At 63.5% G+C, this 115,343-nt stretch carries 101 protein-coding genes, 1 tRNA gene and 2 pseudogenes (1 of these 104 cut by a window edge); 57 read left to right on the plus strand and 47 right to left on the minus strand.

The window, feature by feature from the left end; all coding sequences use genetic code 11:
- The first annotated feature begins 133 nt into the window (after positions 1-133).
- Entirely contained in the window at positions 134-421 is a 288-nt protein-coding gene (locus X741_RS150085; RefSeq protein WP_023778486.1) for a hypothetical protein, read from the plus strand.
- Positions 422-562: 141 nt separating this feature from the next.
- Here the strand turns inward: X741_RS150085 and X741_RS150080 are convergent, their stop codons facing one another.
- The 4 genes from X741_RS150080 to X741_RS150065 all read right to left on the minus strand — a co-directional run bounded on the left by X741_RS150080 (position 563) and on the right by X741_RS150065 (position 4,532).
- The gene (locus tag X741_RS150080; protein ID WP_023778487.1) at positions 563-1,054 is read right to left on the minus strand and encodes a DUF1772 domain-containing protein; all 492 of its coding nucleotides are present in this window, start codon (positions 1,052-1,054) and stop codon (positions 563-565) included.
- 327 nt (positions 1,055-1,381) lie between these two features.
- Positions 1,382-2,515: a substrate-binding protein gene (locus X741_RS150075; RefSeq protein ID WP_023778488.1), complete on the minus strand. Its 1,134-nt coding sequence runs from the start codon at positions 2,513-2,515 to the stop codon at positions 1,382-1,384.
- A gap of 76 nt (positions 2,516-2,591) precedes the next feature.
- On the minus strand, positions 2,592-2,864 hold the full coding sequence (locus X741_RS150070) for a hypothetical protein (protein ID WP_023765776.1): 273 nt from the start codon (positions 2,862-2,864) through the stop codon (positions 2,592-2,594).
- Between the two features lie 90 nt (positions 2,865-2,954).
- Positions 2,955-4,532 (minus strand): HD domain-containing phosphohydrolase, encoded by a 1,578-nt coding sequence (locus tag X741_RS150065; RefSeq protein ID WP_023778489.1) that lies wholly within the window; start codon positions 4,530-4,532, stop codon positions 2,955-2,957.
- A 135-nt stretch (positions 4,533-4,667) separates the two neighbouring features.
- Here X741_RS150065 and X741_RS150060 point away from each other — a divergent pair, with 135 nt between their 5' ends.
- The 4 genes from X741_RS150060 to X741_RS150045 all read left to right on the plus strand — a co-directional run bounded on the left by X741_RS150060 (position 4,668) and on the right by X741_RS150045 (position 6,753).
- Positions 4,668-5,279 (plus strand): rod-binding protein, encoded by a 612-nt coding sequence (locus tag X741_RS150060; RefSeq protein ID WP_031250185.1) that lies wholly within the window; start codon positions 4,668-4,670, stop codon positions 5,277-5,279.
- A gap of 13 nt (positions 5,280-5,292) precedes the next feature.
- Entirely contained in the window at positions 5,293-5,715 is a 423-nt protein-coding gene (locus X741_RS150055; RefSeq protein WP_023778491.1) for a hypothetical protein, read from the plus strand.
- A gap of 29 nt (positions 5,716-5,744) precedes the next feature.
- Positions 5,745-6,260 (plus strand): hypothetical protein, encoded by a 516-nt coding sequence (locus tag X741_RS150050; RefSeq protein WP_013893172.1) that lies wholly within the window; start codon positions 5,745-5,747, stop codon positions 6,258-6,260.
- 208 nt (positions 6,261-6,468) lie between these two features.
- The gene (locus X741_RS150045; protein WP_013529756.1) at positions 6,469-6,753 is read left to right on the plus strand and encodes an SCP2 sterol-binding domain-containing protein; all 285 of its coding nucleotides are present in this window, start codon (positions 6,469-6,471) and stop codon (positions 6,751-6,753) included.
- Between the two features lie 81 nt (positions 6,754-6,834).
- Here X741_RS150045 and X741_RS150040 read toward each other — a convergent pair whose 3' ends face one another.
- The gene (locus X741_RS150040) at positions 6,835-7,404 is read right to left on the minus strand and encodes an N-acetyltransferase (RefSeq protein ID WP_023778492.1); all 570 of its coding nucleotides are present in this window, start codon (positions 7,402-7,404) and stop codon (positions 6,835-6,837) included.
- 153 nt (positions 7,405-7,557) lie between these two features.
- Positions 7,558-8,691 (minus strand): ornithine/lysine decarboxylase, encoded by a 1,134-nt coding sequence (gene odc2 / locus X741_RS150035; RefSeq protein ID WP_023778493.1) that lies wholly within the window; start codon positions 8,689-8,691, stop codon positions 7,558-7,560.
- A 540-nt stretch (positions 8,692-9,231) separates the two neighbouring features.
- Here odc2 and X741_RS150030 point away from each other — a divergent pair.
- The 4 genes from X741_RS150030 to X741_RS150015 all read left to right on the plus strand — a co-directional run bounded on the left by X741_RS150030 (position 9,232) and on the right by X741_RS150015 (position 13,304).
- On the plus strand, positions 9,232-10,425 hold the full coding sequence (locus X741_RS150030) for an amidase (RefSeq protein ID WP_023778494.1): 1,194 nt from the start codon (positions 9,232-9,234) through the stop codon (positions 10,423-10,425).
- A 2-nt stretch (positions 10,426-10,427) separates the two neighbouring features.
- A complete protein-coding gene (locus X741_RS150025; RefSeq protein WP_013893168.1) occupies positions 10,428-11,327 on the plus strand; it encodes a LysR family transcriptional regulator in 900 nt (299 codons plus the stop codon).
- A gap of 88 nt (positions 11,328-11,415) precedes the next feature.
- Complete coding sequence (locus X741_RS150020; RefSeq protein WP_023778495.1) at positions 11,416-12,084, plus strand: DUF1007 family protein; 669 nt, start codon at positions 11,416-11,418, stop codon at positions 12,082-12,084.
- Entirely contained in the window at positions 12,081-13,304 is a 1,224-nt protein-coding gene (locus tag X741_RS150015) for a nickel/cobalt transporter (RefSeq protein WP_023778496.1), read from the plus strand. Before X741_RS150020 ends, X741_RS150015 begins: the two co-directional genes overlap by 4 nt.
- Positions 13,305-13,336: 32 nt before the next feature.
- Here the strand turns inward: X741_RS150015 and denD are convergent, their stop codons facing one another.
- From denD to X741_RS149995, 4 genes are all read right to left on the minus strand, one after another.
- Positions 13,337-14,314 carry a D-erythronate dehydrogenase gene (gene denD, locus X741_RS150010; RefSeq protein ID WP_023778497.1) on the minus strand — a complete coding sequence of 326 codons (978 nt, stop codon included), beginning with the start codon at positions 14,312-14,314 and terminating at the stop codon, positions 13,337-13,339.
- 11 nt (positions 14,315-14,325) lie between these two features.
- Positions 14,326-14,538 carry a hypothetical protein gene (locus tag X741_RS150005; RefSeq protein WP_023778498.1) on the minus strand — a complete coding sequence of 71 codons (213 nt, stop codon included), beginning with the start codon at positions 14,536-14,538 and terminating at the stop codon, positions 14,326-14,328.
- An 86-nt stretch (positions 14,539-14,624) separates the two neighbouring features.
- Complete coding sequence (locus X741_RS150000; RefSeq protein ID WP_023778499.1) at positions 14,625-15,596, minus strand: cation diffusion facilitator family transporter; 972 nt, start codon at positions 15,594-15,596, stop codon at positions 14,625-14,627.
- An 11-nt stretch (positions 15,597-15,607) separates the two neighbouring features.
- Entirely contained in the window at positions 15,608-16,294 is a 687-nt protein-coding gene (locus X741_RS149995; protein WP_023778500.1) for a GNAT family protein, read from the minus strand.
- Positions 16,295-16,377: 83 nt separating this feature from the next.
- Between X741_RS149995 and X741_RS149990 the strand changes: the two genes are divergently transcribed.
- Positions 16,378-17,562 carry a pyridoxal phosphate-dependent aminotransferase gene (locus X741_RS149990; RefSeq protein WP_023765789.1) on the plus strand — a complete coding sequence of 395 codons (1,185 nt, stop codon included), beginning with the start codon at positions 16,378-16,380 and terminating at the stop codon, positions 17,560-17,562.
- A gap of 128 nt (positions 17,563-17,690) precedes the next feature.
- On the plus strand, positions 17,691-18,065 hold the full coding sequence (locus tag X741_RS149985) for a YciI family protein (protein WP_023778501.1): 375 nt from the start codon (positions 17,691-17,693) through the stop codon (positions 18,063-18,065).
- 21 nt (positions 18,066-18,086) lie between these two features.
- Here the strand turns inward: X741_RS149985 and X741_RS149980 are convergent, their stop codons facing one another.
- The 3 genes from X741_RS149980 to X741_RS149970 form a co-directional block, all read right to left on the minus strand.
- Complete coding sequence (locus X741_RS149980; protein ID WP_023778502.1) at positions 18,087-18,839, minus strand: SDR family oxidoreductase; 753 nt, start codon at positions 18,837-18,839, stop codon at positions 18,087-18,089.
- A 302-nt stretch (positions 18,840-19,141) separates the two neighbouring features.
- Positions 19,142-19,882 carry a tellurite resistance TerB family protein gene (locus tag X741_RS149975; protein WP_023778503.1) on the minus strand — a complete coding sequence of 247 codons (741 nt, stop codon included), beginning with the start codon at positions 19,880-19,882 and terminating at the stop codon, positions 19,142-19,144.
- Between the two features lie 116 nt (positions 19,883-19,998).
- Complete coding sequence (locus X741_RS149970; protein ID WP_023778504.1) at positions 19,999-20,928, minus strand: rhodanese-related sulfurtransferase; 930 nt, start codon at positions 20,926-20,928, stop codon at positions 19,999-20,001.
- A gap of 202 nt (positions 20,929-21,130) precedes the next feature.
- Between X741_RS149970 and X741_RS149965 the strand changes: the two genes are divergently transcribed.
- Entirely contained in the window at positions 21,131-21,769 is a 639-nt protein-coding gene (locus X741_RS149965) for a 2-dehydro-3-deoxy-phosphogluconate aldolase (protein ID WP_023778505.1), read from the plus strand.
- 7 nt (positions 21,770-21,776) lie between these two features.
- On the opposite strand, the gene X741_RS149960 is transcribed toward X741_RS149965, so the two are convergent.
- On the minus strand, positions 21,777-22,523 hold the full coding sequence (locus X741_RS149960) for an SDR family oxidoreductase (protein WP_023778506.1): 747 nt from the start codon (positions 22,521-22,523) through the stop codon (positions 21,777-21,779).
- 130 nt (positions 22,524-22,653) lie between these two features.
- On the opposite strand from X741_RS149960, the pseudogene X741_RS01000000166850 reads away from it, so the two are divergent.
- Positions 22,654-23,545: pseudogene (locus tag X741_RS01000000166850) on the plus strand (AraC family transcriptional regulator).
- 533 nt (positions 23,546-24,078) lie between these two features.
- Here the strand turns inward: X741_RS01000000166850 and X741_RS149955 are convergent.
- Complete coding sequence (locus X741_RS149955; RefSeq protein WP_245272737.1) at positions 24,079-25,935, minus strand: DUF882 domain-containing protein; 1,857 nt, start codon at positions 25,933-25,935, stop codon at positions 24,079-24,081.
- Positions 25,936-26,338: 403 nt separating this feature from the next.
- A complete protein-coding gene (locus tag X741_RS149950; protein ID WP_023778508.1) occupies positions 26,339-27,883 on the minus strand; it encodes a sigma-54 dependent transcriptional regulator in 1,545 nt (514 codons plus the stop codon).
- Between the two features lie 172 nt (positions 27,884-28,055).
- Here X741_RS149950 and X741_RS149945 point away from each other — a divergent pair, with 172 nt between their 5' ends.
- The 5 genes from X741_RS149945 to X741_RS149925 all read left to right on the plus strand — a co-directional run bounded on the left by X741_RS149945 (position 28,056) and on the right by X741_RS149925 (position 33,913).
- Positions 28,056-29,894 carry a M3 family oligoendopeptidase gene (locus X741_RS149945; RefSeq protein WP_023778509.1) on the plus strand — a complete coding sequence of 613 codons (1,839 nt, stop codon included), beginning with the start codon at positions 28,056-28,058 and terminating at the stop codon, positions 29,892-29,894.
- Between the two features lie 359 nt (positions 29,895-30,253).
- Positions 30,254-31,015 (plus strand): NADH dehydrogenase, encoded by a 762-nt coding sequence (locus X741_RS149940; RefSeq protein WP_023778510.1) that lies wholly within the window; start codon positions 30,254-30,256, stop codon positions 31,013-31,015.
- Positions 31,016-31,232: 217 nt separating this feature from the next.
- The gene (locus tag X741_RS149935) at positions 31,233-32,375 is read left to right on the plus strand and encodes an aminodeoxychorismate synthase component I (protein ID WP_023778511.1); all 1,143 of its coding nucleotides are present in this window, start codon (positions 31,233-31,235) and stop codon (positions 32,373-32,375) included.
- On the plus strand, positions 32,324-32,986 hold the full coding sequence (locus tag X741_RS149930; RefSeq protein ID WP_031250186.1) for an aminotransferase class IV family protein: 663 nt from the start codon (positions 32,324-32,326) through the stop codon (positions 32,984-32,986). The genes X741_RS149935 and X741_RS149930 overlap by 52 nt, the downstream gene beginning before the upstream one ends.
- Before the next feature lie 3 nt (positions 32,987-32,989).
- On the plus strand, positions 32,990-33,913 hold the full coding sequence (locus X741_RS149925) for a DUF3445 domain-containing protein (protein ID WP_023778513.1): 924 nt from the start codon (positions 32,990-32,992) through the stop codon (positions 33,911-33,913).
- Positions 33,914-33,919: 6 nt separating this feature from the next.
- Here the strand turns inward: X741_RS149925 and X741_RS149920 are convergent, their stop codons facing one another.
- A complete protein-coding gene (locus X741_RS149920; RefSeq protein WP_023778514.1) occupies positions 33,920-34,798 on the minus strand; it encodes a LysR family transcriptional regulator in 879 nt (292 codons plus the stop codon).
- A 108-nt stretch (positions 34,799-34,906) separates the two neighbouring features.
- Here X741_RS149920 and X741_RS149915 point away from each other — a divergent pair, with 108 nt between their 5' ends.
- The 8 genes and pseudogenes from X741_RS149915 (at position 34,907) to X741_RS149885 (ending at position 44,160) form a co-directional block, all read left to right on the plus strand.
- Complete coding sequence (locus tag X741_RS149915; RefSeq protein ID WP_013893144.1) at positions 34,907-35,653, plus strand: glucose 1-dehydrogenase; 747 nt, start codon at positions 34,907-34,909, stop codon at positions 35,651-35,653.
- 184 nt (positions 35,654-35,837) lie between these two features.
- The gene (locus X741_RS149910) at positions 35,838-37,283 is read left to right on the plus strand and encodes a homospermidine synthase (protein ID WP_013893143.1); all 1,446 of its coding nucleotides are present in this window, start codon (positions 35,838-35,840) and stop codon (positions 37,281-37,283) included.
- A gap of 175 nt (positions 37,284-37,458) precedes the next feature.
- Positions 37,459-37,836 (plus strand): hypothetical protein, encoded by a 378-nt coding sequence (locus X741_RS149905; protein WP_023765806.1) that lies wholly within the window; start codon positions 37,459-37,461, stop codon positions 37,834-37,836.
- 226 nt (positions 37,837-38,062) lie between these two features.
- Positions 38,063-40,134, plus strand: a pseudogene (locus X741_RS01000000166855) (5'-nucleotidase C-terminal domain-containing protein).
- A 136-nt stretch (positions 40,135-40,270) separates the two neighbouring features.
- Complete coding sequence (gene hemH, locus X741_RS149900; RefSeq protein ID WP_023778515.1) at positions 40,271-41,335, plus strand: ferrochelatase; 1,065 nt, start codon at positions 40,271-40,273, stop codon at positions 41,333-41,335.
- Between the two features lie 53 nt (positions 41,336-41,388).
- Positions 41,389-42,600, plus strand: a complete 1,212-nt coding sequence (locus tag X741_RS149895) for an FAD-binding oxidoreductase (RefSeq protein WP_023778516.1) — start codon at positions 41,389-41,391, stop codon at positions 42,598-42,600.
- A 121-nt stretch (positions 42,601-42,721) separates the two neighbouring features.
- Entirely contained in the window at positions 42,722-43,672 is a 951-nt protein-coding gene (locus tag X741_RS149890) for an SPFH domain-containing protein (RefSeq protein ID WP_013893138.1), read from the plus strand.
- A 23-nt stretch (positions 43,673-43,695) separates the two neighbouring features.
- Positions 43,696-44,160: an NfeD family protein gene (locus X741_RS149885; RefSeq protein WP_023778517.1), complete on the plus strand. Its 465-nt coding sequence runs from the start codon at positions 43,696-43,698 to the stop codon at positions 44,158-44,160.
- 155 nt (positions 44,161-44,315) lie between these two features.
- Here X741_RS149885 and X741_RS149880 read toward each other — a convergent pair whose 3' ends face one another.
- Entirely contained in the window at positions 44,316-45,317 is a 1,002-nt protein-coding gene (locus X741_RS149880; protein ID WP_023778518.1) for a KpsF/GutQ family sugar-phosphate isomerase, read from the minus strand.
- Positions 45,318-45,565: 248 nt separating this feature from the next.
- On the opposite strand from X741_RS149880, the gene X741_RS149875 reads away from it, so the two are divergent.
- Entirely contained in the window at positions 45,566-47,380 is a 1,815-nt protein-coding gene (locus X741_RS149875; RefSeq protein ID WP_031250187.1) for an outer membrane beta-barrel protein, read from the plus strand.
- Between the two features lie 160 nt (positions 47,381-47,540).
- Here X741_RS149875 and galU read toward each other — a convergent pair whose 3' ends face one another.
- The gene (gene galU / locus X741_RS149870; protein ID WP_023765813.1) at positions 47,541-48,446 is read right to left on the minus strand and encodes a UTP--glucose-1-phosphate uridylyltransferase GalU; all 906 of its coding nucleotides are present in this window, start codon (positions 48,444-48,446) and stop codon (positions 47,541-47,543) included.
- A 210-nt stretch (positions 48,447-48,656) separates the two neighbouring features.
- Between galU and X741_RS149865 the strand changes: the two genes are divergently transcribed.
- Complete coding sequence (locus X741_RS149865) at positions 48,657-49,880, plus strand: lytic murein transglycosylase (protein ID WP_023778520.1); 1,224 nt, start codon at positions 48,657-48,659, stop codon at positions 49,878-49,880.
- A gap of 121 nt (positions 49,881-50,001) precedes the next feature.
- Positions 50,002-51,228, plus strand: a complete 1,227-nt coding sequence (locus tag X741_RS149860; protein ID WP_023765815.1) for a DUF459 domain-containing protein — start codon at positions 50,002-50,004, stop codon at positions 51,226-51,228.
- On the opposite strand, the gene X741_RS149855 is transcribed toward X741_RS149860, so the two are convergent.
- Together X741_RS149855 and gltB are read right to left on the minus strand one after the other, a co-directional pair.
- Complete coding sequence (locus X741_RS149855; protein WP_023778521.1) at positions 51,225-52,679, minus strand: glutamate synthase subunit beta; 1,455 nt, start codon at positions 52,677-52,679, stop codon at positions 51,225-51,227. The two genes, X741_RS149860 and X741_RS149855, sit on opposite strands and share 4 nt — an antisense overlap.
- 142 nt (positions 52,680-52,821) lie before the next feature.
- Entirely contained in the window at positions 52,822-57,558 is a 4,737-nt protein-coding gene (gltB, locus tag X741_RS149850; RefSeq protein ID WP_023778522.1) for a glutamate synthase large subunit, read from the minus strand.
- Positions 57,559-58,053: 495 nt separating this feature from the next.
- Here gltB and X741_RS149845 point away from each other — a divergent pair, with 495 nt between their 5' ends.
- Together X741_RS149845 and X741_RS149840 are read left to right on the plus strand one after the other, a co-directional pair.
- The gene (locus tag X741_RS149845) at positions 58,054-59,106 is read left to right on the plus strand and encodes a low specificity L-threonine aldolase (protein WP_023778523.1); all 1,053 of its coding nucleotides are present in this window, start codon (positions 58,054-58,056) and stop codon (positions 59,104-59,106) included.
- A gap of 153 nt (positions 59,107-59,259) precedes the next feature.
- On the plus strand, positions 59,260-60,186 hold the full coding sequence (locus X741_RS149840) for a spore coat protein U domain-containing protein (RefSeq protein ID WP_023778524.1): 927 nt from the start codon (positions 59,260-59,262) through the stop codon (positions 60,184-60,186).
- A gap of 25 nt (positions 60,187-60,211) precedes the next feature.
- Here X741_RS149840 and X741_RS149835 read toward each other — a convergent pair whose 3' ends face one another.
- From X741_RS149835 to X741_RS149820, 4 genes are all read right to left on the minus strand, one after another.
- Complete coding sequence (locus X741_RS149835) at positions 60,212-62,578, minus strand: fimbria/pilus outer membrane usher protein (RefSeq protein ID WP_156937909.1); 2,367 nt, start codon at positions 62,576-62,578, stop codon at positions 60,212-60,214.
- A gap of 20 nt (positions 62,579-62,598) precedes the next feature.
- Positions 62,599-63,330: a fimbria/pilus periplasmic chaperone gene (locus tag X741_RS149830; RefSeq protein WP_023778526.1), complete on the minus strand. Its 732-nt coding sequence runs from the start codon at positions 63,328-63,330 to the stop codon at positions 62,599-62,601.
- 38 nt (positions 63,331-63,368) lie between these two features.
- Entirely contained in the window at positions 63,369-63,854 is a 486-nt protein-coding gene (locus tag X741_RS149825) for a spore coat U domain-containing protein (protein ID WP_013893125.1), read from the minus strand.
- A 310-nt stretch (positions 63,855-64,164) separates the two neighbouring features.
- Positions 64,165-64,632, minus strand: coding sequence for an Hsp20 family protein (locus X741_RS149820; RefSeq protein ID WP_013893124.1), 468 nt, complete (start codon positions 64,630-64,632; stop codon positions 64,165-64,167).
- A 479-nt stretch (positions 64,633-65,111) separates the two neighbouring features.
- On the opposite strand from X741_RS149820, the gene X741_RS149815 reads away from it, so the two are divergent.
- The 4 genes from X741_RS149815 to X741_RS149805 all read left to right on the plus strand — a co-directional run bounded on the left by X741_RS149815 (position 65,112) and on the right by X741_RS149805 (position 67,606).
- Entirely contained in the window at positions 65,112-66,089 is a 978-nt protein-coding gene (locus tag X741_RS149815) for an alpha/beta hydrolase (RefSeq protein ID WP_023778527.1), read from the plus strand.
- Positions 66,090-66,258: 169 nt separating this feature from the next.
- Positions 66,259-66,414 (plus strand): hypothetical protein, encoded by a 156-nt coding sequence (locus tag X741_RS1000000170425; protein ID WP_013893122.1) that lies wholly within the window; start codon positions 66,259-66,261, stop codon positions 66,412-66,414.
- A gap of 3 nt (positions 66,415-66,417) precedes the next feature.
- On the plus strand, positions 66,418-66,669 hold the full coding sequence (locus tag X741_RS149810; RefSeq protein ID WP_023778528.1) for a DUF1127 domain-containing protein: 252 nt from the start codon (positions 66,418-66,420) through the stop codon (positions 66,667-66,669).
- Positions 66,670-66,775: 106 nt separating this feature from the next.
- A complete protein-coding gene (locus X741_RS149805) occupies positions 66,776-67,606 on the plus strand; it encodes an AraC family transcriptional regulator (protein ID WP_023778529.1) in 831 nt (276 codons plus the stop codon).
- A 30-nt stretch (positions 67,607-67,636) separates the two neighbouring features.
- Here X741_RS149805 and hisN read toward each other — a convergent pair whose 3' ends face one another.
- Positions 67,637-68,410 (minus strand): histidinol-phosphatase, encoded by a 774-nt coding sequence (gene hisN, locus X741_RS149800; protein ID WP_023765827.1) that lies wholly within the window; start codon positions 68,408-68,410, stop codon positions 67,637-67,639.
- Positions 68,411-68,737: 327 nt separating this feature from the next.
- Positions 68,738-69,679: an N-formylglutamate amidohydrolase gene (locus X741_RS149795; RefSeq protein ID WP_023778530.1), complete on the minus strand. Its 942-nt coding sequence runs from the start codon at positions 69,677-69,679 to the stop codon at positions 68,738-68,740.
- A gap of 162 nt (positions 69,680-69,841) precedes the next feature.
- Between X741_RS149795 and X741_RS149790 the strand changes: the two genes are divergently transcribed.
- The 3 genes from X741_RS149790 to X741_RS1000000171685 all read left to right on the plus strand — a co-directional run bounded on the left by X741_RS149790 (position 69,842) and on the right by X741_RS1000000171685 (position 71,430).
- Positions 69,842-70,279 carry a response regulator gene (locus X741_RS149790; protein WP_023778531.1) on the plus strand — a complete coding sequence of 146 codons (438 nt, stop codon included), beginning with the start codon at positions 69,842-69,844 and terminating at the stop codon, positions 70,277-70,279.
- Between the two features lie 105 nt (positions 70,280-70,384).
- Positions 70,385-70,459 (plus strand) — tRNA-Val (locus X741_RS149785).
- A gap of 362 nt (positions 70,460-70,821) precedes the next feature.
- Positions 70,822-71,430: a hypothetical protein gene (locus X741_RS1000000171685; protein ID WP_156937910.1), complete on the plus strand. Its 609-nt coding sequence runs from the start codon at positions 70,822-70,824 to the stop codon at positions 71,428-71,430.
- A gap of 61 nt (positions 71,431-71,491) precedes the next feature.
- On the opposite strand, the gene X741_RS149775 is transcribed toward X741_RS1000000171685, so the two are convergent.
- Positions 71,492-71,791: a DUF1236 domain-containing protein gene (locus tag X741_RS149775; RefSeq protein ID WP_023778533.1), complete on the minus strand. Its 300-nt coding sequence runs from the start codon at positions 71,789-71,791 to the stop codon at positions 71,492-71,494.
- A 407-nt stretch (positions 71,792-72,198) separates the two neighbouring features.
- Here X741_RS149775 and X741_RS149770 point away from each other — a divergent pair, with 407 nt between their 5' ends.
- Together X741_RS149770 and X741_RS149760 are read left to right on the plus strand one after the other, a co-directional pair.
- Entirely contained in the window at positions 72,199-72,420 is a 222-nt protein-coding gene (locus X741_RS149770; RefSeq protein ID WP_023778534.1) for a hypothetical protein, read from the plus strand.
- A 396-nt stretch (positions 72,421-72,816) separates the two neighbouring features.
- Positions 72,817-73,026, plus strand: a complete 210-nt coding sequence (locus tag X741_RS149760; RefSeq protein ID WP_023778536.1) for a hypothetical protein — start codon at positions 72,817-72,819, stop codon at positions 73,024-73,026.
- 379 nt (positions 73,027-73,405) lie between these two features.
- Here the strand turns inward: X741_RS149760 and X741_RS149755 are convergent, their stop codons facing one another.
- Together X741_RS149755 and X741_RS149750 are read right to left on the minus strand one after the other, a co-directional pair.
- Positions 73,406-73,627, minus strand: coding sequence for a hypothetical protein (locus tag X741_RS149755; protein ID WP_023778538.1), 222 nt, complete (start codon positions 73,625-73,627; stop codon positions 73,406-73,408).
- Positions 73,628-73,829: 202 nt separating this feature from the next.
- Positions 73,830-74,984, minus strand: a complete 1,155-nt coding sequence (locus tag X741_RS149750; RefSeq protein ID WP_023778539.1) for a dihydrodipicolinate synthase family protein — start codon at positions 74,982-74,984, stop codon at positions 73,830-73,832.
- A gap of 241 nt (positions 74,985-75,225) precedes the next feature.
- Between X741_RS149750 and X741_RS149745 the strand changes: the two genes are divergently transcribed.
- The 14 genes from X741_RS149745 (at position 75,226) to X741_RS149685 (ending at position 91,441) form a co-directional block, all read left to right on the plus strand.
- Complete coding sequence (locus tag X741_RS149745; protein ID WP_023765836.1) at positions 75,226-76,284, plus strand: LacI family DNA-binding transcriptional regulator; 1,059 nt, start codon at positions 75,226-75,228, stop codon at positions 76,282-76,284.
- Positions 76,281-77,297 carry a Gfo/Idh/MocA family oxidoreductase gene (locus X741_RS149740; protein ID WP_023778540.1) on the plus strand — a complete coding sequence of 339 codons (1,017 nt, stop codon included), beginning with the start codon at positions 76,281-76,283 and terminating at the stop codon, positions 77,295-77,297. Before X741_RS149745 ends, X741_RS149740 begins: the two co-directional genes overlap by 4 nt.
- Entirely contained in the window at positions 77,294-78,895 is a 1,602-nt protein-coding gene (locus X741_RS149735) for an acyl CoA:acetate/3-ketoacid CoA transferase (RefSeq protein ID WP_023778541.1), read from the plus strand. Before X741_RS149740 ends, X741_RS149735 begins: the two co-directional genes overlap by 4 nt.
- On the plus strand, positions 78,888-79,664 hold the full coding sequence (locus X741_RS149730; protein ID WP_023778542.1) for an enoyl-CoA hydratase/isomerase family protein: 777 nt from the start codon (positions 78,888-78,890) through the stop codon (positions 79,662-79,664). Before X741_RS149735 ends, X741_RS149730 begins: the two co-directional genes overlap by 8 nt.
- 15 nt (positions 79,665-79,679) lie before the next feature.
- On the plus strand, positions 79,680-81,191 hold the full coding sequence (locus X741_RS149725) for an aldehyde dehydrogenase family protein (RefSeq protein WP_023778543.1): 1,512 nt from the start codon (positions 79,680-79,682) through the stop codon (positions 81,189-81,191).
- 58 nt (positions 81,192-81,249) lie between these two features.
- Positions 81,250-82,503, plus strand: coding sequence for an ABC transporter substrate-binding protein (locus X741_RS149720; protein ID WP_031250192.1), 1,254 nt, complete (start codon positions 81,250-81,252; stop codon positions 82,501-82,503).
- 153 nt (positions 82,504-82,656) lie between these two features.
- Positions 82,657-83,613, plus strand: a complete 957-nt coding sequence (locus tag X741_RS149715) for a sugar ABC transporter permease (RefSeq protein ID WP_023778545.1) — start codon at positions 82,657-82,659, stop codon at positions 83,611-83,613.
- Positions 83,610-84,554, plus strand: coding sequence for a carbohydrate ABC transporter permease (locus X741_RS149710; protein ID WP_023778546.1), 945 nt, complete (start codon positions 83,610-83,612; stop codon positions 84,552-84,554). Before X741_RS149715 ends, X741_RS149710 begins: the two co-directional genes overlap by 4 nt.
- 4 nt (positions 84,555-84,558) lie before the next feature.
- Positions 84,559-85,674 carry an ABC transporter ATP-binding protein gene (locus tag X741_RS149705; RefSeq protein WP_023765844.1) on the plus strand — a complete coding sequence of 372 codons (1,116 nt, stop codon included), beginning with the start codon at positions 84,559-84,561 and terminating at the stop codon, positions 85,672-85,674.
- Between the two features lie 5 nt (positions 85,675-85,679).
- Positions 85,680-87,176 carry a GMC family oxidoreductase gene (locus tag X741_RS149700; protein WP_023778547.1) on the plus strand — a complete coding sequence of 499 codons (1,497 nt, stop codon included), beginning with the start codon at positions 85,680-85,682 and terminating at the stop codon, positions 87,174-87,176.
- Positions 87,177-87,384: 208 nt separating this feature from the next.
- The gene (locus X741_RS149695; RefSeq protein ID WP_023778548.1) at positions 87,385-88,146 is read left to right on the plus strand and encodes a 3-ketoacyl-ACP reductase; all 762 of its coding nucleotides are present in this window, start codon (positions 87,385-87,387) and stop codon (positions 88,144-88,146) included.
- A 12-nt stretch (positions 88,147-88,158) separates the two neighbouring features.
- Positions 88,159-89,787: a choline dehydrogenase gene (locus X741_RS149690; protein ID WP_023778549.1), complete on the plus strand. Its 1,629-nt coding sequence runs from the start codon at positions 88,159-88,161 to the stop codon at positions 89,785-89,787.
- A 9-nt stretch (positions 89,788-89,796) separates the two neighbouring features.
- Positions 89,797-90,114: a Dabb family protein gene (locus X741_RS0135200; protein ID WP_031250193.1), complete on the plus strand. Its 318-nt coding sequence runs from the start codon at positions 89,797-89,799 to the stop codon at positions 90,112-90,114.
- A gap of 91 nt (positions 90,115-90,205) precedes the next feature.
- Positions 90,206-91,441 (plus strand): MFS transporter, encoded by a 1,236-nt coding sequence (locus X741_RS149685; protein WP_023778551.1) that lies wholly within the window; start codon positions 90,206-90,208, stop codon positions 91,439-91,441.
- Here X741_RS149685 and X741_RS149680 read toward each other — a convergent pair.
- The 12 genes from X741_RS149680 to X741_RS149625 form a co-directional block, all read right to left on the minus strand.
- Positions 91,428-92,273, minus strand: a complete 846-nt coding sequence (locus X741_RS149680; RefSeq protein WP_023778552.1) for an EamA family transporter — start codon at positions 92,271-92,273, stop codon at positions 91,428-91,430. The genes X741_RS149685 and X741_RS149680 overlap by 14 nt on opposite strands.
- Positions 92,274-92,280: 7 nt before the next feature.
- On the minus strand, positions 92,281-93,183 hold the full coding sequence (locus X741_RS149675; protein WP_023778553.1) for an endonuclease/exonuclease/phosphatase family protein: 903 nt from the start codon (positions 93,181-93,183) through the stop codon (positions 92,281-92,283).
- A 122-nt stretch (positions 93,184-93,305) separates the two neighbouring features.
- Positions 93,306-94,862 (minus strand): sodium:proton antiporter, encoded by a 1,557-nt coding sequence (locus X741_RS149670; protein WP_023778554.1) that lies wholly within the window; start codon positions 94,860-94,862, stop codon positions 93,306-93,308.
- Positions 94,863-94,947: 85 nt separating this feature from the next.
- Entirely contained in the window at positions 94,948-96,012 is a 1,065-nt protein-coding gene (locus X741_RS149665) for an ABC transporter ATP-binding protein (protein WP_013893094.1), read from the minus strand.
- A gap of 30 nt (positions 96,013-96,042) precedes the next feature.
- The gene (locus X741_RS149660; protein WP_023778555.1) at positions 96,043-96,834 is read right to left on the minus strand and encodes an ABC transporter permease; all 792 of its coding nucleotides are present in this window, start codon (positions 96,832-96,834) and stop codon (positions 96,043-96,045) included.
- Positions 96,831-97,625, minus strand: a complete 795-nt coding sequence (locus tag X741_RS149655) for an ABC transporter permease subunit (RefSeq protein ID WP_224686349.1) — start codon at positions 97,623-97,625, stop codon at positions 96,831-96,833. Before X741_RS149655 ends, X741_RS149660 begins: the two co-directional genes overlap by 4 nt.
- A 186-nt stretch (positions 97,626-97,811) precedes the next feature.
- Positions 97,812-98,918, minus strand: coding sequence for an ABC transporter substrate-binding protein (locus tag X741_RS149650; protein ID WP_023778556.1), 1,107 nt, complete (start codon positions 98,916-98,918; stop codon positions 97,812-97,814).
- A 244-nt stretch (positions 98,919-99,162) separates the two neighbouring features.
- Positions 99,163-100,335: an iron-containing alcohol dehydrogenase gene (locus tag X741_RS149645; RefSeq protein ID WP_023778557.1), complete on the minus strand. Its 1,173-nt coding sequence runs from the start codon at positions 100,333-100,335 to the stop codon at positions 99,163-99,165.
- 18 nt (positions 100,336-100,353) lie between these two features.
- Positions 100,354-101,742 (minus strand): aldehyde dehydrogenase family protein, encoded by a 1,389-nt coding sequence (locus tag X741_RS149640; protein ID WP_023778558.1) that lies wholly within the window; start codon positions 101,740-101,742, stop codon positions 100,354-100,356.
- A gap of 177 nt (positions 101,743-101,919) precedes the next feature.
- Positions 101,920-103,290 (minus strand): glutamine synthetase family protein, encoded by a 1,371-nt coding sequence (locus X741_RS149635; RefSeq protein WP_023778559.1) that lies wholly within the window; start codon positions 103,288-103,290, stop codon positions 101,920-101,922.
- Between the two features lie 95 nt (positions 103,291-103,385).
- Positions 103,386-104,927: an amino acid permease gene (locus tag X741_RS149630; protein ID WP_023778560.1), complete on the minus strand. Its 1,542-nt coding sequence runs from the start codon at positions 104,925-104,927 to the stop codon at positions 103,386-103,388.
- A gap of 22 nt (positions 104,928-104,949) precedes the next feature.
- Positions 104,950-105,768 (minus strand): N-formylglutamate amidohydrolase, encoded by an 819-nt coding sequence (locus X741_RS149625; protein ID WP_023778561.1) that lies wholly within the window; start codon positions 105,766-105,768, stop codon positions 104,950-104,952.
- A 135-nt stretch (positions 105,769-105,903) separates the two neighbouring features.
- Between X741_RS149625 and X741_RS149620 the strand changes: the two genes are divergently transcribed.
- From X741_RS149620 to X741_RS149610, 3 genes are all read left to right on the plus strand, one after another.
- Positions 105,904-106,731, plus strand: coding sequence for a MurR/RpiR family transcriptional regulator (locus X741_RS149620; protein WP_023778562.1), 828 nt, complete (start codon positions 105,904-105,906; stop codon positions 106,729-106,731).
- A gap of 202 nt (positions 106,732-106,933) precedes the next feature.
- Positions 106,934-108,094 (plus strand): efflux RND transporter periplasmic adaptor subunit, encoded by a 1,161-nt coding sequence (locus tag X741_RS149615; protein ID WP_023778563.1) that lies wholly within the window; start codon positions 106,934-106,936, stop codon positions 108,092-108,094.
- Entirely contained in the window at positions 108,091-111,297 is a 3,207-nt protein-coding gene (locus tag X741_RS149610) for an efflux RND transporter permease subunit (RefSeq protein ID WP_023778564.1), read from the plus strand. Before X741_RS149615 ends, X741_RS149610 begins: the two co-directional genes overlap by 4 nt.
- 59 nt (positions 111,298-111,356) lie before the next feature.
- On the opposite strand, the gene X741_RS149605 is transcribed toward X741_RS149610, so the two are convergent.
- The 5 genes from X741_RS149605 to X741_RS149585 form a co-directional block, all read right to left on the minus strand.
- The gene (locus tag X741_RS149605) at positions 111,357-111,767 is read right to left on the minus strand and encodes a GtrA family protein (RefSeq protein WP_023778565.1); all 411 of its coding nucleotides are present in this window, start codon (positions 111,765-111,767) and stop codon (positions 111,357-111,359) included.
- The gene (locus tag X741_RS149600) at positions 111,764-112,582 is read right to left on the minus strand and encodes a ChbG/HpnK family deacetylase (protein WP_023778566.1); all 819 of its coding nucleotides are present in this window, start codon (positions 112,580-112,582) and stop codon (positions 111,764-111,766) included. The genes X741_RS149605 and X741_RS149600 overlap by 4 nt, the downstream gene beginning before the upstream one ends.
- Positions 112,579-113,610, minus strand: a complete 1,032-nt coding sequence (locus X741_RS149595; RefSeq protein ID WP_023778567.1) for a glycosyltransferase family 2 protein — start codon at positions 113,608-113,610, stop codon at positions 112,579-112,581. The genes X741_RS149600 and X741_RS149595 overlap by 4 nt, the downstream gene beginning before the upstream one ends.
- A complete protein-coding gene (locus X741_RS149590; RefSeq protein WP_023778568.1) occupies positions 113,603-114,784 on the minus strand; it encodes a glycosyltransferase family 87 protein in 1,182 nt (393 codons plus the stop codon). Before X741_RS149590 ends, X741_RS149595 begins: the two co-directional genes overlap by 8 nt.
- A 301-nt stretch (positions 114,785-115,085) precedes the next feature.
- Positions 115,086-115,343, minus strand: the 3' portion of a protein-coding gene (locus X741_RS149585) for a zinc-binding dehydrogenase (protein ID WP_023778570.1). 780 nt of this gene lie beyond the right edge of the window; 258 of the gene's 1,038 nt are visible here — the last part of the coding sequence; the start codon falls outside the window, past its right edge; it ends in the stop codon at positions 115,086-115,088.

A 115,343-nucleotide genomic window follows, 5' to 3' on the forward strand; every position in this document is an offset into this window, starting at 1 on the left:
ACGTTCAAATTTGAGCTTCCGTACTCACGCTTTGTCGAGAGTATCTCCTGTAATCACTTGAACCTCCTGCGCCGAAAGTTTTAGCCGTTCTGAATCGCCGGCGGCGACGATGACGATGAAATAGGAGAACGCAATGTCTCGCAATCACGTTGAACGTCTTGAAGAGTTTAGGGAAATCCTGATCGCGACTCGACGCGAAGGAGTCCGCAACGTGCACCATACTCGCGACGCGATGCGGGCAAGCGGCTTTCAGATCGGAGACAGCGACGGCTCCAGCTACGGAGCCGAGCTGAAGGCGCTCCAAGAGGAAATCGAGGCAGTCGATCGCGCCATCGAAGACGAGAAGCGGTTGGCCTTGGCCCTCGAGAGCTCGGCTCAATCCCGTCGACCGGCTAAACCGAGAATCGTGAAGGGTACATAGCATCAGGCGCGACCGTTGGCGCTCGTTGCGCCGATCGCCTGCGGGCTGGTGTCGGACTCGCCGCCGTGGTGTCACCTGTTGCGACGGAAAGTAACAGCCGAGATTGCCTTCTGCCGATGTGTCATCTCGCTCAGACCGCGACTAAACGACAAGTGAGATCACCAACGCCAGCAAGCCGATGCTGGTGAGCACGGCCCGCGCTACATGTGCATATTCCCAACGATCACGAAGTTCGGTCCAATCCGGCTGCGAACCGTCGCGCTTCCCGCCAGCCCCGAAGAAGGCTGCGCCAGGCGCGCCCACCGACGCGCCTTCCATCCAGTATTTGTTTACCGGGTGGATCGCGAGCCAATAGATCGCGACCGTTGCCAGCAAGGCAAAAAAAGCGAGCAGGACAGCCCAGAAGGCAGTGGTTCCAGCTGGGACCAGGAATAGCAGGAGACCGGTCACGACGACACTCAGCGGTTCGGCCGCGCCGCCGATCGTGAAGCCGGGATAATAGATGTGCTGCACGGTGCGATATGTGCGCTCGTCGAGGCGCATCTTGCCTGGAAGCTCCAGGGCGTGTGCGACCGATAGCGCCATGGGCAGCGCGGCGATCACGACAGCCACGACTTGCAGCAGGCTGTACATTCCTCGCCTCCGGGTTCGCCATCGACAATACTATGGGGCGAACGCCGATGGGCGCGCGATGTTCCATTGTAGCATCTGGATTTGAGGCCTTTTGGCGCCAGGCAACAGGCCGGCCTGATTGCCAGGCAAACGCGTGCACAAACATGGTCGAGCGCGCCTACAAGGACGTGCGCAACCGAGACGAATGCGAACGCTCAGACCGCGAACGGCTGGATTTGATCGCGCAGAAGCGAAGTCAGGAGTAGCCGCGGAATTCTGTGCCGTTGGGTGGCGAGGCAACCATCTACCCGTCCGCCACCCTCCAGGAACACTGATCGACGCCGTGGCTCAGCCAGCTTTGCTAAGGTGGAGTTCATCGGCAAGCACACGTTCGTTGGGATCGATCGGACCCAGGTTCTTGACGACCCGGAAGCGACCGCCCTGCGCCTGCGCGATGTACATGTTCATGCGAACATGGTGCTGGCCGGGGACCATTTCGGCCGGGCCACCCGGGCCCTCGCTGATGCGGGCGTGATCGAGTGCCCGGATGACCGCGCCCTGCTCGAGCGTGCCGGCTTCGTTCACTGCTGCTTCCCACATCTTGATTGCCCGGTAGTGGCCAGTGCAGCCGCTGCCTGCGGTCAACATGGCGCTGCCGGAGAATCGGTCCTGGTAGCGAAGCAGGAGCGCGCGGCCAAACGTATCCTCTAGCTCCTGATAGTAGTCGAGGCAGCTGTAGAGGCCTTCGATCTGTTCGGACGGCACGAGATTGAAGAAGTTCTCGTCGAAGTAGGTGCAGACGATCTTGCCGCCGCGTTTGCCGAAACCGGCCTTGTACAGCTCTTCGAAGAACGGTGTCAGGCCCGGCGGAACGATGGTATTGAAAATCACGTCGGTGCCGCTCGCCATGATCTGATGCACAGTCCGCCTGAAATCGATGGTGTCCAGCGGAAAATACTCCTCGCCGACGATCTCGCCTCCATTGGCACGCACCACCCGGCTCGCCGCCTTGTTCAGCAGATGGGGCCAGATGTAATCAGCCGACGGCAAATAAAACCGCTTCGCGCCGGTGCTGCTCATGAGCCACGGTATCAATGGCTCAACCTGCTGCGCGGGGACGGGTCCCGTGCAGAAGATCAGGGGATGGTTTTCCTGTCCCTCATACTGCTCGGTATAGATGTAGAGCGTCCTGCCCCGCGTAACCGCCTCGCTCTTGATGGCCTGTCGGGTTGAGCTGTAGATGCCGCCTACGACCAGGTCGACCTTGTCGACGTCGATCAGCTTCGCGGTCCTTGCCTTGGCGGCGCCGTCGATGGTTTCGCCATCCTCGACGACAAGCTCCAGCGGCCTGCCGAGCAAGCCGCCCCTTGCGTTGATATCGTCGACGAGCATGGTGGTGAGGTTCGCATTGGCGATGCCCATGAAAGACAACGGGCCGGTGAGTTCGGCGATAAGGCCGATCTTGATGGGTTTCGGATTCATTTGATCTCTCCAAATCTTGGGGGTTCGTCGGGCGCGCGCCGCCGCCGGGTGGCAGGCGGCGCTCAGCGAGGGGACCTCAGGCCTCGTAGTGGCCGAGCAGGAATGCTGCCTGCGGCTTGCCGACATGGCCGGCTTCCTGCAGGATCGCGGGCACCTCCGGATCCGACACGAAATTCTTCCAGCCCTCGGCGTCCCAGTCGAAGATCGCCCAGACGCGGTCTGGCTCGCTTGGGTCGCGGAAGACGGTCGCACCATTCGAGCCGTGCAGCCGGCGCTTGTCGGCGCCCTTGGTCGAAAAGATACGGATGAAGTGGTCGATATCAGCCACTTTGGTCGTTGCGAGAAGCATTGGATTTCCTCCTGTCGGTCGCGGCCACCATTGGTCCGTCGACAGGATCACGATGCGCGCCCCGGAGCGGGCGCACATGGGGTGGATTCCCTATGTCTGCGTCTCGCCTGGCCGGACAAGGCCATGCTCGACCGCATAGAGCGCTGCTGCCGCGCGGGTGGTCACGCCGATCTTGGCATAGACGCTCTGGATATGGTGGTCGGCGGTCTTGGGCGAGATATCCAGCTTGCGCGCCGCTTCCTTCGCCGTAAGGCCGGCGGCAATCAGGCGCAGCACCTCGATTTCGCGCGGCGTCATTCCAGCCAGCGGCCGGGGCGGCGTCCGGCGCGACGGTTGCCCGGCGAAGGACAGCACGGCCTCGGCAGCGTCAGGGCAGATGCAGCCCTCGCGAACGGCGGCGCGTAACTGGCTTGCCGCCGCATCACTGGACAGTGCCCGGCGGTGAGGGCGTTCCTCTCGCGACGTCTGGAATGCTTCGGCAGCGGCCAGGATCCTCGCCGCCGGGGACAGGTCGGAGGCGTGGACCTTGCGGTGATAGCCCGAGCCGTCCAGGCGTTCGTGATGGCGAAGCACGAGAGCAGCCATCGCTTCGCCCTCGCGACCGAACGAGGCCAGCGCCCGCTCGCCGTAATAGGCATGCAGCTGCGCCGCGTCGCGCTCACGGACAGACAGCGGGCCGTTACGCATCCAAGTCGCCACCGGCACCACGAGTTCGCCAATGTCGTGGATACAACCCGACCAGCGCAGCGCACGCAGGTCGGAGGCGGGAAGCTTCATTTGTCCCCCGGCTCCCTCGGCCAGTTGCGCCACCATCCGTGAATGGCCGTAGGTAAGCGGCATGCGCATGTCGATCATGTCGGCGATGGCAAGGAACGCCTCGTCGCAGCCTGCCTCGTCGAGCGTCACCGGCGGATCGGGCTCGAGCGCCAGTATCGTCTCACGGTCGACCGTTGCGCCGATCCCCTCCATCAGCGCCGGCGCGTTGGCTGACACGAGCCGGGCCAGATCCGCTTCGTATGGGCCATCCGCGCGACTGGCAATGGTTTCGGCCATTTCCTCGATGCCGACGGCTTCGCTGAGCGCGATGGCATCCTGCGCCAGCGTAATCAGGCGCACGGCTGGCAGGACATCCTCGCCGCTCAGTCCGCGCGGCAGGCCCTTGCCGTCCCAGCGTTCGTAAATCTGCCCGAGATTGTGCCGAATCTCCTCGGAAAGGCCGAGCCGTTGGCCGATCCGCTGCGCGACCTCGCAATGCGCGGTAAGCACCGGGCGCGCGACCGCGAGCGCCTGCGACATCGCGGCCTCGATCGCCCTGGCCTGCGCGTCAGGCTCGAGATCATAGTAGAACCGCTTGAAGGCCTGCACGAAGACCCTGCCCAGTTCCGCCCGATTGCCCATGTCAAGACCGACAAGATCCTGACGGAGCGCGATTTCGTCGCCGAAGGTGGCCGACAGAAGGTCGGTGTCGGCATTGCAGCCGACATAGCGCAGCATCGACTGGTGGTAGGCATTGCGCCGAACCTCATCGGGAACACCCCCAAGCGCGGCGATCCGCATTGCAAGCACACAAGATTTCAGCGCGAAGTCGCGAGAATGGCCAGTGGCGAGATCGGAAGCATAGGCCAGGACCATCATGAAGTCCGCGCGGCGTATCGAGACGTCTGTCATCGCACACCCCCCAGTAGGCTCTATGCTAGCCCCGTGGGCCGCCAATACCTAGGAGAAAATCCCAAGCTTGACGTATCGACCCCCTGTATTCCGCCTCCCCTCTCCCTCGCAAGCCTGCCACAAGCTTGTTGAGGCATGGTCTGGCCAAGGAAACCCGGCAAAAGGCGGACTTTCTTGGCAATTTCTCCACCCAGCGACATCGTTATGGATGTCGCCCGAGCCGCGGAGCCGGCAGACATCGAGGCTGCCCGCGCCGCGCTGACCAAGCGCGCCGGCGGTGCCGCCGGCGCGTTCTCGGTCGACGCCGCCGCGTCGGTCGATGCCGGCTCGATCCTGTCGCGCGCCACGGCTGACAAGGCCGCGGCGACAGCCGACCCGGCCAAGAAATTCAAGAAGTTCGAAGCGATGGTCTTGCAGACCTTCATCCAGAACATGCTGCCCAAGGACACCGAGGGCGTCTACGGCACGGGTCTTGCCGGCGACATGTGGAAATCGCAGCTTGCAGAGCGTGTCGCCGACGTCATGGCCGATCGCGGCGGCATCGGCATCGCCAAGTCGCTGCTCGCCGACCATTACATGGACGGCAAGCGCAAGGTGCCGATCGGCCCGGTTTCAAATGGACCGGAGAAGACCGAGATCGACCAGCAAAACCGTCTGTCCACTTCGCTCGTCCAGGAATTGCAGCGCAAGGCCGCAAGGTCGATGACCGGCGACGAGATAACCACAAAAACAGACATCAAGATCTAAACTGGGAAACGCCATGGCCGACAATACGGAATTCACCCCAAACCTGCCGGCGCGCACGACAGAATCGGAAACACCGATCCAGTTCGCACGGCCTGGAAACCTCGCCGCCATCATCGGCCGCATCGAGGAAGTGGTCGAGGAAGAGACCGCCGGCATCCGTAGCGACACCAGCTACGACCTCAAGGCGTCGAACGCCCGCAAGAGCCGCTATCTCTATGAACTGACCCGCGCCATGAAGGGCGGCAGCGAGGTCGAATTCCTCGAGCAGCACCGCGAAGGCCTGATCCGGCTGCGCCAGAAGCTGGCGAGGAACGAGGCGGCGATCCTGGCGCATCTCTCCGCCGTCAACGAGGTTGCCGGCCTGTTGCGGACCGCAATTCAGCGCGCCGAGACCGACGGCACCTACTCCGCCGTCGAATTCGGCAGGAAAGGTTAGGGCGCGATGACTTCGGGCTCGGGCTCTCGATGATCAAGGTCATTGCCATCGCGGTCTGGATCTGCGCCGCCACGCTCGGCGCGGTGTTCTATTCGTTCCAGGCAGCGGGTGAAAAAGGTGTCGGCGAAACCCCGAAGCCGATGCTGGGCGGGTTGGACTACGTCAAGACCGACATCATTTCGGTGCCGCTGATCCACAACGCCTCGATCGACGGCTACTTCCTGACCAAGCTCGTCTACACTGTCGAGCCGGAGCAGATAAAGAAGCTGTCGATCCCGGCCGACGCGCTGATCACCGATCAGGTCTACACCTACCTCTATTCCAATCCCCAGATCGACTTCACCAACAAGCAAACGATCGACCTCGATGCCTTTCGCGCCGCGATCCGCGACACCATCAACACCCGTGTCGGCGCGAACCTGGTGCATGAGGTCCTGATCGATCAGGTCAACTTCCTGTCGAAGGACGAAATCCGCGACAACTGGCTGCGCCGCAAGAAAAGCGAGACCGCAAGCGAGATGACCAAGGCGTTCAAGGACCATTGAGCTCCGCAAGGTGCTGCCCGTGCCGACGCCGGCATGTGCGGCGATAGGAACCAGCCCCTGCAAACCGCGTTGACGTAAACGTCAATCCGAAGCTATATGCGGCAGCGATCATGATCGCCAAAGATGCGGCACGGGCTTCCGCCGGACCGAAATGCCCTGCGCTACAGATACAACCAGACAAGCAGATGCAACCAGACAGGAGAACAGCGTGAGCGTTCAGGAGATTGCCGAGAAGATCAAGTCACGCGTGGCCAGCAGCGGGTTCGATCGTTCCGTGAAGTTCGACACCGGAAGCGACGGCGTCATCGTCATCGATGGTGCCACCGTCTCGAACACCGATGCCCCGACTGATTGCACCATCAAGCTCTCGCTCGACGACCTGGACTCGCTGATCGCGGGCGATCTGAACCCGACCATGGCGTTCATGACCGGCAAGATCAAAGTCGAAGGCGACATGACGGTCGCCATGGCGCTGAGCCAGTTGATCGGCTGAGTGCGCGGCCGCTTGAACGCGGCTCTTTGAGATCAGACAAACGCCGCCTTTCGGCGGCGTTTGTCTGAGGGGTTGGGTGCCTCAGGCCGCCAGCGTCGGCGCCTGCGCCTTCAGCTTGCGGCCGGCAGCCTTCAGCGTGCCCATGGCGCCGTCAAGCGCCCCGTCCACCAGTTCCAGTGCCAGCAGCCGATGCCGCTCATAAGGTCCGGGCATGGCGAGCGAACCGGTCCTGACGGCCGAGAACCCGAAGCGTCCGTAGTAGGGCGCATCGCCCACCAGAAGGATTGCCGCGTGGCCGAGGCGCGCCGCCTCGGCGATGGCGTGGCGCATCAGCGCCGAACCGATGCCGGCATTCTTGAGCGACGGGTCGACCGCAAGCGGGCCAAGCAGCAGGGCGGCAGCACCGCCCTCGCCCAGCCTGACATCCCACAGCCGCACCGTGCCGGCAACGCCGCCCGAGGCATCGCGGGCGACGAAGGCCAGGCCTTCCGAAGGCCGGCGGCCGCGCCGCAGCTTCTCCGACGATTTGGTCTTGCGCTTCGGCCCCATGGCACGATCGAGCAAGGCTTCGCGCGCCGCGACGTCGGCAACGGTTTCCGCGACCATCATGAAGGCCGGCGCATGAGCTACGAGTTCAACTGACATTTCCATTTCCGCAATCCCTGGCGAGCGGAGATCTGTTCCACAGGCGAGCCCGGGTGGGCGACATGCGCCCACCTGGGATGATCTGATCGGCTCTCTCAGCGCATTTTCGGGCGAAATCGTGTCCGGTTCGCCGTTCGAAAATGCGCCAAGGAAGCGCCGTCAGATCACGTAGGATCGGAGAGGCTCGAAGCCGTTGAACGCGACCGCCGAGTAGGTCGTCGTGTAGGCGCCGGTACCTTCAATCAGCACCTCGTCGCCGATGGTCAGCGACAAGGGCAGCGGATAGGGCGTCTTTTCGTACATCACGTCGGCCGAATCGCAAGTCGGGCCGGCGAGCACGCAAGGCGCAGTCTCCGTGCCGTCATGACGGGTGACGATCGGGTAGCGGATCGCCTCGTCCATCGTCTCGGCCAGGCCACCGAACTTGCCGATGTCGAGGAACACCCAGCGCACATTGTCGTTATCGGCCTTCTTCGAGATCAGCACGACTTCCGACTTGATGACGCCGGCATTGCCCACCATGCCGCGGCCCGGCTCGATGATGGTCTCCGGGATCGCGTTGCCGAAATGCTTGCGCAGCGCCGAGAAGATCGCCTGGCCATAGGCCTGGGCCGCTGGCACGTCGCGCAGGTAGCGCGTCGGGAAACCGCCACCCATGTTGACCATCTTCAAGACGATGCCTTCCTCGGCGAGCGTCGCGAAAACCGTCTTGGCGTCGCGCAACGCACGGTCCCAGGCGGTCAGGTCGGTCTGCTGCGAGCCGACATGGAACGACACGCCATAGGCGTCGAGGCCGAGGCCCTTGGCATGGCGCAGCACGTCGACGGCCATCGCCGGCACGCAGCCGAACTTGCGCGACAGCGGCCATTCGGCGCCCTCGCCGTCGGTCAGCACGCGGCAGAACACGCGCGCGCCTGGAGCGACGCGGGCGATCTTATCGACCTCCTCGACGCAATCGACCGCGAACAGGCGGATGCCGAGCTGATAGGCGCGTGCGATGTCACGCTCCTTCTTGATGGTGTTGCCGAAGGAGATGCGGTCCGCCGGCGCACCGGCGTCCATCGCCATCTCGACTTCGGCAACGGAAGCGGTGTCGAAGGACGAGCCCATCGCAGCAAGGAGACGCAGGATTTCCGGCGCCGGGTTTGCTTTCACCGCATAGTAGATCCTGGAATCGGGCAGCGCCTTCTCGAAAGCGCGGAAATTGTCGCGAACGACATCGAGGTCGACGACGAGGCAAGGGCCGGTCGGACGTCGGGTGGCGAGGAAGTCGAGGATGCGCTGAGTGGCCATCGGGATTCTCCATCACGCCTTTCGGCGCGCACAAGGGTGCGGACGCGGGCTTTCGGCCTCGCGAACACGCGGTGGACAAAGGCGGGACGGAAAATCATGGAACCAGCCGGTGGAGACCCCGGAACCATGAAACGCCGTCTCGCGGCGATGAACCTCAGCCTTGCCCGGCTTCGGTTCGCTTTGTCTGCCTTGGCTTGGATTGGGAGAACCCCGTTCCGCACTGCCGGCAATGATGGTGTGCCTCTTCAGTAACCCCGGTCTTTGGACAACCGGCAGAGAACCAGAAAGGCCCGCACCGTCGTTGCTTCAAGGTGTCCTCGGTCTGGCGGTTGGCCGCTAAACCGACTGGAGGGGTTAGCTCCAGTTACCTTACCGATTTCCCTCGCCATTCGAGGATCGGCGGACACCCACAGGCACGTGCGACTTTGGGCAAGGGCGATATAAGAGCGAAGAGTTTCACAATCAATAAAAATCGTATCCAAGGTTGTAAAATTTCTGGCGTCGAACAATGTTGGCTCAACCGTATCCGGATAGCGAACGATGACAGGCACGCGTGGCCCTCTCAATGCCTTTCTCGATCTTCGCCAGATGCCGGTGGCGCATGCCGCGCTTGGCCCGCTGGCCGGCCTGCGGCTGGCCGTAAAGGACATCTACGACGTTGCCGGCTATCGCAGCGGCTGTGGCAATCCCAGGAAATTCGCCGATAGCCCTGCCGCCTCGCGCACGGCGCCGGCGGTGCAGATGATTCTCGATGCCGGCGCGCGCTTCGTCGGCAAGACGCAGACCGACGAGCTTGCCTTCGCGCTGTTCGGCCAGAACGCGCATTTTTCGTTTCCGGTGAACCCGGCCGCGCCCGACCGCGTCACCGGCGGCTCGTCATCGGGATCGGCGGCGGCGGTGGCGGGGAAGCTCGCCGACATCGCCACGGGGTCCGACACCGGCGGGTCGATCCGCGCGCCGGCGAGCTTTTGCGGGCTGATCGGGCTGCGCACCACGCATGGCCGCATTTCGCTCGACGGCACCATGAAGCTGGCGCCGAGTTTCGACACTTTCGGCTGGTTCGCCGACGACATCGAGACTTACGAGACCGTCGGCAAGCTGCTGCTCGGCCGCGACCCGCACCATCACCATCTGGACCGCCGGCTGGCGCTCGGCTGGCTGGACGAGCTGGTCGCCCGCCCGGCATTTGCCGAATATGCCGGAATGAAGAGGTTGGCGAGCGCGGTTTTCGGCGCGCCGACGACGCCGACGATGCCCTTCAGTTCGTCTCCGGATGAACTCTACTGGTGCTTTCGCCGCCTCCAGGCCAAGGAAGCCTGGGGCGTGCATGGCGAATGGATCACCAGCGGCGAGCGTGACCTCGGCCCCGGCGTCGAGGAGCGTTTCGGCTTCGGCCGTGCCGTCGACGAGCGGACAGCGCAGGCTGAGGAGGTGCGAAGGCTGACCTTTCGCGGCGAACTCGGTGCCCTACTCGGCAAGGACGGCTTCCTTGTTCTGCCGACGGTGCCGGGCCCGGCGCCCTATGTCGACTCGACGCCGGAGCAATTCCAGGCCTATCGCGAGCGGGCGCTGCACCTTCTGTGCCTCGCCGGGCTCTCCGGCTTTCCACAGATCACCTTGCCGATCGGCTCGGTCGCCGGCGCTCCGTTCGGCCTGTCGCTGCTTGGCCCTTCCGGCAGCGACATTGCCCTGATACGGCTCGGCCGAAAACTTCTCGACGCAGCAAAGGCCTGACAATGGACACACTGACCCGCATGCGCGCCTTCATCGACGTCGTCGAGGCCGAAGGCTTTTCGGCGGCCGCGCGCAAGATCGGCCGCTCCAAGGCGCTGCTGTCGAAATATGTGCGCGAGCTGGAGGACGAGCTCGGCGCGCTGCTCCTCAACCGCACCACGCGCCAGTTCTCGATGACCGAGGCCGGCCACACCTATTACCGGCGCGCCTCCGAGATCGTGCGCGAGGTCGACAGCCTCGCCGACGCCGTGCGCGAATCATCCGGCGACGTGCGTGGCCGCATCAAGGTGTCGGCGCCGCGCACCTTCGCCGACGCGCCGATCGGTCAATCGCTGATCGACTTCGCCAAGCAGCACCCCGACATCGTGCTCGATATCCAGCTCGACGACCGCTTCGTTGATCTGGTTGAGGAAGGCTTCGACCTCGCGGTCCGCATCTCGCGCCTGGAGAATTCGTCGCTGATCGCCAGGCGGCTGGCCCCGTTTTCGGTAAAACTCTGCGCCTCTCCCGAACTGATCGCCAAGCATGGCATGCCGACGCGGCCGCAGGATCTCGGCCACATGCCTTGCATCGTCGACACCAATGGCCGCGGGTTGAACAACTGGCCGTTCAAGGGTGACAACAACGACCAGCTGAGCGTCGCGGTGTCGGGCCCGATCGAGGTCAACAGCCCGATGGCGGCGCGCGCCGCCGCCATATCGGGGCTCGGATTCTGCATCCTGCCGGATTTCATCGCCGCGCCCGATTTGAAGAGCGGCCTGCTGGTGACGGCGCTCGATGACCGCATCCTGTCCGGCGGCGGCATCTTCGCCGTCTACCCGCACCGCCGCTATCTGCCGGCCAAGGTCCGCGTCTTCGTCGACTTCCTGGTGCAATGGTTCAGGACGCGCGAGATCGCTTAGCCGGTTTTAACCGTCTCACGGTCCCAATTTCGCCCCCTTTCTGGTCACTTTCGACATCTCTCCGAGGCCAATGGAATCGCGACCGGTAATGCACCTGAAACGGCACGCAATCATGCTGGCTTCGGCCTTGACGGCGATCTTTGCCGCGACTGGTCCAGCTTACGTGCACCCGCACGTCTTCGCCGAGGCGCGCCTCGACGTGATCCTCGGCCCGGATCACCAAACCGTGAAGGCGCTGCGCCATCTGTGGCGCTTCGACGACCTGTTTTCGAGTACGGTGATGATGGAGTTCGACAAGAACTCCGATCTGAAACTTGACGACAAGGAGCTGAAGGAGGTCTCCGACACGGTTCACGCCTCGCTGGCCGAATTCAATTACTTCCAGCTCGTCACGCAGAACGGCAAGGACGTGACGATGGTGCCGCCGCCGCATCTGATGGCCAATTTCGACAACGACCAGTTGATCATCCTGTTCGAGTCCGAACCCAAGGTCCCGATCAAGCTGACCGGCACGATCGACATCGGCGTCTACGACCCGACCTTCTACACGGCGATCGACTTCACCGAGGATTCCAACATCACGGTCGAAGGCCTGCCGTCCAATTGCACCAGCAAGGTGATCCGTCCGGACCCGGATGAGGCGATCAAGGAAAACCAGAAGACGCTGACGGATGCCTTCTTCAACGACCCGACAGGCACCGACATGAGCAAGATCTTTGCCACCAAGCTCGAACTGACCTGTCAGCCAGAAGGATGAAGCCGGTGACGAAACCGTCCCTGCGTTTGGCATTCGGCCTGTTGGCCCTCACCTTTGCCGCGATGCATTTCGCCAACGCCGCGCATGCCCAGTCCTCGCTCGGCATCGGCGTCAATGACGGCATGGCGCCGAGCACCGGTCCGTTCGCCCACATCCTGATGTGGATCAATCTACGCCAGCAGGAATTCTACCGCGCGCTGGCAGCAGCCATGAAGGCGATGCGCCAGGACAACAGCAAGATCTGGATCCTTATCGGCCTGTCCTTCGCCTATGGCATCTTCCATGCCGCCGGCCCGGGCCACGGCAAGGCCGTCATCTCGTCCTACATGGTGGCCAATGAAGTGGCGCTACGGCGCGGTATCCTGTTGTCCTTCGTCTCGGCCCTGCTCCAGGGGCTGACGGCGATTGTGGTCATGCTGCTCGCCTATTTCGTCCTGCGCGGCACCACCATCTCAATGACGGACGCGGCCTGGTTCATGGAGGTCATGAGCTTTGCGCTGGTCACCCTGTTCGGCGCCTGGCTGCTGTGGCGCAAGCTCGGCCCTTCCGTCCTGCGCCTGTTTGGCAAAGGTCCCGCCTACAGCCTGTCGGCGGCTCATGCCGGGCATTCTCATGGTGGCCATTCTCATGCGGGTCACTCTCACGCGGGCCACTCTCACGCAGCCCATTCGCATGCCGCGCACAGCCATTCGGCGCATGCCCATGCGCACGCGGTCCATGTGCATGACGATCACGGCCATGAGCATGACCATTCGCACGATGATCACGACCATAGCGCGCATGACCACCATCATGACCATGGTGCGCATACCCATCACGATCACGCTGCGGGCGAGGTCTGCGAAACCTGCGGCCACTCGCACGCACCCGATCCGGCGCTTCTGTCGGGCGATCGCTTCGATTGGCGCACCGCGTGGTCGGCGGTGGCCGCCGTCGGCATCCGCCCCTGCTCCGGTGCGTTGATCGTGCTCAGCTTCGCCCTGCTCAACGGGCTGTGGCTCGGCGGCCTGCTGTCGGTGCTGGCGATGTCGATCGGCACCGCCATCACCGTCTCGGCACTGGCGACGCTTGCCGTGACCGCCAAGAACTGGGCGGTGTATTTCGCCGGTGACGGCCGCATGGGCAACCGCATCCATTCGATCGTCGAGATCGGCGGCGCCGCCTTCGTCTTCCTGTTCGGACTTTTGCTGCTGTCGGCGAGCCTGACCGGTAGCGTCTAGGTCTTGCTCGAACGGATGGGCTGCACGAACTCCTAGTCGGGAAGCTTGCCGCCTAGCTCATCCTCGATATGGGCGCGGATGATCTCATCAAAGCTCTTCTCGGCGCTGAAGCCGAGTTCCCGTGACCGCTTCGCCTCGAACCGTGTCGGCCAGCCCTTGACGATCGCCCAGATCGTCTCGTCCGGCACCTCACGGATCAGGCTTGTCACCTTCGGCCCGGCGATGCGTTCCAGCGCCTCGATCTGCTCGCCGACGGTGACGGCGACACCAGGCATCGTTAGGTTGCGGCGTGGCCCGACGGCGGCGCCGTCGATCCCGGCGGCATGGATCAGGAAGTTCACCGCCGAGCGCGGGCTGGCGTGGGTGTGCACGACCGAGCGCGGCACCGGCAGGATCGCTTCATGGCCGCTCAAGGGCTCGCGGATGATGCCGGAGAAGAAGCCGGAAGCCGCCTTGTTCGGCTTGCCGGGCCGCACGCAGATGGTCGGCAGCCGGATGCCGATGCCATCGAAGAAGCCGCGCCTGGAATAGTCGGCAAGCAGCGCTTCGCTCATCTGCTTCTGGGTACCGTAGGAGGTCAGCGGCGTCGGATGGAAGTCGTCGGGAATGACATCGGGAAACGGCGCGCCGAACACCGCGATCGACGAGGTGAAGACGACGCGCGGCGCAAAACCGGCCAGCCGGATGGCGTCGAACAGGGCGCGCGTGCCGTCGAGATTGACGCGGTAGCCGAGATCGAAATTCGCTTCCGCCTCGCCCGACACGATGCCGGCAAGATGGAACACGACATCGGGGCGCGAAGCCACCAGGCCTTCGGCGGCGCCCGCCGCGGCGAGGTCGCCGGTATGGGTATTGATGCTGACGCCGTCCATCGCCGGCGCCTGCGGCGGCACGATGTCGTGCAAATCGAGCGCGGTGATCTTGTTGGCCCGCAGCGTGCCGTCCTTTGCCAGCCGGGCGATGAGCTTGCGGCCGACCATGCCCGCGGCGCCCGTGATCAGAATGCGCATGTCAAAATCCCTTACTTGCCCTGATTTTTGCGCTGGCTGCGTGCGCGCAGCCAGAACACTAGGAAGAACGCCAGCACGAACACGGTGCCGAACACACCGGCCAGCACGGTCGAAAAACTACCGAGTGCCAGCATCATGGTCGGCAGGTAGAAGGCGGCAATGCCGAACAGAAGCATGATCCAGACCGCCGCGATGGCCGCATTGCGCGTGTCGCGGTCCATCATGCCGCACCGGGGCGGCGGTCGTCGGGCTCGGTTTTCAAAGCTGGAGAACTCCTGAGGCAGGTTCGATCGACAGTCATCGACAGGACCTAGTGATAGTGGCCGTGATGCGCAGCCGCATCGTGCTCGTGCTCCTGATGGTGGTCGTCGCCCTCGTCGGTGCACTTTCCGAATTCCGGCTCCACGGTGGCATGGCTGATGCCGTGCGCGCTGGCAAGCCGCTTCTTGACGGCGCTGACCGCCTGATACGCATCGACGCCGTCATTGAGGCAGGCATGCAGCGTCGCCATGTTGCTGGCGCCATCGAGAGACCAGATATGCATATGGTGCACCTCCCGCACGCCCCTGACCGTGGCCTCGATGTCCCGGGCGATCAGGTCCCGGTCGAGGCTGGGCGGCACGCCTTCGAGCAGCACATGGGCCGCGGCGCGCATCAGCGACCAGGCCGTCGACAGGATGAGCAGCGAGACCAGCACCGACAGGATCGGGTCGATCGGCGTCCAGCCTGTCGCCAGGATCACCAGTGCGGCCACGATCGCCGCGGCCGAGCCGAGCAGGTCGCCAAGCACATGCAGGATGGCGCCGCGCATGTTCAGGCTTTCGCGGTCGCCGCCATGCAGCACGAAGAAGGAGCCGAGATTGACCAGCAGGCCGAGGACCGCCACCACCAGCATCGGTCCGCCCAGCACCGGGGCCGGCGTCTGCAGGCGCTCCCACGCCTCGTAGATGATCCACAGCGCGATGACGAAGATGGCGATGCCGTTGGTGTAGGCGACCAGCGTCTTGACCCGGCCGAAGCCGTAGGTGAGCTGGCCGGTCGCGGGCCGTCCCGCAAGGTGGAAGGCATACCAGGCAAGGCCCAGCGCGATCGCGTCGGCGAGCATGTGCCCGGCATCGGCCAGCAGCGCCAGCGAGCCGGTGAAGAGGCCGCCGAGTGCTTCCGCCACCATGAACCCCGCCGTCAGGCCGGCCGCGATCAGCACGCGCTTCTTGTCGGTCGAGCCATGCACATGGCCGGCCCCGCCGTGATCATGGCTGCTATGGTCGTGGGAATGGGCCAAAATAAGAACTCCTAGGCGCCGAATTCAGCGCGACAATCCTCGAGCCGTCGCTTCTGCTGGCCGTCGCCATCGAAATTGGCCGGGTCGAGCCACGCTTCGTAAGCCTTGCGCAACGCCGGCCATTCCTTGTCGATGACCGAATACCATGCGGTGTCGCGGTTTTCACCCTTGACGATGAGATGCTGGCGGAAAATGCCCTCGAATTTGAAGCCGAACCGTTCCGCCGCCCGCTTCGACGGCTCGTTGCGGTTGTTGCACTTCCATTCGTAACGGCGATAGCCGAGCCCGTCGAAGATGTATTTCATGAACAGGAACTGCGCTTCCGTGGCTGCCGGCTTGCGCGAAATGAGCGGTCCCCAATAGATGTTGCCGATCTCGATGACGCCGTAGGCCGGATCGATGCGCATCAGCGTCTGGCGCCCGGCGACCTTGCCGCTGGCCTTGTCGATGATGGCGAAGAACAGCGGATCTTGGCTGGCCTCGACCTTGTCCAGCCATGGCTGGAAGGCGGCACGGGTTTCCGGCGGATAATCGGGCAACCAGGCGAAGCGGCCGTCGACATCGGACACCGAGGATGCCTCGTAGAGCCCATCACCGTGCTTTGCGGCGCTCAGCGGCTCAAGCCGGACGTATCGACCGTCGATGGGCTTGCGCTCGGGTCGCGGACGCGGTTGCCAGTCTTTGAGATTTTCCGACACCAAAAACTCCAATCCGTTTGACTTTTGCGGGCCAAGGCTCACAAAAACGCGACCCAACAGTAAGAACCACACGGACGGGAAAAATGCTCCACACGATTTCGGCCTTCGACCGTCTCGGCGAGGAAAATGCGTTCGCTGTGCTGGCCCGGGCAACGGCGCTGGCTCAACAGGGCCGCGACATCGTCAATCTCGGCATCGGCCAGCCCGACTTCAAGACGCCGCAGCACATCGTCGAGGCCGCCATCAAGGCGCTGCGCGACGGCCACCATGGCTACACGCCGGCAAACGGGCTTCTGGCGACGCGCGAGGCTGTGGTGCGCCGCACGCTGACCACCACCGGTGTCGAAGTGTCGCCAGAGACGGTGATGGTCCTGCCCGGCGGCAAGCCGACCATGTTCGCCGCGATCCTGATGTTCGGCGAGCCCGGCGCCGAAATCCTCTACCCCGATCCCGGCTTTCCCATCTACCGCTCGATGATCGAGTTCACCGGCGCGGCACCCATTCCCGTGCCGATGCGCGAAGAGAACGGCTTTGCCTTTTCCGCCGAGGAAACGCTGGCGCTGATCACCTCCAAGACCAGGCTCTTGATTCTGAACTCTCCGGCCAACCCGACCGGCGGCGTCACGCCGCGCGCCGAGATCGAGAAGCTGGTCAGGGGCCTGGAGAAGCACCCAGACGTCGCCATCCTTTCCGACGAGATCTACGACGTCATGACCTATGACGGCGAGACACATTGCTCGCTGCTTGGCTTCCCCGAGATCCGCGACCGGCTGATCGTGCTCAATGGCTGGTCCAAGACCTGGGCGATGACCGGCTGGCGCATGGGCTGGTCGATCTGGCCGAATGGCGACAAGGGCGCTCATCTCTACGACAAGGTGCGCAAGCTGGCGGTCAATTGCTGGTCGTGCGTCAACGCGCCGAGCCAGTTCGCCGGCATCGCCGCCATCGACGGTCCGCAGGACGACGTCGACAGGATGATGCGTGCCTTCGACCGCCGCAGGAAAATCGTGGTCGAGGGACTGAACGCGTTGCCCAACATTTCCTGCATCACCCCCAAGGGCGCCTTCTACGCCTTCCCCAACGTGTCGAAGACCGGCTGGAAAGCAAAGAAGCTGGCTTCCGCCCTGCTCGACGATGCCGGCGTGGCGCTGATCGGCGGCCCCGATTTCGGCATTCTCGGCGAAGGCTACATCAGGCTCTCCTACGCCAACTCCGAGGAGAATATCTTGCGGGCGCTGGAGCGGATCGGAGCCTTCCTGGCGAAGTGAGTTCCAACGCGGTCCGCTGCCCTCTCCGGACGGTGTCATGAGCCGTCCGGAGGCGCGCGGCCAAGACTGGGCGTGCATGTCGGGAACGGCTACGGTCCTCGGATCAGGATCGAAGTGGGTGACATCGGATGTTCTATGCAATCCTTGCCTATCATGTGGAAGACGCAATCAAGGCGCTGACGCCGCAGGAAGATGCGGCGCTGATGGCTGACTTGCTCAAGATCAACACCCGGCTTCATGAGGAAGGCACGCTTGGACCTTCAGCGCGTCTGGGGTCGACACAGGATGCCTGCACCTTGCGCGGCCCGGGCGACGGCGTGATCATCGACGGCCCTTTCGCCGAGACCAAGGAACAGCTGCTCGGTCTCTATGTCGTCGACTGCGCCACCAGAGATGCGGCAATCGCGATCGCCCGCGACCTTCGCTGCGTCAATCCGACCGCCGTTTACGAGATCAGGCCCATTCTGCTGTTCAAGCCAGGCGTGCCGCTGGCGGGCGAATGAGGCGGCGGCGATAGCCTGTGCTCATCCACGCCCCACGAATGGCATCTTGGTCGCCATCACCGTCATGAACAGCACATTGGCCTCGAGCGGCAGGCTGGCCATGTGGACGACCGCGTCGGCAACATGCTGGACATCCATCACGGCTTCGGCGGCGATGGAGCCGTTGGCCTGCGGCACGCCGACGGTCATCGGCTGCGCCATGTCGGTCAGCGCATTGCCGATGTCGATTTGGCCGCAGGCGATATCATAGGGGCGGCCGTCGAGCGCCAGCGTCTTGGTCAGCCCGGTGATGGCGTGCTTGGTCGCCGTATAGGGCACCGAGCCCGGGCGCGGCGCATAGGCCGACACCGAACCATTGTTGATGATGCGGCCACCCATCGGCCGCTGCTTGCGCATGGCGCCAAAGGCGGCACGCGCACACAGGAACGAACCGGTGAGGTTGACGCCGACGATATCGTTCCACACCTCGACCGGGATCTCGTCGATCGGCGTCGACTTGTAGCCCATGCCGGCATTGTTGAAGAGCAGGTCGACGCGACCAAAGGCCTCCGCCACGGTCTCGAAAAGATCATCGACCTCGCCGGCCTTGCTGATGTCGCAGGCAACCGCCAGCGCCTTGGCGTCGGAGGGCCCGGCCTCGGCGACCGCGGCGTCCAGCACCGCCTTGCGGCGACCGCAGAACACCGTGTTCCAGCCGGCCTTGAGCAATGCCGTGGCGACGCTCTTGCCGATGCCCGTGCCGGCGCCGGTGACGATGGCGGTTTTCTCGGTCATGGCAGTTGTCCTCCGGCAGCGCCGCGCGTGCCCGCTTGATTTTCAGGATCTGGCTTCAGAACAGAAGGCATCGCAAATGACGGCAGCGATGGCAAGCGGAGCGGCCAGCTCACGTTCCCGAAAAGTGGAATCCGATGTGCGGAAGCGGCCTCATCCGGGCCGACAAAAAGGGCGGTCATTGGCGACCGCCCTGATCTGAACCGGACTTGGGAGGAGGAAAGCCGATCCGACTGCGTAGAATCATGCGCTTCCTGAGTTAACCAAGGATAAACGCAGGCTAAGCGCGCCTGTGCCGATATGGGCTACCAACGCGGATTGGGCGAAGTGCCCGCTTTGGCGGCTGGCACCTTGGCAGCCGAAACCGTCGCCTCGACATGGTCGACCAATGCGTCCGGCAGGCCAAGCCGGCCGGCGAGCAGGTCGAGATAGCCGCGCTCGGTGCGCGTGTCCGGGTCTATGGTCAGGCGCGACGCGGTGTAGAGTTCGAGCTTCTGAGCGTCGGTCTTGGCACCCGCCACCAGCATGTCGAGATCGAGCGGGCTTTCCAGCTCCGCCATCAGGAATTTCTCGGCATCTGAGCCGATACCGGAAAGGCTGAGCTTGCCGGCGATCTTCTTGCGTTCCTCCTCGTCGACATGGCCGTCGGCCTTGGCCGCCGAGATCATGGCGCGAACCAGCGTCAGCGTGAACTCATCTTCGCCCTGCGGCGCCTGCGACGGGTGGAAGGCGGTGTCCTTGGGCGGCGGCAGCAATTCCGGTTCGCCGGCGGCGGGCGCCTGCTCCGGTGCATTGCCGGCCTTGTAGTTCTGGTAGGCCTTGTAGGCGAGACCGCCAATGGCAGCCAATCCACCGAGCTTCACCGCCGTGCCTGTCACCTGGCGACCGGCGCCGGTTCCAAGCAGCACCGCCGCAAGCGCGCCGGCCGCCAGCGGATTGTCCTTGGCCATTTGCACGGCCTGGCCCGCCTTGTCGCGGACAGTGCCGGTGGTACCGGGAATTTGCGAGCCGAGCAGATCGTCGAGAAGCTTCTTGGGATCGAACATCAATGCCTCCAGGATTTGCCCGGCTGAACGGGCAGGTTTCGAACGTCGAAGACGTAGGTTCCGAAGCCTGGCATTGCAATGACAGGCTGCCGCTTGGCAGCGGCAAGGTGCTGGGATCAGGAGCCGATATGCGGGCGCTTGCCCCGCGCTTGCGCGAGTTCGACCTGGCGCTGGCGCTCGGCGTAGCGCTTGCGGTCTTCATCCGAGCGGGCATCGAAGCAATGCGGGCAAGAGATACCAGCGGCAAACTTCGGCGACGACCGCTCGCTTTCCGTCAGCGGATGGCGGCAGGCGCGGCAGAGTTCGGCGTCCCCCTCGGCCAGGCCATGCGACACCGAAACGCGCTCGTCGAAGACGAAGCACTCGCCTTGCCACAGGCTTTCTTCGGCCGCAACCTCCTCGAGATATCTGAGGATGCCGCCCTTGAGGTGGAACACATCCTCGAAGCCAAGCGACCTGACATAGGCGGTCGCTTTCTCGCAACGGATGCCGCCGGTGCAGAACATCGCCACCTTGCGGCCTTCGAGCTCCGCCCGGTGCGCTTCCACCCAGGCCGGAAACTCGCGAAAGCTCGCGGTCGCCGGGTCGACCGCCCCCTTGAAGGTGCCGATCGACACCTCGTAGGTGTTGCGCGTGTCGATGACGATCGTGTCGGGTTGCGAAATCAGGGCGTTCCAGTCGGCCGGGGCGACATAGGTGCCCGCACTTGTCGCTGGGTCGATGTCGCCGACGCCCATGGTGACGATCTCGCGCTTCAGCCGCACCTTCATGCGGTGGAACGGCATTTCCACAGCTTCGCTGTACTTGACCTCCAGGCCCGCCAGCCCGTCGACGGCCTCGATATGGTCGATGAGTTCGGCGATCGCAGCTTCGCTGCCCGCGACGGTGCCATTGATGCCTTCATGCGCCAGGAGCAGCGTACCCTTGATGCCGCGTCCGCAACAAAAGGCGGCAAGCGGCGCGCGCAACGCTTCGAAGGCGTCGAGCCGGGCAAACCGGTAGAGCGCGGCGACGCGGACGGGTTGGGGTGGCGCGGACGGTGTCATTGCAAGAGCAACTAGACGCTCGTAAAAGCCGATTCAAGGCGAAACGGGTTCGATGGCTTGTTTCGCTTGCCTGTCATGGCCCTGTTGGGGAAGAGACGGTAAGCTGCCCGATGACGCGTGACATCGCGACGCGACCAGGTTCGTAGACAGGCAAACACCCGTCTGCTAATCGGTTGAAATAGCCTTTTGCATGGAGAGACAGATGCCCAGCAAGACCGAAAAACTCCTGTCCCTTCTGAACGGCCAGCCGGTCATTCCGGTGCTGAAGATCACCGATGTCGCCAGCGCGGTGCCGCTGGCCCGTGCACTGGCGCGCGGCGGCTTGCCGGCGATCGAGATCACGCTCAGAACCGCCGATGCGCTGGAAGCGATCCGGCGGGTCGCCGCCGAGGTCGAGGAAGCCATTGTCGGCGCCGGCACCATTCTGGACAGCAGGCAGTTCGACGAGGCAGCCAGCGCCGGTTCGCGCTTCATCGTCAGCCCCGGCATCACCCGCGAGCTGCTGGCGGCGGCCGCCGACAGCGAGGTTCCGCTGCTGCCCGGCGCCATCACGCCCGGCGAGATCATGGCCGCGCGCGAGGCCGGCCTGCGCTTCCTGAAGTTCTTCCCCGCCGAGCAGTCGGGCGGCATCGCCTCCTTGAAGGCCTTCGCCTCGCCGCTGGCCGACGTCAAATTCTGCCCGACCGGCGGCATCACCGGCAAGAACGCGGCCGACTACCTCAGCCTGCCGAACGTGATCTGCGTCGGCGGTTCCTGGGTCGCGCCCGACGACATGGTCAAGGCCGGCAAGTGGGACGAGATCGAAGCGCTGGCACGCGCCGCGAGCCAGCTTCGGAAATAGCCATCGCTCACCAGGGCAACGGACCATTCTCATCGAAATAGCCGCCAGTGGGGCTGCCGGCCTTCAGCGTCGCCAGCTGCACGATAATTCCGGCAGCCTGCTGCACCGTGCGGCCGCCCTTGTGCGCATTGAGGTCCGTTGCGGTGTAGCCGGGAGCGGCGGCGTTGACCATGATGCCGCGCGGCGAAAGCTCCCGGGCGAAGGCCACGGTGATGGCATTGAGCGCTGTTTTCGAGCTGCCATAGGCCATGACATTTGGCGACTGGCTGTTATCAGCGGCGCGCGCGATCGAGCCGAGATAGCTGCTGACCATGACGATGCGGGCGGCGGGCGATGCCAGGAGGAGCGGCAGGAATGCCTGGGTGACGCGAACCGGACCGAAGACGTTGACGTCATAGGTGGCCTTCATGTCGGCGACACTCTCGCGGCTCGGCGGCCGTTCGTAGCGGCCGTCCGGCCCCAGCGCGTCGACATAGCCGGGGGCAATGCCGGCATTGTTGACCAGCGCGTCAAGGCTGGATATCCGCGCCGTCAAGGTTTTGGCCGCAGCCGCTACGCTGTCGTCGCTGGCGACGTCGAGCTCGAGCCATTCGACGTCAAGCCCTTCGTTGCGCAACGTCTTTGCCGCGGCCTCGCCGCGCTCGGCATCGCGAGCGCCGAGCCAGACCTTGAACCCCATGGCCGCCAGCCGGCGAGCGGTTTCAAACCCGATGCCCTTGTTGGCGCCGGTGACCAGCGCATTCCCGTTCGTCATATCCGTGTCTCCTTCTCGGTGACCTAGAAATGACCTGCGTCAGCCGGTTTCTCGCGCCGGATACTCGCGTCTTCTTGCCTAATCCTCTCAACCGGTTGCGCAGGCCGCATGGATCGGCAATGCTGAAGCCATGGAAGAAGTCCTCCAGGAATTGATCGCGATCGCCGGCCGCCATGCGCATGGGCGGCGCACAAGGACAGCCATCCCGCGTGTTTCCATCGGCCGCAGCGAGATTGCGACCCCGCCGCTGCCCGAGCTTTGCCAACCAACGGCGCTGTTCGTGCTGCAGGGGACCAAAACGGTGCTGATCGGCGACCGCACGCTTCGCTATGGCGCCGGCAGCTATTTCGTCTATGCGGTGGAGACGCCCGCCACCAGTCAGCTCATCGAGGCGAGCAGCGCCCGTCCCTATGTGGCCGTCGCCTTCGCCCTCGACATCGAGTTGATCGCCACCTTGATCGTCGACCACAAGCCGGCGCTCGACGGCGACAGCTTCGTGACCGACCGGGCCGATGACGAACTGCTCGATGCATGGCGCCGCATGCTGCGGCTGCTCGACCGGCCAGTAGAGATTCCCGTGCTCGCGCCCATGCTCGAACGCGAGATCGCATTCCCGCCTGTTGCAGGGTCCGCAAGGCGCGAAGCTTCGCCATCTCGCGCGCGACGGCCGCTTGTCACAGATCCGCCGCGCCACCGCCTGGATACGATCGCACTACAACGAGCCTATCGACGTGACGGAATTGGCCGAACTCGCGCATATGAGCAACGCCTCGTTTCACCGCCACTTCAAGGCGGCAACCGCCATGAGCCCGATCCAGTATCAGAAGCAGGTCCGTCTGCTGGAGGCGCGTCATTTGCTGATCGCTGAATCGGGCAACGCCACGCGCGTCGCCTTTGCCGTCGGCTATGAAAGCGCATCCCAGTTCAGCCGGGAATATGCGCGCCATTTCGGACTGCCGCCGTCGCGTGACGCAGCGCGGCTTCTGGCCAAGGGTGAAGCTGCTACGCTGGAAATCGACTGATGCCAGCCGCCCGGAAGTGATCACGGGTTTGGGAGCGAGACTCGCGGTGACTTGCCGACAGGTCGGCTCCGACCAGTGTAAGAGCCGCGTCGGCCGGCATATGAACGCCCGGCCGACTCCCGCCGATCGGGCCAATTCACCGGATCTATCAATTCCGGATCAGTTGCAGACCCTGATCCTGTCGACCACCCTATGGTGGTGAACCCAATGCGTGACCACCTTGGTCCTGCAGTGATGCTTGCCGTTCTTGATGATCACGGTTTCGGCTTGCGAAGGAGCAATCGCAGCGGATGCTGCCGCCAGTGCCAGAACTGATGCCAGTAGAATCTTCTTGATGAATATCCCCAGGTTGGAACGCGCCGATAGTGACCTGGAAATGGGTCCATCGTTCCGATCTCACGAGAAGTTCCGTCTCGCGTGATCTGGCTCCCGACGGTGATGACCGGCGAGCCTTTCAAGCTTCGAATGGGTAATATTGAACAGCAAAAAGCCGCGCAGGCTGCCCGGCGCGGCTTTTGCGATTGGCTGGTCGGTTACTTCGTCTGGAAGCGGGCGACCGACATGAACTTGACGGCGTTGCCGGTGAAGCGATTGGGGTCGGCCGCCACGTCGCCCGACTGGAAGCCGGCCGTATAGACCTCGGTCGGCGGCGTATGCACGATATTGTAGGCGTAGCCCGGTGCCGTCGTTGCGCTCGAAACGGCGGCGACAGTCTCGCCACTGGTCAGCGCCCAGCGGGCGGCCTGAGGCGCGGCTGCGACCACCACGGCCCTGGGGCCGGGCTTCTGGTCGCGGGCGGTGGCCCTGGCTTCCTTGCGGGTCGTCTTCACGCCGGCGCCGATCGCGGCTGCCGGATCGGAACCGGCCGGACGGCCGGCAACAGCCTGGCGAGGCGATGCCGCATCGACGGCGGACGGATCGTTGAAGGCCGAGCGCGGTTCCTGGGACAGCGAGGCAAGCTGGTATTCGTCACCGCCGCCGACCTGTGCATTGGCAACCTGTGCATTGGCAACCTGGGCATTGGCGAGCTGGGCATTGGCTTCGTCGAGCACGGCCTTGACGGCATCCGGCTTGGCCGGTGCCGGACGCGCCGTCGGCAGCACCGAGAACGCATCCGTGGCGGACTTGTCCTGATCAACCGTCTCGGCCAGCGCCATCAAAACATCCTTGCTGGGCGGCGGTGCGAGGTCGGCCGGCAGCGAGTGTTCGGGACGCCAGGTCGGCAATGGGATGTTGTTGACGGCAACCTGCGCCGGATCGGCGGCGGCGACAGCCGCCATCGCCGCGGGGTCGGCCTTGCCGAAAGGCATGTTCGCCGGCGCCTGCGCGGTCGCCACGGCCTGTTCGGTGGTGGCCGTGGCATCCGCCGTGGCGAACGGAACATTCTCAGGCTGCTGCACGCCGACATCAGCCTTCGGCCGCGGCGCGAAGTCGGGCAGCGGGATCTCCTTGGCAGGCAGCGCCGCGATGATCGTCTCCGGCGTGTCCGTCTGCGGCTCCGGAGCCTGCTCGTCGGCGACCTGCGGAATTTCGGCGCGCTGCGCATTCTCGGGCGCGACGATGGCGATGCCCGGCAGGTTGCTGCTCTTGGCAGTGGCCAGCGGCTTCACGTTTCTCGGCTTGGGCGCGGGTGCGGCCGAAGCGGTTTCGACATCGGCGCTGTCGTCGGCTTCATCGTCGCCGCCGCCAAAGAATGCGGAGAGGAACCCGCCGGACTTCTTGCCGCTGCCGCCGGCGCTGGCCAGTTCGATGTTGGGTGTGCCGGAGCCGCTGCGCGCCTTGTAGGAGGCGAGCGCCTGCTCATAGCCCGGCAGCGGCCGGCCGTCGCTCGGCACATGCAGTGTCTTGCCATTGGGGAACAGGCTGACCAGTTCCTGGCGGCTGATGCCGGGCCAATGGCGTACATTGCCCACATCCATGTGGACGAACGGCGAACCGGAGGTAGGGTAATAGCCGACGCCACCGCCCTGCATCTTGAGGCCGATGTTGCGCAGCTTCTTCAGCGGCACGCCGGGAATGTAGAAGTCCATCGCTTTGCCAAGCATGTGCTGGCTCTTCTCGGCGACGCCCCGGCTGCGGCTGCGCAGCATCGAGTTGGTCGCCGGCGAGCGGTAGCCGCAGACGACCTGGATATAGTCGGTGGCGCCGCTTTCCCGATACGCCTCCCAGACCAGGTCCAGCAGGCGCGGATCCATCTTGGTCGGCTCGTTGCGCCGCCAGTCGCGCAGGATGATGTTGATCTTCCTCAGACCCTCGGGAATGTAGCGGCCATTGCGCTTGTAGACGATCTCGGCCTTCTCGTGGGTGTGGAGGTGATAGAGCTTCAGCGAACGAACTTCGGCCTGGGCGCCCGTGGCGGCCGCGGCAACAAAACCAAATGCGACAATCACCGCTGCCAGCCATCTCGGCCAGACGCGCAAATGATGATGCCGCCCGTTTGTGAGTCGTTCGATTCTGTTCAAATCAAAAGGCCTTGCAGGCTGCCGTTTGTCCCCGCCAAACGGATGTGTCGTTTTCACATCCGAATATCGATCCTAATGGTTAATCATCGCTTATTGAAGCCGAAATGCGGTAACACCATGGCGATATCCCGTCAAAAATTGTTCGCAGGGTTTCTTGGTAAACCGCTGGTTTAGATCACGTTTCCGCCCTTGGCCGAAACACGATCTGTTACCATTAGCCTTAATGCGTGATCGCCACCTGTCGGGCACCGCTCTCAGACCGCCATAATCCGGCCGGGACAGTGCAAGGACCGCACCATGACAGGGCAAGTTGGTCCCGGCCTTGCGCCGCTCAGGAGGCGAGGCGGTCGATACGCCCGGTTTCCGGGTCGATGCCGTATTCCTTGAGCTTGCGGTAAAGCGTCGAGCGGCCGATGCCGAGGCGGCGGGCGACTTCGCTCATCTGGCCGTTGTAGTGGTCGATGGCGAGCTTGATCATCTCGAGTTCGACATCGGCCAGTGCCCGCACATTGCCGCGTTCGTCGAGCGCCCTCAACGTGCCGAAGCGAGGCTGCGTCCTGACAGCCTGGTCGTGCACACTTGCCGCAACGGCATCGCCGGGCATCACATCCTCATCGCGCGGCTCCAGCGGTGGCGGCGCGAGACCGTCCGGCTCGTGATCGCCATCGGTTCCGAGGTTGACGGTGCCTTCCACCTGCGCCCGGATCTGCGGGAAATCATCGACCGTCAGCACGTCGCCTTCGCACAACACCGAGGCGCGGAAGACCGCGTTCTCCAATTGCCTGATGTTGCCTGGCCAATCGTAGGCCTGCAGCACGGCTAGCGCCGCCGCCGAAATGCCCGTGAGGCGATGGCGCGGGTCGGCGGGCGCCACCTTTTCCATGAAATGCGTGACCAGGTGTGGGATGTCGTCGCGGCGGTCGCGCAGCGGCGGCACGAAGATCGGATAGACGTTCAGCCGATAGAACAGATCCTCGCGGAACTTGCCGTCCTTGACCTGCTGCAGGAGGTTGCGGTGCGTGGCCGAGATCAGTCTGATGTCGACCCTGACGGTGGCGCGGCCGCCGACCGGATCGACCTCGCCGTCCTGCACGGCACGCAGCAGCTTGACCTGCACGTCGAGCGGCAGGTCGCCGATCTCGTCGAGGAACAGCGTACCCGAATGGGCTTCGACGAACTTGCCGGTGTGCTTGTCGGTGGCGCCGGTGAACGAGCCCTTCTCGTGGCCGAACAGGATCGATTCGACCAGATTGTCGGGAATGGCGCCGCAATTGACGGTGACGAAGGGTTTCGAACGGCGGTCGCCGCTGCCCTGGATGGCGCGTGCCACCAGTTCCTTGCCGACGCCGGATTCGCCTTCGATCAGGATCGGGATATTGGACGCCGCCGCTTTCTGGCCAAGGCGTATCACCCTGTCCATGGCTGGACTGTGCGTGATCATGTCCTTGAAGGTCAGCAGTCCGCCGCGCTTGCGCGACGTGCGCTTGACCTCGCCCTCGACTGCCTCGACCTTGAGCGCATTGGCAATCGCGGCCTGCAGCCTGTCGGGCGAAGCCGGCTTGACGACGAAATCGAACGCGCCATGGCGCATCGCCGAAACCACGGTTTCGATGCCGCCCTGGGCGGTCTGAACGATGACCGGCACGCTGATGTCACGCTCGCGCATCGCCTTCAGCACACCGATGCCGTCGAGGCCGGGCATGACCAGGTCGAGGATGACGACGGAGACGTCGCGGGCGCCGGGCCCGTCGAGCACTTCGAGACCCGCGGCACCGCCGTCGGTGACGATTGCGGTATGGCCGAACCGCGTCACCGCCGCCTCGAGCAGCCGGCGCTGCACGGGATCGTCATCGACTATGAGAATGGAACCTGTCATGACTGTCTTGAGTTGCCCGCGCCCGAAATCCCCATGGATCATCTTGGCACAGGGTTCTAAATAAGGTTTCAAAAAACCCGGTGAACGAATTCCTTAGGATTTGACCGGCTTGTCCATTCCCTTTGATTCTTACCCCAGATTCTGACCCGTTGATTCACAGAAGGTATTGTCGATGCGCATGATGTTTGGTCGGCGGCTTGCGGCGCCAGCGTCCGGTCAGGGCGCGGCCGGGCTTGGCGATCTGCCGGAATGGAACCTTGCCGACCTTTACACCGGCATGGAAGCGCCGGAGCTGAAGCGTGACATCGCCAGGGCCGCCGCCGATGCGATCGCCTTCGAGGCCCGCTGGAAGGGCACGCTCACCGCCGAAGCCGAGCGCGGCAGCGCCGGCCGGCTGGGTGAGGCGCTGGTGGCTTACGAGGCGCTGGAGGAACTGATCGGCCGCATCGTCTCCTATGCCGGCCTGGTCTATGCCGGCAACACGGCCGACCCGCAGCGCGCCAAGCTCTATGGCGACATCCAGGAGAAGATGACCGACGCCAGTGCGCATCTTCTATTCTTCGCGCTCGAATTGAACCTGATCGACGACGCGGCGATCGAACGCGCGCTGGCCGCCGACCCCGCTTTCGGCCACTACCGGCCCTGGGTGCTCGACCTCAGGATGGACAAGCCCTATCAGCTCGAGGACCGCGTCGAGCAGCTTTTCCATGAGAAGTCGATCACCGGGCGCGGCGCCTGGAACCGCTTGTTCGACGAAACGATGACCGACCTTCGCTTCGACGTCGAAGGCGAGGAACTGACGCTGGAGCCGGCGCTCAACCGCCTGCAGGATGCCGACGGTGAAGTCCGGCGTCGGGCTTCCGAGGCGCTGGCCGCGACTTTCCGCAAGAATTTGCGCACCTTCACGTTGATCACCAACACGCTGGCCAAGGACAAGGAAATCTCGGACCGCTGGCGCGGCTTCGAGGACATCGCCGATTCACGCCACCTCGCCAACCGGGTCGAGCGCAGCGTGGTCGACGCGCTCGCCACCGCCGTGCGCGAGGCCTATCCGCGCCTGTCGCACCGCTATTACCAGATGAAGGCGCGGTGGCTTGGCATGGAGGTGATGAACCACTGGGACCGCAACGCGCCGCTGCCGGAGACGCCGCAAGCGGTGATCGGCTGGGACGAGGCCAGGAACACCGTGCTGTCGGCCTATCAGCGCTTCTCGCCGCAGATGGCCGAGATCGCACGCACTTTCTTCGACCGCAACTGGATCGACGCCCCGGTGCGCCCGGGCAAGTCGCCCGGCGCCTTCGCCCACCCGACCGTGCCGTCGGCTCACCCCTATGTGCTGCTCAACTACATGGGCAAGCCGCGCGACGTGATGACGCTGGCGCATGAACTTGGTCACGGCGTGCACCAGGTGCTGGCCGCCGGCCAGGGCGCGCTGATGGCCTCGACACCGCTGACGCTGGCCGAGACGGCCTCCGTCTTCGGCGAGATGCTGACCTTCCGCTCGTTGCTCGAGCAGACCACCGACAGGCGCGAGCGCAAGGCCATGCTCGCCCAGAAGGTCGAGGACATGATCAACACGGTGGTGCGCCAGATCGCCTTCTACGAATTCGAGCGCAAGGTGCATGCCGAGCGCCGCAACGGCGAACTGACATCCGACAGGCTTGGCCAGTTCTGGCTCGAGGTGCAGGCGGAAAGCCTGGGACCCGCGATCAAATTGCGCGAGGGTTATGAAGTGTTCTGGACTTACATCCCGCACTTCATCCATTCGCCCTTCTATGTCTACGCCTATGCTTTCGGCGACTGCCTGGTGAATTCGCTCTATGCCGTCTACCAGAACGCAGAGCGCGGCTTCCAGGACAAGTATTTCGAGATGCTGCGCGCCGGCGGCACCAAGCATCACTCCGAGCTTCTTGCGCCGTTCGGTCTCGATGCCACCGATCCGGCCTTCTGGCAGATCGGGCTCGGCGTGATCGGCGGTCTCATCGACGAACTGGAAGCGCTCGACGGTTGAGCCGTCTCGCGCCCGCACGAAACAGTTTAGCCGAAGTGCATGTTGGGGCAGCACCATTCCTGCGCTAAATATTTGTTCTTCAACAACTCTCGGCGGCAAGTTTTCCGATAGCTTTCCGCAAGCCCTATGGTAGCCTTTGCTCCAAGCTCAGCCGGAGCGCACGCGGATCGGCGAGGAAAAATCTCGGCCGACCGTAGCGCTCCGGCGAACGCGACAACGGCCGTTGGCATGGCAGCAAGCCGATCGCCGACAGCTCGACCGAAGCCGGCTGTTCCGCGCCGCGGAATCACCATCAAGTAGTCCTTCGCCGAAGGTCATGAATCCATACCGCGGCAGACGGATCTGACTGGAGAGAGACAATGGGCACTTTTTTCTACATGCTCCTGGCGTTCCTTGTGGGTGTGTTGGTTGGCTGGTTCATCTGGGGACGTCTGCGTGGTGAGCTCGACAGCTTGCGCGGCGATCTCGACCGCACCCGCAGCGAGCGCGACAGGCTGCGTGCCGACAGCGACCGCCTGACGGGTGAATTGAATGCCTGCGGCAAGACCCGCTCGGATCTCGAGCGCCAGCTGCGTGACGCGCAGGCTTCCGCCGGAGCCGGCGCGGCAAAGGCCGCAAGTCAACCGTCGGCCGCCCTGATGTCGACGCCGGCCACGGCCAAATCAGCTCCGGCAGCGGCCAAGGCTGCAGCGGCCAAGGCCGCGCCAGCCAAACCGGCCGCGGCAAAGCCGGCGGCGGCCAAGGCACCAGCCAAACCCGCTGCGAGCAAATCCGCGGCCGCCGGCTCGGCAACCAAGAGCGCGGCCGCTCCCAAGGCCTCAGCAGCGAAGAAGGCCGCGCCGCCGGCGGCCAAGGCCGCCTCCGGCAAACCCGACAATCTGCGCCGGCTGATCGGTATCGGCCCGGTCAACGAGAAACTCCTCAAGGCGCAAGGCGTGACTTCCTTCGCCCAGATCGCCGCCTGGACCGTCGCCGACATCAAGCGTATCGAGGACGTGATGAACTTCGACGGCCGCATCGCGCGCGAACGCTGGATCGAGCAGGCCAAGCTGCTCGCCGCCGGCAACGAAAAGGAATTCGCCAAGCAGTTCCCGACAGCCGGAACCGCCAGCAACTCCTGACCGATAGACACAGCGATTAACCGGCGGCGCCAAGACGCCGCCGGTTTGTTTTGAGCGGACAAGGCCGGCAGAGGTCGGCCCAGCAGAGGTCGGCCCAACAGAGGTCGGCCCAACAGAGGTCGGCTTTCAGTGGCAGCGTGCCGTTCCCTCGATTGCGCGCGAACGGCCCCCCATATAGAGCGGTCAACGGCTTCATTGACCGCAGCACCTGAGTCCCATGTCCCTACCCGCCGCCATTTTCCGCAACGACGAAAGCGCGCGCCAGCTCGTTTTCGACCGGCCGGCCGATATCATCGTGGCGCATGCGGCAAAGGACTTCCGGCCGGCGCTGCAGGCCGCGCAGGCCGCGCACGATGCCGGTAAGTGGCTGGCCGGCTATTTCTCCTACGAGGCAGGCTACCTGCTCGAGCCGAAGCTGGTTCCCTTGCTGCCAAGCGGACGCCGCGCTCCGCTGGTCTGCCTCGGCGTTTTCGATGCCCCGGTCGAAGAAGCGGTGCCTCAGCGCGCCGCGCCGACCAACGGCCCGATCTTCGATGCAATGGCGGCATGGTCGTTCGAGGATTACGAGGAGCGCTTCGCACGGCTGCACCAGCACATCAGGCAAGGTGATTGCTACCAGGGCAATCTGACCTTTCCGGTGCGGGCGCAATGGTCGGGCGACCCGCTTGCCGCCTTCGATGCGCTGACCGAACGCCAACCGGTGAAGTATGGCGCGCTCGTCGCGCTCGGTGACCCCGTAGTGCTGTCGCGCTCGCCCGAACTGTTCTTCGAGATCGACGCCGGCGGTATGATCGAGACGCATCCGATGAAAGGCACCGCACCGCGCGGCGCGACCAAAGCCGAGGACGAACGGCAGAAAAACTTCCTGCGCAACGACGAGAAGAACCAAGCCGAGAACCGGATGATCGTCGACCTCCTGCGCAACGACATCTCGCTGATCAGCGAGGTCGGCACGCTGGACGTGCCGGCGCTCTTCCGCATCGAGAGCTATCCGACCGTTCACCAGATGGTGAGCGACGTCAGGGCGAAACTGCTGCCCGGGCTCTCGATCCGCGAGATCTTCGCGGCGCTGTTTCCCTGCGGGTCGATCACCGGCGCGCCGAAGATCCGCGCCATGGAAATCCTGCACGATCTGGAAAGCACGCCCCGCGACGTCTATTGCGGCGCCATCGGCTGGATCGCACCCGGCGGCACCATGCGCTTTTCGGTGGCGATCCGCACCATATCGCTCTTTTCCAGCGGCGAGGCCGTCTACAATGTCGGTGGCGGCATCGTCTTCGATTCGACGGCGCAAGAGGAGTATCAGGAGTGTCTGCTCAAGGCCCGCTTCGCGACGGGGACGCCACCGATTTCGAGCTGATCGAGACCATGCGGTGGCAGCCGGACAGCGGTTTCCTGCGCTTCGATCGCCACCTTGCGCGCCTCTATGGCTCGGCGGCGGAACTGAGCTTCAGCCATGATCCGGACAGAATCGGCGAGGCCCTGAGCAGCGCGGTCGGCGGCTCCCCCATCGCCATGCGCACCCGGCTCGCTCTGTCGCGCCGTGGCGAGGCGAGCGCCTCCGCGCAACCTTATCAACCGCTCGCCGCCGACAAGGTCTGGGTGCTGCGGTTGGCGCGGACAAAGCTCGATTCAGGCAATATGCTGCTGCGCCACAAGACCAGCCGGCGACAGCTCTACACGCATGCTCGCTCCGAATATCTCGTCACCCAGGCCGACGAAGTGCTCCTGGCCAATGAGCGTGGCGAAATCTGCGAAGGCACGATCACCAATGTCTTCGCCGATTTCGGTGACGGCGTGCTGGCAACGCCCCGACTCGACTGCGGCTTGCTGCCTGGCGTATTGCGCGCCGAGCTTCTGGACGAAGGCCGCGCCCGGGAAGCGATCTACAGCTTGGACGAGTTGAAATCCGCCAAGGCGTTGTTCGTCGGCAATTCGCTGCGCGGACTGATCCCGGCAAAATTGATCTGAACCATGACCTCCTTGCCCACCCATACGCCCTATGACGGCTCGTCGAAACTCTTCACCATCGGGCTGAAGCCGCTCGATCCGGCGGATTGGATCGAGGTCGACGGCCATCTTCTGCCCTACCTCGCCGAGAAGCGCCGGCTCTATGCCGAAATCCCGGAGCGGGTTTTCGTCGAGGAGGGCGGCACGCGGGACGCACAGCAGGAAGTGCTCGAATTGCTCGGCGCGCATCTGCCTGGGAGATTTCCGCGCACCCATCGCCGCACCGATATGGGCATCGAGGTGATGGACGCCGCGAACCACCCTGCCCTCCCTTCGGGTCTCGCCGACGCACCGCTGGTCGCGGCCTCGCTGCTGGTGCAGGAAGACCTGATCCTGATGCGCCGCGACGACAGCGGCTGGCGGCTCGCCGCGGGTTCGCTGTGCTTCCCCTCATCCTGGTCGCTCCAGGAGAAGTTCGGCAAGCCGCTGCAGCAGATTCACGCCCCGGTGCCGGGTTTTGGTCCCGGTACCCGGCCTGCCGAACTCATAAATCGCATGTTCGACGGTCTCCAGGGCCAGGCGGTCGAGCGTTACAACTGGTCGATCCAGTCGGGCGATGCGCTGTACCATCCGCTGTCCAATATCGAGCGCATGGACCGCGCCACAAACCGGCCGACACGCTTCCCCGACGGTGACGTCAAGGCGCACGCCTTCATCCGTGTCGAGCGGCAGACGCTGCGCAAGCTTCCCGCGTCGGGCGATATCCTGTTCACCATCCGCATCCATCTCGACCCGTTCGCCGTGCTGGCGCGGCATCCGAACCGGGCGACGCTGGCGCTGTCCTTCGCCGCCCAACTCGACGCGCTCGATCTCGACCAGCTCGACTACAAGGGCCTGACATCGGACCGCGACCGGCTGGTCGAACGACTGAAGACGATGGCCGGCTGAAGCCGCCTACAGGCTGCCCGCCACGAAATCAACGAATGTCCTTGCCCTGACGCTGGCCTTGCGTCCGGCCGGAAACAGCGCCCACAATTCAACAGGCGGCAGCACCCAGTCGACCAGGATCGGCCGCACCGCACCGCTGCGCAGTTCTGCGTCGAACATCCATTCGGAGCCGACCGTGAAGCCGATGCCGGCAAGTACTGCCTCACGTATCCCTTCGGCGGAAGTCACGCGCAGCCGCCCTTGGCCGGCAAGCGAAATCTCTTCGGCGCCTCGCCGGAACGCCCAGCGATTGGAAGTGCCTGCTCGGACGAAAAGGATCGCCTCGTGCCGCGACAGCTCATCCGGCGCGATGGGTTCGCCCTCGCGTGCTAGGTACGAGGGTGCTGCCACTACGAGACGACGACAGGTGGCGATCTTGCGCCCGATATGAGCAGGGGCGAAGCTTTCACCCAGACGCAGCATGACATCTACCCCTTCCTCGACGAGGTCGACGTTCCTGTCGTCCATCGCCACCTCGACGTCGAGCCTCGGATGAGCGTCCAGGAACGCTTTCAGCCTCGGCACGACATGCAGGCGGCCGAAGGTTACCGACGTACCGATGCGCAGCAACCCGGTAAGCGCCGCCGCAGTGCCACGGGCCGCGTTCTCTGCTTCGTCGGCCTCGTCGACCGCGCGCTTCGCGCCTTCATAGAAGCTTAGGCCCGCATCGGTCGGCGAGAGACCTCGGGTGGTGCGCGACAGCAGGCGAACGCCGAGCCGCTCCTCGAGCTGAGCGATGGCCTTCGAGACGGCTGGCTGCCCGACGCGCAAATGCCGCGCAGCCGCCGAGAACGAGCCGGTTTCGATGACCCTTATAAAGGTGTTCATCACCATGAGCCTGTCCATCTATTCCACCTTGGAATTAGTAATATGTTTTTGTTCACTCTACCTGACCCACTCAGGAATGGCCAATTGGGCGGTTGTCAAATCCATCCAGCCATTCGGAGAACCAAAATGGGCAAGCTCAACAACAAGGTCGCCATCGTCACCGGTGCCGCGCGAGGCATCGGTGCGGGCATCGCCAAACGACTGGCGGCGGAAGGCGCCGCCGTCATCGTCAACTACGCCTCCAGCCGTGAGGCTGCGGAACGCACGGTCAAGGAGATCGTCGCCGCCGGTGGCAAGGCTACTGCGGTCCGGGGCGACGTGGCCGATGCCGCCGAAGTGGAGAAGATGTTCGAGGCCGCCGAGATCGCATTTGGCAAGCCAAGCATTCTGATCAACAATGCCGCGACCGCCAGCTTCGGCACTTTCGAGGAAGCCAGTGAGGCGGATTATCGGCGGCTCTTCGACACCAACGTACTGGGCACGATCCTGACCACGAAGGCGGCCATGCGCCACTTCCCCGAGACCGGCGGCAGCATCGTCAACATCGGCACGATCTCGAGCTGGAACCCAGTGCCAAACACCAGCCTCTATTCCGCCAGCAAAGCGGCGATCGATACGCTGACGCTTAGCCTGTCGAGAGAACTCGGAGCCCGCAACATCCGTGTCAACATCGTGGCGCCCGGCTATACCCATACAGAAATGACCGAAGGCATGGTTGGCACCGATTTCGGCAATATGCTGATCGCTGGCGTCCCCCTTGGCCAGCGCTTCGGCAAGCCGGACGACATCGCCCCGACCGTGGCCTTCCTCGCCTCGGACGAGGCGGCGTGGCTGACCGGCGAACGCATCAACGCGTCCGGCGGCGCTCGCTGATACGACGCCGGCTCAACATCCGCCACCGGCAGGCCATGGCCTCCCGGTGGCATCGCCGAGCACCTCCACGGCGGCGCTCCCAAGCGTTTCGCCGCTTTTCCCTTTATTGTGACAATGATCTATGGTTTGTCGCGCCGCGGCCAAGCGGCTGTTCTGGAGTGTTTTTTGAGGAGTGCTCGATAAAATGGCGACTGAAAACTGGCCCGTTTACGGTGAGATCACCGGCCCTGTGGTGATGATCGGCTTTGGCTCGATCGGACGGGGAACGCTGCCGCTGATCGAGCGCCATTTCAAGTTCGACAAGTCGCGCATGACGGTCCTCGACCCGCGCGACACCGACCGCAAGCTGCTCGACGAGCGCGGCATCGCCTTCGTCCAGGAAGCGGTGACCGAGAAGAATTACAAGAAGCTCCTGACCCCGCTGCTGACCAATGGCGGCGGCCAGGGCTTTTGCGTCAACCTGTCGGTCGATACCGGCTCGGTCGACCTGATGCGGCTCTGCCGCAAGCTCGGCGTGCTCTACATCGACACTGTCGTCGAGCCCTGGCTCGGGTTCTATTTCGACGCCAAGGCCGACAATGCCAGCCGCACCAACTATGCGCTGCGCGAAGCCCTGATCAAGGAAAAGCACGACAAGCCCGGCGGCGCCACGGCGGTCTCCACCTGCGGTGCCAATCCCGGCATGGTCTCGTGGTTCGTCAAGCAGGCGCTGGTCAATCTCGCCACCGATCTTGGCCTGGAATTCTCGGAGCCCGCGCAGGAAGACCGCGAGGGCTGGGCCAAGCTGATGAAGAAGGCCGGCGTCAAGGGCATCCACATCGCCGAGCGCGACACGCAGCGCACCAAGAAGCCGAAGCCGATGGATGTGTTCTGGAACACCTGGTCGGTCGAGGGCTTCATCTCCGAAGGCTTGCAGCCGGCCGAACTTGGCTGGGGCACACACGAAAAATGGATGCCGAAGAACGGCAAGAAGCACAAGCATGGCTCCAAGGCCGCGATCTATCTGGAGCAGCCGGGCGCCAACACGCGCGTGCGCTCATGGTGCCCGACGCCGGGCGCCCAGTACGGCCTGCTGGTGACACACAACGAGGCGATCTCGATCGCCGATTTCTTCACCGTGCGTTCCAAGAAGGGCAAGGTCCAGTACCGCCCGACCTGCCACTATGCCTACCATCCCTGCAACGATGCGATGCTGTCGCTGGACGAGATGTTCGGCGCTGCCGGCAAGCCGCAGCCGGTGCACCACGTGCTCGACGAGAACGAACTGGTCGACGGCGTCGACGAGCTCGGCGTCCTGCTTTACGGTCATGACAAGAATGCCTACTGGTACGGCTCGCAGCTTTCGCTGGCCGAGGCGCGCAAGCTGGCGCCCTATCAGAACGCCACCGGCATGCAGGTCACCTCGGCGGTTCTCGCCGGCATGGTCTGGGCTCTCGAAAATCCGGACGCCGGCATCGTCGAGGCCGACGAAATGGACTACAGGCGCTGCCTCGACGTGCAGTCGCCCTATCTCGGGCCGGTCAAGGGTTACTACACCGACTGGACACCGCTCGACAGGCGCCCGGGCCTGTTCCCGGAGGATCTCGACCGCAGCGACCCGTGGCAATTCCGCAACATCCTCGTCCGATAGCATGCCCCATTACCTTGCAATCGCCCGGAAATCGGGCGATTGAAGGGATGCGGCCTAGACAGCCTTGTGCGTCCCGTTGGGCGCACAAGGCACACTCTAGCACTTTGGGCGTTCGCATCGTGCTTTCCAAAATCGAAGCCGATTTTTGGGCCGATGCGTTTGGAGAGGATTTCATATGACTATTGCGCGCAAATTTCTTTCGATGGGCATGGCGGGTGCCGTGGCCTCGATGCTTGCTGCCTGTGCCACCAGCGGTCCCGGCGAGCCGCCGATGGCAGCCTCGCCGAAAGGCGTCGAAGGCTCCTGGATCGACGCCAAGGGCACCGGCCTGTCGACCTTCACCGCCGGGAAATTCGCGACGGTGGCCACCGACACCGGCCAGAAGCTGGCGGATGGCAGCTACACGATGACCGGCGCCACGTCGGTGCAGATCAACGGCACATCGCTGATCCGCCAGACCGGTGTCAGCTTCAACTGCCTGCTGGTGTCGACCAGCCAGCTGAACTGCACCAGTTCGTCCGGCCAGAACTTCGTGCTGACGCGACGCACCTGAACGAGCAGGGGTTCGCCTCATAGCGCCTCACGAGGGACGGCGGTCAACAGACCGCGGTCCCTTTTTTTGCGCCAGAAAACACCCCGGGGTTTTCGCCGGAAAATACAGCCGGCATTTCCGCTTGCGTCTGCCGAAACGCGATGGGAACATGGTCAAAATGCTGGCTGTTATGTCCCAGTCAAGCAAGGGTGTTAAACGCCTCTGATCAGCCTGCCGGGAGACGAAGATGAAGAAGCTTGCCGCCATTGCCGCCCTTTCCGTATCGACGCTCGGCCTGTCGGCCGGCGCATCCTTTGCCGACTACACACTGAACATTTTGCATTTCAACGATTGGCACAGCCGCATCGAAGGCAACAACAAATACGAATCGACCTGTTCGGCCGATGAGGAGACCAAGGGCGAATGCATTGGCGGCGCCGGCCGGCTGGTCACCGCGATCGCCCAGGAACGCAAGAAGCTCGAAGGCCAGAACGTACTGCTGCTCAATGCAGGTGACAGCTTCCAAGGATCGCTGTTCTACACCACCTACAAGGGCGCCGTGGAAGAGGAATTCCTCAATCAGATAAAACCCGACGCTGTGACGCTCGGCAACCACGAATTCGACGACGGCGAGAGCGCGCTGGTGCCTTATCTCGACAAGGCGAAGTTTCCGGTCGTCAGTGCCAATGTCGTGCCCAACGACAAGTCCGGCGCGGCGGGCAAGATCAAGCCGTCGATCGTCGTGGAGGTCGGCGGCCAGAAGATCGGCATTGTCGGCGCCGTCACCAACGACACGCCCGAACTCGCCTCCCCCGGCCCCAACATCGCCATCGCGGACGACGTCAAGTCGATCACCGCTGAGGTCGAGAAGCTCAAGGCGCAAGGCGTCAACAAGATCATCGCCGTGACCCATATCGGCTACAACCGGGAGCGCGACGTCATCGCCAAGATCCCGGGCATCGACGTGGTCGTCGGCGGCCACAGCCATACGCTTTTGTCGAATACCGATCCGAAGGCGGCAGGCCCCTATCCGACGATGGCCGACAATCCCGACGGCTACAAGGTGCCGGTCGTGCAGGCGGCGTCCTATTCGAAATATCTCGGCGAGTTCAAAGTCGTGTTCGACGACAATGGTATCGTCAAATCGGCGAGCGGCGATCCGATCTCTCTCGACAAGTCGATCACGCCGGATCCAGCCGTGCTCGCCCGCATCAAGGAGCTTGGCGCGCCGATCGAAGCCTTGAAGAACAAGGAGGTCGCCGAGACCACCGACGTCATCGACGGCAGCCGCGAGAGCTGCCGCGTCCATGAATGCGCGATGGGCAACCTCGTTTCCGACGCCATCCTCGACCGCGTCAAGGGACAGGGCGTCGAGANGTCGAGATCGTCATCTCCAATGGCGGCGGCCTGCGCGCCTCGATCGACAAGGGCATCGTCACCATGGGTGAGGTGCTGACGGTGCTGCCGTTCCAGAACACGCTGGCGACCTTCCAGATCTCCGGCAAGGACCTGGTCGCCGGCCTCGAAAGCGGCCTCAGCCAGATCGAGGACGGCGCCGGCCGCTTCCCGCAGGTCGCCGGCCTGAAATATTCCTTCGACAAGTCGGTCGCGCCCAATGCCGGCCGCGTCAAGTCGGTCGAAGTGATGGAGAACGGCGCCTGGGCGCCGATCAATCCCGACAAGGACTATCTGGTCGCCACCAACAATTACGTCCGCCAGGGTGGCGACGGCTACAAGGTCTTCGCCGAAAAGGCCAAGAAGGCCTACGACTACGGCCCCGGCCTCGAACAGGTGGTTGCCGACTATCTCGGCGCGCATCGGCCCTACACGCCCAAGCTCGACGGCCGCATCACCGAGATTGCCGCGACGGTCGCGGCGGCACCGGCGGCAGAACCGGCAAAGCCCGCCGAACCGGCGAAGCCAGCGCCGGCCGAAGCCGCCAAGCCGGCTGAACCGGCGAAGCCCGCGGACGCGGCACCGGCAATGCCTGAACTGCCCGCCAACTCCGGCGATATCGCCAACAAGCCGCCGGCCATGTCGACAGAGGCTGCACCTGCCGAGCCGGCAAAGCCGGCCGAGACGGCTCCTGCACCGGCAGCACCCGCCCCGGCAGCCCCCGCGCCCGCCGAGCCGGCAAAACCCGCCGAGGCCGCGCCGGCTACGGACAATCATGTGATCGTTGCCGGCGACACCTACTGGGACCTGGCAAAGAAGGCTTATGGCGACGCGACCAAGTGGAAGCTCATCTATGATGCCAACAAGGCTCAGAGGCCGCACCGGCTTATGCCCGGCGCATCGCTGACCATTCCAGCGAAGTAGCCTCACTTTACCTCTTCCAGCACCAAGCCTGCCTGGGAAACCGGGCGGGTTTTGTGTTTTCAGGCTAAGGTGCGGCCAGACGCTGCATTGAAAGCGCGCGCAAGATGGTTAGGTTCGCGTCTCCTGGAGAACCCTTATGACGCTTTCCACCTCCGTCGATGCCAAGGCCGCGAAAGCCATCGGCCCGTTGCCTGCCGGCCACCTGCCGGTCAAGACGGGCAAGGTGGGCGTCGTACTGGTCAATCTCGGCACGCCGGACGGTACCGATTTCAAGCCAATGTGGCGCTATCTCAGGGAATTCCTGTCCGATCCGCGTGTCATCGAGCTCAACAAGGCGATCTGGTATCCGATCCTCTATGGCCTGGTGCTCACCATGCGGCCGAAGAAGTCGGGCGCCAACTACGCCAGGATCTGGAACCGGGAGAAGAACGAGTCGCCGCTACGCACCTATACGCGCGCTCAGAGCGAGAAACTGGCCGAGGCATTGCGCGACCTGCCCAATGTCGTGGTCGATTGGGCGATGCGTTACGGAAATCCGTCGACGGCTAGCGTCGTAGAGAGGCTGGTCGCGCAAGGCTGCGATCGCATTCTTTCATTCCCGCTCTATCCGCAATATTCGGCGACCACCACCGCGACCGCCAATGACCAGCTGTTTCGCGCCTTGATGAAGATGCGTCGCGCGCCTGCGGTGCGCAGCGTGCCGTCCTACCATGACGAGCCGGTCTACATCGAGGCGCTGGCGCGTTCGATCGAACAGCATCTGGCGACGCTCGATTTCACACCCGAGGTTGTCATCACCTCCTATCACGGCATCCCGAAGCCCTATTTCGAGAAGGGCGATCCCTATCATTGCCACTGCCAGAAGACGACACGCCTGCTGCGCGAACGGCTCGGCTGGGATGACAAGAAACTGATCATCACCTTCCAGTCGCGCTTCGGCGCGCAGGAATGGCTGCAGCCCTATACCGACAAGACGGTGGAGAAACTGGGCAAGGACGGTGTGAAGTCGATCGCCATCGTCAATCCCGGCTTTTCCGTCGACTGCATCGAGACGCTGGACGAGATTGGCCGCGAGGCCGCCGAAACTTTCCATCATGCCGGCGGCAAGAACTTCGCCCACATCCCTTGTCTCAACGACAGCGCCGAGGGCATGGCGGTGATCGAGGCGCTGGTGCGGCGCGAACTCTCCGGCTGGGCCTGACGCCGGAACAACGGCCACTCCGGGGCGTTGAGGCGCACCTTCCGGAGCGTTCGATGCCCCGCCAACTCGACCTCAGAACTGGCCGGCCCGTCTGGTCCGCCTATCGGGCGCCTGCGGTGCCGACGACCGCGCTGACCCGTGACGCCAAGGCCGATGTGCTGATCGTCGGCATGGGTATCAGCGGCGCCATGATGGCCGAAGTACTGACGGCGGACGGCTATTCCGTGATCTGCATCGACCGGCGCGGACCGGTGAAAGGCTCGACCGCCGCGACCACGGCACTGGTCGAATTCGAACTCGACCAGCCGCTTTCAGTGTTGATCAAGATGATCGGCGAGTCCAAAGCGCAGCAGGCCTGGAGACGCTCGCGGCTCGCCATTTCCAGTCTGGCCGGTCGTATCGAGGATCTGGCCATCGACTGCCGCCTGAGCCGTACCCAATCGCTCTATCTGGCCGGCACCATGCTCAGCACTTCGGAACTGCGGGACGAAACCGAAGCCCGCCGGCAAGCGGGTATCGCCGCAACGTATCTCGCTCCGCAGCAGCTGGCCGAGCGCTACGGCATCGCCCGTGACGGCGCCATCCTCAGCCACGGCAATATCGCGCTCGACCCGCGCAAGCTGACCGCCGGGCTGCTGTTGAAGGCGTTGGAGCGCAAGGCATGTTTCCACGCCCCCGTCGAGGCAACAAGGATCGAGGACAGTGCCGACGCGGTGGTCGTGGCGACCAAGGGTGGCCCGACGATCACGGCGCGGCATGTTGTTCTGGCCACCGGCTATGAACTGGTCGACATCGTGCCGGCGGCCGCTCACCGGATCATCTCGACCTGGGCTATAGCGACACGCCCGCAGCCGCGAAAGCTCTGGCCGCAGGCAGCTTTCATCTGGGAAGCATCCGAGCCCTATCTCTACGCCAGGGCGACAGCCGACGGCAGGGTCATCTGCGGCGGCGAGGACGAGGACTTCATCGACGAGGCACGCCGCGACGAACTGATCGCCGACAAGAGCGCGCGCATCGCCGCAAAACTTAGCCGGCTGTTTCCACGTCTCGACGTCAGGCCTGAATTTGCCTGGACCGGTTCCTTCGGCACCACGACCACCGGCCTGCCCTATATCGGCGCCATTCCGAGACACCCGCGCATTCATGCCGTGATGGGTTACGGCGGCAACGGCATCACCTTCTCGCGGATTGCCTCGGAGATCGTCTCAGCCTCCATCGGCGGCTTCGACGACACGGATGCAGGCCTGTTTGCCTTCAACCGCTAGCTGCAGACCCGCAAACAATCCCTCATCACCTGATTGTAACGTTGCTGAAACACACTTAAGTCTTTGCTGAAGCTGGCTGCGCGGGAATGGCTCGCGCGACTTGCTTCTGAGGGAGAGCCAAATGGATTTCAGTGGTTTCGATATTGCGGTCGTAGTGCTGGTCGCGCTTGTCGTGCTGGTGCTGTTCAAAGGCATCAAGACAATTCCGCAAGGCTACAACTATACCGTCGAACGTTTCGGCCGTTATACAAGGACACTGAGCCCAGGCCTCAACATCATCACGCCGTTCGTCGACCGCATCGGCGCCAAGATGAACATGATGGAGCAAGTGCTCGACGTTCCGAGCCAGGAGATCATCACCCGCGACAATGCCATCGTCGGTGTCGACGGCATCGCCTTCTTCCAGATCCTCAATGCGGCACAGGCGGCCTATCAGGTTGCCGGCCTGCAAAACGCCATCCTCAACCTGACGATGACCAACATCCGCACCGTCATGGGTTCGATGGACCTCGACGAACTGTTGTCCAACCGCGACGCCATCAACGAGCGCTTGCTGCGCGTCGTCGACGAGGCCGCGCATCCGTGGGGCATCAAGATCACCCGCGTCGAGATCAAGGACATCAACCCGCCGGCCAACCTGATCGAATCGATGGGCCGCCAGATGACCGCCGAGCGTAACAAGCGGGCGCAGATTCTCGCCGCCGAAGGCCTCAAGCAGTCGCAGATCCTCGAAGCCGAGGGCCGCAAGGAAGCCGCCTTCCGCGACGCCGAGGCCCGCGAGCGCTCGGCCGAAGCGGAAGCCCGCGCCACCCAGGTGGTGTCGGAAGCCATTTCCAAGGGCGACGTGCAGGCGCTGAACTACTTCGTCGCCCAGAAATACACCGAGGCACTGGGCAAGATCGGCTCGGCCACCAACAGCAAGATCGTGCTGATGCCTTTCGAGGCGTCGTCGCTGATCGGTTCGCTCGGCGGCATCGGCGAGATCGCCAGGGAAGTGTTCAAGGGCGACGGCCCGGCCGGCACGCAGCGGCAGGTTTCACGCCCGCCCGTCGTCAAGCCAAGCGACAATTGATGTCTGCGGTTTGGGAGTAGACCATGATCGACCGTGTCATTTCCGAACTCGGCCCGTGGAGCTGGATGGTCCTGGGCTTCGTCCTGCTGGTGATGGAAATCATCGCGCCGGGCATCTTCATGCTGTGGATCGGCATCGCGGCGCTCATCATCGGGGCGCTGTCGCTGCTGATCTGGGATGTGGCCATCTGGACTTGGCAGGTCCAGGTACTCGCTTTCCTCGCGCTTTCGCTGGTCTCTGCCTATGTCGGCAAGAAACTGGTCGGCGGGCGCCATGATCCGACGGACCAGCCGCTGCTCAACCGGCGCGGCGCCCAGATGGTCGGCAAGATGGCGACCCTTGCCGAGCCGATCAGGGACGGCCGTGGCCGCATCAAGCTCGGCGATACGCTGTGGCGCGTCTCTGGCCCGGATCTGCCGGCCGGCACGCAGGTCCGTGTCACGAGTGCGGCGGATACAGACCTGGAACTCACGGTGGAGCGGGTCTGAATCTTCAGACTGCGCTAAGGTATCGAGATTCAGGTCAGGCCGCGTCGAAAACGATGGCTTTCGAGAACTGGAGCGGAGCGGACATTTGGGTCCGTGAGCACCGGAAGCGCAGAAAGCCGTCGTTTGCAGGCCGGCCTCACCTGAATACCGATACCTTAGGCGGCGCCGATGCGAAGCAGGTCGTGGAAATGCACCACGCCCAGCGGCATGTTGTTCTTGGTCACCACCAGGGCGCCGATATTGTGCTCGTTGAGCAGCGCGATCGCCGTACCGGCAAGCGTCTGCGGGTCGACCGTCTTGGGCGTGCGGGTCATCACCTCGTCGACGATGACGTCGGCCAGGTTACGGTGCAGGTTGCGGGCAACATCGCCATCAGTGATGATCCCGGCCAATTCGCCGTTGGCGTCGACGATCAGGACGCAGCCGACCTTCTTCTGCGACAGCGTCATCACCGCTTCCGGCATCTTTGTGCCGAGCGAAGCCAGCGGAACCTGGTCGCCGACCCGCATGATCTCCGAGACCAGGGTCAGGTTGGCGCCAAGCTGGCCGCCGGGATGAAAGGTGCGGAAATGGTCCGGCGTGAAGCCGCGCGCCTCGAGCAGCGCGATCGCCAGCGCGTCGCCAATGACCAGTTGCAGCAGGGTCGACGTCGTCGGCGCCAGACCGTGCGGGCAGGCCTCCGGGGTGCGTGGCAAAAGCAGCACGACGTCGGCGGCCCGCGCCAGCGCCGATGTCTCTCCGGACGTGATGGCGATGAGCGGAATGGAGAAGCGCCTGGAATAGGCGACGATGCCCAGCATCTCCTTGCTCTCGCCAGACCACGAGATGGCGATGATGGCGTCGTCCTTGGCGATCATGCCGAGATCGCCATGGTTGGCCTCGACGGGATGGACGAAGAAAGCCGGCGTACCGGTCGAGGCAAGCGTCGCCGCGATCTTCGAACCGATATGGCCGCTTTTGCCGACACCAGTGACGATGAGCCGGCCTTCGATCTTCGAGATCATCTCGACGGCCTGGGCGAAAGGTGCGGCCAGGCCGTTCTCCAGCGCTTCGGCCAGGGCTGCGATCCCGGCCTGTTCGGTCGTCACCGTTCTCAGCGCCGAAGCGATCGACGCCTGCCTGTCCAAGGGCTTCTTATCGAGGGATTTCGCATGCATGGGTGATGCGATTAGCGCTTTGCCGCCCGCCTGTCCAACAGAATTGACCCATGGATATCGGCCGGGCTGTGAGACGGAATGGGCCAGCGACAGGCATGAAAACAGGAAGCTTAACGAAGGCGGTATGATTCCCTTTCGAAATCGGCGTCCGGGACCCGGTAAGGGACCCGTCTCAACCCTCCGTTAACCATCCCCATTTACGGTTCGGTAAGTATGGCGCTCAAGGCGCCGCGCAAGCAGTGGTGGCGATGTCCGGGGTCCAGCCAGAAAAATCGACAGGACGACAGGGCAAGGCGGTCTGCGTCTTGCTGCTGGCGACCAGCATGTTTGCCTTGCTGCGCCCGGCACCGCTGCATGCCCAGGAGACGGAACTGCGCGGCGAGGTGTCCGAATCGGCGATCCTGTCCGACCAGCAGCGCAAGGCGCGGCAGCTTGCCTTGGCAAGACAGGGCCAGCAGGCACCGGCCAACGCCGTGCAGGACGCACAGGCCGACACCTATCTGCCGGCCAGCGCCGGCGCCGTGCCTGACGATACGGACAGCAACGACGCAAGCGCGTCCGGCAGCATTTTCGACCCGCCGCAGGCGACCGACGATAGCTCCGCCGATACTTCGAAGCCGCCCAAGCCTCGCCGCCGTCCATCGACTGGCGGGAAGGCGGATCAGGACAAGACCAAGGCGGGCTCCAAGACTTCCGACAAGACTTCCGACAAGGCGGCAGACAAGTCGAAAAAGAAGAAAAAAACGACGTCCACCGATATCACCGCTTCAACGACGGTCTCCACGACGGATGCAGCCGATACGACGGACACGGGCGAGGAGACGGCCAACCGCCGTGTCCGCACCATCGACAGCGCCGACAAGCAAAAGCTCGACCCCGGTGCCGAGCGCACCGACGCCATCGAAGGCCAGAAGAGGAAGCCAGAGGAAGACCCGTTCGCCGCCCCCGGCGTCAAATGGGGTTCCTTCGTCATCCGGCCGACGATCGAACAGGGCCTGACCGCCACGTCGAACGGCGATTCGAGCAGCGCCGGCAAATCGGCGCTGCTGTCGGAGACGGCGCTGCGCTTTTCCGCCACTTCCGACTGGCGCGAGAACTCTGCTGTCATTGATGGCTACGGCCTGTTCCGCGAAACGGTGTCGGGTTATCCCGTTCACAATGCGCAGGGCCGCATCGAAGGCCAGTACAATGTCGACCTCGACAACGAGTTGCGCGCCATCGCCAAGCTCGGCTACGAGGCCGTGCCGGAATCGGCATCATCGCCGGACGCCATTGCCGGCGTCAGCACCCAGCCGCTGCGGCAGACCGTCGACGGCAGCCTTGCCGTCGAAAAGGCGGTCGGCAAGATGCAGTACACGCTGACCGGCGCGGTTGCGCACGACTTCTACGGCGACGCCAAGCTTTCGGACGGCACCTCGCTCTCGCAGAAGGACCAGGACAACACGCTCTATACGGCGACTTTGCGCACCGGTTACGAAATCTCCCCCGCCCTCACCCCGTTCAGCGAAATCGAGGTCGGCCGCCGCATCTACGATCAGCGCATCGACAACGAAGGCTTCGAGCGCTCCTCGACGCGGCTCGGCGCCCGTGCCGGCCTGCAGCTCGACATGGGCGAGAAGCTCTCGGGCGAATTCTCGGCGGGGTGGCTGCGCGAAGCGATCGATGACAAGAGCCTGGAGCCCATTTCAGGCGCCACCGTCAACGCCGCCCTCAAATGGTCGCCCGAGCGTGGCACCATGATCGGCCTGACCGGCAGCAGCACCGTCGAGACCACGACCACCGCAGGTGAAAGCGGCGATATCCTCTACTCCGGCCGCCTGACCGGCGAGCGGCAGATCCGTGCCAACCTCACCGGCAACGCGGCCCTGGGCCTCGACTGGCGCAACTATGTCGGCATCGACGGCCATGACAGGATTTTGAGCGCCGAGGCCAGACTGACCTGGTGGCTGAACCGCTATGCCGGGCTCACCACCAAGGTGAGGACCGAAAAGCTGACCAGCAATTTGCCAGGCCGCGACTACACCGCCAACAGCATCTATCTCGGCGTGAAGGTGCAGCAGTGAAGGCGCCTGCAACGCCAAGGATGTGTTGAGATTCAGGTCAGGCGGCGCCGAGAATGGTGGGTTCCGAGAACCGGAACGGAGCGTACGTTTGGGTACGTGAGTACCGGAAGCGCAGGAAGCCGCCATTCGCAGGCCGGCCTCACCTGAATATCAGCACATCCTAGAATGCTGCCCCGCGCCGCTCTGATGGCTTCATCTCGTCGAGAAGCGTGCGGATGACGCCGGCCATGCTGTGGTTCATGTCGCTTCGCCACAGCGCGAAGGCGACATTGGCCTCGACGAAGCCTTCCGGGGAGCCGCAGTCGAAGGTGCGGCCCTGATAGTGGTAGCCGTAGAAGGCCTGCTGCTTCTCCAGCTTCAGCATCGCATCGGTGAGCTGGATCTCGTTGCCGGCGCCCTTCTCCTGCCCTTCGAGGATCTTGAAGATCTCGGGCTGCAGGATGTAGCGGCCGTTGATGTACAGGTTCGACGGCGCGGTGCCGGTCTTTGGCTTCTCGACCATTTCGGTGATGCGGAAGCCGTGATGGGTCGGTTCGCCCCGGCCGACAATGCCATATTTATGGGCTTCGGCCGGATCGCACTCCTGCACGGCGATGATGTTGTTGCCGGTCTCGGCGTAGAGATCGACCATCTCCTTCATGCAGCTCTTTTCCGACTGCATGATCATGTCGGGCAACAGCAGCGCGAACGGCTCGTCGCCGACCAGTTCGCGCGCGCACCAGACGGCATGGCCAAGCCCCATCGGCACCTGCTGGCGGGTGAAGCTCGTCTGTCCCGGCGCCGGCTGCAGCCGCTGCAACCGGGCAAGCTGCTCGTCCTTGCCGCGCTGGGCGAGCGTGTCATAGAGCTCGAACTGGATATCGAAATGATCCTCGATGACCGCCTTGTTGCGACCGGTGACGAAGATGAAATGTTCGATGCCCGCCTCGCGCGCCTCATCCACCACATACTGGATGACCGGCCGGTCGACGACGGTCAGCATTTCCTTGGGAACAGCCTTGGTGGCGGGGAGAAACCGCGTGCCGAGACCAGCGACTGGAAAAACTGCCTTGCGAACTCTCTTCATACGCCAATTATCCATTTGATGGCTGGCTCCGCAATCCCTGTCCGGCGACATTTTCACGCCGGATTTGAGGATTACTGGCAGGACCGAGGGGAAACTCCCATCCGTAAAGCATCGAGACGTCTTTTCGTTCCAGGCATTGCCTATGGTAAACTAATTCATAACCCGGTTCGGCGATGAATGGTCTTTCCTGAGACAGAGAAGGAGGAAGAGATGTCCGTTCGCAATGCCGCAAAACGTTTCACCAGCGTCATGACGGCGGCCAGCCTCTCGCTCGCTATGCTGATGCCTGCCGGGCCGGCCTTCGCCGACGCCGGTTTCCGGCAATGGGTCGCCGGCTTCCGCGCCACGGCCGTGGCGGGCGGCGTTGCCGGCTCTGTCTACGATCAGGCTTTCAGGAGTATCAACGAACCCGATCCGGTGGTGCTGGAAAAGGCCCGCACCCAGCCCGAATTCACCGCGCCCGCCTGGGACTATTTCGACAACCGCGTGCATGACCAGTCCGTCGCCGTCGGGCAGCAGATGGCGAAAAAGTGGAAGCCGTGGCTGGACAGGATCGAGGCGAAGTTCGGCGTCGACCGCTACATTCTGCTGGCCATCTGGTCGATGGAATCGAACTATGGCGAAATCCTCAAGCGCGACGACATCATGCGCAATGTCGTGCGTTCGCTGGCGACGCTTGCCTATGGCGATCCGAAGCGGTCCAAATATGCCCGCACACAGCTGGTCGCGGCGCTGAAGATCCTGCAGACCGGCGACATCGACGAAGGCCACCTGATGGGCTCCTGGGCCGGCGCCATGGGCCAGACCCAGTTCATCCCCACCAGCTACCAGCACTATGCCGTCGACATGGACGGCAACGGCAAGCGCGATATCTGGAATTCCATCCCCGACGCGCTGGCGACATCGGCCAATCTGTTGAAGAAGAATGGCTGGCAGGCCGGCAAGACCTGGGGCTATGAAGTCGCCTTGCCGGCGGGAAAACTGCCGGCCGGCTCGAAAACCCTGGCGCAATGGCAGGCGCTCGGCGTCGTCAGGGCCAGCGGCAAGCCGTTCAAGAACCTCACCGACAAGGCGACGCTCAAAGTGCCGGATGGCCGCGGCGGGCCGGCGTTCCTGATGATCAGGAATTTCTCGGTGATCAAGGCCTACAACAACGCCGACAAATATGCCCTCGCCGTCGGCCTTCTTGCCGATGAGATCGCCGGCTCCAGCGGTCTTGTGCAGGATTGGAAGCGGCCTTTCACCAAGCTCAGTTTCGAGGAACGGCAGGAGCTGCAGAAGCGGCTTTCGCAACATGGGCTTTACGACGGCAAGTTCGATGGCAAGATCGGCGACGGATCGAAGACCGCCATCATGGCCTATCAGGCAAAGGTCGGCTTGACCCAGGACGGGTATCCGAGCATGGAAGTGCTCAAATGGCTCCGGCAAAAATAGAGCCGGCCACGGCGCCGAGTGCGTTTTTGGCGGACGCACCAGGCGCAACGTTACTTTGAACTTGCGCCCGGTCCCAAAACCGGCTCGTTTTGTGGGGTGGGCGCAAGGGGAGGAGGAGTGATTGGTTTCGGCCGCGCGTATCGCGATCCTTGTTCGCCGCATGCCGATCCTGATTCTGGCAATCGTTCTGCTGGTGATCGGCGCTGCCAGTGCCTTCCATGCGCCGGCCATGGCGCAGGAGCAGCAGCAAAATCGTGGCTGGTCGTTGCGCGACCTTCTGTTTCCGCGCCGCAGCGAGCGGTTTGAGCCGCCGCCGACCATCCAGAAGGCAAGACCCAAGGCGAAAAAGCCGCGCGCTCCCCGTCCGCCCGCGGAGCCGGAAACCCCGGTGGTCGACAAGGCGCCGGATGCCCGTACCGTCCTGGTGGTCGGCGACTTCATGGCGGCCGGCCTGTCCGAAGGCCTGGACACCGCCTTCGCGGAGAATCCCGGCGTCAGGATCGTCGTTCGCTCCAATGGTTCGTCCGGTTTCGTGCGCGACGATTTCTACAACTGGCCCGAACAGATCAAGTCGCTGATCGAGACCGAGAAACCGGCCGCCGTGGTCGTCATGCTAGGGTCCAACGACCGTCAGCAGATGATGGTGGGGGACGTTCGCGAGCAACCCCGGTCCGAGAACTGGACCAAGGAATACGAGCGCCGCACCGACGAACTCGGCAAAGCCATCGCCAGCACCAAGGTGCCGTTCCTTTGGGTCGGCATGCCGGCCTTCCGGGTGGCGAAGATGACCTCCGACATGCTGGCCTTCAACGACATCTACCATTCGGCGGCCCAGAAGAACGGCGGCGAGTTCGTCGATGTCTGGGATGGCTTCGTCGACGAGAACGGCGCCTTCATCACCAGCGGCCCCGACATGAACGGCCAGCCGGTGCGGCTGCGCGCCGATGACGGCATCAACGTCTCGAAAGCCGGCAAGCGCAAGCTCGCCTTCTACACAGAAAAGCCGCTGATGAAGATCCTCGGTCTGGCCGCGTCCGGAAACATGGCCCCGGCCGCCGCACCGGCAGGCGCCCCTGTCGAGGCCCCGGCGTCGGCCGCCGCACCCATCGTCATCGACCGCACCGTGCCCATGCTGCTCAGCGATCCGGCGCTCGACGGCGGCACCGAACTGCTCGGCGCCGCGCCGCCGGCAAAGGCCAATCCGGCTCTTCCCGGTGAAAGACTGGTGATCGAGGGCAAGGCGCCGGCGGCTTCACCCGGCCGTGCAGACGATTTTTCCTGGCCGCCCAAGACAAGCTCCGCCGCTGCGGCCGCCTCGGCTGACACGACGACGGCGATCGCGCCTTAACGCGGCAGGACGCTCGTCCCCATCAAGGCCTCGTCGATCGAGCGCGCCGCCTGGCGGCCTTCGCGGATCGCCCAGACCACCAGCGACTGGCCGCGGCGCACATCGCCCGCCGCGTAGAGCCTGTCGACGCTGGTCTTGTAGTCGCGGTCATTGGCCTCGACATTCCTGGAGCGGCGGCTGTCGGTGGTGACCTTCATCTCCCCCTCCAGTTCCGTCACCACACCGGCCGTCGTCGGCCCGGCAAAGCCGATGGCGATGAAGGCGAGGTCGGCGCGGATGACGAAGTCGGTGCCGGGAATCGGCTGGCGCTTCTCGTCGACTTCGCAGCATTTGACGCCGGTCAGCTGGCCCTCCTCGCCGATGAACTCGAGCGTCGCCACCTGGAACTCGCGCTCGGCGCCTTCGGCCTGCGAGGACGACGTGCGCATCTTGGTCGCCCAGTAGGGCCAGACCGCGAGCTTGTCTTCCTTCTCCGGCGGCTGCGGGCGGATGTCGAGTTGGGTGACGCGCACCGCGCCCTGCCGGAAAGCCGTGCCGACACAGTCGGAGGCCGTATCGCCGCCGCCGACGACGACCACATGCTGGCCGCCGGCGATGATCGGATGCGAGGGCCAGGCCACCGACTGGATCGGCTCGCCGCCGACGCGGCGGTTCTGCTGCACCAGATAGGGCATGGCGTCATGCACGCCGCCAAGATCGTCACCGGGAATGCCGGCCGCGCGCGGCGTTTCCGAACCGCCGCAATAGAGCACGGCATCGTGTTCGGCGAGCAGTTCGGCAACAGACTTGTCGACACCGACATTGACGCCGCAATGGAAAGTCACGCCCTCGCCCTGCATCTGCTCGATGCGGCGATCGATATAGTGCTTCTCGATCTTGAAGTCGGGGATGCCGTAGCGCATCAGCCCGCCTGGACGGCTTTCGCGCTCATAGACGTGAACGTCGTGGCCGGCGCGACCAAGCTGCTGGGCGGCTGCCATGCCGGCCGGACCCGAACCGATGATGGCGACCCGCTTGCCGGTCTTCTTCTCCGGCGGATAGGGCCTGATATGACCGGTCTCATAGGCCTTGTCGGCTATCGCCTGCTCCACCGTCTTGATGGCAACCGGAATGTCCTCGAGATTCAGCGTGCAGGCTTCCTCGCAAGGTGCCGGGCAAATGCGGCCGGTGAATTCCGGGAAATTGTTGGTCGAATGCAGGTTGCGGATCGCATTGTCCCAGTCCCGGTTGTAGACGAGGTCGTTCCAGTCGGGGATCTGGTTGTGGATCGGGCAGCCCGTCGGCCCGTGGCAGAACGGAATGCCGCAATCCATGCAGCGCGCAGCCTGTTTCTCGACCTCCTTGTCCGACATCGGCAACGTGAATTCGCGGAAATGCCGGATGCGGTCGGAGGCCGGCTGGTACTTATGGACCTGCCGGTCGATTTCGAGAAAGCCTGTTACCTTGCCCATAGTCCAGTTCCTGCTGTCCAGATGGTGCGGTTTTCGCCGCACCCGTTAACCTCTTGAGGCAGCCATGGCAACCTTTGGCAAGAGGTCAAATTGTCGGTGACATGAAGCCGGGAAGCCTGGGCCTCCCGGCCGTTGCAAAAATCTATTCGGCGGCAACGCCCATGCGCATGCGTTCCATCTCGATCAGCGCACGGCGGTACTCGACCGGCATGATCTTGCGGAATTTCGGCCGGAACGTCGTCCAATCGTCGAGGATCTCGCGGCCGCGCACCGAACCCGTATAGTGCACGTGGTTCGAGATCAGCTGGTAAAGCCGTTCCTCGTCGTGGCTGGTCATGTCGCCCGAGACGTCGACGCGACCCTTGTGGTCGAGGTCGCCGCCATGGTGCAGCAGCTTTTCCATCAGGTCGTCTTCTTCCGGAACCGGTTCCAGCTCGACCATGGCCATGTTGCAGCGCTCGGCGAAATCGCCGGCCTCGTCCAGCACATAGGCGACGCCGCCCGACATGCCGGCGGCGAAGTTGCGGCCGGTCTTGCCGATGACGACGACTATGCCGCCGGTCATGTACTCGCAGCCATGGTCACCGACGCCTTCGACTACGGCGGCAACACCGGAATTGCGCACGGCGAAGCGCTCGCCGGCAACGCCGGCGAAATAGGCTTCGCCCTCTGTTGCGCCATAGAGCACCGTGTTGCCGACGATGATGGACTCGGCCGCGACGATCTTGGCTTCTTCCGGTGGCCGGATGACGATGCGGCCGCCCGACAGCCCCTTGCCGACATAGTCGTTGCCGGCGCCGACAAGCTCGAACGAGATGCCGCGCGCCAGGAAGGCGCCGAACGACTGGCCGGCGGTGCCGGTCAGCTTCACCTGGATCGTGTCCTCGCGCAGCCCCTTGTGCTTGAAGCGCTTGGCGACTTCGCCCGACAGCATGGCACCCGTCGAACGGTCGACATTGCGGATGCCGACCTCGATCTGGACCGGCTGCTTGGCCTCCAGCGCGGGCTTGGCCAACTCGATCAGCTTGCGGTCGAGCACATCGTCGATGGGATGCTTCTGCCGCTCGGTCCAATGCACCGCCTCATGCGGGGCGTCGGGCTTGTAGAACATCTTCGAAAAATCGAGCCCGCGCGCCTTCCAGTGCACGATCAGGTCGCGCTTTTCCAGAAGGTCGGTGTCGCCGATGATCTGGTCGAGATGGGTGAAGCCCATTTCGGCGAGCAGCGCCCTCACCTCTTCCGCGACGTAGAAGAAGAAGTTGATGACGTGCTCGGGCGTGCCCTTGAAGCGCTTGCGCAGCACCGGATCCTGCGTCGCGACGCCGACAGGGCAGGTGTTCAGGTGGCACTTGCGCATCATGATGCAGCCGGCGGCGATCAAGGGCGCGGTCGAGAAGCCGAACTCGTCGGCACCGAGCAGCGCGCCGATGATGACGTCGCGCCCGGTGCGCAGGCCGCCATCGACCTGCAGCGCCACGCGCGAACGCAAGCCGTTCAGCACCAACGTCTGATGCGTCTCGGCCAGACCCATTTCCCACGGGGAACCGGCGTGCTTGAGCGAGGTCAGCGGCGAGGCGCCGGTGCCGCCATCATAGCCCGAGATGGTGATATGGTCGGCGCGTGCCTTGGCGACACCCGCCGCGACCGTGCCGACACCGACTTCCGACACCAGCTTGACCGACACGTCGGCCGCCGGATTGACGTTCTTCAGGTCGTAGATCAGCTGCGCCAGATCCTCGATCGAATAGATGTCGTGATGCGGCGGCGGCGAGATCAGGCCGACGCCGGGCGTCGAGTGCCGGACCTTGGCGATGGTCGCGTCGACCTTGTGGCCGGGCAACTGGCCGCCCTCCCCGGGCTTGGCACCCTGCGCGACCTTGATCTGCATGACATCGGAATTGACCAGATATTCCGCCGTCACGCCGAACCGGCCGGAAGCGACCTGCTTGATCGCCGAGCGCTCCGGGTTCTTGCCGCCACCGGGCAGCGGCAGATAGCGGTCAGCCTCTTCGCCGCCCTCGCCGGTGTTCGACTTGCCGCCGATCTGGTTCATGGCGCGCGCCAGCGTGGTGTGGGCTTCGCGCGAAATCGAGCCGAACGACATCGCCCCGGTCGAGAAGCGCTTGACGATATCGGCAGCCGGCATGACGTCGTCGAGCGCGACCTTCTTGCGCCCGGTCTCCTCAGCCAGCTTGATCTTGAACAGCCCGCGAATGGCCTGGGCGCGCGCCGTCTCGCTGTCGATCTGCGCGGAATAGTCCTTGAACGTCTCCCACGAGCCCTGGCGCACGGCATGCTGCAAGGTGGCGACCGCGTCGGGCGACCACATATGCGCCTCGCCGCGCATGCGGAACAGATATTCGCCACCGACATCCAGGCTGTTGCGCAGCACCGGGTCGCTGCCGAAACCGTCCGTGTGACGGCTGACCGTCTCGGCCGCGACCTCGTCCAGCCCGACGCCTTCGATCAGCGTCGCGGTGCCGGTGAAATATTGCTGCACGAAGTCGAACTTCAGCCCGATCGCGTCAAAGATCTGCGCGCCGCAATAGGACTGGTAGGTCGAGATGCCCATCTTGGACATCACCTTGAGGATGCCTTTGCCGATCGACTTGATGTAGCGCGACACCACTTCGTAGGCGTCGACCTCCTCCGGCAGCTCGCCGCGCTTGTGCATGTCGAGCAGCGTGTCGAAGGCGAGGTAGGGGTTGATCGCCTCGGCGCCGTAACCGGCAAGGCAGCAGAAATGGTGCACTTCGCGCGGCTCGCCGGATTCCACGACGAGGCCGACAGAGGTGCGCAGCCCCTTGCGGATCAGGTGGTGATGCACGGCTGCCGTCGCCAGCAGTGCCGGGATGGCGATCCGGTCCGGGCCAAGCTGGCGGTCGGACAGGATGATGATGTTGTAGCCGCCGGCGACCGCCGCCTCCGCTCGCTCACAGAGCCTGTCGATGGCGCCTTGCATGCCGGCAGCGCCCTCGCTCGACCCGTAGGTGATGTCGATCGTCTTGGTGTCGAAGCGGTCTTCGGTATGGCCGATCGAGCGGATCTTTTCCAGATCGCCATTGGTCAGGATCGGCTGGCGCACTTCGAGCCGTTTGCGGCGCGAATTGCCGACCAGGTCGAAGATGTTCGGCCTGGGACCGATGAAGGACACCAGGCTCATCACCAGCTCCTCGCGGATCGGGTCGATCGGCGGATTGGTGACCTGGGCAAAGTTCTGCTTGAAATAGGTGTAGAGCAGCTTCGACCTGTCCGACATCGCCGAGATCGGGGTGTCGGTGCCCATCGAACCCACGGCTTCCTGGCCGGTGGTCGCCATCGGCGACATCAACAGCTTGGTATCTTCCTGGGTGTAGCCGAACGCCTGCTGGCGATCGAGCAGGCTGACATCCTTGCGCAGCGCGCGCGGCTCGACCGGCTTCAGATCTTCCAGGATCAGCTGCGTGTTGGCAAGCCAGGTCTTGTAGGGATGCTTGGTCGCGATCTCCGATTTGATCTCCTCGTCGGGAACGATGCGGCCCTTGGCAAGGTCGATCAGAAGCATGCGGCCGGGCTGCAGCCGCCACTTCTTGACGATCTTCTCCTCCGGCACCGGCAGCACGCCGGCTTCCGAGGCCATGATGACGCGGTCGTCGTTGGTAACGATATAGCGTGCCGGGCGCAGTCCGTTGCGGTCGAGCGTGGCGCCGATCTGGCGGCCGTCGGTGAAGGCGACCGCAGCCGGTCCATCCCATGGCTCCATAAGGGCTGCATGGTACTCGTAGAAAGCCTTGCGGTCGGCCCCCATGAGCTTGTTGCCGGCCCAGGCTTCCGGGATCAGCATCATCATGGCATGGCTGAGGCTGTAGCCGCCCTGGAACAGGAATTCGAGCGCATTGTCGAAGCAGGCGGTGTCGGACTGGCCGTCATAGGAGATTGGCCACAGCTTCGAAATGTTGTTGCCGAACAGCTCGGAATCGACGGAAGCCTGTCTGGCCGCCATCCAGTTGTTGTTGCCGCGCACCGTGTTGATCTCGCCATTGTGGGCGACCATGCGATAGGGATGCGCCAGCTTCCACGACGGGAAGGTGTTGGTCGAGAAGCGCTGGTGGACCAGGATCAACGCGGTCTCGAAGCGCGGGTCCTTGAGGTCCTTGTAGTAGGCGCCGACCTGATAGGCCAGGAACATGCCCTTGTAGACGATGGTGCGCGCCGACAGCGACACGCAATAGGCGCCGATGTCCTTGTTGTCGTTCTCGGCGTAGATGCGGCCCGATATGACCTTGCGCAGCAGGTAAAGCCTGGCCTCGTACTCCTCGTCGTCGGGAATATCCGCCGTGCGGCCGATGAAGACCTGCCGATGGAACGGCTCGGACGCCACGATGTCAGCCGCCTTCGACAGGGATGAATTGTCGACGGGCACGTCGCGGAAACCGATGAGCGGCAGTCCCTCGGACTGCGCCGATTCGGCAATGATCTCTTCGACATGGGCACGAAGAGCGGCGTCTTGCGGCATGAACCAGTGCCCGACGCCATATTGGCCAGAAGGCGGCAGTTCGATGCCCTGGGCCGCCATCTCCTCACGGAAGAATTGGTCCGGAAGCTGCACCAGCACGCCGGCGCCGTCGCCGACCAGCGGATCGGCCCCGACGGCGCCGCGATGCGTCAGGTTTTCGAGCACGGCAAGGCCGTCCTTGACGATCTGGTGCGACTTCACGCCCTTCATGTTGACGATGAAGCCGACGCCGCAGGCGTCATGCTCGTTGCGCGGATCGTAGAGGCCCTGGGCGGCAAAACCGTTGGCGGTTCGGCCGATGTTGGATCGAGGCGTAGTTTTGACGGTAGCCGCTTTCGTCTGCGCGGCCTGGCCGTTCGTCGCAGCAAGCGTCATGTCCGTCATTGTCCTGTCCTCCGTTCCCAGCCCTTCGGGCGCTGGCCATTTCTTCGGTCGCTAATTTGCCTCGGCAAGCGTCTTGCTCACCCTGATCCTTGCGGCACGTCTTGCGAAATCCTTGCCGGATCATGCGGCTTTTCGCATGGTCCGCATCTGGTATCGTACAGGCCAGAGTCTGGCCGTCCACCTGTCGCTCGCGGCAACAGCCGGAGAGGCCCATATGTTACGCCAATCCAGCCTGTTTTGTGCGACAAAATAAGACAGCACTACTGTCCTAAATTTTTATGGCAGAATTCCCCGACGCACACAAGACCGATTCACAAAAAACTTGGGCCTTACACGACAGAAAATGTCGCGAGGGTGGCCGAAAACGTAAGCTTCAGTCGCCAGCCGCCACACTGACAAGTTGATCGGGCCGGTGGTTTTTTCGGCGTCTGGCCCTTGCGGTCGGCTTGCGAAACCGGTCAACTTCGCGCTGATTTCCCCAGCACAGGCAGATACATGTTCTTCGCTTCCGACAATTGGGCAGGCGCCCATCCCAATATCGTCGCCGGCCTGTCGGCCGCGGCCGGCGGCTTTTCCACCGCCTATGGTGACGGCGCCCTCGACCAGGCGGTCTACCGGCGCTTCAGCGAGATTTTCGAACGCGAGGTCGCGGTGTTCTTCGTCGCAACTGGTACCGCCGCCAACTCGCTGTCGCTGACCACCTACAACAAGCCCGGCGGCATTTCCTTCGCCCACCGCGAATCGCATGTCATCGAAGACGAGTGCGGCGCGCCGGAATATTTTTCCGGCGGCTCGCGGCTTCATGCCGTCGACGGCCCCCTGGGCAAGATCGACCCGCACAATCTGGAACGGACCATCGGCCGCTTCGCGCCCGAGATCGTCCATTGGGGTCGGCCGATGGCCGTTTCGATCACCCAGTCGACCGAGGTCGGCACCATTTACGGTCTGCAAGAGATCGAGACGATCGCGGCCATCGCCAAGCAACGTTCCGTGCCGTTGCATATGGATGGCGCCCGCTTTGCCAACGCGCTGGCCGCGCTCGACACGACGCCGGCCGAAATGACCTGGAAACGCGGCGTCGACATCCTGTCCTTCGGCGGTACCAAGAACGGCTGCTGGTGCGCGGAGGCGATCGTGCTGTTCGACCTCGACCGCGCCAGGGAAATGGCCTTTCTGCGCAAGCGCGCCGCGCAGCTGTTTTCGAAGTCGCGCTTCGTGGCGGCGCAATTCGAGGCCTATTTCAAGGACGGGCTGTGGCTCGACACGGCCCGGCACGCCAACGCCATGGCCGCGCGTCTCGCGGCGGCGATCGAGGACTCGCAGACAGCGAAGCTCGCCTGGCTGCCGCAGGCCAATGAGGTGTTCGCGGTGATCAAGAAGACAGAAGCCGACAGGCTGCAGGCGGCGGGCGCCGCCTTCTACGACTGGCACAAGCCGCATGGTTTCGACGGCCATATCGGCGAGGACGAGTTGCTCTACCGCTTCGTCACCAGCTTTGCCACGACGACCGAGGAAGTCGATCGCTTTGGCCAGCTCCTGGCCGGATAAGCAGGCAAAATGGCTGCGACACGCCCCGTTTTTGAATTGGCCTCGGACCTTGATAAGCGGACCAAGGTGGAAGGCAGCGGATCAGGGTTCATACATCATTGGCGATACCATTGGCTTCGCTGGACAATTCAGTTGCGAGCAGCGCTGGTCACAATGATCCTCGCTTGCAGCCTGCAAGGGGCTTGGTCCCAGAGCTGCTCCGTCACGGCCGCCAACGGATCGTACGGCGTGGTGGACATTCTGAGCGGAGCCGTTGATGACACGACGGCAACCTTCTCGATCAACTGCACCGGGACAGCCAACCAGACCGTGCGCCTTTGCGTCGAACTTTCACCTGGCCAGACCAACGCGGCCGGCAACCGCAGGCTGGCTTCCGGGTCCGAGCGATTGGTCCACGAGCTCTACAGCGACGCGTCGCGAACGACGATCTGGGGGTCCTGGGGTCTGGCCACGACCAGTTACGGGCTCTATCCCATTGGGGCGACCTACGATCTTGCTTTGGGTTCCTCGGGCAGCGCCGGCACCGCGTTGACCGTTTACGGCAGAGTATTCTCCAACCAGACCGCCGCTGGACCCGGATCGTATGTCTGGACCATGACCACCGCACCGGCTGCCAGCTATGATTACAAGACCGCCTCGACGTGTCCGACAGGCAGCCGGCAAGCCACGTCCAGCGGCTCCACCTGGACCGCGACAATCAACGCGAACTGCAACGTCTCGGCCACCAACGTGAACTTTGGCTCCGTCGGAGTGCTGGCATCCAATGTCGATTCGACCGGTTCGGTCACCGTTCGCTGTACCGACTCGACGCCGTACAATATCGGACTGAGCGCCGGCGCCGGCTCCGGTGCCACGGTTGCCAGCCGCAAGATGACGAGCGGCGCAAAGACCGTGACCTATTCGCTCTACAGCGACAGTGGCAGGGTCAGTGTCTGGGGAAACACGATCGGCATTGACACCGCTAGCGGCACCGGCACCGGGCTCGATCAACCATACACCGTATACGCCCGCGCGCCCGCGCAGACGACGCCCGCGCCCGGAGCCTACACCGACACAATCGTCGTGACGGTTACGTACTGATGACCCACAGACAGCCGATCCAGGATTAGCGGCAGACAACCGGGATGACCACTTGCTCGTTTGCTTTTGTCATGTAGCCGAATGAGGCGCGGCACGAACCCTTGGCGGTCTCGGCAACGACAGTGTTGTTTCGCGCCAGTGCTTTCGCATAAGCGCGTCCGTCGTAACCGATGACGAAGTCCTGCGTGCCGTTGACCGTGCCGTGCGACCCGACCTCGAGCGGCTGTCCGTCCGGCCCCGACAAGACGAGGACCGCGGCGCTGACGTCGGTGCGAACTCGGAAATCGACCCGCACGCCAGCCCGGTCGGCTGGCGCGATGATATCCTGCGTGGTCGTGACGTCGGCGTCGACGGGCAGATTGGTCGTGTCGATGGCGATCTTGTTGCGCTGATAGGAGCGCAGGCTCGGCACCAGAAGCCTTCCTTTCGCGTCGGTGACGCCGGCCGGCCGGTTCTCGAAAAGCACGCCGACACCCGGCAAACCCGTCTCGACAACGGCGAAACTGTCGTCGATCCGGTCTGTCAGGAAAATGCCGGAACCCATCGTTGCGATTGCCCCGTCGAACTGGGCTGTCGCCGCTGTGCCCGAGATTGAACGGCCGACGCCGGCCTCGGCATGCCCATGGGAGGAACGATAGGAGACTGCCGCGGAGCCCTCGGCGGACCCGTCCTGACTGAAGCTCGTCCGCCAGCCAAGGCTGCCCGGGTCCTCGCCGAGCGGTTTGCTCACATCGGCAATCACATCGACACCGTGCTTGTCGGCTGAAATGGCCGTCGAAGCCATTACATTGCCGCCGATCGGGATCGACAGGCCGGCGAAGAGGCCGGCATTCCGTCGCCCGCCAAGGGCGGCGAAGGCGGTCGCGTTGAGATAGCCGAATGGCAGCGCCCGCGAATAGGAAGCGGTGAGTATCCTGGAACCTTCACCGCTGGCCGGCGTCAGATCGATGTAGCTTGCGCTAATGCTGCCACTGTCGAAGGGCAGCGGCGTTCCGAAGGAAATGCTGTTGACCATCTTCGGGGGCCTGGATCGGGTCGACGCACCCACGGCCATGGGGTCGAAGGATAGCAGCCTGAAGAAGGCCTGGCCGGACGTTCCGCCGTCTTGAAGACGGTCGCTCACCGAGGCGAGATCGTCATAGGACCCGAACATCATTTGCGAACTGGCGTTTACACTGAGGGTCCCGATTCTGATCTTATAGGAGGCATAGGACTGCAGCCCGCCGCCCGCCGCGCCATGGCTGCCGGCCACCGCGAAGGAAGCGACGCCGAGCGAACCGGTGCGCGTCACTATGCCGAGACCACCGTTGAGCAGGCCGCTGCTGGCCTCCGCGTGGGCTTCGAGCGTCAGCCAGTCGAAGATGCCCTTTCTCAGGCTTGCCGACAGGACTGGCTGGTTGACGGCATAGGCGTCGGACGTCGTCGCGTATCCCAACCTCGGCAGGCCTGCCTCCAGCGAGAAGTCGAAGAGCCCCGGCCTCAGTAGGTTGGGCGAGGCGTAGAACGGCACGCTCGTGCGCGTTTCACGGCCGGCCGCATCGCGCAAGACGATAACCGCCTGCCCACCGCCGGTGGTGACGGGAATATCTGTGATCTGGAACGGTCCGGTGTTGACGGGGTGCGAATAGGTCTTCGACTCGTTGACATAGACGTCGACCGTCGACGGCACCGCCGCGCTGCCGCTCGCCGATAGAAGCGGCTGGGTGATCAGATCGGTGCGAAGGCCGAAGTCGCGGCGCGCCTGAAGCCCGCCGATGCGGATCGGCCTGGTCCAGGCGAACCCGCCGGAAATCGCATCGCCAGCTTGGTACGTGGTTAGCGTTGCCGGGTCGGAATAAGTGTAGGCGGTATCGAGCCTCAATGCATCGGCGCGGCCGTTGTCCTCAAGCCGCAGGATCGCCGATTGGCCCAAGGTGCCGACCGGCGAAAAGGCCCGTGCATCGAGGGTGGTGGAAGCGCCGCTGAAGGCGAAGCCACTGGCGTCGGGCTCCTGCCGCGATGCCGCGAACAAATTGTAGTTGAGAACCCCGCCGAACCCCGCTCGAACGTCAGGGGAAGCCTCCCGGCCGGGCGCGGCGTCATAGGATATCATGCCGCGCAGGCCATCATTGATCGTCAGAAAAATGCGTTGCTCCCGCTCTTCGTAGCGGTAGCCCAGCCCCCGCACGGTGTCGAGCATGACGATGGCTCCCCGAGGTCGGGCTTGCTTGCCGAGGTCCAGTCCCAAAGCGCGCAGTTCGTCGGGAGCGGCGCCGAGATGCCGGCCGTCGAAAGACTCGAATGCCGCGATCTGGTTGGTGGCGGCGCCGTTGATGAAGACTTCGAGCTGAAGCTGCTGCGCCGCTCCGTCCGCTCGATTGGACTGTATCAGCGTGGCAACCAATATCGACAATGTCAGGAGCCAAGCCGCATTCACGGCGCGGCGACAACCGGCGCCACGGCATTGATCGGGCCATCATTGCCTTGGCCCGAGATCGAGACCGAGCCCTTGCTGGCGAATTTGCGCCCGCTGGCCGGTGCCGCCCACCGCATGGTCGACTGGCCGAGCGCATAGCCGACCAAACCCCCGCCGAATGAAATCTTGTGCCCGCTGACGTCGCGTAGCAAGAGTGCGGAGATGCGCAAGCGGGTACCGCCCCTGTTGTGGGCTGAAACGATCAAACGGCCGTCCTGTCTCGATATCGTCCAGTCCAAGCTGGGTGGCGTTCTTGCCTGCGAACCGAAGAAGACTGGGATCGAGTGGCGAACCAGCAGCCTCACCGTGCCTGTCTTGGCCCGACTGGCGTCTGGAAGCTCGTCGACGAGCAGGCGATAGGCCTCCTCGGTCGCAACCGGTCGCTTGACCACTCGCACGATGCGGGCAACATAGTCGGTACCCGGCAGGAGCGTGACGGCAGGAGGCGAGGCAACCACATCATCCGTGGGCTGAAGGGATTCTTCGCCATTGACCTGCGACCAGCGAAAAACACGAATCTGCACGTTGGTCGGCGTCGTCCCCTCATTGCGCAGCGTAATGGTCGACGCCGCGCTCGGCGCGACGACATCGACCAGAGCGGGCTGCACCTGAAGCGACTCCGCACGGACCTGCACAGCGCCGAACAGCAATGCCCCCGCCAGGGCCGAAGCCAGCCTTGCCCAATTCATTGCCACCCCCATGGCGTCGACCGTCAATGAGGCCGACTTTAGTAGGTTACCGTGACGGTCACGGTGTCTGTATAGACAGCTGGCGCAGGCGTTGATTGCGCCGGCACGCGTCCATAGACGGTAAAGTTTTGCGCGGCGCCGGAACCGGTCGCCGAAACCGCATTTGTCCCGATGGTGTTGCCCCAGACGGTCGTTCTGCCGCTGTCGCTATAGAGAGAATAGGTAATCGTGGCGGCACCATTGGTCATCTTGCGGGCGGCGACGGTCGCGCCCGATCCGGTGCCCGCGTCCAGGCCAACATTGTATGGAGTCGTGTTCGTGCACTGAACCTGGACCGTGGACGTCTGGTCGACATTGGCCGCAATGACGCCGGACGAGCCGAAGTTCAGGGTTGACGCGCTGTTGATGGTGCAGGACGCGGTGATCGTCATCTGCACGGCCATGGAAGCGGTTGTTGTCGTGGCGCGCGCCTCGCCGCCGGTAATTGCCAGGATCGCCAGGCACGCTGCTGTTTTCCGCCACATCCGGCGAGGTCCTTTTTCGATGGTCCCAGGAGAAGACGAGGCGGGATTGGAAGCATGTGCCCGCGATTGAGCCCCGCCAAAATATGTTCGATCTTGCTTAACAAGATATTACTTATTTAGAGAAAGCTAAACCAATTCGTGCTCGGCCCCTCCCGAGGGCAAAAAGAGGTATCCCGCTGCCGCATTCGAGCAGCGTCAGGGCAAAGCCACCTTTTCACATCCACCCAGCAAACGCAAAAAAGCGACGCCTTTCGGCGCCGCTTCCGTCTCGGGAGGAGACTTTAACTTTATGCGTCAGGCAGCCGTCTTGTTAGGCGGCGGTTTTGGCCTCGATCTGCTTGGCCTTGGCCGGAGCCGAAGTGATCGCGATCTTGCGCGGCTTCAGCTCCTCGGGGATGTTGCGCTTGAGGTCGACGAAGAGCAGGCCGTTCTTCAGCGCGGCGCCGACGACTTCAACGTGATCGGCAAGCTGGAAGCGGCGCTCGAAAGCCCTTGAGGCAATACCACGATAGAGCAACTCGGAACCTTCGCCGGTGCCCTCGTCCTTGCGCTCACCCTTCACGGTCAGCACGTTGCGATGGGCTTCGATCGAGATTTCCTCATCCGAGAAGCCGGCAACCGCCATCGAAATCCGGTAAGAATCCTCGCCGGTGCGCTCGATGTTGTAAGGCGGATAGGTCTGCGCGCCATCAGGCTGCGCAAGCGAATCGAGCATGGTGAAGAGGCGGTCGAACCCGACGGTCGAACGATAAAGCGGGGAAAAATCAACGTGACGCATGAGGTGTTCTCCTGTTGAGCAACATGGTTTGCGTATGGCCGGTGCGAAACCCGCGAGCGGCGTTTCGAGAGGACCAGCGGCCCCGACATTGGCGACCGCAAACCACATTTGGGGAGCGCTCGAAGGCATTTCAAGATTTGGCCGGACGGCAAAAAAACAGGGCGGCCTGCCTTGATGAACGGCAGATGAACCGGCGCTTAGGCGCGCGTTCAGACAGTTGCCGCTAAAGTGGCTCTCAAGATCAAGGATTGGCGGCGCCGAATTTGCAGAGGGCCGCAACGAAGCCGAACCGGGTGTTAACGTCCCTTCCTCCCGGATCGACAGAAGGCCGGAAGCGGGCTCAAAGCCGCTTCCGGCCTTCCCTGTGCTGCGGCCCCCGTCATCTGGAATTCCTTTGCTTTTGATGTATTGACGTCTATCACCTTGAGAGGCCGGTCCCGACAGGCTGGCACGTGAAGACGCCGAGCACAAAGCGCCGTATGACGGACATCCTCCAAGACACCTCCCTTTTCCATGAGACTGAGGGCAATCCGCGGCCGGAGAACGCCGGCGGCGGCTTCTTCACCACGCGCGACCGCAAGAAGATCCGCTATGGCCTGTTCGGAGCCGTCGCGCGCCCGATGAGGGGCACGGTGGTGCTGCTGCCAGGCCGCAACGAGTGCATCGAGAAATATTTCGAAACCATCCGCGATCTTGCCGCCCGGGGCCTTGGCGTCGCCACGCTCGACTGGCGCGGCCAGGGCGGTTCCGACCGGCTGATCGGCGATCGCCAGCGCGGTTATGTCAGGTCCTTCCGCGACTATACGGCCGATCTCGAGCAGTTTTTCGAGGAGATCGTGCTGCCCGACTGCCGTGGACCCTACTACATCCTGGCTCATTCCGCCGGCGCGGTGATCACGCTGCTTGCAGCGCCGTCGATGGTCAACCGCGTGCGGCGCATGGTGCTGATCGCGCCGTTCCTGACGCTGCCCGACCTGCCGGTCTCGATAAGCACGGTTCGCCGCGTCTGTTCGTTTTTCTGCGCTTTGGGCCTTGGCAGGCTCTATGCCGCCTGGGGCCCGCGGCCGAGAGACACGCTGCCTTTCGAAGCCAACAAGGTGACGTCGGATCCACGGCGCTACCGTCGCAACACCCGCATCTACGAAGAGTATCCGCAACTGGCCCTCGGCGGCCCGACGATCCGTTGGCTGCAGGCGGCGGCAAAGGCTTCGGAAGCGATCAGCGATCCCGACTTCATGGCCAGGATCCAGGTTCCCCTGCTGATCATCGCCGCCGGCGCCGACCAGGTCGTCTCGACCAGGGCGGTGGAAGCATACGCCAGAAGTCTGAGGCTCGGCTCGATGCTGATGATCGACGGCGCCAAGCACGAAATCCTGCAGGAGGCCGACCTTTACCGCGAACAATTCCTCGCCGCCTTCGATGCCTTCGTTCCCGGCTCCGACGACCCGACGGCCTGACTGGCGCCAAAGCCTTCCACGGACCGGCCGGCATAGCTGACACCCTGTTGTCAGGAAGGTGGGGCGCTCGCGCCCGCGGCGCTCAAAAGTGCTAAAGATTCTGACAGTCCGCGCCCGTCTCGGAATGCTCATCTGCTCGCGTCGAATTGAACGCCGAGGAGATGAGATCATGACCGACAAAACCTGCGCCGCCTGCGATTGCCAGCTGGACGCCAATCCGATCCGCGTCAAGGTCGGCGGCAAGACCGTCGAGGTCTGCTGCGAGGAATGTGCACAGGCACTCAACGAAGCCGGCGCTTCGGCGGCCGGCGCCGGTGAGGACTGAGCCATGCGCCCCGATCATTCAATAGCGCAGCGCTTGGCCGGCCATGTCCCGGCGCGGGCAACGACCCTCCGCACCACGACCATGCTGCAGTCCTTGCACGCCCGATGCCTTGCGGCAGCCCGATGGGTCGGTCGCCAGATGGAAAGACGCCGAAGCCGCCTTGCCTTGCTCGAAATGACCGAGGAACAGCTCAAGGACATCGGCCTGTCGCGCGGCGATGCCTATTGCGAATTCAGCCGCCGCTTGTGGGATTGAGGCACCGTCCGGGAAGTCTCCTGACAGGATCGGACCGGCCGATTGCGTAGAGTGCCTTCGTAAATTCCGGATTGATTTTCCGGTACGAGGAATGAACGCAACGGCCATGTCGCAATTCACGGTACAGCCGCTCCTGGACACCGGCACCGTCAGGGTGCGCGACATCGTCTGCAGCGGCGAATGCCGGCACCGGAGCGACGAAGAGTGCAGCGCGGCCACGCATCTGGTGTTTCCCTATCGCGGAGTCTTCGTGCGCCATGTCGGGCGCAACGATGTCGTCGCTGAGGCCAATCAGCTGCTGTTCTTCAACGCGGCTGAGGCCTATCAGGTCAGCCACCCGGTCGAAGGTGGCGATGCCTGTCTGGACCTTGTGGTCGAGGAAGGCCAATTGCGCGAACTGGCGCCGAAGGGGCAGCTGCGCACCGGCGACCGCCTGGCGTTCCGCCGCCAGCACCGGCGCATCGACCCGCGCGCGCAGGCCCTGGTGGCGTTGCTGCGCCATAGCCTCAGCCGCAATGTCGCCGAGACCTTGGAAGCCGAGACGCTCGCCTTGACGCTGGTGCGGCGCTCGCTCGGCGAACACACCTCGCATGCCGCGGGCGCCAGCCCCGGACGGCAGAAGCTGGTCGACCGCACCAAGCTCGTCCTGTCTTCGGACCTGTCGCGGCGCTGGACGCTGGCCGAGATTGCCGCCGAGGTCGGCGTCTCGCCGGTCTATCTGACGCAAGTGTTCCAGCAGGTCGAGGCGATGCCGCTCTATCGCTATCACCTGCGCCTTCGGCTGGCGCGCGCGCTCGACCTGCTCGGCCGCTACGACAATCTGACCACGCTGGGCATGGATCTCGGCTTCTCCAGCCACAGCCATTTCAGCTCGACGTTCAGACAGGTCTACGGGCGCACCCCAGCGGAATTCCAGCGCTCGATCGGATCGCGCTGATTTAATCGCGTCAAAGAAAGCGCGGAGATATCAGCCGCGCAGGGCAGCCATGGCGGCCGCGTGAAGCTCCGGCGTTGCCGCCGCCAGCACATCGCCGCCCTTTTCCGCCGGCCCGCCGTCGAAGGTGGTGACGACACCGCCCGCCTTCTCGATGATCGGGATCAGCGCCACGATGTCGTAGGGCTTCAATCCGGGATCGGCGACAATGTCGACGCTTCCCGAGGCGATCATGGCGAAGGCGTAGCAATCGGCGCCGTACCGGGCGAGCTGGATCTGCCTCTCGAAGGCGTCATAGCGATTGCGCGCCTCGCCCTTGAACAGTGCCGGTGTGGTGGTGAACAGGGTTGCCTCGGAAAGCTTCGTCGTCTTGCGGGTCGAAAGCTTGCGCGGGCCTCCCGGCCCCTCGTAGTGCGAGCCCGATGCGTTGGCATAGAACAGCTCGCCGGTGAAGGGTTGCGCCATCATGCCGGCGACCGCGTCACCGTCGACCGTCAGCCCGACCAGCGTCCCCCATACCGGCAGGCCGGAGATGAAGGCGCGCGTGCCGTCGATCGGATCGATCACCCAGACATGCCTGCTGGAGATATTTTCGCTGCCATGCTCCTCGCCAAGAATGCCATGGTCGGGATACTCGGCCGAGATCAGCGCCCGGATGGCGCGCTCGGTTTCGCGGTCAGCTTCGGTGACCGGATCGAAACTGCCCTTTTCCTTGTTGGCGACAGCCCCTTGGGCACGGAAGCGCGGCAAGGTCTCCGCCGCTGCCGCCTGCGCGATGCGGCGCATGAAATCGATGCTGATATCCAACTGATTCTCCCGCATGCGGCATGCCCGAATAGGGCTCTGCCGCCACTTTCCTGCCAAAACAAGCCTGTTTATCGATTTATCCGCCGCCGCGACTGTTGCCGGAATGTCACGCCAGCGTCATCGAAACGCAGTTTCCACATCACTCTGAATTAAAAAAGCCTGAACGTCGCTTGACATTTGTGCAGCGCACAATACCCTCAATCTCGGACAGGTTCTCCTGTCCATGCCCTCCTTGGGCGTTTCCTCCCTAGACTTCGACCGTATCGTGAAAACGATGCGGTCTTTTTTTACGCCGCAAATCCCAAGCTGCCCATCCGGTGCGCGATCTCACTCCGCGGCCAGCGGCAGGTCGATGAAATGATGGTCGGGCATCGCCATCAGATCGGCCGAAAATCGCGTCAAATCATCCGCCAGCGCGTCAAAGGCCGCTGCCTTCTCGAATGTCCGCTCGTTCATGTAGAGCCCGCGATTGACCTCGATCTGCAGTGCATGCAGATGACGCGCCGGGCGGCCATAGTGCTCGGTGATGAAGCCGCCGGCATAAGGCTTGTTGTGGGCGACGGTATAGCCCATGGCGCAGAGCAGGCCGATCGCGGTTTCGGTCAGGGCAGCGGTGGCCGAGATGCCGAAACGATCGCCGATGATGAAGTCCGGCCGCAGGCCGTTGTCGCCGACACGGATGCTCGCCGGCATCGAATGGCAATCGATCAGCACCGCAAAGCCGAAACGGGCATGGGTTCTCGTCAAAAGCCGCTTCAGCGTCTCGTGATAAGGCTTGTAGACGGCCTCGATGCGGGCGACCGCTTCGGCGAGCGGCAAGCGGCCGGAATAGATGTCGAGCCCCTCGCCGACCAGCTTGGGCACCGTGCCGAGCCCGCCCGCCACCCGCGCCGAGCGGATGTTGCAGAAGGACGGCACCGGCTCGGCGAACATGCGCGGGTCGAGTTCCCAGGGCTCGCGGTTGACGTCGAGATAGGCGCGCGGGAAATTCGCCGCCAGCATCGGCGCGCCGAGGGCCACCGCGCCCCCGAACAGCTCATCGACGTAGCAATCCTCCGAGCGGCGGATGGCGTTGCGGTCGAGCCTTGCCATGGCAAGGAAGCGTTCGGGATAGTAGCGGCCACTGTGTGGTGAGTTGAAGAGGAAGGGGACGCGCTGTTCGGCGCCCGATCGGATTTCGAAGGGTGGAACGACCGAAAAATCCTCGGCTGCCGTCTTCAATTTGAACGAACCCGAAAGCACCAGTGCATCATGATATGAAACTGCCACCTTGCTGGCCGCATGTCCAGCATTTCGGCGGCCTCGCCGCTTGCCAAATGTGGGGCTTCCTCGTCCTCGTTCACTTGATGTTTACCCTCACCTCCTCATATACAGGATGGTTAACGGGCCTGCCCCACGGCAGTCTCGGGCGGGTGATTCGGACGGGACATCATGGCACGCATTCTTCTGGCGGAAGACGACGACGATATGCGTCGGTTCCTCGTCAAGGCGCTGGAGCGCGCCGGTTATCAGGTTAGCGATTTCGACAATGGCGCCAGCGCCTATGAGCGGCTGCGCGAGGAACCGTTCTCGCTGCTGTTGACCGACATCGTCATGCCGGAGATGGACGGCATCGAACTGGCACGGCGCGCCACCGAGATCGATCCCGACCTCAAGGTCATGTTCATCACCGGTTTCGCCGCCGTTNTCGAACTGGCACGGCGCGCCACCGAGATCGATCCCGACCTCAAGGTCATGTTCATCACCGGTTTCGCCGCCGTTGCGCTGAACCCGGATTCCAAGGCGCCGAAAGACGCCAAGGTGCTGTCGAAGCCCTTCCACCTGCGCGATCTCGTCAACGAGGTCGAGAAGATGCTGCAGGCGGCCTGAGCCGCCTTCGGCCAAGGCATCGCGGCTGCGGCGAGACGACGCCTTCTTTCCTTTTTCCTGCTATTGACGCGCTGGATCAAAAATGGTGTATGCGCGGCTTCGGATGGGCGTGTAGCTCAGCGGGAGAGCACTGCATTGACATTGCAGGGGTCACAGGTTCAATCCCTGTCACGCCCACCATCCTTTCAAAGACTTAGATAACTTCCTGACGACGCGGCCATCGAGCGTCTTGGCCGACACGCCGAGCGCGCCGGCCGCTTCCCAAATCGATGCCTGCGAGCAAGGCTGGTTGCATGGGCAGCAGCGCGATGTGCGCTGGCCGAGAAAGGCAATCTTCGGCCGGAATCCGCACCGTGCCGCCCGTGGTGCGGACCCACAGACTGGGAGGTTGTAAATGGGACAAGGATCTCTTTGTCCTTAAGTGGAACCTAATATACCGGTTCTCAGTTTCAGTAGTGCAGCATCCCCCTCCGCTGTGGCCAAGGGAATTCACTCTTGGTCGGCCCGCATCGTCCCAACCCGGCGGTGCGGGCTCATTTTGTTTGGAACCGTATTCCATCGGTAAAGTTCAACGCGGCTCGGTGTATCCCTCCATCGAGCAGGACCGACGAAGGCCCGTCATCGTTCCCTATGGTAGGCTTTACCCAGATGCGGAGCGGACCACTGCAACGGCAATTTTGGCCGATCAAGGAACCTGTTTTCGAAATTGGAGTTTGGAAGCCGCTTGGGTTCCCTCACCAAGCAGAACACTGGAAAGGCCCATCACTGCTTCCTCAGTGGCGGGCTTTTCTCGGCGGCTTGGACGTGCGCCTACGGCGCTGGACTCGGCAAGCCCCACCCGTATCCGCTGGCCTTCGGCAAAGGCCGGGGCGAACGATAACAGCTGCCCGCTTGCTGAAGGACAGGGCGCCGCCGCTGGTGCGCTACCTATTGAAAGTCTTCGGTTCGACAAGGAACGATGCTGCGATCAGGTCGTCGCCAGCAATCTGCCCGCGACCGTCATCCATGATCGCTGCGACCTTTTGGAAGGTTCTTATTTCGGTCTCGGTTATGCGAGCGGCCCGCACTCTCGCCTGGAGATCAACCAAGCGCGCCTCGAGGGCTTGCGATGTTTCGACTTCAAGGGTCATCATCTTCACTTGTCCGGTTGAGTGGCGACCGACATGCACTGCCCGCCGCCATGGGGTGGCGGCGGGAGTGGTAGTTCGAAGTTCAGTCGTAGACTTTGACAATCTTGCGGGTGCTTGGGTCCACCAGAACCGTGCGGTTGTCGACCACCACGTAGCGGTATTTGACGTTGGGGACCTCATGAAGTTCAACCGTGTCCGGCAGAGCCGTTCCGACGTTCAGTTCCACACCAGGAACCTTCACGGAAGCAAGTGGCTGCTTCTTCACATATTCGCGCACGACGGTGTCCTGCTCCGGCGTGATGACAACGTCCTGTGCCGCAACTGCGCCGACGCCGGCTAAAAGCAGTAGCGCCGCAGCGCTGCTGGTAAGGTGCATCCTCATGGTTTTCTCCTCTTATGGTCCGGGCGACAGCACGACCGTCTGCGCGCCAGCCATCCGAACACCTCGTCCGGCCAAACGTTCCGCTGCCGGGCTTCAGTCTGAAACAGGATAGGACCAAAGTCCGGCCGCAAAACGCAATGGTCTTGCCTCTTGGGACTGGGCGGAACGGCCTACGTCCGGCGTAGTTGCTTCTCCAAATCGGAGAAAGCAGATGGATAAGAGTGTTGGCCAAGCGCGGTGGTTGCTCGCACCGGTTTTCGCGACCGCCGTCACCTTTCTGGTGATCGGCATAGCCCTTGGCTGACATGTCGTGGATCGGCACAGCTACGTCCCTTCCTGTGCTGATAGGACCCGCGAGCCGCCTAGGGCAGCTGGCGGGTCCTCTATTATCTGGTGAGCAAAGGACAATGGCATTGATCCAGAAATCGAATGAAAGCGGCAACGCGAACGACCCTGCGAATGACAATGATCAGCCTGGGTTGCTGGAAGCTGTCTCCTTGACCGACGAGGAGAATATTACCGATCTTGTCAGACGAACCGAGCGCACTGCTCTTTGGGTAGTTCTAGGAATGGGCGGCTGGTTGATGTTAGTCCCCGCTATCTACATTGTACTGACCCACGGAATATGAAGGCAATACTGCGCCCGCCGTAGGGGCATTGCTCAACCTCACGAAGCGTCTTGACGGCAAATATCGAAACGGGTCCGTCAACCAACGGACTGAAGGCGAAATGCTATTCGGCCGAATTCGAACTTCTCGGTGTCGAGCGCGAAACGGCCGAGCCGGCATTGGCTCTAATGGCCGATCGGTCGACGGGCAGGCATGCGGTTCGGCTTTCATCAATTCGAGCGGCGCCATCCGAGACCGACTGTGGAAGCGGATCCAAGCACTTGGGGCCGGCGCCGAAGGTCATGAAGCGGCCGGCAACACAATGGTTCAGCCCGGCATCATCGGCCGCGTAAAGCACTTGCGCGGGGACGAAGATTTGCGGCACGCTTCACTGCAGGAATTTCGGGGAGGAAGATCATGCCGATTCGGCGGAAGGCGACTGAGGTAGGTATTTTTGACGCTTCAGAGATAGCTCTCCTCGGGCGGGTCTTTGATAGGCTCAAGCTTGATGGCCAGTCGGCCGATGCACGCGACGCAATCGCATCCCGCATTATCGCAAACTACATGGCGGGTGTGATCGACGAGGACGAACTCGCCTCGCTTTCGAAACAGCCGTTGGGGCGCTAACAATGGCGGTCGTCAAGAAGGATCAAGAGTGCGCCAACTACGCCTGGATGTACTGCGTTACAAGCGCGGGAACATGGCAAGAACGCGTCGTGCCTGATATCTGCCGACGCCTTGCTAGAAGCCTTTGACGACGTTCTTGCAGGCCGCCAGAGTACGATCGGCCCGATCGTCCCGGCCTGGTCATTAAAACAGCGCATGGCTGGAAAAGTGCCCAGGATCTCACTTCTTGTCGGCGAGCGATACCGTCCGCTCGTAGTAGCCGTCGGCCGAGATGAGACAGCGCTTTGACTTGAAGAACCCCAAGAACCTGTCCAGATAGCCCCGCCTGACTCCCGGTCGGCGGGGCTTTCCCATGCGTTCACACCATGCGTTCAATGCGCTAGAATGAGCGGCCGTAACCACGCGGCCTGGCTTTCGGCCCCGGCGAACTTTCCGCCGGATTTGCGGCCAATTTGGCGAATCGCCGGTCTCGTAGCCGCAGGAACTTCTCCTTTGTCAGCAGCTCGTCGCGCTCGTCATCATCCGCGTCCATTCGGCGATACATCGCGGCAATCACATAGTCGGCTTTGTTGGTTCGATAGTCTTCTTTTCGCACAGACATCGTTTTCTCCCTGGTCGCGGCCTTTTTCCCTCCTTTTGGCCTGACGGAGGAATTAACTGCCGGTGCGCCGCACGAGTCTACCAATTGGGGATTGTATTAAAACGGTACACGCCACGTCCGGGCGGCCCAACGCAGTGGCTCTCGGCGCCGAGATCACAAATCACCTGATGCGGGGGGATACTTCCGGTCAATCCCGCTGGGCTCAGATGCCCGCGACCGCGCACAGGCTCTTCATCCTGGATACGGCCAGGTCCGGATCGGCCAGCAGGCCTGCCTGGTCGGCAAGGCGAAAGATATCGGCATAGTGGCGGATGCCACGCGCCGACTGCATGCCGCCGACCATCGTGAAATGGTCCTGATGGCCGTTCAGCCAGGCCATGAAGACGATGCCGGCCTTGTAATATTCGGTCGGTGCCTCGAAGATCTTTCGCGACAGCGGCACCGTCGGCGCCATCAGCGCATCATAGCCGGCGCGGTCGCCCTCCGCGAGTTTCGCCAGGGCGGCATTGGCGACCGGCGCGATGGCGTCGAAAATGCCGAGCAGCGCGTGCGAATGACCATGGCCGTCTCCGGCGATCAGTTCGGGATAATTGAAGTCGTCGCCGGTGAACATCACGACACCATCCGGTAGCCGGCTGCGCAGCGCGACCTCCTTGCCGGCATCGAGCAGCGAGATTTTTATGCCTTCGACCTTGCCGGCATGGCGCTCGATGATGGCGACCACCGTATCGAGCGCGGTCTCGAAATCGCTGCTGCCCCAATAGCCTTTCAGGGCCGGGTCGAACATGTCGCCCAGCCAGTGCAGGATCACCTTGCCGGACGCTTGGCTCAAAAGGCGGTCGTAGACGCGCGCATAGTCATCGGGGCCCTTTGCGACAACCGCCAGTGCCCGGCTCGCCATCATGATCACCTTGCCGCCCTGCCCTTCGATGAAGGCGAACTGCTCTTCATAGGCGGCGATCACATCGTCTGGTGTGCGAGCCGCCGCCGGGGCCAGATGATCGGTGCCGGCGCCCGAGGCAAGGTCGGCGCCTTCGACGGTCCGCGCCTCGGCGATCGAGCGGCGGATCAATTCCCGCGCATTTGCCCAGTCGAAACCCATCCCCCGCTGCGAGGTATCCATCGCCTCGGCGATACGGAAGCCGAGCCGCCACAGATGATGGCGGAACGCCATCGTCCGCTCCCAGTCGACCGCCGGCCGCGACCACGGATCGGTCATCCCGAGCGGATCGGCAACGACATGCGCCGCCGCATAGGCGATGCGCGAACACCGCGCGCCGACGATCGGCCGCACCGGCTGTCCGACAAGCGCATAATGGCTGCTGCGGCCACCCTCACCAGGCAAGGCTATATCCATCGATCTCTCCCTGTAATCGCGCTAATAAATGGAACGTTCCAATAAATCAAGAAGCTTTGAGATTCGAGGTTCACCTCCCTCGTATTGCTGCAACGCAGCACGATAGCCCCGCAATTACAGGGCTCACGGCGTTACATTATCGATATTCGGGAATCCAAAAATTCCCGATTGACTCGCGATTGGAGCAGAGATTAGAACGTTCCAATAAAAATGTGGATGGAAACCGGGAGGAGACATCAGGATGGCCAGCCGGGCCAAGGCGACGATCTTCGACATCGCCCGCGAGGCAGGCGTGTCCAAATCGACGGTGTCGCTCGTCCTCCAGGGCAGCGGACTGATCCGCCCCGAGACCGCGGTCAAGGTGCGCAAGGCGATCGAGGACGTCGGCTATGTCTACAATCGCGGCGCCGCCAATCTGCGCAAAGCCCACTCCAACGTCATCGGAATGGTCATCAACGACCTCACAAATCCATTCTTCGCCGAACTGGCGGTCGGCATGGAGCGTGTCTTCCAGTCCGCCGGCATCGTGCCCTTCATCGCCAACACGGCGGAAAACCCGGTCCGCCAGGAAGAGGTGCTGAAATCGCTGATGGAACAGGGCGTCGCCGGGCTCATCGTTTCGCCGGCGCGCGGCACGACCCCGGGAGCATTCCGGCGGCTGGAAATGGCCGGTGTTCCGATTGCCTTCGCCATGCGCCGGCTGCCCGAGAGCCGCATTCCGGTGATCGCTCCCGACAATCATCGCGGCGCCTATCTCGCCGCTGCTCACCTCATCGGCAAGGGGCATCGCCGGTTGGCCTTCTTCGGCGGTTCGTCCGACCTCGTGGTCTATCATGACCGGCTCGGCGGCTTTCGCGAGGCATGCGAGACGCTCGGGATAGATACGCGTGACATGCTCGTCATCGAAGGTGAGACAAGCCGTCGGGGTGGCATCGCTTGCCTGGAAACCGCGCTTGCAATGGCTGAACCGCCGAGTGCGGCCCTGTGCTTCAACGATGCGGTCGCCTTTGGCGCCATGCTGGCGCTGCGCAAGCGTGGACTTGAGCCGGGACCGGATTTCGCCGTCGTAGGCTTTGACGATGTGACGGAAGCCGAACACTACATGCCTGCGCTGACCAGCGTCGCGGTGGACAGCGCCGGCCTCGGCGAACGCGCCGCCCATGTCATGATCAAGATGATCCAGTCGCGCACCACACGTGCCGAGGATCATATCGGGGCGGTCAATCTCGTGGTCAGGGAAAGCTGCGGTCCGGACCGTCGCGCCAGAAACAGGTCGTCGGGAACGGGAGGCGTCGCATGAGCCTCAAATGGGGACTGATCGGCGCCAGCACGATCGCCAGGCAATTCATGGTCAACGCCATCCGTGTGCAGGCCGATGGCAAGATCGCGGCGGTGATGAGCTCCAGTCCGGAGCGGGGCCAGGCCTATGCCGTGGAAAACAACATTGCGCTTGCGGTCTCGACGCTTGACGAGCTCCTCGCCGAGGATATCGACGCCGTCTACATCTCGACCACCAACGAGCTACATCTCGAACAGGCCTTGGCCGCCATCAAGGCAGGCAAGCACGTGCTGTGCGAAAAGCCGCTGGCACTGACGAGTGCCGATGCCCGCACGATGGTTGCCGCCGCCAGAGCGGCTGGCATCGTACTCGGCACCAACCACCACCTGCGCAACGCCGGCGCGCATCGTGCCATGCGCGAAGCCGTCGCAGCCGGCCGCATCGGCAGGCCGATCGCGGCGCGTGTCTTCCACGCCGTCTACCTGCCTGAAAACCTGCAGGGTTGGCGCATAGCCAGGCCCGAGGCTGGCGGCGGCGTCGTGCTCGACATCACCGTGCATGATGCCGACACGCTGCGCTTCGTGCTCGGCGACGATCCGGTCGAGGTTTCGGCTTTCACACAATCCGCCGGCATGGCCGGCAGCGGACTTGAGGACGGCGCCATGTGCATCTGGCGCTTCAAATCCGGCCTCATCGCGCAGTCGCATGAAGGCTTTACCACCAGCTATGCCGGCACCGGCTTCGAGGTGCATGGCTCGGAAGGTTCGCTGATCGCCAGCAATGTGATGACGCAGAAGCCGGTCGGCACGGTGATGCTGCGCACGGCAAGCGGCGAGGAGGAATTGAGCTTCGACCACGAGGATCTCTACGTCAGGTCCGTGCGGCGGTTCCATGCCGCGATCCACGGTGACGGCCAGCCTGCCGCCACCGGCGAGGACGGCATCTGGTCCCTCGCCTCGGCCGAGGCGGCGTTGCAATCGGCCAGCTCCGGCAAGGCCATCGAGATCGACCCGAAACTCGGGAGCATGAAGTGAGCAAGGTCGTTTCAGCGGCGCAGGCAGCCGGACTGATCAAGGATGGCATGACAGTATCCGTGTCCTCGTCGAGCGGTCTCGGCTGCCCGGACGCGGTGTTGGCCGCCATCGGTGAACGCTTCGACGCGGAAGGCCACCCGAAGCACATAACCACGCTGCACCCGATCGCCGCGGGCGACATGTATGGCATCAAGGGCATCGACCATCTGGCAAAGCCTGGCCTTTTGAAGCGCACCTTGTGCGGTTCCTATCCGTCCGGTCCCTCCTCTTCCGAACCGCCGCGGATCTGGAAGATGATCGGCGACAATTCGGTCGCCGCCTACAACGTGCCGTCCGGCATCCTGTTCGACATGCACCGCGAAGCCGCCGCCAAGCGGCCGGGCGTGCTGACCAAGGTCGGGCTCGACACCTTCGCCGACCCGCGCCATCAGGGCTGCGCAATGAACGCGGCGGCCAGCGAACCGATCGTCTCGGTGCAGCAGTTCGACGGCGAGGAGTGGCTGTATTTCCGCTCGATCGTGCCTCACGTCTCGATCATCCGCGCCACCACGGCGGATGAGCGCGGCAACCTCACCTATGAACATGAAGGCGCCTATCTCGGCGGCCTCGAACAGGCACTCGCCGCTCGCAACAATGGCGGCGTCGTCATCGCACAGGTCAAGCGCGTCGTCGAAAACGGTACGCTGAAGCCGCATGACGTGCGCGTGCCGGGCGTGCTGGTCGATCACATCGTCGTCGCGCCCGACCAGTTGCAGACAACGCTGACGCCTTACGACCCGGCCATATCAGGCGAGATCTTCCGGCCATTGTCGACCTTCCGCAACGCCGAGATGAACGTCCAGAAGGTGATCGCCCGCCGCGTCGCCATGGAGCTGCGCGACGGCATGGCCGTCAACATCGGTTTCGGCATCTCCGCCAACGTTCCGCGCATCCTTCTGGAAGAAGGCCAGCATGGCAAGGTCACCTGGGTGATCGAGCAGGGCGCGGTCGGCGGCGTGCCGCTGCTCGACTTCAAGTTCGGCTGCTCGTCGAACGCCGACGCCTTCATGCCCTCGCCGCACCAGTTCACCTATTTCCAGGCCGGCGGCTTCGATGCTTCGCTGCTCTCCTTCCTGCAGATCGACCGCCACGGCTCGGTCAACGTGTCGAAGCTGTCGGCGCGGCCGCATGTCACCGCCGGCGCCGGCGGTTTCGTCGACATCACAGCGCGGGCGAAGAAGATTGTTTTCTCGGGTTTCTTCAATGCCGGCGCAAAACTGTCATTGGCCGATGGCGGCATCCGCATCGACCAGGAGGGCAAGGTCAAGAAAATCGTCGGCGAGGTCGAGCACATCTCCTTCTCCGGCAAGCGCGCGGTCGCGCAAGGCCAGGACATCACCTATGTCACCGAGCGCTGCGTGATGAAGCTGACGCCTGACGGGCTGATGGTGACCGAACTGGCGCCGGGCATCGATCTCGAGCGCGATGTGCTGGGGCAGTCCGAGATCGCGCTCGGTGTCGCCAACGACCTGAAGGTAACGCCGTCAGCACTCTACCACGACCAGCCGATCGGCCTGTCGCTCAATGGCGGCGCCTCGCTCGGAGGCGCGCATGGCTGAACGCCTCGTCACCTTCGAGCAGGATGGCGCCATCGGCATCGTCACCTTGCGCCGGCCGGAGAAATTCAACGCGCTGGATATTCCGATGCTTCGCGCGCTCGAAACAGCGCTCGACGAAGCGGAGGCGGCCGACAGCGTGCGTGTCGTGCTCATCCGCGGCGAAGGCAAGGGCTTCTGTGCCGGTGGCGATGTCGAAGCCTGGGCCGCCATGAGTGCCGCCGAATTCCAGGTGCAATGGGTGCGCTACGGTCACCGCGTCTTCGACCGGCTGGCGCGGCTGCGGCAACCGACCATCGCCGTGCTGTCGGGCCACGCGCTGGGCGGCGGGCTGGAACTGGCGGCGGCCTGCGATTTCCGGGTCGCGGAAACACAGGTGAAATTGGGCTTCCCCGAAACTTCCATCGGCGTCGTTCCCGGCTGGTCCGGCACGCAGCGCGCCGTGCGCCGTTTCGGCGCGCAGACGGTGCGTCGCATGGCGCTGGGCGGCGAGGTTCTCCTTGCTCCTGAAGCGCTGGCCCTGGGCGTGGTCGACCGGGTGGTCGAAACCGGCAAGGCACTCGCCGGGGCCAAGTCCTGGGCCGAGAAGATCGCCGAGCGCGGTCCGCTGGCGACGGAAGCGGCCAAGCTGATGATCGCGGTTGCCGAAGGCGAGGAAAGTGCCGCCGCGACCGAAGCACTGGCCAGCGGCTTCATTGCGCTGACCGGCGACCTCAAAGCCGGCGTCGGCGCCTTCAAGGCCAGGCAGAAGCCGGCATTTTCGAGATCCTGAGGATTCACGACCAAGATGAACGCGCCTCTCAACATCGCCATGCCCGCCGAGGCCTCCGCAGCGCCGAAGACCTACCGGCTGCTGATCGACGGCAAACATGTCGATGCCCGCGACGGCAGGACGCTGGAGCGCAACAGCCCCGGCCATGGCTTCACGGTTTCGCGTTACGCGCAAGCCGGCGAGGCCGAGGTGGAAGTGGCGATGCAAGCCGCGCACAGGGCGTTCGAGACCGGTCCCTGGCCGCGCATGAAGGCGGCCGAACGCGCCGCGCTCCTGCACAAGGCGGCCGACCTGATCGAAGCTCGGCTTGAAGACATTGCCCGTCTCGATGCGCTGGAATCCGGCAAGCCGATCGCCCAGGCCCGCGGCGAGATCGGCGGTGCCGTCGACATCTGGCGCTATGCCGCTTCGCTCGCCCGCACGCTGCACGGCGAGAGCTACGCCAATCTCGGCGACGCGATGCTGGGCGTGGTGCTGCGCGAGCCGATCGGCGTCGTCTCGATCATCACGCCGTGGAATTTCCCGTTCCTGATCGTCAGCCAGAAACTGCCCTTCGCGCTCGCCGCCGGCTGCACGGCGGTGGTCAAGCCGAGCGAGATGACCTCGGCCTCGACCTTCGTGCTCGGCGACATCCTGATCGAGGCCGGCCTGCCTGCCGGCGTCGTCAACATCCTGGCCGGCCTGGGCAGCGATGTCGGCGCACCGATGGTCAGCCATCCCCTGGTCGAGATGGTATCGTTCACCGGCTCCACCCGCGTCGGCAAGATGACCATGGCTTCCGCCGCGCAGTCGCTGAAGAAGGTCTCGATGGAGCTCGGCGGCAAGAACGGCCAGATCGTCTTCCCCGATGCCGACCTCGAAGCCGCGGCCGACGCGGCGGTGTTCGGCGGCTTCTTCAATGCCGGCGAATGCTGCAATGCCGGCAGCCGGCTGATCGTACACGAGGCGATCGCCGACGATTTTCTGGCCGGCGTGAAGGCCCTGACAGCCAAGGTGACAGTCGGCGATCCGCTCGACGACAGGACCAAGGTCGGGGCGATGATCTCGACGGACCACCTGGACAAGGTCACCGGTTACGTCACGGCAGCGGCAAGCGACGGCAGCAGCATCTACAGCGGCGGCGGGCAGTTGGCCTCCAATGCCGGCCAATATCTCGACCCGACCATCATCCGCGGCGTCACCGAGGACATGGCCATCGCGCGCGAGGAAGTGTTCGGCCCGGTGCTCTCCGTGCTGACTTTTGAATCGATTGAAAAGGCGTTGCACATCGCCAACAACACGCCCTATGGTTTGTCAGCGGGCGTGTGGAGCGCCAGCATCGACACATGCATGTCGGTAGCGCGTGGGGTGCGTTCGGGGACGGTTTGGGTGAACACATTCATGGAAGGTTATCCCGAGCTGCCTTTCGGGGGCTACAAGCAGTCCGGTCTCGGACGCGAACTCGGCAAGCGCGCCGTCGAGGATTATACCGAGGAAAAGACAATCCAGTTTCATCGCGGCCAGCGCACCGGATGGTGGGTCGGCTGAGTTGGGAAGAACCCGGTGGGCTTCCACCGGTCGTGTAATGCAACAAGGGAGGAAGTACATGTTGCGCAAACTGCTTATCGGAACGGCTCTCGCATCGGGGCTCGCTTTCGCGGCCCATGCCGAGGACGTCAAGGAAGTGCAGATGCTGCATTGGTGGACGTCGGGCGGCGAAGCGGCTGCCCTCAACGTCCTCAAGGGCGATCTGGCCAAGGAAGGTTATGCCTGGAAGGACGTACCGGTCGCCGGTGGCGGCGGCGACGCTGCCATGACCGCGCTGAAGGCGATGGTCGCGGCAGGCAACTATCCGACCGCCTCGCAGATGCTCGGCTACACCGTGCTCGACTATGCGGCTGCCGGCGTCATGGGCGACCTGACCGAGACGGCGAAGAAGGAAGGCTGGGACAAGTCGGTTCCGGCGGCCCTGCAGAAATTCTCGGTCTATGACGGCAAGTGGGTCGCGGCTCCGGTCAACGTCCACTCGGTCAACTGGCTGTGGATCAACAAGGCCGTCATGGACAAGATCGGCGGCACCGAGCCGAAGACTTTCGACGACTTCGTTGCGCTGCTCGACAAGGCCAAGGCGGCAGGCGTGATCCCGCTCGCTCTCGGCGGCCAGAACTGGCAGGAAGCCACCATGTTCGACTCGGTCGTGCTGTCGACAGGCGGACCTGAGTTCTACAAGAAGGCCTTCAACAACCTAGATGACGCTTCGCTCAAGTCCGACACGATGAAGAAGTCGTTCGACAACCTCGCCAAGCTCGTCACCTATGTCGACCCGAACTTCTCGGGCCGAGACTGGAACCTTGCCACCGCCATGGTCATCAAGGGCGACGCCCTGGTGCAGGTCATGGGCGACTGGGCCAAGGGCGAGTTCAATGCCGCCAAGAAAACACCGGGCACCGACTTCCTGTGCTATCGCTTCCCGGGCACGGAAGGCTCAGTGGTCTACAACTCCGACATGTTCGGCATGTTCAACGTTCCGGACGACCGCAAGGCCGCCCAGGTCGCACTGGCCACTGCCACCCTGTCGAAGAGCTTCCAGTCGGCCTTCAATGTCGTCAAGGGTTCGGTTCCGGCTCGTACCGACGTTCCGGACACCGACTTCGACGCTTGCGGCAAGAAGGGCATCGCCGACCTGAAGGCCGCCAATGAAGGCGGCACGCTGTTCGGTTCGCTGGCCCAGGGCTACGGCGCGCCGCCGGCGGTCGCCAATGCCTACAAGGACGTCGTGTCGAAGTTCGTCCATGGTCAGATCAAGACCTCCGACGAAGCCGTGGCCGAGCTGGTCAAGGCGATCGACGACGCCAAGTAAGCGCAACGCCCGAAAACATCTTCCCCGCTTCGGCGGGGAAGGTTTTATCTCAACGATTGGCCGGCTCAATACCATGCCGACCGAAGACCCGTATGCACGGGCCGCCTTGCCGCCTGACGGCAGAGCACGGACGACCCAAAGCGGGAGGAGCTCATGAGCACGGTAGCGACAAGCCAGATCAAGCTGACGCCGGAGCACGCCAGGCCACGCGCCTCGGTGCGCTCGCGCCTGCAGGACGCATTGCCCAAGATCGTGCTGGCGCCGAGCTTCGCCATCACCATCGTCTTCGTATACGGCTTCATCCTGTGGACGATCTATCTGTCCTTCACCAACTCCAAGACCTTCCCGTCCTATGTCATCACCGGCTCGCGCGCCTATCAGCGGCTGTGGGGCTGGACCTTCGACACCGACCCGCCTTCGAGCTGGTACACGTCGATCACCAATATGGGCATTTTCGGCTTTCTCTATATCCTGATCTGCCTGGCGCTCGGCCTGTTCCTGGCCACCCTCCTCGACCAGAAGATCCGCGGCGAAGGCGTGCTGCGCCCCATCTACCTCTATCCCATGGCGCTGTCCTTCATCGTCACCGGCGTCGCCTGGAAATGGTTCCTCGATCCGGGTCTTGGCCTCGAGCAGACGTTGCACCAGTGGGGCTGGACGAGCTTCCATTTCGACTGGATCAAGAACAAGGATTTCGTCATCTACACCGTGGTCATCGCCGGCGTCTGGCAGGCTTCCGGCTTCATCATGGCGATGTTCCTGGCCGGCCTGCGCGGCATCGACGGCGAGATCATGAAGGCGGCGCAGATCGACGGCGCCACCACCTTCCAGCTCTATCGCCGCATCGTCATTCCGCTGCTGCGGCCGATCTTCCTGTCGGCCTTCATCGTGCTCGCCCACCTTGCCATCAAGTCCTATGACCTTGTCGTGGCGCTGACCTCCGGCGGACCCGGCGGCTCGGCCTGGCTGCCGTCCAACTTCATGTACGAGTACACCTTCAAGCGCAACGAGATGGCTGTCGGCTCGGCAAGTGCGGTGATCATGCTGATGACCATCGTCGCCATCATCGTGCCCTATCTCTATTCCGAACTGCGGGAGAAGCCGCGATGAGCGCCGTCACCACTCCCGCCCGCCAGGCTTCCGGCGGCGTCAATGTCAAACTCGTCAACCGCATCGTCATCTATGGGCTGCTGGCGCTGTTCGCGCTGTTCTACCTGATGCCGCTGTTCGTCATGCTGGTTACCTCGTTCAAGACCATGGACGAGATCCAGAACGGCAACATGCTGGCGCTGCCCAAGGCGCCGACCTTCGAGCCCTGGCTGAAGGCCTGGGGCGAGACCTGCGTCGGCCTCACCTGCGCCGGCATCAAGGGCTATTTCTGGAACTCCATCAAGATGGTGGTTCCGGCCGTCATCATCTCGACGATGCTCGGTGCGCTGAACGGCTACGTGCTGACCAAATGGCGTTTCCGCGGCGCGACGCTGGTGTTCGGGCTGATGCTGTTCGCCTGTTTCATCCCGTTCCAGTCGGTGCTGTTGCCGATGGCTACGATTCTCGGCAGCCTCGGCCGCTTCGGCGTGTCGCTGCAGAACACGGTCGGGACCAGCTTCGGCCTCGGCAATCCGACCGTGAACCTGGTCTTCGTCCACGTCGTCTATGGCCTCGGCTTCACCACCTTGTTCTTCCGTAACTATTACGAGGCGTTCCCGACGGAATTGGTGAAGGCCGCGCAGGTTGATGGGGCGTCCTTCTTCCAGATATTCCGCCGCATCATGCTGCCGAACTCGATGCCGATCTTCGTCGTCACCGTGATCTACCAGTTCACCAACATCTGGAACGACTTCCTGTTCGCTTCCGCCTATGCCGGCACCGGCGACTCGATGCCGATGACGGTGGCGCTCAACAACGTCGTCAACACCTCGACCGGCGTCGTCGAATACAACGTCAACATGGCGGCGGCGATGATCGCCGCACTCCCAACCCTTCTCGTCTATGTGCTCGCCGGCCGCTATTTCGTGCGCGGTCTGATGGCCGGCGCCGTCAAAGGATAATCCGATGGCTTTTCTGGAAATTGATGGTCTGAGGAAGCGCTTCGGCCAGGTCGAGATACTCAAGGGGATCGACCTCGAGCTGGAAAAGGGCGGCTTCCTGGTACTGGTGGGGCCCTCCGGCTGCGGCAAGTCCACGCTGCTCAACACCATTGCCGGGCTGGAGACGATCACCTCGGGCGAGATCCGCGTCGACGGCCGCACCATCAACGATCTGCACCCTTCGAAGCGCGACATCGCCATGGTGTTCCAGAGCTACGCGCTCTACCCGAACATGACGGTGGCCGGCAACATCTCCTTCGGTATGGAGATGCGCGGCGTGCCGGCGGCGGAGCGCCAGAAGGCGATCGACAAGGTGGCCAAGGTCTTGCAGATCGGCCACCTGCTGCAGCGCAAGCCGAGCCAGCTTTCAGGCGGCCAGCGCCAGCGCGTCGCCATGGGGCGGGCGCTGGTACGCGACCCCAAGCTGTTCCTGTTCGACGAGCCTTTGTCCAACCTCGACGCCAAGCTGCGCGTCGACATGCGCATCGAGATCAAGCGCCTGCATGCCACCACCGGCACCACAATCGTCTATGTCACCCACGACCAGATCGAGGCGATGACGCTGGCGACCAAGATCGCCGTCATGCGCGACGGCGAGGTTCAGCAGTTCGGCACGCCGGCCGAGATCTACAACAACCCCAGCAACCTGTTCGTCGCCGACTTCATGGGTTCGCCGGCGATGAACCTGATCCCGGCGACCATCGCCACCTCAGGCAATGCACTGTCCGTCGTGCTGCAGCGCGAGGCGCGCGAGCCCATTACCTTGCCGATGGCCAATGCCCCGGCGGGCCTGTCGGCTTTCCAGGGCAAGCCGATCATCTTCGGCGTCCGCCCGGAGGCACTGACCGATCCGGAGGGCGCCGAGCGAAACGCCTCGAACATCGCCACCGCCGACCTGCACATCGAAGTGGTCGAGCCGGCCGGCTCCGACACTTTCGCCGTCACCAATCTCGGCGGCAAGGGCGTGGTGGCGCGGCTGCGCGCGGACGCCAACATCCAGCCGGGCACCAGCACGCCGCTCGCCTTCAATCTGACCAAGGCGGTGTTCTTCGATCCGGCGACCGAAAACCGCATCCTCTGAGCGAAATGACAAATCCCGATATCGTCATCATCGGCTCCGGCATTGGCGGCTCGACAATCGCTTCCGGCCTGGCAGGCAGCGGCGCCTCGATCCTGATGCTGGAGCGCGGCGAGCCCTTGCCGGCAACGCCGCATGCGCGCGATACGCGTTCCATCTTCGTCGACGGCCACTACCGGCCGAAGGAGATGTGGCGCGAGGCCGGTGGAGCGGCCTTCAACCCCGGTAATTACTACTATGTCGGCGGCAATTCGAAATTCTACGGCGCAGTGCTGATCCGCTATCGCAAAGAAGATTTCTCGGCCATGGAACATTTCGGCGGCGTCTCGCCGGCCTGGCCGTTTTCCTATGACGAGTTCGAGCCCTGGTATTCCAAGGCCGAGCAGCTGTTTCGCGTCCGCGGCGCACTGGGCGAAGATCCGACCGAGCCGTTCCATTCGGTCCCCTATGCCTATGAGCCGGTGCCCGACGAGGCGCCGATCGCCCGCGCCCGCGCCGAGCTCAAGGGGTTGGGCCTGCATCCCGCCTCGCTGCCGCTCGGCGTCGACATCGACACCTGGTTGAAGGAAGGCAAGACTGGCTGGGACGCGTTTCCCAACACCGGCCAGGGCAAGATCGACGCGCAGACCGGACCGCTGACGGCGGCGCTGACGGACACCAACATCCGGCTTGAGACCGGCTGTTGTGTCGAGTACCTGGAGACCTCGGTCGATGGCAAAACCATTGCCGCCATCCATTATCGGCAAAATGGTGAGCTGAAAAAGGTCGCGCCGAAGCTGGTGATCCTGTCCGCCGGCGCGGTCAATTCCGCCGTTATCCTGCTGCGCTCGCCGTCTTCCGATGGCAAAGGCCTCGCGAACCGTTCCGACCAGGTCGGCCGCAATTTCATGAACCACAATTCGAGCGCCATGCTGGCGATCGATCCGCGCCGCCGCAACGATGCCGTCTACCAGAAGACACTGATGCTGAACGACTACTACCTGTCCGACGGCAAGGGCGGCAAACCTCTGGGCAATGTCCAGCTGCTCGGCAAGATCGACGGCAATATGCTGAAGGCCAACGTGAAGTCGATGCCGAAATTCGCGCTCGACTTCATGGCCGGTCACGCCATCGACTGGTACCTGATGTGCGAGGACCTGCCCGATCCGGAAAGCCGCATCATGGTCGACGGCAAGGACATCGTCATGCAGTGGCGGCGCTCCAACATGCAGTCCCTCGACGGTCTGACCAAGGTGATGCGCGAAAACTTCCGCGCCTGCGGTTACCCCATCGTGCTCTCGCGCCCCTTCGACAAGCGCACCCCCTCGCATCAGTGCGGCACGGTCAAGATGGGCGACGATCCGGCGATCGCGCCGCTCGATCCGTTCTGCCGCTCGTTCGACCACCAGAACCTGTTCGTCGTCGACGGCAGTTTTTTGCCGAACTCGGCGGCTGTGAATCCCGCGCTGTCGATCGCCGCCCAAGCGCTGCGCGTGGCTGATCACATCCGCAAGAGCGAGCTATGATAGGTTTGCGCCGCCCCTCATCCGCCTGCCGGCACCTTCTCCCCGTAAACGGGGAGAAGAGAGCTGGCCGCAACCTCGGCGCTCTTTTTGCAGCGCCGGTAGTTGGCGAAACCGGCGACGACGGCGTCCTTCTCCCCGTCAGTTTACGGGGAGAAGTGCCCGGCAGGGCGATGAGGGGCGGCGCTGACTTTCGTAAGGCCAGCCTCCAATGACCCGCCCGGCCGCGATCATCACCGGCGGCGCGCGCGGCATCGGCCTTGCCTGTGCCCAGGCGCTTGCCGATGCCGGCTTCGACATTCTGGTCGCCGACCTTGCCGAACAAGCCCCCGACGGACTCGCGACCGACATCATCGAGCGCGGCGCGAAATTCGGCTACACCCAATGCGACATCGCAGATCTCGACACCCACACAGCACTTGTCGATGTCGCGCTACGTGCCTTCGGCCGCATCGACTGCCTCGTCAACAATGCCGGCGTCGGCGCCGTCGTGCGCGGCGATTTGCTGGATCTGAAACCGGAGAATTTCGACCGCACGCTCGGCATCAACCTGCGCGGCACGGTGTTCCTCAGCCAGGCCGTCGCCAAGGCGATGCTGGCCACGCCGGGCGAACACCCCCGGTCGATCATCACCATCACCTCGGTCAGCGCCGAAATGGCCTCACCCGAACGGTCGGACTACTGCATCTCGAAGGCCGGGCTTTCGATGTGGGTGAAGAACCTTGCGCTCAGGCTCGCACCGGAAAACATCGGCGTGTTCGAGCTGCGGCCGGGCATCATCCGCACCGACATGACCGCAGGCGTGACCGCCAGATACGATGCCTTGATCGACAGCGGTCTGGTGCCGGCAAAACGCTGGGGCGAAGCATCCGACATCGGCGCGGTGGTGGCGACGCTTGCCGCCGGTAAGCTCGGCTTTTCGACCGGCTCGATCATCAATGTCGACGGCGCGCTGTCCGTGCCGCGGCTGTAAGTGGACAGTGTCATGACCGACTACATCATCGTGGGTGCCGGTCCGGCCGGCTGCGTTCTGGCCAACAGGTTGAGCGAGGATCCGGGAAATTCCGTGCTGCTGCTGGAGGCCGGCGGCAAGGACTGGCATCCCTATATCCATATGCCGGCAGGCTTCGCCAAGATGACCAAGGGCATCGCGTCCTGGGGCTGGTCGACCGTGCCGCAAAAGCATATGAAGGACCGTGTCTTCTGGTACACGCAGGCCAAGGTGATCGGCGGTGGCTCCTCGATCAACGCGCAGATCTACACACGCGGCAACGCCCGCGACTACGACGCCTGGGAGAAGGAGGAGGGCCTCGCCGGCTGGGGTTATCGCGACGTGCTGCCCTACTTCAAGCGCGCCGAGAACAACCAGCGTTTTGCAAACGACTTCCACGGCGACCAAGGCCCGCTCGGCGTGTCGAACCCGATTTCGCCGCTGCCGATCTGCGAGGCCTATTTCCGCGCCGGCCAGGAGATGGGCATTCCCTTCAACCCGGACTTCAATGGCGCTGCCCAGGAAGGCGTCGGCTATTATCAGCTCACCCAGAAGGATGCCCGGCGTTCGTCCGCTTCGGTGGCCTATCTCAAGCCGATCCGCGCCCGCAAGAATCTGACCGTCAGGACTGATGTGCTGGTGACCCGCATCGTCGTCGAGAACAGCCGTGCCATCGGCGTCGAGATCGTCGACAGGCCAGGCGGCGAGAAGACAATCCTGCGCGCCGAGCGCGAGGTGATCGTCTCGTCCGGCGCCATCGGCTCGCCGAAGCTGCTGATGCAATCAGGCATCGGCCCAGCAGACCATCTGAAGTCGGTCGGCATCACGCCGATGCACGACCTGCCCGGGGTCGGCTCCAACATGCAGGACCATCTCGATTTGTTCGTCATCGCCGAGTGCACCGGCGACCACACCTATGACAATTACGCCAAGCTGCACCGCACGGCCTGGGCCGGCCTGCAGTATCTCCTGCTGAAGAAAGGGCCGGTTGCCTCCAGCCTGTTCGAGACCGGCGGCTTCTGGTACGCCGACCCCACGGCCGCCTCGCCCGACATCCAGTTCCATCTCGGCCTGGGCTCAGGCATCGAGGCCGGCGTCGAGAAGCTGAACAATCCCGGCGTCACCTTGAACTCGGCCTTCCTGCGGCCGCGCTCGCGCGGCACGGTCCGCCTGAAGAGCGCCGACCCGGGCGACCATCCGCTGATCGATCCGAACTACTGGTCCGATCCCTATGACCGCGCAATGTCGATCAAGGGCTTGAGGCTCGCGCGCGAGATCATGCGGCAGAAGGCGCTTGCCCCTTACGTGCTGCGCGAGGTGCTGCCCGGCCCTTCGCTCACCAGCGACGACGAGCTCTTCGACTACGCCTGCCGCAGCTCCAAGACCGATCACCACCCGGTCGGCACCTGTCGCATGGGCCACGATGAGATGGCGGTGGTGACACCTGACCTGCGGCTGCGCGGCATCGAGGGATTGCGTGTCTGTGACGCTTCGGTGATGCCGCGCGTGCCCTCCTCCAACACCAACGCACCGACCATCATGGTCGGCGAGAAGGGTGCCGACCTGATACTCGGCCGCGAGCCCTTGCCGCCGGCTGTGTTTTCCGGCAACCGGGCTGCTTAGGAGCAAAAGATGATCAGGCACTGTGTCTTCGTCAAATTCCGCAACGATGTCGGTGTCGGTGAACACAAGGCGATCCATGCCGACCTCGAGGCGTTGCGCCAGGTGATCGACGGCATGGACACCGTTCATTTCAATGCCAATGTCAGCCCGGAGCCGTTTGCGCGCGGCTTCAGCCATGGCTTCACCATCGATTTCCGCGATGCCGCCGCGCGCGACGCCTACCTGGTGCATGAAGCGCACCAGCGGGCCGGGGACCGGCTGGTCGCCGCACTCGAAGGCGGCACCGACGGATTGATGGTCTTCGACCTCGAGCTTACGAAAAAGTGACCGCTTAGCCTTTCGAAGGCCGGCTGAATGCTGTTCTCTTTTGCCAATCGGGCGACATATCGTTCCTTTGGGGGATACAAAGGAGGACGCCTTGAACCTCACTGCCGGGCAGAAGAAAACCGTCCTGGCCTCATTTCTGGGGTGGACGCTGGACGCTTTTGATTTCTTCCTGCTGACATTCCTGCTCACGGATATTGCAAGTGAATTCCAGACGGACGTCCCGGCGGTCTCAAAGGCACTGTTCCTGACCTTGGCCACGCGCTTCATCGGCGCGTTCTTCTTTGGCATGCTCGCCGACAAATACGGGCGCAAGCCTATCCTCATGCTCAACATCGTCAGCTACTCGGTGATCGGCGCGCTCGCCGCCTTCTCGCCCAGTCTCGGCATCTTCCTGGCGCTGCGTGCGCTGTTCGGCATCGCCATGGGCGGCGAATGGGGGCTCGGCAGTTCGCTCGCCATGGAATCCATCCCGCCGAGTGCACGCGGCTTCGTCTCGGGCATCCTGCAATGCGGCTATCCGGCCGGCTACCTGCTGGCGGCCGTGGTCTATGGCCTGCTCTATCAGCAGACGATCGGCGGCTACACGATCGGCTGGCGCGCCATGTTCCTGCTCTCCTTCATCCCGGCGCTGATCGTGCTCTTCATCCGCTCGCATGTGCCGGAATCACCGGCCTTCGTCGAGGCGCAGAAGACCGCAAGGCCCGGCATGCTGGAAACGCTGCGCAAGCACTGGGGTATTGCGCTCTATGCCGTCGTGCTGATGATGTTCTTCAATTTCTTCAGTCATGGCACGCAGGATCTCTATCCGACCTTCCTGAAGAAGCAGCATGGCTTCGATCCGCATACGGTGAGTTGGATCACCATCGTCGCCAACATCGGCGCCATCGTCGGCGGCCTGGCGTTCGGCGCGCTGTCCGAGAAGATCGGCCGCGTCAACGCCATCACGCTCGCCTGCCTGATAGCGCTGCCGTCGATTCCGCTATGGGCCTACAGCTCGACACCGTTCATGCTCGCCGTCGGCGCCTTCGTCATGCAGGTCGCCGTCCAGGGCGCATGGGGCGTCATCCCGGTGCATTTGAACGAGCTGTCGCCCGGCGCTGTGCGCGCGACCTTGCCCGGTTTCATCTACCAGGCCGGCAATCTGGCGGCGTCCTATGGCGGCCCGTATCAGGCCGGCATCGCCGAAGCGCCTGGAGGCAGCTATGGCTACGCACTGGCGCTGTTTGCCGGCGTGGTCGCCATCTGCATCATCGTCGTCATCCGCTTCAGTCCCGAACGGCGCGGCCAGGTCATGACGGTGCTGGACCACGAGGTCAGCCGAGTCTGAGCGCCACCACACCGGCGACAATGCTGAGCGCGGCCGCGCCGCGCCAGCCCGTCATCTTCTCGCCGAGCGCGAAGACCGAGATCATCATGGCAAACAGGATCGAGGTCTCGCGCAGCGAGGCCACCGAGGCGATCGGCGCCTTGGTCATCGCCCACATCACGATCCAGTAGGCAGCGCCGCTGAGCACGCCTGTGAACAGTCCGGTCTTCCAGTCGCGCGCCAGAACAGGAAGCGCCTTGGGACCCCGGAAGATCAGGCACAGCGCCAGGGCGCCAAAAGCATCGCAAATGAACAGCCAGGCGGCATAGCTCTGCGCGGTGGCCGCCAGCCGCGCGCCGCTGCCGTCCGACAGCGTGTAGCTGGCGATGAAGATCGACGTGCCCAGCGCAAAGCCGACCGCGCGCAGGTTCAGCTTCTCCAGATGCGCGCCGCCGCGAAACGACATCACCAGCGTCCCGGCCGACAACAGGAAGATGCCCAGAATGGCAAGCGGCGCCGGCACTTCGGCAACGACGAACATGCCGCCGAGAGCTGCCAGCAGCGGTGCCGTGCCGCGCGCCAGCGGATAGGTCTGGGCGAAATCGCCGGCCTGGTAGGCTCCGATCAGGAAGGTGCGGTAGCCCATGTGAAAGAAGACCGAGGCGATGATGTAGGGCCATACTTCTGCCTTCGGCACCTCGACGAAGGGCAACACCACCAGGCCCGCGACACCCATGCCCAGCGTCATCAGCGTGATCGACAGGAAACGGTCGAGATGGACCTTGACCAGCGCGTTCCAGATCGCGTGCATGGCGGCGGCGGCGAGCACCGCGAAGAAGACGAACAGGGTCATGCACGGCTCATGTGGCGATGCCCGGCGTCTCCAGATCGATGTCGATCCGCAGCGGGAAATGATCAGACGCGACCTCGCCAATGTCGGCGCCAACCGAGCGCACGCGGCCTGCGAACATGCCGCCGACAAAGCAATGGTCGAGCCGGCGATTTGTCAGTTTGCCGTCGATGGTCTTCACATGGGTGTGGAAATCCGGAACCGGCTCGCTGGCGACAGCGGCAGCGTCAACGAAGCTGTCCAGATAGGCGGCACCGCGATGATAGGGCGTGCTGCCGACGATGCGGCGGTATTCCGCGCTGCCCGGCTCCATGTTGAAATCGCCCATCCAGATCGCCGCCAGCGGATTTTCCGGCTCGGCCTCGCCGCTGGTCCAGTTGCGCGACGGCTCGTCGTCGGCGCCGCTCCACGGGCCACCCTCGGAAGGCGCCCGGCGGTGTTGGGCGAGCAGGTAGTCGATCTGCTCCAGCCGCTCCTCCGCTGCGATATGGGCGAGGTGCAGTGACAGCATCCGTAGCGGCCCGGCCGGTGTGCGGATCATGCATTCCAGGGCCGCGTTGCGGGTGTTGAGCGGCCGCAGCGTACGCCGCATCAGCAGCGCGTGAAGCCGCGACCAGGCGATCGGCAGCTTCGACAGCACCATGGTGCCGAACTGCCGGCGCCGATTGATCAGGCGGCCGTCGCGCCGCTCGCTGGCGTCCATGTCGAAGGCCGGTCCATAGACCCAATGATAATCCGGCAGCAGGCGTGAAAGCAGTTCGGGCTGGTCGTCGAAATTGCTGCGCTGCCAGTGCCGCTCCACCTCTTGCAGCGCAATGATGTCGGCGCCGGCAACGATCCGCGCCGCGCGCGAAAGATCGTAGCAGCCGTCGCTGCCAAACCCGTACTGGATGTTGTAGCTGACCAGCTTCATTGCTTATCCGGCTCAATTTCGATGTTGGCAGTAGCGGTTCGGCGAATTGGTTGCAATGTGCAGCGAGATGGCAGCAACTTGGGCCAGAAGCTTCCCTGCCGGCCCCCAACTGCCTAGTCGGATTAGCCGTCGGTCGTCAGGGGCTGGAACCGGCCAGCCGGCGACGCCGCCAGTTCCGACCAGTCGATCTCTTCCTCCAGCCGATGATAGGCTTCATCGCCGATCGTGCCGTTGCTGCGCAATTCCTCGAGCGTGTCGCGCTGGCGATTGATGGCATAGAGGCGCAGCCGGTCGTATTCGGTTGCCGCCTGTGCGTCCTCCGGGTTTTCGGCCACCAGGCGCTCGGCCTCGTATTGCTCACGCACGACAGCCGCCGCTGCCGACGTCTTGCGGCTCAACACGTCGAGTGCGGCCTGCATGATGGCGACGCGTGCCTGAGCCACTTCGCGATCTATTGTCGTATCCCGTTCGAAGTCGAGCATCCGCAGCAAGGGCTTCAGCGTCATGCCTTGCAGCACCAGCGTGCCCAGAACCACTGCGAAGGCGGCAAGCACGATTGGATCACGGCCGGGAAAATTGGCCGGCAGTGCAATGGCCACAACCAGCGTCACCAGCCCCCGCATGCCGCACCAGCCGACGAGCACACCGCCGCCAAATGTCGGCAGATCTCGCTTTCTGTCTTCACCGCCGAAGCGGGCGAACCATCGTATGATGGCAATGTAACTTGCCACCCAGACGAGGCGGGCGACGATGACGACGGCCAGCACCGTCGCGGCGAAGAGAAAGGCATCGCCCTGCCCTTCGCCGGAGAGCCGGCCGACGATCGAACGCGCCTGCAGGCCCATCAGCACGAAGGCCAGCACGTTGAGCACGAACACCGCCGACTCCCAGACCGAATAGGTGCTGACGCGGCGTCTCGCCGACATGCGGCGCGGCGCTGTGCGCGCAATCGTCATGGCATAGACGACGATGGTGATGATGGCGGACAGGCCCAGCCTGTCCGCCAGGATCCAGACCCCGAAAGTCCCGGCGAATTGCACCACCGTGCTGCTCGCTGCGTCCTCGATACGGGTGAGCGTCAAGAGCGAGATGCGGCCAAACAGGTAACCCGCGATCAGGCTGCCGATCGTCCCCAGCAGGATCGTCGGAATGGCGTTGCTCAGCATGATCGAGCCGAGCGCCGCCGAAACCGCCAACCGGTAGATCAGCAGCGCGGTGGCATCGTTGAGCAGGCTCTCGCCTTGCAGGATGGCGGTAATACGGTGCGGTACCTTGAACTGGCTGAGCACAGCGCTTGCCGCCACCGCGTCCGGCGGCGCGACGATGGCGCCGAGCGCGATGGCAGCCGCGATCGGCAGGCCGGCCATCCTCCAGCCGACGAAGGCCACGACGGCAGTGGTGAAGACAACGGCGCCCAGCGCCAGCAGCGCCAGCGACAGCCGGTAGCGCTTCAGGTCGCGCAGCGACGTGTCATAGGCGGCATCGAGAAGCACCGGCGCGATGAACAGGGCAAGCGCCAGTTCCGGATCGATCTCGATCGTTGGCGCACCTGGTACGAAAGCGATCGCAACCCCGGCCAGCGCCAGCAGCGACGGATAGGGAATCTCCAGCCGTCGCGACAGCGCCGTCAGCGCAACGGCGGCCAAAAGCAGGACAAGCGTCAGTTCGAAAAGAGCCATGGCTCATCGTAGCGACGGAACAAGCCGATTGGCAGTGCCAAAGTCACTGCAGTGAGCAGTTACGTGCCGTCTGGTGGCGCGGTGGCTAGTGCAGCACCAGCATGTCGCCGGACGAGAACGAAATCTCGGCCTTCTCGCCGACGGCGGGCGGCGGCGTCGCCGGGCTGTTGAACGTGTCGAGCGAAACGGTGTTGCCGCCGATGCCGACGCGAACCCGGATCACCGAGCCGAGGAAGTGGACTTCGGAAATCTCGCCGGACAGGCTGGAATCGCGGCCGGGCTGACGGCCGAGCGAGATCGCTTCCGGCCGCAGCGCCAGCGACAGCGTGTCGCCCGACTTCGAGCCATTGAGCTTGCCCTTGAGTGACACTTCCTGCGTGTTGACCTGAACCGTGCCGGCCGCGGCATCGGTGACCTTGCCTTCGAGCACGTTCAGCGTGCCGACGAAATTGGCGACGAACTTGGTCGCCGGCCGGTTGTAGATCTCGAAAGGCGTACCGACCTGCTCGGCCTTGCCGCCATACATCACCGCGATGCGGTCGGAAATCGACAGCGCCTCTTCCTGGTCATGGGTGACGAAAATGGTGGTGATGCCGAGCTTCTTCTGGATCGAGCGGATCTCCTCGCGCAGCGACACGCGCACCTTGGCGTCGAGCGCCGACAGCGGCTCGTCGAGCAGCAGAAGCTTCGGCTTCGGCGCGATGGCGCGCGCCAGCGCGATGCGTTGCTGCTGGCCGCCGGAGAGCTGGTAGGGATAACGATCGGCCATCTGCGGCAGCTTGATCATGTCGAGCATCTCGGCGACACGCCTGTCGGCATCGGCCTTCGACATGCCGGCAACCTTCAGCCCGAAAGCGATGTTCTGTGCCACGGTCAGGTTGGGAAACAGTGCGTAGGCCTGGAACACCATGCCGACATTGCGCTGGTTGGGCTTCAGCCTCGTAATGTCCTTGCCTGCGACGACGATCTTGCCGGCCGACGGCTCCTCGAAGCCGGCAACCATGCGCAGCACCGTGGTCTTGCCGCAACCGGACGGTCCGAGGAACGAGACGAACTCGCCCGGCTCGACGTCGAGGCTGAAATCCTGGACCACAGTGTTGGAACCGTAGGACTTTCGCACATGCTGGATGGACAGGAATGGCTCGGCCATGGCTTTTTCTCTCAGGTCAGTGCTTTTCGTTCAGGTCGGGCGGTTCGCCGATTTCGGCGCAAAACGGGACAGGATCTGGATCAGCGACATGCAGCCCCAGGTAATGGCGAAGGCGATGATGGCAAGGGCCGCCGGTTCATAGGCGCGGTTGGCGCCGATGTTCTGCAAATACGGGCCGAAAGCCGGGCGATTGAGCAGGCTGGCCATGGTGAACTCGCCGATGACGATGGCAAAGGTCAGGAAGGCGCCCGACAGCACGGCAATCAGCACATTGGGCAGAATGACGCGGCCGATGATCGTTCCCCAGCCGGCGCCCAGGATCTGTGCCGCTTCCGTCAAGGTGCGCACGTCGATGGTGCGCAGCCCGGTATCGACCGCGCGATACATGTAAGGCAGCGCCAGCGTCGCATAACCGATCACCAGCAAGGCATTGGCACCCATATTGCTGCCCAGGAACGGCAGCGGCGAATTGGAGCCGTACATCCTGATATAGCCGAAGACGATGACAATGGCCGGAATGACCAGCGGCAGCAGCGTGATGAATTCGACGATCGGCCTGAGCTGCGGCAGTCGCAGCCGGATCCAATAGGCCGCCGGCACCACGATCAGCACACCCAGAATGATGGTGAAGATGGCGGCGACCACCGAATACAGGAAGGTCGACTGGAAGCGCGCGTCGCCCAGCACGATCTGATAGGCGTCGAAGGAATGGACGCCTCGTCGCATGCGCAGCGAAAACTCGACCGTCGCCATCAGCGGAATGAAGAAATAGGCCGCACCGATGATGAAGACGACCCAGGCCCAGAATTTTCCCGACTTCATTTCAGCCACCTCTCCGAGCGAGTCCGGAACCAGATGTAGAAGACATTGGCGAGCCCGGTGATGACGATCATGCCGAAGGCGATGGCATAGCCGAGCTGCGGATTGTGCAGCACGTCGCCGTTGATCTGCGAGTACAGCTTGATGGGAACGATGTTGAGCGCTGGGCCGGCAAACGCATAAGCGGTGGCGATGGCGCCGAAGGCATTCGCGAACAGAAGGATGACGGTTCCAAGAAAGCTCGGCCATATCACGGGTATGACCACCATGCGCCAATACTGCGCCTGGGTGGCGCCGAGCGTCGCTGCCGCCTCGCCCCATTCCTTCTTCAGGCCATCAATGGCCGGCACGATGATGACCACCATCAGCGGAATCTGGAAGAACAGATAGACCGCGATCAGGCCCGACGTGGTGAGGAAATTGAAGCCCATCGCATAGATGTTGATGTTGAGCACGTCACGCAGAAGCGTTGTGACGATGCCGACACGGCCGAGCGTCGCCAAGAACGCGAAGGCGAGCGGCAAGCCCGCGAAATTCGAGGCGACACCCGAAAAAGTCAGGGTCGCGGAACGCGTCCAGCTTGGCAGCCCGCCGCGTACGATGGCGATGGCGATCGCCAGGCCGGCAAAGGCGCCGATGATGGCCGACCAGAAACTGATCTTGATCGAGACCCAATAGGAACTGCTGATCGAGGGATCGCTGACCAGCTGCAGGATGTTGTCCAGCGTGAACTGGCCATCACTCCGCTGGAAAGCGCCCACCACGAGATAGATCGTGGGCAGGATCAGGAACATCAGGGCGAAGATGAAGAAAGGCGCCACACCAATCCATTGCGTCGGCAAGCGGAAAGCGGTCGCCTCGTTCGGTGGCGCGGGCTTGGTGGCAATCGTTCGATTTGAAAGCGAGAGGTCGGTCATGCGCCGGCTACCGTCTTCGAGGGAAGGCCGGGCGGTCTCGCGACCGCCCGGTGGATTTCAGTCTTACTTGACGTTGGCGCCGACGACGGCGTCCCAGTTCTTGCTGATGACTTCCTTGGCCTTGCCCTGCTCGTCGAGCGTCGGGAATGCGGCCGAGGCGTAGGATTCCGCCGGCGGCAGCTTGGCCAGCACGTCCGCCGGGATCTTGCCGTTCTTGGCGAGATCGTTGAAGCGGATCGGGTGGCAATAGCCCTTCAGCCAGCCGACCTGGCCTTCGTCGGAATAGAGATATTCCATCCAGAGCTTGGCTGCGTTCGGATGCGGCGCATAGGCGCTGATCGCCTGCACGTAGACACCGGCGACGACGCCGGTCTTCGGCACCACGACGTCGACGGGCGGGTTGCCCTTCAGCGTGTCGCGGCCAGCAAGCGCGTTATAGTCCCAGTTGATCAGGATCGGGGTCTGGCCCTGGGCGAGCGTAGCGGGCTTGCCGACGACCGGGACGAAATTGCCGGCGGCGTTGAGCTTCTTGAAGAAGTCGAGACCAGCGGTGCCGGCAGCTTCACCAGCGGCAGCTCCCGACGACAGGCCGGCGGCATAAACCGCCTGGATGGCCTGGTTCGAAGCGCGTGGATCGCCAGCGACGGCAACCGCGTTGGCAAATTCAGGCTTCAGCAGGTCGGCCCAGTCAGCCGGCGCTTCCTTGATCAGATCCTTGTTCACCATGAACGAAAGAACGCCGTAATAGTCGCCGTACCAGGCGCCGTCGGCATCCTTGGCGCTGTCCGGGATCGAGTCCCAGGTCGACACCTTGTAAGGCATCAGCAGGCCGTCGGCCTTGGCGGTCGGACCGAAGGACAGGCCGACGTCGATGACGTCGGGAGCCTGCGGGCCCTTGTTGTCCTTGTTGGCCTTGATGGCCTCGACCTCGTCGCCGGAGCCGGCATCGGGGTTGAGCTCATTGATGGTGATTTCGGGATATTTGGCCTTGAAGCCGGCGATGACGTCGCCGTAACCGCACCAGTCATGCGGCAGCGCGATGGTGGTTAGCTGGCCTTCAGCCTTGGCGGCCTTGATGAGATCGTCCATCGAATCCGCGGACGAAATCACCGTCGACGCAAAAAGCGTCGCGGCCGAAAGGGAAAGCACCTTCCCCGTGAATTTGAACATGTGTTCTCTCCGTTGAACTGACGCCGTTGGACGCCTGCGATGCGGTAGCGTTTTCGTGTGACAGCCAGATGAAAGGTTTGTGAAACCATTGGCTGGCAGCAGAAAAAGTTAACTCTTTTTAACGGGCTGTAGCAATTAGCCGTCACTTATTTTTCCGGCTAATCACTTTCTGCCTTGTTCTCCATCCCTTCCCCCTTGGTTAGCGCTTATTTTCAGATCAATTTTTCCGCAATGGCAGGCCGTCTCAGATCGTACCGGCGATAGCGTTTTCCAGCAGCGTCAGTGCCGCCTTCTTGGTCAGCTTGACCGGATTGCCGCCGGCCGTCGGATCGACCACCGCCATGTCGGCGATCAGCGCCTTGCGCTTCTTGTCCATGTCGAGCCCCTTGATCAGGCCCGGCAGCGCATGCGGCACCTTCAATTCCTTGCGCAGCTTGATGATCGCCTTGGCGAAGCCGTCGAAGCCGCCCTTGATGCCGCAATAGGCGGCGAGCCTGGCGATACGCTCCTCGATGGCGTCACGGTTGAAGGCAAGCACATAGGGCATGAACACAGCGTTGGTCATGCCGTGATGGGTGTCATAGAGCGCACCGATCGGATGCGACAGCGAATGGATGGCGCCGAGGCCTTTCTGGAAGGCGGTGGCGCCCATCGCGGCGGCACTCATCATGTGCGCCCGGGCGACAAGATCCTTGCCGTTGGCAAAGGCCTTTGGCAGGTTTTCGAACACCAGGCGCACGCCTTCGACCGCAATGCCGTCCGCCATCGGATGATAGCCCGGTGCGCAATAGGCTTCGAGGCAATGGGCAAGCGCGTCCATGCCGGTGCCGGCGGTGATGAAGCCTGGCATGCCGACCGACAGTTCCGGGTCGGCAATCACGATCGCCGGCAGCAGCTTGGGATGGAAGATGACCTTCTTGGTATGCGTCGCCTCATTGGTGATGACGCCGGCGCGGCCGACTTCCGATCCAGTGCCGGCCGTGGTCGGCACCGCGATGATCGGAGCGATCGCATCCGAATTGGCGCGCGTCCACCAATCGCCAACATCCTCGAAATCCCACACCGGCCTTGTCTGGCCTGCCTGGAAGGCGATCAGCTTGCCGAGATCGAGCGCCGAGCCGCCGCCGAAAGCGATGATGCCGTCATGCTTGCCCTTCTTGAACACCGCGATGCCGGCGGTCAGGTTGGACTCGACCGGGTTCGGCCTCACCTCGGAGAAGACACCGTATGGGATTTTGGCATCGTCGAGGATCTTCAGGGTCGAGGCCACGATCGGCAGTTTGGCCAGGCCCGGATCGGTGACGAACAGAGGCCGCTTGATGCCGGTGGCGCCAAGCACCTCAGGCAGTTCCTTGATACGCCCGGCGCCGAAGCGAACGGTGGTGGGGTAGTTCCATTTGGAGATCAGCTTGGACATTTTTTGTCTTTCGAAAAATCAGATGGCTTCGCGCAGGTGGAAGGATTTCGGCCGGGTCAGATTGTCGTAGCCGATGGCTGACAAGCCGGCGCCCTTGCCGGTGTTCTTGACGCCGGTCCAGACCAGGGCCGGATCGAGATAGTCGCAGCGGTTCATGAACACCGTGCCGGTCTCGACGCGGTTGCCGATCGCCACAGCGTGCTCGGTATCGCGCGTCCAGATCGAGGCCGTCAGCCCATAGGGGCTGTCGTTCATCAGCGCGATCGCCTCCTCGTCGTTGCGCACCTTCATGATGCCGACGATCGGACCGAAACTCTCCTCGCGCATGACGCTCATCTGGTGATCGACCTCGGTCAGCACCTCCGGCGCCAGATAGGGCGAGCCAGCCTTGTCGTTGGCCACCTTCATGTTGATGTGCGCCTTGGCACCCTTGCGCAGCGCCTCGGCCTTCTGCTCGCGGATCAGGTCGGCGAAACGGGCCTGCGCCATCGGCCCCATCGTCGTTGCCTGATCGAGCGGATTGCCGACGACATAGTTCTTCGTCTCGGCGATGAAGCCCTCGACGAATTCATCATAGACCTTTTCGTGCACATAGACACGCTCGATGCCGCAGCAGCACTGGCCGGAATTGTAGAAGGCGCCGTCAACCAGATTGGCGACCGCATGGTCCATCTTGGCATCGGGCAGCACATAGGCCGGGTCCTTGCCGCCAAGCTCGAGCCCGAGCGTCATGAAGGTGCCCGCCGCCGCCTTTTCGATGGCACGGCCGCCGGCGACCGAGCCGGTGAAATTGACATGGTCGATCTTGCCCGAGCCGAGCAGCTTTTCGGTCTGGGCATGGTTGAGCACGACGTTCTGGAACACGCCCTTGGGCAGGCCGACCTTGTCGAAGGCCTGTTGGAAACGCTCGCCGACCAGCAGTGTCTGCGCCGCGTGCTTGAGGATGACGGTGTTGCCGGCCATCAGCGCCGGCACGATGGTGTTGACGGCCGTGAGATAGGGATAGTTCCAGGGCGCGATCACCATGACCACGCCGAGCGGATCCTTCTTCACATAGCGGCGGAACCCGTCCTTCGGGTTGGATGCCGGCACGGATTTGAGCGCCGCCTCGGCGATCTCGACCATGTAGTTGGTGCGTTCCTTGACGCCGCCGAACTCGCCGCCATAGCGGACCGGCCGGCCCATCTGCCAGGCGATCTCGGGCACGATCTCGTCGGTCATCGCAACCAGCGCTTCCAGCATGGCGAGCATGTATTTGCCGCGCTCGACGATCGGCACCTGCGCCCACTTCTCCTGCGCCGCCTTGGCGCGCTCGACTGCCGCATTGACCGCCTGGTCCGTCGCGATCGGCCGCTCGGCATAGATCGAGCCGTCGACGGGGGTGATGAGTTTGACCGTTTCGGTCATCGTTTAAATCCTCGCACTTCTTTAAAATCGAAAATCATCAGTCTTTGTGGTGCCTCATCCGTCCGCCGGCACCTCATTCCGTTTGGTGACGGGAGAAGAGAGAGCTCCAACGTCGACGCACCCTCTCCCCGTTGTCTATTGGGAGAGGGTGAGGGGCTTGGACGCTTCGCAGGCAATCTAATACCGCTCGAATCCCCTGTGCAGTTCCCAATCCGTAATGCGGCGATCGTATTCGAACTGCTCCCACTTCGCGGTGTGGACATAGTGTTCGAGCACGTCTTCGCCGAGCGCCTGTTTCAGCATCTTCGACTTCGCCAGCGTCTCGGTGGCATCGCGCAGCGTCTTCGGAATCTCCGGCAGGCGAGACGCCTGATAGGCATCGCCGACGAAGGGTTTCTGCAATTCGAGCTTCTCGTCGATGCCGGCAAGTCCGGCGGCGATCAGCGCGGCGAAGGCGAGATACGGGTTCAAATCGGCGCCGCCGATGCGGCATTCCATGCGGATGCCCTTGGTGCCCTCGCCACACAGGCGGAAGCCGGCGGTGCGGTTGTCCTCGCTCCACATGATCTTGGTCGGCGCGAAGGTGCCGGCCTGGAAGCGTTTGTAGGAATTGATGTAGGGCGCCAGGAACCAGGTGAACTCCTTGGCGTATTTGAGCTGGCCCGCCGCCCATTGCTGGCCGAGCGTCGACAGCGTCCACTCAGCCTTCTTGTCGAAGAACAGCGGCGTCTTGCCGTCGGCGCTCCACAGCGAATTGTGGATGTGGCTGGAGTTGCCGGCGAGCCCGTAATTGTATTTCGACATGAACGAGATCGCCTTGCCTTCGGACTCGGCAATCTCCTTGGCGCCATTCTTCAGGATGACGTGGCGGTCGGCCATGTCCAGCGCCTCGGCATAGCGCACATTGATCTCTTCCTGGCCTGGACCCCACTCGCCCTTGGAGTTCTCGATCGGAATGCCGGCCGCTTCCATCTCGTTGCGAAGCCGGCGCATGACGCCTTCTTCCTTGGTGGTGATGCCGATCTGGTAGTCGCCGATATAGGGCGAAGCGGTGTCGAGACCCTGCCAGTGCTTCTTGCGGGCGGAATCGTAGGTTTCGTTGAACAGATAGAATTCCAGCTCGGACGCGAAATAGCCGATATAGCCGCGCTCCGTCAGCCGTTTGATCTGCTTTTTCAGGATGGCGCGCGGCGAATGCGGCAGGTCGTCATGGGTGTGGTGGTCGAGCACGTCGCAGATCACGAGCGCGGTCTTCTCCAGCCACGGAATGCGCCGCAGCGTGGCGAGATCCGGCTTCATGACGAAGTCGCCATAGCCCTTCGACCAGCTTGCCGCCTTGTAACCGGGCACCGGCTCCATATCGATGTCGGCGGCCAGCAGGTAGTTGCAGCCATGCGTTTCGTCATGCGCGGAATCGACGAAGTACTGTGCCAGGAACCGCTTTCCTGCCAACCGGCCCTGCAGGTCGACGATGCAGGCGAGCACCGTGTCGATCTCGCCGCTGGAGACCGCTTTCTTCAACTGATCGAACGAGAAATTTCCGGCCATTCCTGTGGCACTCCAGTGCTTGTCGTTTCGGGCTTGTCACGTTGAACGGGAACAAAAAGCCGTGGCGGGCGAGCCCGCTACGGCTTGATTGGCTGTTACGCGGATTCGCCAACGGCCTTTTCAGCCGCTGCGATGGTCGCCCTGCGCTTGGCGATTGCCGCATCGCCGATAGGCGGCCCCTGGAAGCGGCGATTTTCAACGGCGAACCACAACACGACGAGCAGAACGATCAATCCGATCGCATAATTGATCAGGATGTCGAAGGGCGGTTGGATGCCGGCATACATCAACACCAGAACACCAAGCACGGTAATGACGGCAAACGGCTTTGACCAGATGCCGAGCCGGAATGGTCCGAATTCGGTCCAGCTCTTTCCTTCCGCAAGAAGTCCGGCTGCGATCGGCATGGCATAGGAGACATAGAGGAAGAGAGCGCAACCAGCTGCGAGCGCCGCGAAAGCCGGCGAATAGAGCGTGGCGGCGATCGACAGCACAACACCGAGCCAGATGGCCGGGACGGGCGTGCGCCAGGTCGGCGAAACCTGCTTCCACACAGATGACCCCGGCAGACCGCCGTCACGCGAGAAGGCAAAGATCATGCGCGAGGTCGAAGTGAGCCCGGCCAGCGCGCACAGATAGTTCGACAGCACGATGGCGATGCCGAGCAGAGCCTTGAGCCAAGTTGGCGCCGGCAGATTGTTGAACAGGTTGAACCAGGCATTGCCGCCATCCTTGGCGGTCGCGACGAGATCTGGGCTGGCAAGGACGAAGGAAACCGCCATGACGAAACCGAAGACGAGAGACCAAAGGACCGCGTGGATCATGCCTCTGGGCACCGCGATGCGGGCATTGTGCGTTTCCTCGGCGGTATGCGCCGACGCGTCGAAGCCGGTGATGGTATAAAGCGGGTAGAGAAGGCCGATGAGGAAGGCCACGAGCGCCGTACGGGCCGTCGGAACATAGCCACCACCGAGATCGCCGGTCGTGTTCACGAAAGTCGTCAGCCGAGCAAGATCGAAGCCATGCGCGCCCCAGATCAGGAAGGTCAGCGTAAGCACGACCGCGACAACGAGGATGAGATAGCCGGAAAAGTCGGTCAACATCGTCGTCGTCTTGATGCCGAGATGATTGAAGAGCCCTTGGGTGACGGTAATCAGGACGACTGCCGCCGTCTGCTGCCAGAAGCCCCAGGTCGACGTGTCCAAGCCCAGGATCGGCCCCGCGACGAGCCCCTGAAACAGCAAGTAGACGCCGACATTCACCGAAGCGACGACGAAGATCAGGCCGAGCAAGTTGATCCAAGCCGTGGCCCAGCCCCAGCCACGCCCGCCAAGGATTGAGGACCAGTGATACAGGCCGCCGGCTGTCGGATATGCTGATCCAATCTGGCCGAGAGAAGCCGCGACCACGAGCGCAAAGACGCCGCCTATAACCCAGCCGATGGTCGCCTCGAAACCGCTGCCGGTTGCCATGGCCAGCGGGAAGGACGTTATGCCGCCAGCCAGAATGCAGATGATCGAGAAGGAAATAGCAAAATTGGAGAAGCCGCTCATGCGGCGAGCCAATTCCTGGGCATAGCCCATACTGTGAAGGATCTTCGTGTCCTCCGACTTGTCGGAGTGATCAGGTGTTGTCATGTCAGAATTCCCCTGTTGGTCCTTAGCTGGCCGATTGAACTGACTTTCCGACTGAATGCGATCTGGGCCGCGTGGCCTCCTCTGGTTCCAGATCCGAAAAAATGCCCGTGAGCAGATCCGCCCATTTCCGCTGCCCGGTGTCGCCGGAGATTTCGTCGTTGCGGATTTCGATCATGGCGCAGGGCAGCCCGCGTGAGCGCGCGTGCCGTTCCAGCGTGAAATAGACGCGGTCGGCAGGCGAATAGGGTTCGTTGACGCCGACGCTGATGCCGGCGAGCCGCTTGAGCGCCGATATCAGTGGCGATGCCAGCCGGCGGTCCTCGTCGTGAATGATGCCGATATGCCAGGGCCGGTTGCGGCTCTTGTAGACCGGCGTGAAGGAATGGACGGAGACCAGGCGGGTCTCCTGACCGCGCGCCAGCCTGTCCTCGACAATGTGCTCGATCGCGTCGTGAAACGGCTGCCAGGCAAGGGCGATCCGCGCCGCGCGCTGTTTTTCCGACAGGCCGGTATTACCGGGTATGGCTGTCGTTTCGCTGACCGGCGGCACCAGGTCCGGCGCGTCGAGCGGCCGGTTGCAGTCGATGACGAGACGCGAAATGCGGGTTTCGACCAGCGTGGCATCGAGTGCCTGCGCCATGCGCGTTGCCACCGGCAGAGCGCCGGGATCCCAGGCGATGTGCCGGGAAAGGTCTTCGGCGGCAAGGCCGAGCGTGCCGAATTCGGCGGGCAGGAAATTGGAAGCGTGATCGCAGGTCAGCACGAAAGGGCTCGATCCGCCCGGGTTCGTCACCCTCACGGTATCGGACGATGCAAGGCTGGCGGGCCGTGCTTTCTCCATAGTCTGCGGTCCCCGGGGAGCGCTGTATCGTATGTTACGTATTTTGCCTCATTGCGTCCCTACGGATGATTTCATACAGTTTGTCCGGCTTTGTCAAATGCGATCTCGTGGGCCAGGCCAAGGGGTGGGGAAAACATGATTTCCAGCATTGCCGAACTGATCGCCGACCGCGTCGGCACGATGCCGGCCGGCGAACGTCGCGCGGCCCAGACGCTGATCGCGAGCTATCCCTTAATCGGCCTCAAGACGGTCGCCGAATTCTCGGCTGCGGCCGGCGTCTCCTCGCCGACGATCCTGCGCTTCGTTGCCCGGCTGGGCTTCCAGAACTATCCGGAATTCCAGTCGAGCCTGCAGGACGAATTGGCGGCGCAACTGCAATCGCCGGCCACGCGAACGCTCAACCCGCCCTCGCCCGGCGGCGGCACGGTGTCGCCGATGCTGGAAGCGACGCTCGACAACATGCGCGAGACCTTCCGCCACCTCTCGGACAGGCAGCTTGCCGACATTGCCACCCGGCTTGCCGAGCGGCGCGGCAAGACATTCCTGATCGGCGGCCGCTTCACCGATCCGCTGGCGCGCTACATGGCCGCCCATCTCGCCGTCATCCAGCCCGATGTCTTCCATCTCGCCGGCCAGGAAAGCATGTGGCGCGACCGGCTGATCGACATGGGCAAACGCGACGTGCTGGTGATCTTCGACATCAGGCGTTACCAGGACAGCCTCGTCCGCTTCGCCGAGAAGGCGCATCAGCACGGCGTTCAGATCGTGCTCTTCACCGACCAGTGGCTGTCGCCGATTGCCCGGTTTGCCCGCCATGTCATCGCCGGACGCACCGCCGTGCCTTCCGCATGGGATTCCTCGGCAGCGCTTTTCGTCGTCGCCGAAACGCTGATCGGCGCCGTCACGAGACAACTCGAGGCCGATGGCGCCCGGCGCATTCGGGAAATGGAAGGCCTGCGCTAGATACGTTTCCAACGCAAACCGCAACGGCTCCAGGGAGCGTCCGGATACTCACGTTACCGAGATTTAATGTGCACGATCGCGTGATAATTGCCATAAACCGATGATATCGGGATGTGGCGTGGCTGGTTTTCGCCCCCAGCCCGTATCGTCGCTGCATTCGTTTCCATCTGGAACCGGCAGACGATTCTTCGCTGGAGTGTCGATGTCGCGCTGGAAACAGATTGTCCTTGGGCTTGTGATTTTGGTCGTCGCCGCGGCTGCCTGGGCGCGTTTCTACCCCGGTGCTCCTGAAGTGCTGGCGCGCTGGGGGATGGATTGGGCGTATGGCGCGACACCCCCGGCGAAAGAGGCCTCGGCCGCCGGTTCCCGGCAGGGTGGGCGCAACGGCACCCAGATTGTCACCATCGTCGCATCGCCGGCCGCCTCCGCAACCATCAACGACCGCCTGCAGGCGATCGGCACCGGCCGCGCCAACGCCTCGGTGACCGTCAATCCCTATAGCTCCGGCCGCCTTGCCGAACTGCTGGTCGAATCCGGCAGTCATGTCGATAAGGGCCAGATCATCGCTACGCTCGATTCCGAGACCGAGATCATCTCTCAGGACCGGGCCAAGCTCGCTTTGCACGATGCGCAATCCAAGCTTGATCGCGTCAAGTCGCTGCGCGCTTCCAATGCGGCGACGCCTGTCGCCGTTGCCGACGCCGAAGTGGTTCTGGCGGGCGCCAAGCTGGCGCTTCAGGATGCCGAACTTGCGTTGCAGCGCCGGTCGATCCTGGCGCCGATCGCCGGCACCGTCGGCATCCTGCCGATCTCCGCCGGCAACTATGTGACCAACCAGTCGGCGATCGCCACGCTCGACGACCGTTCCTCGATCCTGGTCGATTTCCAGGTGCCCGAGCGCTTCGCCGCCGCCATCAAGGTCGGCGCCCAATTGACGGCGACGCCCATTGCCAATCCGAGCAACGCCTATACCGGCACGGTTTCGGCCATCGACAATCACATCGACGAAAAGAGCCGCACGCTTCTGGTCAAGGCCAAGATCGCCAACCCGGCCGATTCGCTGCGCGCCGGCATGTCATTCGGCATCACCATGAAATTCCCCGGCGAGACCTATCCGGCCGTCAGTCCGCTGGCGATCCTGTGGGGATCGGACGGCGCCTATGTCTGGCAAATCGAGAACGGCAAGGCCAAGCGGGTGCCGGTGCGCGTCATCCAGCGCAACACCGAAACCGTGCTGATCGATGCGAAGATCGACAGCGGCGACATGGTGGTCACCGAAGGGACGCAGAGCGTCAGCGAGGGCGGCGAGGTTCGCATCGCTGGCCAGGAGCAGCCCAACCCCAACGCCGCCGAAGGCTCATGACCGGCCCCGTCAACGCCGCCAGCGACACCGGCTTCACCGCCCTGTTCATCCGCAGGCCGGTGATGGCCTTCGTGCTGAACACCCTCATTGCCGTTGCCGGCCTCGCCGCCTTCTACGGCGTCGAGGTCCGTGAACTGCCCGACGTCGACCGCGCCGTCGTCACCGTTTCCACCACCTTCGAGGGGGCGGCCGCCGAAACCGTCGACCGCGAGCTGACCGACACGATCGAGGGTGCCGTCGCCCGCGTCTCCGGCGTCAAGTCGATCTCGTCCTCGTCGTCCTTCGGCTCGAGCCGCGTTACCATCGAGTTCAACGACGGCGTCGACCTGAATGTGGCCGCCTCCGATGTGCGCGACGCCGTCGGCCGCGTCGCCAACCAGATGCCGGACACCGCCGATCCGCCACGCATCGTCAAGGCCGACGCCAATTCCGACGCTGTGATGCGGCTGGCGGTGACCTCCGACAACATGTCGATCCAGGACATGACGGTCGTGGTCCAGGATCAGATCGAAGACGAACTGGCGGCCGTGCCCGGCGTGGCCGACGTCCAGGTCTATGGCGACCGCGACAAGATCTTCCGCATCGACGTCGACCAGAACAAGCTCGCCAGCCTCGGCTTCACGGTCGCCGACCTCAGGACGGCGCTTGCGTCCGTTGCCTTCGATTCCCCGGCCGGCTCGATCACCACGACCAACCAGGACCTGATCGTGCGCACGACCGCGGACGTGACCACCCCCGAGGAATTCGAAAACATCATCATCGGCGGCACGACGCGCATCCGCGATGTCGCCACCGTCACGCTCGGCCCCGATGTCGGCCAGACGACGCTGCGTTCGGACGGCAAGACCGGCATCGGCATCGGCATCATCCGCCAGGCGGAATCGAACACTCTGGATATTTCGACCGGCGTCCAGGCCGCCGTCGCCAAACTGCAGCAGAACCTGCCCAAGGGCATGGCGATCAAGATCACCAGCGACGACGCCGTCTTCGTCAAGGGCGCCGTGCACGAGGTCGAGATCGCGCTCGGCCTGTCGGTCACCATGGTGCTGATCGTCATCTATGTCTTCCTGCTCGACTGGCGCGCAACGCTGATCCCCGGCCTGTCGATGCCGGTGGCCATGATCGGCACCATCGCCGCCATCTATCTGGCCGGCTTCTCGGTCAACATCCTGACGCTGCTCGCCTTGGTTCTGGCAACGGGACTGGTGGTGGACGACGCCATCGTTGTGCTCGAAAACATCGTGCGACGCCGCAACGAAGGCATGGGGCCGCGCGCGGCCGCCGTGCTCGGCGCGCAGGAAGTATTCTTCGCCGTCGTTGCGACGACGCTGACGCTGGTCGCCGTCTTCGTGCCGATCTCGTTCCTGCCCGGCCAGACCGGCGGCCTGTTTCGCGAATTCGGCTTCGTGNTGGTCGCCGTCTTCGTGCCGATCTCGTTCCTGCCCGGCCAGACCGGCGGCCTGTTTCGCGAATTCGGCTTCGTGCTTGCGATGTCGGTGCTTCTGTCCTGCGTGGTGGCGCTCACGCTCTGCCCGATGCTCGCTTCGCGCATGCTGACCAGCGCATCGCTTCACCACGAAGGCGGCCACGGCATCGGCGCCCGCATCGGCGGTGCCTTGAACGCAGCCTATCGGCGCGGCCTGCATGCTTGCCTCGACGCGCCCTGGATCGTGATTCTGGTCGCGGTGCTGTTTGCCGGTACCGCCTTCACGCTGTTCGGCACCATCCGCCAGGAACTGACGCCGACCGAGGACCGCGCGGCCGTGCTGTTGCGCATCAGCGCCCCGCAAGGCGTCAGCCTCGACTACACGACGCAGCAGATGCAGAAGATCGAGAAGCTGATCCAGCCGATGCGCGATTCCGGCGAGATCCGCTCGACCTTCGAGAACGCCGGCCAGAACGGCTCCTACAATTCCGGCTTCATGGTGATGACGCTCGCCCCCTGGAACGAGCGCAGCCGCAGCCAGCAGGAGATCATGGCCGAGATCAGACAGTTCACCAAGCAGGTGCCGAGCGTGCGCATCTTCCCGGTGCAGCCCAACAGCCTCGGCATCCGCGGCGCCGGCAACGGCCTGCAATTCGCGCTGGTCGGCAACGACCGCAAGGCGCTCGGCGACGCGGCGCTGAAGATCATCGCCGAGATGCAGAAAGACCCGCGCTTCCAGACGCCGCGCCTGTCGATCGACCCGACCCAGCCGCAGCTTGCCGTCGCCATCGACCGCGAGCGCGCCTCCGACCTCGGCATCGACATCACCGGGCTCGCCAACACCATGCAGGCCATGCTCGACGGCAATGATGTCGTCGACGTCTACATCGCCGACCGCAGCTATGGCGTGAAGCTGGTTTCCACCACCAACCCGATCAACGATCCGACCGATCTCGAAAACGTCTTCCTGAAGACGGCGGACGGCCGCTTCGTGCCGATGTCGACCATCGCCACGCTGACAGAGCGCGCCGTGCCGCCATCGCTGTCGCGTGAACAGCAGCAGCCGTCGGTGGCGATCACCTCCAACCTCTCAGGCAATTTCGCGCTTGGCGATGCACTGACCCGCGCCGAAGAAATCGCCACGCCGCTGCTGCCGCCAGGCAGCCGCATCTTGCCATTGGCCGAAGCCGCGACGCTGGGCGAAACCAACAGCGCCATGATCACCATCTTCGGCTTCGCGCTGGTCATCATCCTCCTGGTGCTGGCCGCGCAGTTCGAGAGTTTCGTCAGCGCCGTCATCATCATGGCGACCGTGCCGCTTGGTCTTGCCTGCGCCATCATCGCACTGCTCCTGAGCGGCACCAGCCTCAATGCCTACAGCCAGATCGGCCTGGTGCTTCTGGTCGGCGTCATGGCCAAGAACGGCATCCTGATCGTCGAATTCGCCAACCAGCTGCGCGATCGCGGCCTTGGCGTGCGCGAAGCGATCGAACAGGCCTCGACCATTCGCCTGCGGCCGGTGATGATGACGATGATCTGCACCATACTTGGCGGCGTGCCGCTGGTAATGGCCGCCGGCGCCGGCGCGGAGGCGCGCGTGGCGCTCGGCTGGGTGATCGTCGGCGGACTGGGGTTGGCCACCGTCTCGACGCTGTTCCTGACGCCGGTCGCCTATCTCCTGCTTGGCCGCTTCGTCACGCCCAAGACGCATGAGGAAGCGCGGCTGAAGCGCGAACTCGAAGAAGCCGCCTACGCCAATGTGGAGCCGGCGGAATAAAAAATTCCACGAAAGTGGGTTGCGATATTCCATCCGGAATTTCGCCCGAACAGAATACGCTATCTTAAGAGCCGGCCCTCGATCGACCAGCGCGCGGCGATGAAATTCAGCACCGCCGCCACGATGACACCGCCGATCTTTGCCGGCCACACGCCGGCGATGCCGGCAAAGAGTGCGATCGACAGGCTGGAGACGCCGAGCGAGATCAGCGCCCCAAGCGAGACGAAGCGAAGGAAGGCGTCATGCAGCCGGATCGCGCGATTGCGCTCGAACGACCAGAACCCATTCGCCACGAAGGAGAAGACGACGGCGATGGACCATGAGACGATGTTGGCGGGCAGCGGCGGGACATGCAGCTTGAGCAGCAGGAAAAACCCGGCAAGGTCGATGGCCGTGTTCACCAGCCCGACAATGGCGAAGCGGACGATCTTGCTGCCGGTCGAACGCTGGGGCTGGTCGGCGCCGCTCATCCCCTGCCATCCATGATCTCGACATCGGCGCGGGCGAGGCTCTCGCCGAATGAGTCCGAGGCCAGCACGCCGAATTCCACTTCGCGCACCCTTTGCATTGGATCACGCCCGCGCAATGTGTCGTCGACATAGCCGGGATGGCACATGAACAGGCCTCGTTCCGGCAGTGTTTCGACAGCGGCATGCAGAACCGGAGCAAACCTCTCGGGTTGCCGCCAGTCATAGATGCCGGCGAGCGGCTTGAAAATGGTGAAGCCGGCGCGCGCCATCGCACGGTTGAAGCCGGCGGCCACGGCGGCGATTGCCGCGACTTTCGGCGCCACGGTGGCATTGCCAAGCGCCGGCGCCCCGCGCAGCACCGGCTTCTCGGAAGCTTCTGAAAACCGCGCCCGCAGCCATGTACGCACGACCGGCAGGAAATGCACGTGCTGGTGGCCGTCGATGAAGTCGGGCCGGCGGCCCAGCGCCTCGATGAAGCGATCGTACTGTGCGTCGAGCTCGGCATGGACATCTTGCTCGTCGACGCGGCCGCGCAGGACCGGCAGTGCCAGCGAGCGGAGCGGCGGCAGCCTGCCTTCCGGCGCCAAGCTCGATCGGCCCGTGACCGCTGGCTGGTCCGTCAGGGTAAGATGCAGCCCGACCGCCGCGCGGCCGCACAGCGGCTTCATGCGCGCCGCCGCATCAGGCCATTCGGGAAAGCCGGTCATGCAGCTGGTGCCCGTCAGGCGGCCTCGATCGAGCAGGTCGAGTATCCCGGAGGAAACGCCTGGCGCCAGTCCGTAATCGTCGGCGATCAAACGGATGCGCCGCGTCATGCCCCGGGTGCGCCTGGCAACCTGTCAGCGGCGACCTCGCCGCGCAAGGCCTCACCATGCAAGACCTCACCACGCAAAATCTCACCACGCAAGACATCGCGCACGATATAGACCGGTCGATCCTTGCTCTCCGAGAGCGTGACCCAGACATATTCGCCGATCAGGCCGAGCAGTGTGAGGTTGAGGCCGCCGAGCAGGACGACGGCGACCATCAGGCTGGGATAGCCGGGCACCGCGATGCCATAGAACATCACTTCGAAGAACACCTTGGCGCCGTAAAGCAGGCCCGCCAGCGCCGCCAGCATCCCGCTCAGGCTGATGATACGCAGCGGGATGACGGAAAACGACGTAAACCCTTCCAGCGAGAAGGCGATCAGGTTGAGCCGGCTCCATTTCGACTTACCGCTGGCGCGGTTCTCCGGCGAATATTCTATGGCCTTCTGGCGGAAGCCGGCCCAGGCGAACAGGCCCTTGTTGAAGCGCCGCTTGTCGCGCAAGCTCGTCAGCGCGCGTGCCACAGCGGCCCGCATGACGCGAAAATCACCCGCGTTCTCCGGAATGTCGAAGCGCTGGCTGCTGTTGATCAGGCTGTAGAAAAGCCGCGCCAACTGGCTGCGCCGCCAGCTGGCCTCGCGCCGGTCGTTCTGCGCGTAGACGACATCGATGTCGGGGTTTTCCACCAGTTCGGCGATCATCTTCAGGCTGATGTCCAACGAATGCTGGAGATCGGCGTCCATGACCAGCACCATGTCGCCCCGCGACTGGTCTAGGCCGGCGAGCACCGCGACTTCCTTGCCGAAGTTGCGGCTGAGCCGCACGATCTCCCAGGAACCCGACAGCGCCTGCGAAAACCGCTCTGCGCTATCGTCGCGGCTGCCGTCGTCGATCAGGATCTTGTGGACGGCCATGCCGAAACGTTGCGACACCGCCGCTTCGAGCCTGTCGAGCAATTCGGCAAAAGCCGAAGCCGATTGCGCCTCGTTGAAAAACGGCGCCACGATATCGAGAGTAGGCCGCGACTCAGCCATTTGCGACAGGCCCTTCATGCATCACCTTGTCTCGCGTCACCTTGCCTTGCGCCTTGGCCCAGAACCACCAGATCAGGGAACCGGCGATAATGGTGACCGCGATCGGCCGAAACCAAGGATAGGTCAAATCTTGGATATGGCGGTCGACGCCCGTCAATCCGGTCAGGAACAGCATCACCGATAGCACCGAGGCCAGGACACCGCCTTTTTCCTCGCGCCATAACAAGGCAATGGCGAGGCCGGCGGGCACGGCGATCATGGCATAGGTGTTAGGCTCGACACGCGGGTTGAAGACGCACATGTAGAACGTCGCCGTCAGGAAGATGGCGAGATCAGCCGTTCCGCGCTCGAGCCTGCGGTCGAACCAGATGACTGCGCAGAGCGTAAACAGGGCCATGACGATGCGTATGACCGTGGCGCTGATTTCCGGCAGTGGCAGTCCCATCCGGGTGAAGGGGGCTGTGAAATCGGTGGGGACGAAGTGGCTGGTGTTGTCGACGGCCATCGAGGTCAGCATCTCTGCGAAAAGACGATATTGGTCGTTGAGATAGCCTGCAGGTGCGAAAGCGTAGGGCAAAGCGAGCACGAACAGCACCGCCAGCACCAGGACCGGTATCAACCGGAGGCGCAGGGCTCCCACCAACAGCAGCATGATGATCGCCGTCGGCTTGGCGATGATGGCAACGGAAGCCCAGAAGAACGTTTCGGCGCGACGCCCCTCGAGGGCCGAAAAGGTAAGGAGCCAGCAGGCGCCGGCCAAGAGGATCGTCGCCTGGCCGTTGCGGATTGCGCCCATCGCCATCGGCAGGGCAAGAAAGAGCCCGAAGGAAAGCAGCCATGGCAGTTCCCCGCCGCCGAGCTTGCGCACCTGCCGCATGGCGGCCAATGTCAGCACCGCGAAACCGATAATATGCCAGATCAGGCCGCCGAGATGCGGGCCGAGCTTGACCAGCGGAACGTAGAGCGCGGCAAAGGCCGGCGCGTAGAGATACCCCATCTCGGACTGTAGATTGTAGAGCGGGCGGCCGGCCAGAAGGGCCTCGCTGCCGTCTATATAGGCCTGCCAGACTGTACGCGTGTGGGGTGACCACAGGACGAGCGCAAGAACGACCAGGAAGGCTCCGATCCACATGCCAAGTCCCAAACGGTCGAAGACCGGCTTGGAAAGCGTCATCCGCGCACCCCACACAATTCCAGAACGATTTCCCATCACCGCCTGTATTTGAAGGCGGCATATCACGGACAAAGCAGCGTGGCATAGAGGGGCCGGAAGACGCGGACATCGAAACCGCCGGCCCGCCCTGAAGCCGGAGACCGGCCTTTGTTGATGACCATCGATGGCCTTTTGAAGGCCTCGGCTTCGAACTCCAGATGCCCTAGGAATTGCGCCAACCCTTTGTTTTAACGCAATTTCCAGGGGAAATCGCTATGCGCTTTTCCCGGGAAAACGGCTTCCCACTTTTCCGGAAGTTGCTTTAAGGCCGGATGAAAACCTTGCCATTGGGCTTGGCCAGTTCCGCCGGCAACCGCGCCATGGCCTCGGCGAGCGGCACCACCGCCGTCACGTCGGTCGACCAGCGCCCGTCGGAAAACCGCTTCTGCGCCTCCAGGATCGCCAGGCCGCGCCGGTCTTTGAATTGCCGCATCCATTCGCTCAGCCAGAAGCCTTCTATGTGCTTGTGCTGGAAGATCATCTGGCCGGGCTCGCGGATGATGGTGGCATCGGTGTCGAG

Origin of the sequence: Mesorhizobium sp. LNHC221B00, assembly GCF_000502935.1 — a bacterium.
In the GTDB taxonomy this organism is placed as follows: Bacteria; Pseudomonadota; Alphaproteobacteria; order Rhizobiales; family Rhizobiaceae; genus Mesorhizobium; species Mesorhizobium opportunistum.

Bases quoted from the DNA above. Each gene is read 5' to 3' on its own strand.
- X741_RS150085 (WP_023778486.1), top strand. From the start codon at position 134: ATGTCTCGCAATCACGTTGAACGTCTTGAAGAGTTTAGGGAAATCCTG.
- X741_RS150080 (WP_023778487.1), bottom strand. From the start codon at position 1,054: ATGTACAGCCTGCTGCAAGTCGTGGCTGTCGTGATCGCCGCGCTGCCC.
- X741_RS150075 (WP_023778488.1), bottom strand. From the start codon at position 2,515: ATGAATCCGAAACCCATCAAGATCGGCCTTATCGCCGAACTCACCGGC.
- X741_RS150070 (WP_023765776.1), bottom strand. From the start codon at position 2,864: ATGCTTCTCGCAACGACCAAAGTGGCTGATATCGACCACTTCATCCGT.
- X741_RS150065 (WP_023778489.1), bottom strand. From the start codon at position 4,532: ATGACAGACGTCTCGATACGCCGCGCGGACTTCATGATGGTCCTGGCC.
- X741_RS150060 (WP_031250185.1), top strand. From the start codon at position 4,668: ATGGTCTGGCCAAGGAAACCCGGCAAAAGGCGGACTTTCTTGGCAATT.
- X741_RS150055 (WP_023778491.1), top strand. From the start codon at position 5,293: ATGGCCGACAATACGGAATTCACCCCAAACCTGCCGGCGCGCACGACA.
- X741_RS150050 (WP_013893172.1), top strand. From the start codon at position 5,745: ATGATCAAGGTCATTGCCATCGCGGTCTGGATCTGCGCCGCCACGCTC.
- X741_RS150040 (WP_023778492.1), bottom strand. From the start codon at position 7,404: ATGGAAATGTCAGTTGAACTCGTAGCTCATGCGCCGGCCTTCATGATG.
- odc2 (WP_023778493.1), bottom strand. From the start codon at position 8,691: ATGGCCACTCAGCGCATCCTCGACTTCCTCGCCACCCGACGTCCGACC.
- X741_RS150030 (WP_023778494.1), top strand. From the start codon at position 9,232: ATGACAGGCACGCGTGGCCCTCTCAATGCCTTTCTCGATCTTCGCCAG.
- X741_RS150025 (WP_013893168.1), top strand. From the start codon at position 10,428: ATGGACACACTGACCCGCATGCGCGCCTTCATCGACGTCGTCGAGGCC.
- X741_RS150020 (WP_023778495.1), top strand. From the start codon at position 11,416: ATGCACCTGAAACGGCACGCAATCATGCTGGCTTCGGCCTTGACGGCG.
- X741_RS150015 (WP_023778496.1), top strand. From the start codon at position 12,081: ATGAAGCCGGTGACGAAACCGTCCCTGCGTTTGGCATTCGGCCTGTTG.
- denD (WP_023778497.1), bottom strand. From the start codon at position 14,314: ATGCGCATTCTGATCACGGGCGCCGCGGGCATGGTCGGCCGCAAGCTC.
- X741_RS150005 (WP_023778498.1), bottom strand. From the start codon at position 14,538: ATGATGGACCGCGACACGCGCAATGCGGCCATCGCGGCGGTCTGGATC.
- X741_RS149990 (WP_023765789.1), top strand. From the start codon at position 16,378: ATGCTCCACACGATTTCGGCCTTCGACCGTCTCGGCGAGGAAAATGCG.
- X741_RS149985 (WP_023778501.1), top strand. From the start codon at position 17,691: ATGTTCTATGCAATCCTTGCCTATCATGTGGAAGACGCAATCAAGGCG.
- X741_RS149980 (WP_023778502.1), bottom strand. From the start codon at position 18,839: ATGACCGAGAAAACCGCCATCGTCACCGGCGCCGGCACGGGCATCGGC.
- X741_RS149975 (WP_023778503.1), bottom strand. From the start codon at position 19,882: ATGTTCGATCCCAAGAAGCTTCTCGACGATCTGCTCGGCTCGCAAATT.
- X741_RS149970 (WP_023778504.1), bottom strand. From the start codon at position 20,928: ATGACACCGTCCGCGCCACCCCAACCCGTCCGCGTCGCCGCGCTCTAC.
- X741_RS149965 (WP_023778505.1), top strand. From the start codon at position 21,131: ATGCCCAGCAAGACCGAAAAACTCCTGTCCCTTCTGAACGGCCAGCCG.
- X741_RS149960 (WP_023778506.1), bottom strand. From the start codon at position 22,523: ATGACGAACGGGAATGCGCTGGTCACCGGCGCCAACAAGGGCATCGGG.
- X741_RS149950 (WP_023778508.1), bottom strand. From the start codon at position 27,883: ATGACAGGTTCCATTCTCATAGTCGATGACGATCCCGTGCAGCGCCGG.
- X741_RS149945 (WP_023778509.1), top strand. From the start codon at position 28,056: ATGCGCATGATGTTTGGTCGGCGGCTTGCGGCGCCAGCGTCCGGTCAG.
- X741_RS149940 (WP_023778510.1), top strand. From the start codon at position 30,254: ATGGGCACTTTTTTCTACATGCTCCTGGCGTTCCTTGTGGGTGTGTTG.
- X741_RS149935 (WP_023778511.1), top strand. From the start codon at position 31,233: ATGTCCCTACCCGCCGCCATTTTCCGCAACGACGAAAGCGCGCGCCAG.
- X741_RS149925 (WP_023778513.1), top strand. From the start codon at position 32,990: ATGACCTCCTTGCCCACCCATACGCCCTATGACGGCTCGTCGAAACTC.
- X741_RS149920 (WP_023778514.1), bottom strand. From the start codon at position 34,798: ATGGACAGGCTCATGGTGATGAACACCTTTATAAGGGTCATCGAAACC.
- X741_RS149915 (WP_013893144.1), top strand. From the start codon at position 34,907: ATGGGCAAGCTCAACAACAAGGTCGCCATCGTCACCGGTGCCGCGCGA.
- X741_RS149910 (WP_013893143.1), top strand. From the start codon at position 35,838: ATGGCGACTGAAAACTGGCCCGTTTACGGTGAGATCACCGGCCCTGTG.
- X741_RS149905 (WP_023765806.1), top strand. From the start codon at position 37,459: ATGACTATTGCGCGCAAATTTCTTTCGATGGGCATGGCGGGTGCCGTG.
- hemH (WP_023778515.1), top strand. From the start codon at position 40,271: ATGACGCTTTCCACCTCCGTCGATGCCAAGGCCGCGAAAGCCATCGGC.
- X741_RS149895 (WP_023778516.1), top strand. From the start codon at position 41,389: ATGCCCCGCCAACTCGACCTCAGAACTGGCCGGCCCGTCTGGTCCGCC.
- X741_RS149890 (WP_013893138.1), top strand. From the start codon at position 42,722: ATGGATTTCAGTGGTTTCGATATTGCGGTCGTAGTGCTGGTCGCGCTT.
- X741_RS149885 (WP_023778517.1), top strand. From the start codon at position 43,696: ATGATCGACCGTGTCATTTCCGAACTCGGCCCGTGGAGCTGGATGGTC.
- X741_RS149880 (WP_023778518.1), bottom strand. From the start codon at position 45,317: ATGCATGCGAAATCCCTCGATAAGAAGCCCTTGGACAGGCAGGCGTCG.
- X741_RS149875 (WP_031250187.1), top strand. From the start codon at position 45,566: ATGTCCGGGGTCCAGCCAGAAAAATCGACAGGACGACAGGGCAAGGCG.
- galU (WP_023765813.1), bottom strand. From the start codon at position 48,446: ATGAAGAGAGTTCGCAAGGCAGTTTTTCCAGTCGCTGGTCTCGGCACG.
- X741_RS149865 (WP_023778520.1), top strand. From the start codon at position 48,657: ATGTCCGTTCGCAATGCCGCAAAACGTTTCACCAGCGTCATGACGGCG.
- X741_RS149855 (WP_023778521.1), bottom strand. From the start codon at position 52,679: ATGGGCAAGGTAACAGGCTTTCTCGAAATCGACCGGCAGGTCCATAAG.
- gltB (WP_023778522.1), bottom strand. From the start codon at position 57,558: ATGACGGACATGACGCTTGCTGCGACGAACGGCCAGGCCGCGCAGACG.
- X741_RS149845 (WP_023778523.1), top strand. From the start codon at position 58,054: ATGTTCTTCGCTTCCGACAATTGGGCAGGCGCCCATCCCAATATCGTC.
- X741_RS149840 (WP_023778524.1), top strand. From the start codon at position 59,260: ATGATCCTCGCTTGCAGCCTGCAAGGGGCTTGGTCCCAGAGCTGCTCC.
- X741_RS149830 (WP_023778526.1), bottom strand. From the start codon at position 63,330: ATGAATTGGGCAAGGCTGGCTTCGGCCCTGGCGGGGGCATTGCTGTTC.
- X741_RS149825 (WP_013893125.1), bottom strand. From the start codon at position 63,854: ATGTGGCGGAAAACAGCAGCGTGCCTGGCGATCCTGGCAATTACCGGC.
- X741_RS149820 (WP_013893124.1), bottom strand. From the start codon at position 64,632: ATGCGTCACGTTGATTTTTCCCCGCTTTATCGTTCGACCGTCGGGTTC.
- X741_RS149815 (WP_023778527.1), top strand. From the start codon at position 65,112: ATGACGGACATCCTCCAAGACACCTCCCTTTTCCATGAGACTGAGGGC.
- X741_RS1000000170425 (WP_013893122.1), top strand. From the start codon at position 66,259: ATGACCGACAAAACCTGCGCCGCCTGCGATTGCCAGCTGGACGCCAAT.
- X741_RS149810 (WP_023778528.1), top strand. From the start codon at position 66,418: ATGCGCCCCGATCATTCAATAGCGCAGCGCTTGGCCGGCCATGTCCCG.
- X741_RS149805 (WP_023778529.1), top strand. From the start codon at position 66,776: ATGTCGCAATTCACGGTACAGCCGCTCCTGGACACCGGCACCGTCAGG.
- X741_RS149775 (WP_023778533.1), bottom strand. From the start codon at position 71,791: ATGAGGATGCACCTTACCAGCAGCGCTGCGGCGCTACTGCTTTTAGCC.
- X741_RS149770 (WP_023778534.1), top strand. From the start codon at position 72,199: ATGGCATTGATCCAGAAATCGAATGAAAGCGGCAACGCGAACGACCCT.
- X741_RS149760 (WP_023778536.1), top strand. From the start codon at position 72,817: ATGCCGATTCGGCGGAAGGCGACTGAGGTAGGTATTTTTGACGCTTCA.
- X741_RS149755 (WP_023778538.1), bottom strand. From the start codon at position 73,627: ATGTCTGTGCGAAAAGAAGACTATCGAACCAACAAAGCCGACTATGTG.
- X741_RS149750 (WP_023778539.1), bottom strand. From the start codon at position 74,984: ATGGATATAGCCTTGCCTGGTGAGGGTGGCCGCAGCAGCCATTATGCG.
- X741_RS149745 (WP_023765836.1), top strand. From the start codon at position 75,226: ATGGCCAGCCGGGCCAAGGCGACGATCTTCGACATCGCCCGCGAGGCA.
- X741_RS149740 (WP_023778540.1), top strand. From the start codon at position 76,281: ATGAGCCTCAAATGGGGACTGATCGGCGCCAGCACGATCGCCAGGCAA.
- X741_RS149730 (WP_023778542.1), top strand. From the start codon at position 78,888: ATGGCTGAACGCCTCGTCACCTTCGAGCAGGATGGCGCCATCGGCATC.
- X741_RS149725 (WP_023778543.1), top strand. From the start codon at position 79,680: ATGAACGCGCCTCTCAACATCGCCATGCCCGCCGAGGCCTCCGCAGCG.
- X741_RS149720 (WP_031250192.1), top strand. From the start codon at position 81,250: ATGTTGCGCAAACTGCTTATCGGAACGGCTCTCGCATCGGGGCTCGCT.
- X741_RS149715 (WP_023778545.1), top strand. From the start codon at position 82,657: ATGAGCACGGTAGCGACAAGCCAGATCAAGCTGACGCCGGAGCACGCC.
- X741_RS149710 (WP_023778546.1), top strand. From the start codon at position 83,610: ATGAGCGCCGTCACCACTCCCGCCCGCCAGGCTTCCGGCGGCGTCAAT.
- X741_RS149705 (WP_023765844.1), top strand. From the start codon at position 84,559: ATGGCTTTTCTGGAAATTGATGGTCTGAGGAAGCGCTTCGGCCAGGTC.
- X741_RS149700 (WP_023778547.1), top strand. From the start codon at position 85,680: ATGACAAATCCCGATATCGTCATCATCGGCTCCGGCATTGGCGGCTCG.
- X741_RS149695 (WP_023778548.1), top strand. From the start codon at position 87,385: ATGACCCGCCCGGCCGCGATCATCACCGGCGGCGCGCGCGGCATCGGC.
- X741_RS149690 (WP_023778549.1), top strand. From the start codon at position 88,159: ATGACCGACTACATCATCGTGGGTGCCGGTCCGGCCGGCTGCGTTCTG.
- X741_RS0135200 (WP_031250193.1), top strand. From the start codon at position 89,797: ATGATCAGGCACTGTGTCTTCGTCAAATTCCGCAACGATGTCGGTGTC.
- X741_RS149680 (WP_023778552.1), bottom strand. From the start codon at position 92,273: ATGACCCTGTTCGTCTTCTTCGCGGTGCTCGCCGCCGCCGCCATGCAC.
- X741_RS149675 (WP_023778553.1), bottom strand. From the start codon at position 93,183: ATGAAGCTGGTCAGCTACAACATCCAGTACGGGTTTGGCAGCGACGGC.
- X741_RS149670 (WP_023778554.1), bottom strand. From the start codon at position 94,862: ATGGCTCTTTTCGAACTGACGCTTGTCCTGCTTTTGGCCGCCGTTGCG.
- X741_RS149665 (WP_013893094.1), bottom strand. From the start codon at position 96,012: ATGGCCGAGCCATTCCTGTCCATCCAGCATGTGCGAAAGTCCTACGGT.
- X741_RS149660 (WP_023778555.1), bottom strand. From the start codon at position 96,834: ATGAAGTCGGGAAAATTCTGGGCCTGGGTCGTCTTCATCATCGGTGCG.
- X741_RS149655 (WP_224686349.1), bottom strand. From the start codon at position 97,625: ATGTTCCTGATCCTGCCCACGATCTATCTCGTGGTGGGCGCTTTCCAG.
- X741_RS149650 (WP_023778556.1), bottom strand. From the start codon at position 98,918: ATGTTCAAATTCACGGGGAAGGTGCTTTCCCTTTCGGCCGCGACGCTT.
- X741_RS149645 (WP_023778557.1), bottom strand. From the start codon at position 100,335: ATGTCCAAGCTGATCTCCAAATGGAACTACCCCACCACCGTTCGCTTC.
- X741_RS149640 (WP_023778558.1), bottom strand. From the start codon at position 101,742: ATGACCGAAACGGTCAAACTCATCACCCCCGTCGACGGCTCGATCTAT.
- X741_RS149635 (WP_023778559.1), bottom strand. From the start codon at position 103,290: ATGGCCGGAAATTTCTCGTTCGATCAGTTGAAGAAAGCGGTCTCCAGC.
- X741_RS149630 (WP_023778560.1), bottom strand. From the start codon at position 104,927: ATGACAACACCTGATCACTCCGACAAGTCGGAGGACACGAAGATCCTT.
- X741_RS149625 (WP_023778561.1), bottom strand. From the start codon at position 105,768: ATGGAGAAAGCACGGCCCGCCAGCCTTGCATCGTCCGATACCGTGAGG.
- X741_RS149620 (WP_023778562.1), top strand. From the start codon at position 105,904: ATGATTTCCAGCATTGCCGAACTGATCGCCGACCGCGTCGGCACGATG.
- X741_RS149615 (WP_023778563.1), top strand. From the start codon at position 106,934: ATGTCGCGCTGGAAACAGATTGTCCTTGGGCTTGTGATTTTGGTCGTC.
- X741_RS149605 (WP_023778565.1), bottom strand. From the start codon at position 111,767: ATGAGCGGCGCCGACCAGCCCCAGCGTTCGACCGGCAGCAAGATCGTC.
- X741_RS149600 (WP_023778566.1), bottom strand. From the start codon at position 112,582: ATGACGCGGCGCATCCGTTTGATCGCCGACGATTACGGACTGGCGCCA.
- X741_RS149595 (WP_023778567.1), bottom strand. From the start codon at position 113,610: ATGGCTGAGTCGCGGCCTACTCTCGATATCGTGGCGCCGTTTTTCAAC.
- X741_RS149590 (WP_023778568.1), bottom strand. From the start codon at position 114,784: ATGACGCTTTCCAAGCCGGTCTTCGACCGTTTGGGACTTGGCATGTGG.